The organism is Streptomyces hiroshimensis (genome assembly GCF_014650335.1).
Lineage (GTDB): Bacteria > Actinomycetota > Actinomycetes > Streptomycetales > Streptomycetaceae > Streptomyces > Streptomyces hiroshimensis.
Genome location: NZ_BMUT01000003.1, coordinates 335,234 through 450,576, shown reverse-complemented (window position 1 = coordinate 450,576; position 115,343 = coordinate 335,234). Strand labels below are relative to the sequence as shown.

At 70.9% G+C, this 115,343-nt stretch carries 82 protein-coding genes and 2 pseudogenes (2 of these 84 running past the window's edge); 40 read left to right on the top strand and 44 right to left on the bottom strand.

What is annotated here, in order from left to right:
- The 4 genes in view from IE241_RS10340 to IE241_RS10325 are tightly spaced (at most 21 nt apart) and all read left to right on the top strand, a layout consistent with a single transcriptional unit that may run on beyond the window.
- Window positions 1-1,604, top strand: partial view of a penicillin acylase family protein gene (locus IE241_RS10340; protein ID WP_190021380.1) — the 3' portion only. 616 nt of this gene lie to the left of the window's left edge; the window shows 1,604 of its 2,220 coding nt (coding positions 617-2,220); the start codon falls outside the window, past its left edge; it ends in the stop codon at window positions 1,602-1,604.
- Complete coding sequence (locus tag IE241_RS10335) at window positions 1,601-3,190, top strand: amino acid adenylation domain-containing protein (protein ID WP_190021379.1); 1,590 nt, start codon at window positions 1,601-1,603, stop codon at window positions 3,188-3,190. The genes IE241_RS10340 and IE241_RS10335 overlap by 4 nt, the downstream gene beginning before the upstream one ends.
- 2 nt (window positions 3,191-3,192) lie before the next feature.
- On the top strand, window positions 3,193-4,875 hold the full coding sequence (locus tag IE241_RS10330; protein ID WP_190021378.1) for a condensation domain-containing protein: 1,683 nt from the start codon (window positions 3,193-3,195) through the stop codon (window positions 4,873-4,875).
- A 21-nt stretch (window positions 4,876-4,896) separates the two neighbouring features.
- Window positions 4,897-5,115 (top strand): MbtH family protein, encoded by a 219-nt coding sequence (locus IE241_RS10325; RefSeq protein WP_308433664.1) that lies wholly within the window; start codon window positions 4,897-4,899, stop codon window positions 5,113-5,115.
- A gap of 86 nt (window positions 5,116-5,201) precedes the next feature.
- Here the strand turns inward: IE241_RS10325 and IE241_RS10320 are convergent, their stop codons facing one another.
- The gene (locus IE241_RS10320; protein WP_190021377.1) at window positions 5,202-6,032 is read right to left on the bottom strand and encodes an AfsR/SARP family transcriptional regulator; all 831 of its coding nucleotides are present in this window, start codon (window positions 6,030-6,032) and stop codon (window positions 5,202-5,204) included.
- 425 nt (window positions 6,033-6,457) lie between these two features.
- Here IE241_RS10320 and IE241_RS10315 point away from each other — a divergent pair, with 425 nt between their 5' ends.
- The 15 genes from IE241_RS10315 to IE241_RS10240 all read left to right on the top strand — a co-directional run bounded on the left by IE241_RS10315 (window position 6,458) and on the right by IE241_RS10240 (window position 28,653).
- Entirely contained in the window at window positions 6,458-8,089 is a 1,632-nt protein-coding gene (locus tag IE241_RS10315) for a PhpK family radical SAM P-methyltransferase (protein WP_190021376.1), read from the top strand.
- Window positions 8,090-8,136: 47 nt separating this feature from the next.
- Window positions 8,137-9,957, top strand: coding sequence for a non-ribosomal peptide synthetase (locus IE241_RS10310; RefSeq protein ID WP_190021375.1), 1,821 nt, complete (start codon window positions 8,137-8,139; stop codon window positions 9,955-9,957).
- Between the two features lie 11 nt (window positions 9,958-9,968).
- Entirely contained in the window at window positions 9,969-13,400 is a 3,432-nt protein-coding gene (locus tag IE241_RS10305) for an AMP-binding protein (RefSeq protein WP_190021374.1), read from the top strand.
- Window positions 13,401-13,404: 4 nt separating this feature from the next.
- Entirely contained in the window at window positions 13,405-15,153 is a 1,749-nt protein-coding gene (locus tag IE241_RS10300; protein ID WP_190021373.1) for a non-ribosomal peptide synthetase, read from the top strand.
- Entirely contained in the window at window positions 15,150-18,263 is a 3,114-nt protein-coding gene (locus IE241_RS10295; protein ID WP_229899051.1) for a type I polyketide synthase, read from the top strand. The genes IE241_RS10300 and IE241_RS10295 overlap by 4 nt, the downstream gene beginning before the upstream one ends.
- Window positions 18,260-19,474 carry a MupA/Atu3671 family FMN-dependent luciferase-like monooxygenase gene (locus IE241_RS10290; protein WP_190021372.1) on the top strand — a complete coding sequence of 405 codons (1,215 nt, stop codon included), beginning with the start codon at window positions 18,260-18,262 and terminating at the stop codon, window positions 19,472-19,474. Before IE241_RS10295 ends, IE241_RS10290 begins: the two co-directional genes overlap by 4 nt.
- Window positions 19,471-20,199 carry a thioesterase II family protein gene (locus IE241_RS10285; RefSeq protein WP_190021371.1) on the top strand — a complete coding sequence of 243 codons (729 nt, stop codon included), beginning with the start codon at window positions 19,471-19,473 and terminating at the stop codon, window positions 20,197-20,199. The genes IE241_RS10290 and IE241_RS10285 overlap by 4 nt, the downstream gene beginning before the upstream one ends.
- Window positions 20,193-21,137, top strand: coding sequence for an aminotransferase class IV (locus IE241_RS10280; RefSeq protein ID WP_229899049.1), 945 nt, complete (start codon window positions 20,193-20,195; stop codon window positions 21,135-21,137). Before IE241_RS10285 ends, IE241_RS10280 begins: the two co-directional genes overlap by 7 nt.
- Complete coding sequence (locus IE241_RS10275) at window positions 21,134-21,868, top strand: beta/alpha barrel domain-containing protein (RefSeq protein ID WP_190021370.1); 735 nt, start codon at window positions 21,134-21,136, stop codon at window positions 21,866-21,868. Before IE241_RS10280 ends, IE241_RS10275 begins: the two co-directional genes overlap by 4 nt.
- A gap of 59 nt (window positions 21,869-21,927) precedes the next feature.
- Window positions 21,928-22,731 carry a thioesterase II family protein gene (locus tag IE241_RS10270; protein WP_190021369.1) on the top strand — a complete coding sequence of 268 codons (804 nt, stop codon included), beginning with the start codon at window positions 21,928-21,930 and terminating at the stop codon, window positions 22,729-22,731.
- Window positions 22,728-24,512, top strand: a complete 1,785-nt coding sequence (locus IE241_RS10265) for an amino acid adenylation domain-containing protein (protein WP_229899047.1) — start codon at window positions 22,728-22,730, stop codon at window positions 24,510-24,512. The genes IE241_RS10270 and IE241_RS10265 overlap by 4 nt, the downstream gene beginning before the upstream one ends.
- The gene (locus IE241_RS10260) at window positions 24,509-25,759 is read left to right on the top strand and encodes a cytochrome P450 (RefSeq protein ID WP_229899045.1); all 1,251 of its coding nucleotides are present in this window, start codon (window positions 24,509-24,511) and stop codon (window positions 25,757-25,759) included. Before IE241_RS10265 ends, IE241_RS10260 begins: the two co-directional genes overlap by 4 nt.
- Before the next feature lie 1,086 nt (window positions 25,760-26,845).
- Entirely contained in the window at window positions 26,846-27,403 is a 558-nt protein-coding gene (locus IE241_RS10250) for a DUF3291 domain-containing protein (protein WP_190021368.1), read from the top strand.
- Between the two features lie 219 nt (window positions 27,404-27,622).
- A complete protein-coding gene (locus tag IE241_RS10245; protein ID WP_190021367.1) occupies window positions 27,623-28,018 on the top strand; it encodes a GNAT family N-acetyltransferase in 396 nt (131 codons plus the stop codon).
- Between the two features lie 59 nt (window positions 28,019-28,077).
- Entirely contained in the window at window positions 28,078-28,653 is a 576-nt protein-coding gene (locus IE241_RS10240; RefSeq protein WP_190021366.1) for a transposase, read from the top strand.
- 52 nt (window positions 28,654-28,705) lie between these two features.
- Here IE241_RS10240 and IE241_RS10235 read toward each other — a convergent pair whose 3' ends face one another.
- From IE241_RS10235 to IE241_RS10225, 4 genes are all read right to left on the bottom strand, one after another.
- Complete coding sequence (locus tag IE241_RS10235) at window positions 28,706-29,404, bottom strand: alpha/beta fold hydrolase (RefSeq protein WP_190021365.1); 699 nt, start codon at window positions 29,402-29,404, stop codon at window positions 28,706-28,708.
- 149 nt (window positions 29,405-29,553) lie between these two features.
- A complete protein-coding gene (locus IE241_RS10230; RefSeq protein WP_190021364.1) occupies window positions 29,554-30,348 on the bottom strand; it encodes a VOC family protein in 795 nt (264 codons plus the stop codon).
- A 499-nt stretch (window positions 30,349-30,847) separates the two neighbouring features.
- Window positions 30,848-30,970 (bottom strand): hypothetical protein, encoded by a 123-nt coding sequence (locus IE241_RS34605; protein WP_268254368.1) that lies wholly within the window; start codon window positions 30,968-30,970, stop codon window positions 30,848-30,850.
- Window positions 30,971-31,163: 193 nt separating this feature from the next.
- Entirely contained in the window at window positions 31,164-31,697 is a 534-nt protein-coding gene (locus IE241_RS10225) for a winged helix-turn-helix transcriptional regulator (RefSeq protein ID WP_190021363.1), read from the bottom strand.
- A 95-nt stretch (window positions 31,698-31,792) separates the two neighbouring features.
- Here IE241_RS10225 and IE241_RS10220 point away from each other — a divergent pair, with 95 nt between their 5' ends.
- From IE241_RS10220 to IE241_RS10205, 4 genes are all read left to right on the top strand, one after another.
- Complete coding sequence (locus tag IE241_RS10220; RefSeq protein WP_190021362.1) at window positions 31,793-32,578, top strand: SDR family oxidoreductase; 786 nt, start codon at window positions 31,793-31,795, stop codon at window positions 32,576-32,578.
- 24 nt (window positions 32,579-32,602) lie between these two features.
- Window positions 32,603-32,962, top strand: a complete 360-nt coding sequence (locus IE241_RS10215; protein ID WP_190021361.1) for a nuclear transport factor 2 family protein — start codon at window positions 32,603-32,605, stop codon at window positions 32,960-32,962.
- A 157-nt stretch (window positions 32,963-33,119) separates the two neighbouring features.
- Window positions 33,120-33,644 (top strand): transposase, encoded by a 525-nt coding sequence (locus tag IE241_RS34935; protein ID WP_190021360.1) that lies wholly within the window; start codon window positions 33,120-33,122, stop codon window positions 33,642-33,644.
- Window positions 33,645-33,691: 47 nt separating this feature from the next.
- Window positions 33,692-34,057, top strand: a complete 366-nt coding sequence (locus IE241_RS10205; RefSeq protein ID WP_190021359.1) for a hypothetical protein — start codon at window positions 33,692-33,694, stop codon at window positions 34,055-34,057.
- A 365-nt stretch (window positions 34,058-34,422) separates the two neighbouring features.
- On the opposite strand, the gene IE241_RS10200 is transcribed toward IE241_RS10205, so the two are convergent.
- The 20 genes and pseudogenes from IE241_RS10200 to IE241_RS10105 all read right to left on the bottom strand — a co-directional run bounded on the left by IE241_RS10200 (window position 34,423) and on the right by IE241_RS10105 (window position 68,248).
- Complete coding sequence (locus IE241_RS10200; protein WP_190021358.1) at window positions 34,423-35,718, bottom strand: nucleotidyl transferase AbiEii/AbiGii toxin family protein; 1,296 nt, start codon at window positions 35,716-35,718, stop codon at window positions 34,423-34,425.
- Window positions 35,715-36,443, bottom strand: a complete 729-nt coding sequence (locus tag IE241_RS10195; RefSeq protein WP_229899043.1) for a hypothetical protein — start codon at window positions 36,441-36,443, stop codon at window positions 35,715-35,717. The genes IE241_RS10200 and IE241_RS10195 overlap by 4 nt, the downstream gene beginning before the upstream one ends.
- Window positions 36,376-37,338, bottom strand: a complete 963-nt coding sequence (locus IE241_RS10190) for a hypothetical protein (RefSeq protein WP_190021357.1) — start codon at window positions 37,336-37,338, stop codon at window positions 36,376-36,378. Before IE241_RS10190 ends, IE241_RS10195 begins: the two co-directional genes overlap by 68 nt.
- A 275-nt stretch (window positions 37,339-37,613) precedes the next feature.
- Window positions 37,614-39,356, bottom strand: coding sequence for a mycolysin (locus IE241_RS10185; protein WP_190021356.1), 1,743 nt, complete (start codon window positions 39,354-39,356; stop codon window positions 37,614-37,616).
- 435 nt (window positions 39,357-39,791) lie between these two features.
- Entirely contained in the window at window positions 39,792-41,051 is a 1,260-nt protein-coding gene (locus tag IE241_RS10180; RefSeq protein ID WP_190021355.1) for a PP2C family protein-serine/threonine phosphatase, read from the bottom strand.
- A 71-nt stretch (window positions 41,052-41,122) separates the two neighbouring features.
- Window positions 41,123-41,578: a hypothetical protein gene (locus IE241_RS10175; protein WP_190021354.1), complete on the bottom strand. Its 456-nt coding sequence runs from the start codon at window positions 41,576-41,578 to the stop codon at window positions 41,123-41,125.
- Window positions 41,579-41,786: 208 nt separating this feature from the next.
- Entirely contained in the window at window positions 41,787-44,672 is a 2,886-nt protein-coding gene (locus IE241_RS10170) for a M91 family zinc metallopeptidase (RefSeq protein ID WP_190021353.1), read from the bottom strand.
- Window positions 44,673-44,730: 58 nt separating this feature from the next.
- Entirely contained in the window at window positions 44,731-46,488 is a 1,758-nt protein-coding gene (locus IE241_RS10165; RefSeq protein ID WP_190021352.1) for a hypothetical protein, read from the bottom strand.
- 103 nt (window positions 46,489-46,591) lie between these two features.
- Window positions 46,592-47,719: a hypothetical protein gene (locus tag IE241_RS10160; RefSeq protein ID WP_190021351.1), complete on the bottom strand. Its 1,128-nt coding sequence runs from the start codon at window positions 47,717-47,719 to the stop codon at window positions 46,592-46,594.
- A complete protein-coding gene (locus IE241_RS10155) occupies window positions 47,716-48,777 on the bottom strand; it encodes a hypothetical protein (RefSeq protein WP_190021350.1) in 1,062 nt (353 codons plus the stop codon). Before IE241_RS10155 ends, IE241_RS10160 begins: the two co-directional genes overlap by 4 nt.
- 29 nt (window positions 48,778-48,806) lie before the next feature.
- Complete coding sequence (locus IE241_RS10150; protein WP_190021349.1) at window positions 48,807-52,310, bottom strand: hypothetical protein; 3,504 nt, start codon at window positions 52,308-52,310, stop codon at window positions 48,807-48,809.
- The gene (locus IE241_RS10145; RefSeq protein ID WP_190021348.1) at window positions 52,307-54,532 is read right to left on the bottom strand and encodes a hypothetical protein; all 2,226 of its coding nucleotides are present in this window, start codon (window positions 54,530-54,532) and stop codon (window positions 52,307-52,309) included. Before IE241_RS10145 ends, IE241_RS10150 begins: the two co-directional genes overlap by 4 nt.
- A 7-nt stretch (window positions 54,533-54,539) precedes the next feature.
- On the bottom strand, window positions 54,540-57,158 hold the full coding sequence (locus tag IE241_RS10140) for a DUF6603 domain-containing protein (RefSeq protein ID WP_190021347.1): 2,619 nt from the start codon (window positions 57,156-57,158) through the stop codon (window positions 54,540-54,542).
- A 538-nt stretch (window positions 57,159-57,696) separates the two neighbouring features.
- The gene (locus IE241_RS10135) at window positions 57,697-59,835 is read right to left on the bottom strand and encodes an FG-GAP-like repeat-containing protein (protein ID WP_190021346.1); all 2,139 of its coding nucleotides are present in this window, start codon (window positions 59,833-59,835) and stop codon (window positions 57,697-57,699) included.
- A gap of 33 nt (window positions 59,836-59,868) precedes the next feature.
- On the bottom strand, window positions 59,869-61,449 hold the full coding sequence (locus IE241_RS10130; RefSeq protein ID WP_190021345.1) for an FG-GAP-like repeat-containing protein: 1,581 nt from the start codon (window positions 61,447-61,449) through the stop codon (window positions 59,869-59,871).
- A gap of 82 nt (window positions 61,450-61,531) precedes the next feature.
- Window positions 61,532-64,003 (bottom strand): glycoside hydrolase domain-containing protein, encoded by a 2,472-nt coding sequence (locus tag IE241_RS10125; protein ID WP_190021344.1) that lies wholly within the window; start codon window positions 64,001-64,003, stop codon window positions 61,532-61,534.
- A gap of 90 nt (window positions 64,004-64,093) precedes the next feature.
- Window positions 64,094-65,920, bottom strand: a complete 1,827-nt coding sequence (locus tag IE241_RS10120) for a C40 family peptidase (protein WP_190021343.1) — start codon at window positions 65,918-65,920, stop codon at window positions 64,094-64,096.
- Window positions 65,921-66,412: 492 nt separating this feature from the next.
- On the bottom strand, window positions 66,413-66,658 hold the full coding sequence (locus tag IE241_RS34130) for a hypothetical protein (RefSeq protein WP_229899041.1): 246 nt from the start codon (window positions 66,656-66,658) through the stop codon (window positions 66,413-66,415).
- A gap of 31 nt (window positions 66,659-66,689) precedes the next feature.
- Window positions 66,690-67,118 (bottom strand): annotated as a pseudogene (locus tag IE241_RS34930) (TetR/AcrR family transcriptional regulator); the annotation flags it as partial.
- A gap of 38 nt (window positions 67,119-67,156) precedes the next feature.
- Complete coding sequence (locus IE241_RS10105; RefSeq protein WP_190021341.1) at window positions 67,157-68,248, bottom strand: helix-turn-helix transcriptional regulator; 1,092 nt, start codon at window positions 68,246-68,248, stop codon at window positions 67,157-67,159.
- 118 nt (window positions 68,249-68,366) lie between these two features.
- Between IE241_RS10105 and IE241_RS10100 the strand changes: the two genes are divergently transcribed.
- Entirely contained in the window at window positions 68,367-69,311 is a 945-nt protein-coding gene (locus IE241_RS10100) for a Gfo/Idh/MocA family protein (protein ID WP_190021340.1), read from the top strand.
- 92 nt (window positions 69,312-69,403) lie between these two features.
- On the top strand, window positions 69,404-71,728 hold the full coding sequence (locus IE241_RS10095; protein ID WP_190021339.1) for an ATP-binding cassette domain-containing protein: 2,325 nt from the start codon (window positions 69,404-69,406) through the stop codon (window positions 71,726-71,728).
- A gap of 539 nt (window positions 71,729-72,267) precedes the next feature.
- Here IE241_RS10095 and IE241_RS34125 read toward each other — a convergent pair.
- Together IE241_RS34125 and IE241_RS10090 are read right to left on the bottom strand one after the other, a co-directional pair.
- A pseudogene (locus tag IE241_RS34125) lies at window positions 72,268-73,017 on the bottom strand (efflux MFS transporter permease); the annotation flags it as partial.
- Entirely contained in the window at window positions 72,945-73,292 is a 348-nt protein-coding gene (locus tag IE241_RS10090) for a VOC family protein (protein ID WP_190021524.1), read from the bottom strand. The pseudogene IE241_RS34125 and the gene IE241_RS10090, both read right to left, overlap by 73 nt.
- Window positions 73,293-73,539: 247 nt before the next feature.
- Between IE241_RS10090 and IE241_RS10085 the strand changes: the two genes are divergently transcribed.
- Both IE241_RS10085 and IE241_RS10080 read left to right on the top strand, forming a co-directional pair.
- Window positions 73,540-74,520, top strand: a complete 981-nt coding sequence (locus tag IE241_RS10085; RefSeq protein ID WP_190021338.1) for a helix-turn-helix transcriptional regulator — start codon at window positions 73,540-73,542, stop codon at window positions 74,518-74,520.
- Entirely contained in the window at window positions 74,517-75,506 is a 990-nt protein-coding gene (locus IE241_RS10080; RefSeq protein ID WP_190021337.1) for a radical SAM protein, read from the top strand. Before IE241_RS10085 ends, IE241_RS10080 begins: the two co-directional genes overlap by 4 nt.
- A gap of 29 nt (window positions 75,507-75,535) precedes the next feature.
- Here the strand turns inward: IE241_RS10080 and IE241_RS10075 are convergent, their stop codons facing one another.
- Entirely contained in the window at window positions 75,536-75,994 is a 459-nt protein-coding gene (locus IE241_RS10075) for a VOC family protein (RefSeq protein ID WP_190021336.1), read from the bottom strand.
- Between the two features lie 439 nt (window positions 75,995-76,433).
- On the opposite strand from IE241_RS10075, the gene IE241_RS10070 reads away from it, so the two are divergent.
- Window positions 76,434-76,781 carry a hypothetical protein gene (locus tag IE241_RS10070; RefSeq protein ID WP_190021335.1) on the top strand — a complete coding sequence of 116 codons (348 nt, stop codon included), beginning with the start codon at window positions 76,434-76,436 and terminating at the stop codon, window positions 76,779-76,781.
- Window positions 76,782-76,833: 52 nt separating this feature from the next.
- On the opposite strand, the gene IE241_RS10065 is transcribed toward IE241_RS10070, so the two are convergent.
- Window positions 76,834-77,400: a nucleoside deaminase gene (locus IE241_RS10065; RefSeq protein ID WP_190021334.1), complete on the bottom strand. Its 567-nt coding sequence runs from the start codon at window positions 77,398-77,400 to the stop codon at window positions 76,834-76,836.
- Between the two features lie 108 nt (window positions 77,401-77,508).
- Between IE241_RS10065 and IE241_RS10060 the strand changes: the two genes are divergently transcribed.
- Window positions 77,509-78,486 (top strand): antibiotic biosynthesis monooxygenase, encoded by a 978-nt coding sequence (locus tag IE241_RS10060; protein ID WP_229899038.1) that lies wholly within the window; start codon window positions 77,509-77,511, stop codon window positions 78,484-78,486.
- Between the two features lie 87 nt (window positions 78,487-78,573).
- Window positions 78,574-79,956 (top strand): FAD-binding oxidoreductase, encoded by a 1,383-nt coding sequence (locus IE241_RS10055; RefSeq protein WP_190021333.1) that lies wholly within the window; start codon window positions 78,574-78,576, stop codon window positions 79,954-79,956.
- Here the strand turns inward: IE241_RS10055 and IE241_RS10050 are convergent.
- Window positions 79,941-80,507, bottom strand: coding sequence for a GNAT family N-acetyltransferase (locus IE241_RS10050; protein WP_190021332.1), 567 nt, complete (start codon window positions 80,505-80,507; stop codon window positions 79,941-79,943). The two genes, IE241_RS10055 and IE241_RS10050, sit on opposite strands and share 16 nt — an antisense overlap.
- Window positions 80,508-80,771: 264 nt before the next feature.
- Here IE241_RS10050 and IE241_RS10045 point away from each other — a divergent pair, with 264 nt between their 5' ends.
- Complete coding sequence (locus IE241_RS10045; RefSeq protein WP_190021331.1) at window positions 80,772-81,158, top strand: CU044_2847 family protein; 387 nt, start codon at window positions 80,772-80,774, stop codon at window positions 81,156-81,158.
- A 35-nt stretch (window positions 81,159-81,193) separates the two neighbouring features.
- On the top strand, window positions 81,194-85,513 hold the full coding sequence (locus tag IE241_RS10040; protein ID WP_190021330.1) for an nSTAND1 domain-containing NTPase: 4,320 nt from the start codon (window positions 81,194-81,196) through the stop codon (window positions 85,511-85,513).
- Between the two features lie 100 nt (window positions 85,514-85,613).
- On the opposite strand, the gene IE241_RS10035 is transcribed toward IE241_RS10040, so the two are convergent.
- Together IE241_RS10035 and IE241_RS10030 are read right to left on the bottom strand one after the other, a co-directional pair.
- Window positions 85,614-86,834 carry a protein-glutamine gamma-glutamyltransferase gene (locus IE241_RS10035; protein ID WP_190021329.1) on the bottom strand — a complete coding sequence of 407 codons (1,221 nt, stop codon included), beginning with the start codon at window positions 86,832-86,834 and terminating at the stop codon, window positions 85,614-85,616.
- Between the two features lie 92 nt (window positions 86,835-86,926).
- Window positions 86,927-87,418, bottom strand: coding sequence for a hypothetical protein (locus IE241_RS10030; RefSeq protein ID WP_190021328.1), 492 nt, complete (start codon window positions 87,416-87,418; stop codon window positions 86,927-86,929).
- A gap of 475 nt (window positions 87,419-87,893) precedes the next feature.
- Between IE241_RS10030 and IE241_RS10025 the strand changes: the two genes are divergently transcribed.
- Window positions 87,894-88,973, top strand: a complete 1,080-nt coding sequence (locus IE241_RS10025) for an LLM class flavin-dependent oxidoreductase (protein ID WP_190021327.1) — start codon at window positions 87,894-87,896, stop codon at window positions 88,971-88,973.
- Window positions 88,974-89,057: 84 nt separating this feature from the next.
- Here IE241_RS10025 and IE241_RS10020 read toward each other — a convergent pair whose 3' ends face one another.
- Together IE241_RS10020 and IE241_RS10015 are read right to left on the bottom strand one after the other, a co-directional pair.
- Complete coding sequence (locus IE241_RS10020) at window positions 89,058-89,507, bottom strand: nuclear transport factor 2 family protein (RefSeq protein WP_229899036.1); 450 nt, start codon at window positions 89,505-89,507, stop codon at window positions 89,058-89,060.
- A gap of 50 nt (window positions 89,508-89,557) precedes the next feature.
- Complete coding sequence (locus IE241_RS10015) at window positions 89,558-90,475, bottom strand: zinc-binding dehydrogenase (protein WP_190021326.1); 918 nt, start codon at window positions 90,473-90,475, stop codon at window positions 89,558-89,560.
- A 159-nt stretch (window positions 90,476-90,634) separates the two neighbouring features.
- On the opposite strand from IE241_RS10015, the gene IE241_RS10010 reads away from it, so the two are divergent.
- Window positions 90,635-91,594, top strand: a complete 960-nt coding sequence (locus IE241_RS10010; protein WP_190021325.1) for a LysR family transcriptional regulator — start codon at window positions 90,635-90,637, stop codon at window positions 91,592-91,594.
- Between the two features lie 60 nt (window positions 91,595-91,654).
- On the opposite strand, the gene IE241_RS10005 is transcribed toward IE241_RS10010, so the two are convergent.
- From IE241_RS10005 to IE241_RS09965, 9 genes are all read right to left on the bottom strand, one after another.
- Entirely contained in the window at window positions 91,655-92,569 is a 915-nt protein-coding gene (locus IE241_RS10005) for a phosphotransferase family protein (RefSeq protein WP_190021324.1), read from the bottom strand.
- Window positions 92,570-92,685: 116 nt separating this feature from the next.
- Window positions 92,686-93,930 carry an MFS transporter gene (locus IE241_RS10000; protein WP_190021323.1) on the bottom strand — a complete coding sequence of 415 codons (1,245 nt, stop codon included), beginning with the start codon at window positions 93,928-93,930 and terminating at the stop codon, window positions 92,686-92,688.
- Window positions 93,927-97,628, bottom strand: coding sequence for a lantibiotic dehydratase (locus IE241_RS09995; RefSeq protein WP_190021322.1), 3,702 nt, complete (start codon window positions 97,626-97,628; stop codon window positions 93,927-93,929). The genes IE241_RS10000 and IE241_RS09995 overlap by 4 nt, the downstream gene beginning before the upstream one ends.
- Entirely contained in the window at window positions 97,625-98,677 is a 1,053-nt protein-coding gene (locus tag IE241_RS09990; protein WP_190021321.1) for a hypothetical protein, read from the bottom strand. The genes IE241_RS09995 and IE241_RS09990 overlap by 4 nt, the downstream gene beginning before the upstream one ends.
- Window positions 98,674-99,786 (bottom strand): arginase family protein, encoded by a 1,113-nt coding sequence (locus IE241_RS09985; RefSeq protein ID WP_190021320.1) that lies wholly within the window; start codon window positions 99,784-99,786, stop codon window positions 98,674-98,676. The genes IE241_RS09990 and IE241_RS09985 overlap by 4 nt, the downstream gene beginning before the upstream one ends.
- Window positions 99,783-101,153, bottom strand: a complete 1,371-nt coding sequence (locus IE241_RS09980; RefSeq protein WP_190021319.1) for a B12-binding domain-containing radical SAM protein — start codon at window positions 101,151-101,153, stop codon at window positions 99,783-99,785. Before IE241_RS09980 ends, IE241_RS09985 begins: the two co-directional genes overlap by 4 nt.
- A gap of 57 nt (window positions 101,154-101,210) precedes the next feature.
- Window positions 101,211-103,940: a lantibiotic dehydratase gene (locus IE241_RS09975; RefSeq protein ID WP_190021318.1), complete on the bottom strand. Its 2,730-nt coding sequence runs from the start codon at window positions 103,938-103,940 to the stop codon at window positions 101,211-101,213.
- A gap of 320 nt (window positions 103,941-104,260) precedes the next feature.
- On the bottom strand, window positions 104,261-105,259 hold the full coding sequence (gene gap, locus IE241_RS09970) for a type I glyceraldehyde-3-phosphate dehydrogenase (RefSeq protein WP_190021317.1): 999 nt from the start codon (window positions 105,257-105,259) through the stop codon (window positions 104,261-104,263).
- A gap of 147 nt (window positions 105,260-105,406) precedes the next feature.
- On the bottom strand, window positions 105,407-106,363 hold the full coding sequence (locus tag IE241_RS09965) for a GlxA family transcriptional regulator (RefSeq protein WP_190021316.1): 957 nt from the start codon (window positions 106,361-106,363) through the stop codon (window positions 105,407-105,409).
- Between the two features lie 440 nt (window positions 106,364-106,803).
- Between IE241_RS09965 and IE241_RS09960 the strand changes: the two genes are divergently transcribed.
- The 5 genes from IE241_RS09960 to IE241_RS09940 all read left to right on the top strand — a co-directional run bounded on the left by IE241_RS09960 (window position 106,804) and on the right by IE241_RS09940 (window position 113,391).
- Window positions 106,804-107,211, top strand: coding sequence for a hypothetical protein (locus tag IE241_RS09960; RefSeq protein ID WP_190021315.1), 408 nt, complete (start codon window positions 106,804-106,806; stop codon window positions 107,209-107,211).
- 97 nt (window positions 107,212-107,308) lie between these two features.
- Window positions 107,309-107,953, top strand: coding sequence for a dihydrofolate reductase family protein (locus IE241_RS09955; RefSeq protein ID WP_190021314.1), 645 nt, complete (start codon window positions 107,309-107,311; stop codon window positions 107,951-107,953).
- Between the two features lie 334 nt (window positions 107,954-108,287).
- The gene (locus IE241_RS09950; RefSeq protein WP_190021313.1) at window positions 108,288-109,670 is read left to right on the top strand and encodes a pyridoxal phosphate-dependent decarboxylase family protein; all 1,383 of its coding nucleotides are present in this window, start codon (window positions 108,288-108,290) and stop codon (window positions 109,668-109,670) included.
- 11 nt (window positions 109,671-109,681) lie between these two features.
- Window positions 109,682-110,575: a 3-methyl-L-tyrosine peroxygenase-related protein gene (locus IE241_RS09945; RefSeq protein ID WP_190021312.1), complete on the top strand. Its 894-nt coding sequence runs from the start codon at window positions 109,682-109,684 to the stop codon at window positions 110,573-110,575.
- Complete coding sequence (locus IE241_RS09940; protein ID WP_190021311.1) at window positions 110,563-113,391, top strand: pyridoxal-dependent decarboxylase; 2,829 nt, start codon at window positions 110,563-110,565, stop codon at window positions 113,389-113,391. The genes IE241_RS09945 and IE241_RS09940 overlap by 13 nt, the downstream gene beginning before the upstream one ends.
- Window positions 113,392-113,415: 24 nt before the next feature.
- Here the strand turns inward: IE241_RS09940 and IE241_RS09935 are convergent, their stop codons facing one another.
- Entirely contained in the window at window positions 113,416-113,916 is a 501-nt protein-coding gene (locus tag IE241_RS09935) for a hypothetical protein (RefSeq protein WP_190021310.1), read from the bottom strand.
- Window positions 113,917-114,401: 485 nt separating this feature from the next.
- On the opposite strand from IE241_RS09935, the gene IE241_RS09930 reads away from it, so the two are divergent.
- Window positions 114,402-115,343: the start of a SpoIIE family protein phosphatase gene (locus IE241_RS09930; RefSeq protein WP_229899034.1), read on the top strand. It continues 1,725 nt past the right edge of the window; the window shows 942 of its 2,667 coding nt (coding positions 1-942); the start codon lies at window positions 114,402-114,404; its stop codon lies off the right edge, out of view.

The window sequence follows — 115,343 nt, the reverse complement described above, 5'->3', positions numbered from 1 at the left end:
TCTCGGACGGCCGCCCCGTCGGCAGCAACGCCTGGGCCGTCACCGACGGAAGCACCGCTGTCCTCGCCAATGACATGCATCTGGAGCTGACCAGCCCCTCGCTGATGTACGCCGCCCGGCTCGTCGTCGGGGACACGAGCGTCACCGGGGTGACCGTACCCGGCCTGCCCGCCATCGTCGCCGGTACCAACGGCCGGATCGCCTGGGGGTTCACCCGTCTCCCGGCCGACACCTGCGAACTGAGGGAACTGGCCCCTGGCACCGCCCCCGGCACGTACCGGTTCGAGGGGCGGGACCGGGCCTTCGGCATCCGGCGGGAACGCATCGCCGTCATGGGCGGTGACGACGTCGAGGTGGAAGTGCGCGAGACCCGGTGGGGCCCGGTCGTCGACCAGCTGCGGGGCCGCCCCCTGGCGTTGAGCTCGAACCTCACCGACCCCACGGCACTCGATTTCGCGGTCGTCGGACTCTACGAGAGTGCGGACGTCACCGCGGCGGCGGAGCTGCTGAACGACTGCGGCCTGCCTCCCCTGAACGCCCTGCTCGCGGACACGGCGGCCGACGTGGCCTGGACCGTGACGGGTCGCCATGCGCGGCGCGAGGGTGGACCGCGCGGCTTCTCCGACCCCGCACGCGACCCGTGGCCGACGCCGCGCCTCGCCCCCCACGAGCTGCCACGGCTGGTGACGCCGCCGACCGGACGCGTGATCAGCTGCAACAACGGGGACGCGGCCGGTCGCACCGCGAGCCTGGGCTGGAACTACTTCCCCGGCACCCGGGCCCGCCGCGCCGCCGGACTGCTCGCCGCGGGCGGACCCCACGACGAGGCGGGCTGCGGCGGGCCGCAGCTCGACGTGGACGCCTCGCTATACGCGTACTACCGGGACCTGGCGCTTCGGTACCTGCCCGAACGCGCCCCCGCAGCGCTGCGGGCCCTGCGCGACGAGGTCCTGGCCTGGCGTGGCACCTCGGACCACGACGAGTACGGCCTCGCCCTGCTGGTGCTGTTCCGGGAGCTCCTGCGCGAGGAACTGTTCGCCGCCGTGACCCGTCCCTGCCGGCGGTACGACGAGTCCTTCACCTACTGCTACAACGGCCACGAACGACCCCTGCGCCGGCTCCTCGACGCCCTGTCCGCGGACATGGTGCCCGAGCCCTGGCCCGGGCCGGCCGCGTTCGTGGTGGGCATGCTCGGCAGCGGCAGGGCCTTGCTGACCAAGCGCACCGGCAGCGACGGACCCACCCGCTGGGGGAGTGTGAACGCCCTCGCGCCGACGCCCCTGGGGGGTGCGCCGGTCCACGGCGGCCCGCCGGAGGGGCATGCGGGTGATGGCGGCGTCGGTCTCTCCGGTTGCCCGGAGAGCCTTCGGGTCACTCAGCCCGACTTCGGTGCGGCCATGCGTCTTGTCGTCGCACCCTCCCGCCCCGGAAGCGGCCTGCTGGCCGTCCCCGGGAGCCCCGCCGGCACCGGCCCCGAAGACCTGGACCACATCGTCCGCTGGACCCAGGGGAAGTCCCACTCCCTGCTGATCGGCGAGCCCGCGCCGTACGCAGGCGCATACGGACCCGAGTCGTTCCCCACTCCGCCAGGGAGGACCCCGTGAACACCGCACCCCCCGGACCGCCCCTGGGCACGCTGAGCGACGTCCTGCGCCACTCCGCCCGCCGCTTCGCCGAACGTCCGGCATTGGTCGCGGGCCCCGTACGCCTGAGCTATGCCGAGCTCGACCGGTGTGTGGACGCCCTGGCCGCCCGGGTGCGAGCCGTGGGGATCCGGCCCGGTGACCGGGTCGGCATGAGCGTGGCCCGCGGGCCTTTGGCCCTGGTGGCCTCCGCGGCCCTGATGCGTGCGGGCTGCGCCTACGTCCCTCTCGATGCCTCACACCCCTCCCGGCGGTTGCGCCACATCGTCCGGAACGCGGGACTGCAGGTGGTCCTCTGCGACGAGTCCGGCCGGGCCGCACCCGGCATCGAGGCGCTGACCGCGCTGCACGTCGACGGAGACGACCTGGTCCCCGGGCCCTCCGCGGGTGCCGTGGCCGAGGACACCTTGGCCGGGCCGAGCTCCGTCGCGTACGTGATGTACACCTCCGGCTCCACCGGAGTGCCCAAGGGCGTGGAGGTGACCCATGCCAACGTCCTGGCGATGCTCGCCGACGCCCTGCCGCTGTTCGACTTCGCCGACCGTGAGGTGTGGCCCCTGCAGCACGCCCACGGGTTCGACGTCAGTGTGTGGGAGATGTGGGCGGCGGTGGCCATCGGCGCCACCCTGGTCGCGGTTCCGCGCGCCGCCCAACAGGATCCCGAGTGCCTGGCCGAGCTGCTGCTGCGCCACCGTGTGACACGACTGCACATCGTGCCCAGCGTCTTCCACCACCTCGCCGAAGTCGTGGAGGAGGAGGGGGTGAACCTGCCCTTGCGCAACGTCACCTTCTGCGGCGAGGCACTCAACTACCGGGCGATCCGCTCCTGGACGCGGTCCCAGCCCGGGGCGCGGCCGGCCTGGTGCAACGTCTACGGCATCACCGAGAGCACGGTCTACAACACGTTCAAGCAGTTGACGGACGAGGAGCTGACCCGGGCGGCATCGGCCACCCCGATCGGCACGGCCTACGACCACAGCCCGGCACTGGTCCTGGACGAGGAACTGAGGCCGGTACCGCCCGGCCGCACCGGGGAGATCCTCATCGGCGGCAGGCAGGTGGCACGAGGCTACGTCGGCATGCCCGAACTGACCGCCGAGCGCTTCCTCACGCTGCCCGGCAGGCCGGGCCGCTGGTACCGCACCGGAGACCTCGCCCACACGGACGAGGCCGGGCGACTTCACTACGTCGGGCGCCAGGACGACCAGGTCAAGATCCGGGGCTTCCGGATCGAGCTGGGCGAGATCGACCATGCCCTGCGGGCCCTGCCCTGGATCGCCGATGCGGCCGCGGTCGTGCAGAACACCCCGCGAGGGGAATCGGCCCTGACCGCGTGCGTCGTGTCCCGATACGGTGCGGGCCACCCGGACTCCGCGCAGGACGGGCGGGACGAGGCCCTCCTGGGCCGGCTGCGGAAGGAACTGGCCGCCGTACTGCCGGACCACATGCTCCCCGGACGCGTCGTTCGCCTGGACCGACTCCCGTTGAACACCAACGGCAAGACGGACCGGCGAGCACTGTCGGACGACCTTTCGCGAAGGAACTGACGATGGAAGACAAGGCACCGCTGTCCTTCGGCCAAGAGGCGCTCTGGCTGGCAGAGGAGCTCGTGCCCGGACTGTCGGCGTACGTGCTGCTCGCCGGCTGGGAGCTGACCGGACCGCTCGATCCGCAAGCCCTGCAGGGGGCGCTGACCGCGATCGTCGGCCGGCACGAGCTGCTGCGCTCCGCACTGGTCCCGGTGGACGGACGGCCCGAGCAGGTGGTCCGGGACTGCGGGCCCTTCGAGCTGCGACGCGTCGACCTCCGTGACCGGGACGGACAGGAGCAGGACGATGCCATGGCCGGCCACCTGGCAGGACTGACGGAGAAGCCGTTCGACCTGTCGTCCCCGCCCTTGCTGCGGGGCGTGCTGTTCCGGCTCGCGGCGGAGCGGCACGTGCTGGTGCTGGTGACGCACCACATCGTCTGGGACGGAGCCTCGGACGTTCTGCTGCGGCGAGAGCTGTCGGAGCTGTATGCCGCCGAAGTCCAGGGGCGGCAGCCCGAGCTGCCCGAACTCGGCGCCCAGTACGCGGATTTCGCCTGGTGGCAGCGTGAGGAGGCGGCTGCCGCTCTGGAGGAGTCCGTCGGGTATTGGGCGCGGCGCCTCCGGGACGTCCGCGCGCCGGAGCTGCCCGCCGACCGGCCACGGCCCGCCCTGCGGCGCTTCACCGCAGGCTTCTGCCAGATCGCGATCCCGGCTGGAGCGGTCCACGGGGTGACGGAGCTGGCCCGCACCGCCTCGGTCTCCCCGTTCGTGGTGTACCTGGCCCTCTTCGACGTCCTGGTGGCACGGTGGGCGGACCAGCCCCGTGCCGTGGTCGGCACCCCGCTCGCGGGGCGGGGTGAGCCGGAGCTGGAGAACCTCCTGGGATACTTCGTCAATTCCGTTGTCCTGGTGGCGGAATGCGACCCGGAGCTGACCCTGTCCGCACTGCTCGCCGCGGTCCGAACGGATCTGGCGAGCGCGTTCGAGCACGGAGACGCTCCCTTCCATCACGTCGTCGAACGGATCAACCCGGCGCGCGACAGCAGTCGCCACCCGCTGTACCAGGTCGCCTTCCAGTACGTGGCCGGGAACGAGCCCCTCCGTCTGACCGGGGTGGAGGCGAAGGAGGTGAGCGAGCGGCTGCTGCACCGCAGCGCGGTGACCACCGAGTTCGACCTCCTGGCCGAGGTGCGGGAGGACGCGGACGGGGAGCACGTCCTGAACCTGCGCTACGCCACAGAGTTGTTCGACGTCGGCACCATGGATGGCGTGGCACGGGCCTATGTCGAGATGCTCGACGCCGCCGTCGCGGCCGTCGACCCGACGCTCGCCCGGCTCGCCGAGGCGGCGGTCTCGCTCCCGGCGGCGGGGACGAGGCCCCCGGCGAGCGCCGGGAACGGGCCGCATCGCACGGAGCCCGGCGGCGGTGCGCCCGCGATCGCGCCGCGTACGGAACTGCACGGGCGCATCGCGGCCGTGTGGGCGGAGGTCCTGGGACTTCCGGAGATCGACTGTTCGGCCAGTTTCTTCGCCATGGGCGGGAGCTCACTCATGGGTGCGCTGCTCGTACGCCGGCTCGGCACGGAACTGGGACTGGGACTCGAGCTGATCGACCTCTTCGACAGCGAGTCGGTGGACGGCCTGGTGGAATTCCTCGGCCTTGGTTCGCCCTCGTCCTCGCCCTCACCTGCGGCGGGGTGACCCCTACGGATGGAGACCGTGATGAGCAACCCGTTCGACGACACCGAGGGCACCTACCTCGTCCTGTGCAACGAGGAGGGTCAGTACTCGCTGTGGCCCGCGGACCTCGACGTGCCGGAGGGCTGGAGCACGGTGCACGGGCCGGCGGGACACGCGGCGTGCGTGGACCACGTCGAGGAACACTGGAGGGACATGCGTCCGCGCAGTCTCGCCGCGGCCATGGAGGAGCCGAACCGCTGACCGGGTGACGGCGTGCAGGCCGCCCGGCCGACCTCCGCCGCGGAAAGCGGACGGAGATCATGCCGGGCGGCCGCCGAGGGTGCGCGTCAGCGGGCTGCCGTATGGCTGGGATAGTTGACGGATTCCCAGCTGTGCCCGCCGAGCTGGCCGTGCATCGCACGCGAGTACATGAGCCGGGTCGCCGGTTCCGGGGCGGCCTGCAGGTCCTCGCGCAGACGTGTGGTGCACAAGTCGTACCAGCGGCGGACCTGGTTGAGCTGCCCGAGCTGGGCATGCGTGTACATCAGCATGCGGTAGCTCTCTTCGCGGTACGGCTCGATCTCGAGGATCCGGCGGCAGTAGCGCATCACCGAGAGCGGATCGTCCTCCACCAGACTGGTTTCGGCCAACCGCTGCAGGACGTACAGGAACCGGCTCCGGAGCCACTCCCTGTGGACGTTGGCCCATTCCATGGGGGCTCCTGTCAGGAAGTCCCCCGCGTAGAGTTCGGCCGCTGCCCGGTAGTGCCGGCTCGCCTCGTGATGGGCCCCGGCCGACTCGGCACGGTGCCCTCGGTCGACCAGGTCGTCGAAGACCTCGGAGTCCACCCAGACCCCTCTGGCCTCAAGGATGTAGCCGGTCGGTCGAGTGATCAGGGACAGCGACGGCGAGCCCGTCTCCTCGGTGGACGCCTGGCAGCCGGCCAGGACCCTGCGCAGGGTGTGCACCGCGACTTTGAGTGAGCTCGAATTCGCCGACCAGTGGGATCCCGGCCACAGCGACTCGTGGAGTGTTTCCCGGGGTACCACTCGCCCTTGGCGTAACAGCAGGAACTGAAAGAGATCGCGGGCCTTGCCGGCCTTCCATCGCTGAACCGGCCTTCCGTGAATGGCGAGTTCGAAGATTCCGAGTGTATGGACCGAGATCGCGTGATCCATCAAACGCAAGACTCCTCATGACGGTGCGAGAGTGGGGGGTGATGGTCTCGGACGGAAAACGGACGTAAACATTCCGACAAAAAATTTTGTGCAGTGGCCAAGCGTTGAATTATGAGGTTGTTGTGAGTTAGGGGTGCAGGCGAGGCTACGCACTTGTCCAGATCGGTGCAAGAGATTATCGATCAAGGCGCGATCGCGATCGGTCGGTGTCCCGATGCGTGCATTAGGCATAGGGCTCATCCTGGTCTGTCCGCAATGGTGCGGATGTGCTGCAGGAATTCGGCTAAGTGGCGAAAGCCTATGGAGATTCGGGCGCGTAACTCCAGGACAACCGGCCCGGCGTACGGTCCATCTGTTCCCGGCGAGCCCGGGAAGGCGACGGATTCGTCCGTGAGCCCCGACCGAGCTGCGGGGGTGTGCATCGCATGGCCGGCCTCGACTGTGTGGTCATCGGCTACAACGAGGGAAATTTCGACGACTATCGGGTCATGAGCGAACGGGCGGGTCCCAGTTCGCCGGAGTATCAGATCTTCCGCAAGGAGCATCTGGTGGTCGACGGTCGCCCGATGCCGTGGATGGACGCCTTCAGTACCCTGCGCAACCGCGTCACCGGACGGCAGGACCGCTATCACGTCGGTGAGGTCTTCAACCTCGCGGCGCTGTATCTGACCAGTTTTCTCCGCCGGCGCGGCTTGAGCGCGGAACCGGTGTCGCTGTACAGCGGCGAGCGCGACCGGCTCGCGGACCTCCTCGCGGAGCGGCCCATGGTGGTGGCGGTCACCACCACCTTCTACGTCAACATCCTCCCGGTCGTGCCCATCGTGGAGTTCATCCGGGAGCACTCGCCCGAAAGCCACATCGTGATCGGCGGCCCCCTCGTCGACAACCTGTGCCTGAACGGCATCACGGACACCGTCCAAGACCTCTTCGACGCCATGGGTGCCGACTCGTACGTGCAGGAGTCACAAGGGGAGAGCGCCCTCGCGAAGCTCACCCTGGCCCTCAGGGAAGGGCAGGACATCTCCGCCGTCGACAACGTCATCCACTTCACGGACGGCGCATGGCGACTGACCCGGCGGCGTCCGGAGAACAACGATCTCGACGACGGCTCCATCGACTGGTCGGGCTTCTCCCCGGACCTGATAGGAGCCACCGCCCAGCTGCGCACCGCACGCAGCTGCGCCTTCAAGTGCAGCTTCTGCGACTACCCCTCGCGGGCCGGCGCCCTGGCGGCGGCATCCGTGGAGACCGTGCGCAAGGAGCTGCGCGCCATGGCGGAACTCGGCGTCAAGAACGTCGTGTTCGTCGATGACACCTTCAACGTTCCGCCCAAGCGGTTCAAGGACATCTGCCGCATGATGATCGAGGAGGACCTGGGGCTGCGGTGGTACTCCTACTTCCGGTGCTCCAACGCCCGCGACGAGGAGGCGTTCGACCTGGCCGCCGAGAGCGGCTGCTCCGGAGTGTTCCTGGGAATCGAATCCGGCGACACCGAGATCCTCGCCAACATGCACAAGCTCGCTCAGGACAGCCAGTACCGCGTCGGGCTGGAACGGCTCAACGAACGCGACATCACCACCTTCGCCTCCATCATCGTCGGGTTTCCCGGTGAGAACGCCCGCACGGTGAGCAACACCGTCGACTTCCTCAACGAGACGAAGCCGACCTTCTGGAGGGCGCAGGCCTGGTGGGCGAACCCCCGCTCGCCCGTCTACAAGAACCAGGAGGTGCTCGGCATCAAGGGGGAGGGCTACAGCTGGAGCCACGCCACCATGACCTCCAGCGAGGCGGCCGGACTCACCGACTCCATGTTCGACAGGGTGACCGGCTCCACCTGGCTCCCGCTGTACGACTTCGACTTCTGGTCACTGCCCTACCTCGCGGGCAAAGGCGTCGGCGTCGAAGAGCTGACCCCGATCCTGCGGCTCTCCGAGCAGATCATGCGCGTCCGCGACACCGGCGGCCCGCAGTCCGCATCGCAGCTGCGCGCACTGGAGGGGCGGTTCGCGGCCGCCATCGGCGCCCTCGACGCCAAACCGACCCGCTTTCGCTTCTGAACCATCCACCTCGACCCCGGCCACCTTCGGAAAGGAGTACGAGCACCATGGCTGATTCGGCGTCCGATGCCGCCACGGTCGGCGGGACACAGCCGGCCGGACAGGGCTCTCTGCAGGAGCGGTTCGAGGCGTGCGTGAGCCGGTTCCCGGACCGTACCGCTGTCGTCGCCGAGGACGGACGCCTCTCCTTCGCCGAACTCGACCACCGGTCCGATGCCCTGGCAGCCGCCCTCGTGACCCGCGGCGCGGGCCCCGAGACCGTCATCGGACTGTGCCTGGGCCGCGGCACCGGACTCGTCACCGGGCTGCTCGGCATCCTGAAGTCGGGCGCGGCCTACCTTCCACTCGACCCCGCCCACCCGGGTGAACGGCTCTCGTACATGCTCAAGGACAGCGGGGCGCTCCTCGTCCTGGTGGACTCCACCACGGTCGACCGCCTGCCCCCGGGGACCGATGCCCGGGCGCTGAGCGTGGAGTGGCTCTCCGCGCCCCCTGCGGACCGGCGCCGGCTCCCGCCGCACCCCGCCGGGCTCGCGTACACGCTGTACACCTCGGGCTCGACGGGGCGCCCCAAGAGCGTGGCCGTCCCCCACGGAGCACTGCCCCGACTGCTGGACGCCCTGGAGCAGGGCGTGCTCACGGGAGCGCCCCCGGGCCGCGTGGGCTGGAACGCCGGCATCTCCTTCGACGCGTCCGTCCAGCAGTGGCTGCGACTCTTCCGCGGCGACACCCTCGTCCTGCTGGACGAGAAGACCCGATCGGACCCGGCGGAACTCGCGGCCGCCATCGACACCCACGACCTGACCGATCTGGACATCACCCCCTCCCACCTCGCGCCGCTCCTCGACCACTTCAGCCCGGACCCGGGTCGTACCCCCCTGCGGCTGCTCGTCGGAGGGGAGCCCATCGTCTCCTCCCTGTGGAACAGGCTGCGCGACCTGGCCGCCGCCGGCGGGGTGGTCCCCGTGAACCTGTACGGCCCCACGGAGTGCACGGTCGATGCGACCGTCGCGCCCGTGGCCGACGCGCCGCAGCCGCACATCGGAGCCCCGCTCCCCGGTGTACGGGTGTATGTCCTCGATGCCCGCCTGCAACCGGTGCGGCAGGGGGAGGTCGGCGAGATATACGTGGCCGGTACCGGCGTGGCCCGCGGCTACCACGCCCGGGCCGGCCTGACCGCCGGGCGTTTCGTCGCGGACCCGTTCGCCGCGGACGGCTCGCGCATGTACCGCACGGGCGATACGGCCCGGCCGGGACCGGCGGGCCTGGAGTACCTCGGACGCACCGACGGACAGGTCAAGCTGCGGGGCTACCGCATCGAACTCGGTGAGATCGAGGATCTGCTCTCCCGGGAGACGGACGTCCGGCAGGTGGTCGCCTCGGTGCGGGACGACTGCCCCGGAGGACGCGGCATCGCCGTCCACTACGTCCCCGGTCGCGAGGGGGCCGGCGCGGCAGAACTGCTTCGGGTCGCCCGCGCACATCTGCCGTCCTACATGATCCCGTCCGCGATCGTTCCCGTGGACCGCATCCCCACCACCGCCGCGGGCAAGGCCGACCGGGCCGCCCTGCCGTCACCCGCCGACCACGGGCTCGACCCCGGACGCGAGCGTCCGGAGCACGTCCCGCCGCAGAGCGCCACCGAGATCATGCTCGCCGAAGTGTGGTCGGACGTCCTCGGTGTAGGGCCCGTCGGCGTCATGGACGACTTCTTCCAGCTCGGCGGTCAGTCGCTGCTGGCCATCCGGCTGGCCGGGCGGCTGCGCCGTGCCCGGGGGCGGACGGTCCCCCTGGTCGCCGTGTTCGAGAACCCGCGCCTGCGCGAGCTCGCCGCCTACCTGGACCGCACCCGAGCAGGTGAACGATGAGGGAGACCCGGTTGAACCCCACTACAACGCCGCTCGACCTCGTCGGAGCGATACGGACCCGCGCCGAGAGCGAAGGCGAGGCCGTCGCGCTCTCCTGGCTCACCGACCTCAAGGACCTCACCGACTCCCGCACGTATGCCGAACTCGACGACGCGGCGGCCGCGGTGGCCGCCGCGCTGCTCGCAGAAGCCGCCCCCGGAGACCGCGTCCTGCTGGTCCAGCCACCCGGACTCGACTTCGTCACGTCGTTCGTCGGCTGCCTGTACGCCGGTTGCGTCCCGGTGCCCGTGTACCCGTTGCTGGACACCGAGGAGGAGCGGGCCAAGGTGCGCCGCATCCGGCAGGACAGTGGCTCCCGGGTGGCCTGGACCTCCGACGCGAGCATGGCCGAGTACGTGGCGGACGCGCTCGCGACCCCGACGCTGTGGCGCGCCGGCGCGGACCGGCATGTTCCGGGCGGGTCCCCGGACCCCGACACGCTGGCCTTCCTGCAGTACACCTCGGGTTCCACCGCCGAACCGCGCGGCGTCATGGTGACGCACGGCAATCTCACGGCGAACCTGAGCGCCATCCGCGACGCGTTCCGGCACACCGCGGACAGCGTGGTGCTGAGCTGGCTGCCCGCCTATCACGACATGGGCCTGATCGGAAACATCCTCCACCCCCTGCACACCGGGTGCCACGCCTACCTGGCCTCGCCGATCGACTTCATCCGCAACCCGGCGGCATGGCCCGCCGCGGTGCACAGGTACGGGGTGACCACCAGCGGCGCCCCCAACTTCGCGTACGAACTCGTGGCCCGCACCGTGGACCGCGACGGACTGCCGACCGGTCTCGACCTCAGCGGCTGGCGGACCGCCTACAGCGGCGCCGAACCGGTGTCGGCCACCGCCCTCCGCCGCTTCGCCGAGGTGCTGGCCCCCGCCGGGTTCGGGGAGGACGCCTTCGTTCCCTGCTACGGGCTGGCGGAGTCCACGCTGCTGGTGACCTCGGTGCCCGTGGGCGCGGGCGCACGATCCCGGATCGGTGGCGGGGGAGCGGAAGCGGTCACCTGCGGCGTGCCGCGTGACTGCGAGATCGCCGTCGCCGGGCCGGAGGGCACACCGCTGCCCGCGGGCGAAGTGGGCGAGGTCCTGGTGCACGGGCCGGCCGTGGCCGCCGGGTACTGGAACCGGCCCGACCTCACCGCCGAGGTGTTCGCCGCGAGCCTTCGCGGCAGCGACAAGAAGTGGTTGCGCACCGGTGACCTCGGTTTCCTCCAGGACGGCGAACTCCACGTCACGGGCCGCATCAAGGACGTCATCGTCGTCCGGGGCCGGAACCACCACCCCCAGGACATCGAGCGGCTCGTCGTCGACCTCTGCCCCGCGGTGCGCCCCGGCTGCGTTGCCGCCTTCGCCGCGCCGGACGACCAGGGCGTGGTGGTCCTCGCGGAACTGCGTCCGCGGCGGAGCCTGACCGGCGACGACCACGAGCGGATCGCCGCTGCCGTCGCGACGTCCTTCGGCCTGGCCACGTACGACGTCGTGGCGGTGCCCCGGGGCACCGTGCCCAAGACCACCAGCGGCAAGCTGAGACGAGCCGAGTGCCGCACCCGCTACCTCGCGGGCGACTACGCCGGGCACCGCCTCGACGAGGGCGGGGCCACTGCTCCGAGCGGAACGTCCCCCGAGGCCGCCGTGCGCCGGGCCGTGCAGGAGGTGCTCGGCCCGGGCGTCGGCGACGACCGGCCGCTCACCCTGCACGGCCTGGACTCGCTGGGCGCCGTAAGGCTGGCGGAACTGATCGCACGCCACACCGGCCTGGACGTCCCCGTCCGGGACCTCTTGGAAGGCGCCACCGTCGCGGACCTCCTGCCGCGGGTCGGCACCCCCGCGCCGGAAGCGGCTCCGGCCGGTGACGGGGACCCCGGCGCACTGTCCAAGGCTCAGGAATCCCTGCTGTTCCTGCACATGCTCGACCCCGACAGCGACGCCTACACCATCTCCTTCGCCTGCGAGCCCGGCCCGGGGACCGACCACGACCTGTTCGAGCAGGCCCTGCGCACGACCCTGGAGAACCGACCCGAGCTGCACGTCCGCTTCACGTCGTCCGGCTCCGGTGGACGCCGGGAACCCGTCTCCGGCCGGCAGATGCACGACGCCCTCGCCCTGACGCCGGTACCCGTGGCCGAGGACGGGCTGGCGCAGCAGCTTTCCGAGGCGGCCGCGCTGCCCTTCGACCCCGAACGCGGACCGCTGCTGCGCCTGTACCGGTGGCAGACCCCGAAGCGGCGCGTCTACCAGGTCGTGGTGCACCATCTGGTCACCGACCTGTGGTCGCTGTCCCTGGTGCTCCGCGATCTCGGATCCGCGTACTCCGCCCTGCTCGCCGGGCGCCCGGTCCACCTGCCCGAGCCCGTGTCGTACGACGTGTACGTGCGGGAGCAGCGGGCCTACCTCCACTCCGCGGAAGCCGCCGAGCGCGACGCCTACCTGCGCGGGGTGCTGCCCCGTCGCGCCGCCTCCCTCGGTGTGCGCACCGACTTCCCCCGCACCGCCGTCCGCGGCAGCCGGGGCGCCCGGGTCGAGGCGCGGGTTCCCGCCCCCGCCGTCGCCGGGCCGGCGGGTCAGGACCCGGTCAGCCTCATGGCCGTGCTGTGGGCCGCCACCTTGCAGCGCTACGGCACGCCGACGCCCGTCGTGGTCGGTGTGCCGGTCACCGGTCGCACCGGTGGGCGCCACGGGGCCATCGGCGGCTTGTGCACGAACACGGTTCCCCTGGCCCTCGACGTCGAGCCGGACCGGCCGCTGGAACCGCTGGTGGCCGAAGCCCGCGCCCAGCTCGCCGCCGGAATGGACGCCGGTCTGTATCCGCTGGCCCGTGCCGTCGAGGCCGTCAGGCCCGGTCGCGAACCCGGCCGCACACCCCTGGTCGAGACGCTCATCACCTACCAGGAGAACCCGCTCCCGGACGTGGCGGGACTGCTGGAGGCGCTGTCCGGCAGCGAGACGGAACTCACCCTGGAAGCGCTCGTGCTGAGGTCCGTCCCCATCGCGAGGCGCAGCTGCCGGTACGACCTGGACCTGGTGGTCACGCCCGGTCCCCGAGGCCTCCGTCTCACGCTGGACTACGCCGTCGATCTGTTCAGCGAACGGACCGCCCGCGCGGTGCTCGACACGTTCTGCGCGGCCCTCGCCGCGTCGGAGCGGGCCCACGGGGCGCGGCTCTGCGACCTCACCGTCCTGTCCGAGCAGGACGCTGCACTCCTCGCACGTATCGGACGCTGTGACACCCCGCCGTTGGAACCCTCACTGGTCGAGCGGATCAGGGGCATGGCCGGGCGCACACCCGAGGCGCCCGCGATCCAGGGGCCCCACCGGACCCGGAGCCACGCCGAGTTCAGCCGGCAGGTCGAAGCGGTCGCCCACGCGCTGCGCCTCGCCGCCGACGGAAGGAGCTGACCGCATGACCGTCTTCGCCGGCACATCCGCCCGCGCCGAGCAGGGCTCGACCACCGCGGCCCTGGCGCGGCAGCAGACCGGTCTGCTGATCACGTCTCCGGCCGAGTTCGCCGTCGCCCTCTACGGCGCCTGGGAGGCGGGACTCGGCGTGCTGCCGTTGCCCGTCGACTTCCCCGACGAGCGGCTGCGGCACATGCTGGCGGACTGCCGGCCGGCGGCTCTGGTCGCCTCCGTCGATCAGGCCGACCGTGCCGCCCGCCTCGCGGCAGCCGTGCAACCCGCCATCGAGGTCGTCGTCCTGGACGCCGTGCCGGACCGCGAGGAGCACCTCCCGCGGACTTCGGCCCCGCACCTGCCGGAGAACCCCGACACCGCTGCCTTCACCGTCTACACCAGCGGCTCGACCGGTCGGCCCAAGGGCGTCCTCATCCGGCACGAGCAGATCGGCCGGCTCGTCTCCTGGTGCGCCGACGCCTGGGGGATCGGTCCGTGGGCGCGAGTGGCGCAGACGCTCTCCCTCGGCTTCGACTTCGGGCTCCAGGAACTCTTCACCTTCCTGCCGTTCGGAGGCTGTGTCGTGGTGCCCGGTCAGGAGGACCGGGCCAGTGCCCGGGCCTATGCCGGGTTTCTCCGCCGCGAACGCGTCTCGGTGCTGTTCACGACCCCGTCGTTCGCCGATGAACTCATCGCCGCGGGCGAGCGGCTGCCCGATCTGCGCCTCGTCCTCCTGGGCGGGGAGGTGCTCAAGGGCGTGACCGCGGAAGGCGTGCGCGCCCTGGCGGCCCCCGACTGCCGGCTGTTCAACGGATACGGGCCCACCGAAGCCACGGTGAACTGCCTCATGTACGAGATACCCCGGCCGCCCGAAGGCGCGGAGCCGCCGGCAGTGGTTCCCGTCGGCAGCGCGACCGCGGCCGCCCGGATCGACCTGGTCGATGAACGGGGCCGTCCGGTGCCGGTCGGCGCTCTCGGTGAGATCCGCATCGGTGGCCCCGGGGTCGCCGACGGCTACCTGGGGCGGCCGGAGCTGACCGCCGAACGCTTCGTCAGGTGCGAGGACACCGGCGAGGTCCTCTACCGCACGGGGGACCTCGCGTATGCACGGCACGACGGCGTCTTCGTGGTCGTCGGACGCGCGGACCGCCAGGTGAAGGTCCGCGGGCACCGGGCCGAACTCGGTGAGATCGAGCGAACGCTGCGGGGCGTGCCGGGGGTCTCGTCCGCGGAAGTCCGTGTGATCGGCACCCCGGCCCGGCTGGTCGCCTACCTGGTCGGCGCCGGCATCGACAGCGGGACGGTCCGGGACCACCTCGCCGCGCGCCTGCCCCCGGCCATGCTCCCCGAGCAGGAGGTCCTCCTGACGAGGCTGCCGACCACCGCCAACGGCAAGCTCGACGAGGCCGCCCTCGCCCGGCTGGCCGAGGAGCGCCATGCGCTGCGCCTCCCGGACGCCGCTTCCCCGGCCGAGATCGAGGCCGCCGTGTGCGCCGCCTGGGCGGCCGCCCTGGCCGCCCCCGAAGTGGCACCGGACGTCAACGTCTTCGACCTGGGGGCCCACTCCCTGGTGGTGACCCGGGTGCACGGCCGCATCTCCGCCGCGCTCGGCGTCGACTTCCCCGTCCACGAGGTCTTCGAATACCCGCGCCCCCGCGACCTGGCCCGGCGGTTGGCCGCTCTGCGGCGCGTCGACCGCATCGATCGCGACGGTCCCGCCGACACCCTGGCAGCTGCGACAGTGAAGGATGATCAGTGACTCGGATCCCTGCTCACGAGCACCCCGATTCCATCGCCATTATCGGCATGGCGGCTCGGCTGCCCGGTGCCCGCAACGTCACCGAGTACTGGCGCAATCTGCGCGAGGGCGTGGAGAGCATCGTGCGGCACAGCCGTGAGGAGATGCTCGCCAACGGAGCCCGCCCCGACCTGGTGGACGATCCCTACTACGTCAACGCCTCCGCACCGCTGGAGGATGCCGATCGCTTCGACGCGGCGTTCTTCGGCTATTCCGCGAGAGAAGCGTCGATCATGGAGCCGCAGCACCGGGTGTTCCTCGAATGCGCCTACCACGCGCTGGAGGACGCCGCCTACGACAGCCGGCGCGAGGACCTCCTGGTCGGCGTCTTCGGTGGTTCCACCATGAACACGTACATCCTGCACAACGTGATGCCGCACGCCGAGGACGTGGTCGGCCTGGTCGGTGACCTTCAGACGATGGTCGGCAACGACAAGGACTACCTGACCACCCGCGTCTCCCACAAACTCGATCTGCGCGGGCCCAGCCTCGCGGTGCAGACCGCCTGCTCCACCTCACTCGTGGCCGTGCACGTGGCCTGCCGGTCCCTCGTCGACCAGGAGTGCGACATCGCGCTGGCGGGCGGTGCCTCGGTGCGCATGCCGCACGCCGCGGGGTATCTCGCCAACCCCGGCGGCACCTCCTCGCCGGACGGCCACTGCCGAGCCTTCGATGCGGACGCCGGCGGCAGCGTCGTCGGCACCGGCGTGGGAGTGGTGGTGCTCAAGCGGCTCGCCGACGCGTTGCGGGACGGCAACCAGATCCACGCCGTCATCCGCGGCTCGGCCGTCAACAACGACGGCCAGGCGAAGGCCAGTTTCACCGCACCCAGCGTGGACGGGCAGAGCCGTGCCGTGGAGCGCGCCCTGCGCCGCGCAGGGGTCGAGGCCCGGGACATCCAGCTGGTGGAGGCGCACGGCACGGGAACCCCGCTGGGCGACCCGATCGAGGTCGCGGCACTCACCCGCGCGTTCCGCAACTGGACCGAGGACACCTCGTACTGCTGGCTGGGATCGGCCAAGCCGAACATCGGCCACCTCGACGCCGCAGCGGGCATCGCGGGCCTCATCAAGACCGTCCTCTCCCTGAAGAACCGCAAGGTTCCTCCCGTCGTCAACTTCCGGCGGCCCAACCCCAAACTCGCGCTGGAAACCTCCCCGTTCCGGGTGCCGACCGAACTGACCCGGCTTGAGGGCGACGAGCCGCTGCTGGCGTCGGTGAACTCCCTCGCCATGGGTGGTACCAACGCGCACGTCGTCCTGGAGGAGGCGCCGCCGGCCCGCTCCGGCGGGGCCTCGCGCCGGCGCCGGCACCCCGTCCTGCTGTCCGCCAAGTCCGGCGAGGCGCTGGAGGAACTGAGCCAGTCGCTGGGGCAGTGGGCCCGGGAGAACCCGCACGCCGACGTGGCCGACGTGGCCCACACCCTGGCCACCGGCCGGCGCGGCCTTCCGCTGCGCCGCGCCCTGACCGCCCACGACCTGGACGACGTGGCCTACGGCCTGTCCGCACGCGGCAGCCGCAGCCAGCGCGAGGCGCAGGCCCGCGGATCGGTGCGCACCGCCTTCCTCTTCCCCGGCCAGGGAACCCAGCTTCCGGCCATGGGAGCACGACTGGCGGCCGGGGACCCCGTGTTCGCCGCCCACCTGGACCATGTGACCGGACTCTTCCGTGAGCGCGCGGGTGTCGACCTGGCGCCGGTACTGCGTCCGGACGCGTCCGCCCTGGAGGAGGCGCGGGAAGCCCTCACCGCCACCGCGTGCACCCAACCCGCGCTGTTCGCGGTGGAGTGGGCCCTTGGGCGCACCCTCATGGACTACGGCGTCCGGCCCTACGCCATGCTCGGGCACAGCGTCGGTGAAATCGTGGCCGCTACGCTCGGCGGAGTACTCGACCTCGAACCGGCAGTCGAACTGGTCGCCCTGCGCGGCCGGTTGATGAACGAGACGCCCGAAGGCGCCATGCTGTACGTGAACCTGGCGGAGGAAGCGGCCCTCAAGCTGCTGGACGACCTGCCCGGCGACCTCGCCCTGGCCGCGGTCAACGCGGAGCAGCTCGTGGTGGTCTCCGGTGCGACCCGGGAGGTCGAGGCACTGGCCGACCGCCTGCGCACCGAAGGCGTCTCCTGCGGGCGGCTCGACGTCACCCGGGCGTTCCACTCGCCCCGGATGGACCCGGCCGCGGACGCGTTCCGGCAGGCCGTCGACGCCCACGAGCTGCACGCACCGCAGGGGCTCGTCGTCTCCAATGTGACGGGCGAGTACCTCACCGCCGAGGAGGCCACCGACGGCGACTACTGGGGGCGGCAGCTGCGCGGCACCGTACGGTTCGGCGACGGCCTCAACACCCTGGCCCGCGACGGGGTCTCCGTCTTCATCGAGCTGGGCCCGGGCCGTACGCTGACCCGCCTGGCCGCGGGCTCGGCGACTCAGGCCACCTTCCTGACGGCGCTCGCGGGAGAGGGCGGCGAAGAGCCGCAGGACCTGCTCGACCTGCTCACCGGGTTCTGGCTGGAGGGCGGGGACGTCGACTGGAGCGCGTTCTACGCCGGGGAGGACCGCCTGCGGCTGTCGCTTCCGCTCTATCCCTTCGCCCGGACCCGGCACTGGCTGGACCCCCTGCCTGTGAAGACCGTACGCCCCGAGCGGGCCGAGGAGACCCCGCGGGTCCAGGACGCCCCGGGGAAGCCCGCGCCCCGCAAGGAGATCGGCACCACGCCCGCGCAGCGCTACGTCGCCGGGCTGTGGACGGAACTCCTCGGAACGGACGACTTCGGTCTGAACGACAGCTTCTTCGAGATCGGAGGGCACTCCCTGATGGCCATGCAGATGGTCACGCGCATGCGCAAGGAAGGTGCCGAGGAACTGGAGATGACGACCCTTTTCGAACTGCCCACGGTCGTGGGTCTGGCCGAGCAGCTGGAACGGCTCGGTGTGCGCGTGCCGGACAGCGGCGCGGCGCAGACCTCCGAGGACGACGAGGAGACGGCGGCCCTGCTCTCGGAGGTCGCCGCCCTGTCCGACGAGGAGGTCCGGACCTGGCTGGCCGAGCTGGAAGGAGACACCGGAGCATGACGACCGACACCCCGCGATCCTCCCTCGACGCACTGGGCCCCGAGCGCCGCCGTCTGGCCGAACGGCTCCTGCGCGAGCGGGACCGTGCCAACGGGCCGGCGACTCCCGAACCGGCCGCACCGCCCACGGCGGCGAGTGGCTCGTCCACGCCCAGGGTCAGCCTGTTCTTCTTCTCCGCCGACACCGACGACGACGCCAGGGACAAGCACGCCCTGGTGCTGGAGTGCGCCGAACTCGCCGACCGCCTCGGCCTGGACGCGATCTGGGTGCCGGAGCGGCACTTCGATCCCTTCGGCGCCCCCTACCCCAGCCCGGGCCTCCTGCTGGCCGCCATCGCGGCGCGCACCAGCCGCATCGCCCTGCGCTCCGGCAGCGTCGTGCTGCCCCTGCGCGACCCGCTGCTCGTGGCGGAGGAGTGGGGCGTCCTGGACTCGCTCAGCCGGGGGCGGATGGGCATCTCCCTCGCCTCCGGCTGGCACGCGGACGACTTCGTCCTCAATCCCGGGGCGTACGACCGCCGCAAGGACGTACTGGAGGAAGGGCTCGCGGACCTGCGCACCTTGTGGAACGGAGGGAGCATCACCCGCGAAGGCCCCGGCGGACGCCCCGTCGAGGTACGCACCTACCCGCGCCCGGAGCGCACCCCCGAGGTCTGGCTGACGAGTTCCCGCAACCCTGACACCTGGCGCACGGCCGGCCGGCTCGACCTGCATGTGCTGACCGCGCTGCTGGAGCAGACGGTCGACGAGATCGCCGAGCGGGTGGGTCTCTATCACCAGGCGCTCACCGAGGCGGGGCACCCCGCCCGCGGCCGCCAGGTCACCTGCATGCTCCACACCCACCTGGCATCCGAGCCGGCCGACGTCGAGGAGCGGGTCCGCGGTCCGCTGATCCGGTACCTCTCCGCCCACATGGACCTGTTCAGCAAGTACGCCGCCGGCGGCGGCGCCGGCATCGATCCGGACGAGGTGACCGACGCGGACCGGCGAGCGCTCCTGGACCACGGGCTGCGCCGCTACATGGGGACCTCGGGGCTGTTCGGCAGCGCGGCGACCTGCCTGCCGAAGGTCGAGCGGCTCGCCGCCGCCGGCATCACCGAACTCGGTTGCCTCGTGGACTTCGGGCTCCCGCGGGAACAGGTCCTGGAGAGCGTCGAGGAGCTGGCCCGGCTGCGCGTCGCGCTGCGCGAGAAGGCGGGTGCGCCCAAGTGAGCGAGCACTGGTTCGCCCTGTACCCGCCCGTCGGCGGCGGGCGCGGCGCGTACTCCCGGATGGTGGCGGAACTGCGCAAGCACGGGCACTGCCACCTGCCCGCCCTGGCGGGGCGCGACAGCCGCTTCACGGAGACAGCCGCCGCGCGCTTCACGGATCTGGCCGACGACCTGTGGAACCAGTTGGAGGCGGAGCTCGGCCTCGGCCGCTCCCCGGACCGGCTGGTGCTGTACGGGTTCAGCATGGGCGCCCTGACCGCGACGGAGATGGCGGCGCGGCTCCAGCAGCGCGGCACCGGCGCCCGCGCACTGGTCGTCGCGGCCTGCCCGCCGCCGCACCTGCTGACCGGACGCTCCGTGCACACGCTCGCGGACGAGGAACTGACGGCGGCACTGGCCGCGCAGGGCACGGTGCCCGGCATGGTCCTGGAGGACCCCGAGCTGCTCTCCATGATGGTGCCGGTGTGGCGGGCGGACTGCGCCGCCGTGGCGAGCCACCCACGCCGTCCGGTGGTCCTGGACTGCCCGGTACACGCACTGGGGGGTACCGAGGACCCGCTGGTACGCGAGGCCGATGTGGCGGTGTGGCAGCGCCTGGGCGGGCCCGGCTCCTCGGTGCGCATGCTGCCCGGCGACCACGCGGCCGTCCTCGGCCGCCACGACGTCATGACGGCTGCCGTGCTCGCGGCGGCCGACCGGTTCTCGGAGGAGGTGGCCCGATGGTGACCAGGGGAGCGTCCCACAGCACGGTCGTGGACGGCTCGTTGCAGGCGCGGGAGCTTCCGTTCGGGAGCAACAGCGTCCAGCACGGCACTGCCGTCTTCGAAGGCATCCGCATGTACGCGACGCCGACGGGGCCGGCGCTGTTCCGGCTCGACGAGCATCTGCAGCGGCTGCTGGACTCGGCGGCCCTGCTGGGCATCCCGCATGCCTACGACCTGGCCTCCCTGCGGGGGCACGTGCGGGACGCGGCCGCCGCGAGCGGACTGGACAACGCCTACGTGCGGCCGGTGCTCCACACCCGGGAGCCGCGCCTCGGCGTGAACCTCCGGGACTTCCACTTCACCCTGGGCACGGAGATCTGGGCCCTGCCCCCCGACGACACCGCGCCCCCGGCCGTACGGGTCACGGTGTCGCCCTGGTGCCGCCCGTCCCGGCTCACCTTCCCGGTGCGCGCCAAGGCGACCGGCACCTACGTGGTGTCCGCGCTCGCCCGGACGCGCGCCTCGGCGGACGGGTTCGACGACGCCATCCAGCTGGACCCGAACTCCGGCAGGGTGGCGGAGGCCACGATCGCCAACGTCTTCCTGGTGCGCGAGGGACGCCTGGTGACGCCGTGGCTGGAGGACAGCGTCCTGGCGGGCATCACCCGCGACACCGTCCTGACCCTCGCCCGGGACCTGGGCATCGAGACCGCCGAAGTGCCCGTGGAGCCAGGGGAACTGCCGGCCGCCGACGAGATGTTCCTCACCGGGACCGCGAGCGGCCTGGTGCCCGTCGCGGCCGTCGAATCCCACACCTACGCGGCCGCCCGTCCCGTGACGGACGCGCTGAGCCGCGCCTACCGGGAAGCCGTCCTGGGCGGCGATCCCTCCCGTTCCTCCTGGCTCACCCCCGTCCCTCACCCTGATTCATCCACTTCGTACCTCCGAGGAGTATCGTGATCGACCTGTTCCACTGCTTCGGTGCCAAGCCCGCCCACCGCGTCGACACCCCTCTGGCCGCCGAGATGCTGCGCGCCAGTGGCTGCCGGCACCTCGCCGTGAACACCCACACCATCGACCGGGTCACCGCGGGCGACGACCTGCCCGTGGGCTACGACACCGCGACGCTGGGCTCCGTGATGGCGCTCGTCGGTGAGGAACTGGGCCTGAGCCCCGTCCTGAACATCAACCACCCCACCAGTGCGGCGGAGGCGGTCAAGCGGACCCGCGAGGCCGCCCGGCTGACCGGCATCCGCGTCATCAAGCTGGAGGTCCTCGACCCCGGCTTCAAGCTCAGCGTGAACGCCGAAGTGGTGGAAGCGGCCCGGGAACTGATCGCCGAGGGGTTCGAGGTGTGGCCGCTGATCACTCCCGACGCCCGGACCTTCGCGCAGTGCGTGGAACTGGGGAGCACGATGGTGCGGGTGATGGGATCGCCCATCGGGGCTCGGCGGGGGATCGAGCACCAGCACCTGGAGCCGATGAAGGAGATGCTCGTCGGCAGCCCGGTCCCGGTCATGCTCGACGGCGGTATCGGTTCCACCGCCGATGTCGAGCAGGCCTTCGAGCTCGGCTTCCAGTCGGTCCTGGTGAACTCGTGCCTCTTCGCGGACGGGACGGACCCGGTCACGGCCCTGGCCGGTTTCCGCGCGACGGTCGACCGGGTCGCGTCCGGCACCCCCGCCCACTGACACCGGCGCACGGTCCCGCGAGGCGCCCGTGTCCGCGTACAGCCTGTTGGAGGACAGCAATGCAATCGACCGGACGGTGGCTGCTCAGGCCGCCCTCGCCGGATGCCCGGGCCCGGCTCTTCTGCCTTCCCTACTCGGGCACGGGCGCCTCCTCGTACCGCCGGTGGCCGACACGGATCGGGCCGCTGGAGGTGTGCCCCGTTCAGCTGCCCGGCCGGGAGAACCGGATCCGGCACACCCCGTTCCGCACCGTGCCGGAGTTCGCCGCGGAGGCCGCCGAGGCCTTGGCCCCCCATCTCGACCGGCCCTACGTGCTGTTCGGACACTGCATGGGCGCCCTGCTGGCCCACGCGCTGGCCGCCCGCACCGAGGACCTGGGACTGCCCCGGGCGACCCTGCTCGTGGTGTCATCCGCCGCCGCGCCGCACCTGCCGGCGCAGCGGCGGTACCGCTCTCCGGAGCCGGGGGTGAGCGGCATCTACCACCCGTCCATGACGGACGAGGAGTTCGCCGGTGAACTCAACCACGTGTCACAGGCGCTGGGCGGCGGAGAGGTCATGCCCGAGCTCCTGCCGCTGGCCCTGCGCGTCCTGAGGGCGGACGTGGAGCTGTGCTACGGCTACCGGATCCCGGTGCCGCGTCCGGTGCACAGCCCGCTGACGGCGATCGGCTGGACCGGGGACCCGGAGGTGTCGCCCGAGACCATGCACCAGTGGAACGCGTACGGGAACACGCGTCACCGGGTCCTGGAGGGCGGCAAGCTCAGCTATCTCGCCGCGCCCGCGGCACTGACCCGGCTGCTGGAGGACGAGTTCACCGACGCGCTGTCCGGCGCGGTCACCACCACGGGAGGCGCACCATGACGGCGCACGTGCCCAGCACGCTGAGCGAACTCTTCGAACGAACCGCGCTGCGGTACCCGACGGCCCCGGCCGTCAGCGACGGCGAAGCCCGATTGACGTACCGCGAACTCGAAGAAGCGGTCAGGGCGTCGGCACAGGCGCTCATCGCGCGCGGGGTCTCCCCCGGGGACACCGTCGCCGTCCACATGCCGCGGGGAGTACCCGTGGTCGTCGCCGTGCTCGCCGTCCTGCGGGCCGGCGCCGCCTACCTTCCCGTCGACGAGGTGTATCCCGCACCACGCCGTGAGCAGATGCTCCGCGACGGCGCGGTGACCCACGTGCTCGTCGCCCCCGGCCGGGCGGAGCGCACGGCGCAGCCCGGACCGTCCGTGCTGGAGTGGCCGTTCCCGCCGGGTGGCCCGGCTCCCGTGCCGTCGGTGCCGCTCCCGCCCTCGCATCCGGCCGGCGCGGCCTGCGTGCTCTTCACGTCCGGCTCGACCGGAGCACCCCGCGCGGTGATGCTGGAGCACCGCCAGATGGTCGACTTCGCGCTCGCGGACACCCTGCCGCTCCTGGGCCCGGGGGACCGCACCGCGCAGTCGTCGGGCATCTCCTTCGACACCTTCACCTTCGAGCTGTGGCGTTCCTTCGCCGGAGGAGCGGAGGTCGTCGTGGTGCCCGGCATCCCGGAGCTGATGGAGGCCGATCTCGGCAAGGAGCTTCGCCGGCGCCGCATCACCGCCATGCTGGCCCCCGCCATCGCCCTCAACCACCTCGCCCGGCACGACCGCGAAGCCCTGTCGGGGCTCCGCCTGCTGTGTTCCGGCGGGGACGTCCTGCTCCCCGCGACCTGCCGTGCGCTGCGCGAGGGCGGCTTCTCGGGGGAGCTGTTCAACCTGTACGGCCCCACCGAGGCCACCGTCGCGTGCACCGGCTTCCCCGTGACCGACACCGGGGTGCTGGGGGAGCAGGTGCCGATCGGCCACTCCTTCGGCCGCGCCCGGCTGCACGTACTGGACGAGCGGCTGCGGCCGGTGCCGGCCGGCGTGCCCGGTGACCTGTACGTGAGCGGGCCGGGAGTCGGGCGCGGCTACCTGGGGCGCCCGGGGCTCACCGCACGGAGGTTCGTGGCCGACCCGTTCGCCGGTGACGGCACGCGGATGTACGCCACCGGTGATCGGGTCCGCTCCGGTGAGGACGGCGCGCTGGAGTACCTGGGGCGTACGGACAGCCAGGTGAAGATCCGAGGGCACCGGGTGGAACCGCAGGAGGTCGAACGGGCCCTGTGCCGCTACGAGGCGGTATCGGAGGCGGCCGTCCTCAGCGAAGGGGAGCCGGGGGAGAAGCGGCTGGTGGCCTTCGTGGTCGTCGGCCAGGAGGAGTTCCTGCTGCGGGAGCTGCGCAGCCACCTCAGGGCCGCGGTGCCGGCCCATCTCGTACCCGCGGAGATCATCGTTCTGGACGCGATGCCCACGGACGCCCACGGCAAGAGGGACCGGCGCCGCCTCACGGACATGCTCGGGGACCAGGCCTCCCGGCGCAACGAGTACGTGGCCCCGCGCACCGACACCGAACGCCTCCTCGCGACGATGTGGGAGGACCTGCTCCACGTCGAGTCCGTCGGTGTCCTGGACGATTTCTTCACGCTCGGCGGCCATTCCCTCCTGGCGGTCAGGGCGCGCCTGCTGCTGCGGCGGCAACTGGACGTCGCGATCAGCCCGGAAGTGCTCTTCGAGTACAGCGTGCTGGAGGAGCAGGCCGGTCTGATCGACGGTCTGCGGAAGGAGGTGCTCGCACGATGACCGCCACGGTGATCGACCTCGCCGACCTCGACCTGTTCACCGACGGTGACCCCCACGAGGCATGGCGGGTGCTGCGCCGCGATCGTCCCGTCCACTGGAACGCCACCGGCGGCAGTGCCACCGGTGGCCCGGGGGCGTCCGGTTTCTGGGCGCTGACGCGGTACCAGGACGTCCACGACGCCTATGTCGACGCGGGCCTGTTCTCGTCCCGGTGGGGGACGGTGATGGGCGGCTCGCACAGGAGGGACGCGGACTCCGCGTCCGGCCGCATGCTGATCGCCTCGGACGACCCGCAGCACCGCCTGATGCGCCAGCAGGTGCACAGGGCCTTCCTTCCCGCCCTCATGGACCGGGCCCGTCGGGTGGTCCGCGACTACGCCGGCGCCGCGCTTGAGAGGATGCTGAAGGACGGCGGCGGTGATTTCGCCGCCGACGTTGCGCCGGAACTGCCGGCCGGGCTCCTGGCGGCGCTGTTCGGGCTCGAACGGCGGGACGCCCTGCACCTGCTCTCACTCACCCGCTCCATGATCGGGTTCCAGGATCCCCGGTACCACGGTGACTCGAAGCCGTCGGCGGTCCTCGTCTCCTCCCAAGTCGAGGTCTTCGACGTCATGATGGACCTGATGGAGACTCGCCGGCGCGCGCCCTCGGACGATCTGGTGAGCATTCTGCTGGGAGCCTCGGTCAACGGCCGTCGCTTCACCGAGGACGAGATCCTCTACAACTGCCTGAACGTGGCAGTGGGCGGCAACGAGACGACCCCCTTCACCGCCTCCGCCGCAGTGCAGGCCTTCATGGACTTTCCCGACCAGGCGCAACTGCTGCTCGACGACGGAGGGCTCCTGCCGACCGCCGTGGAGGAGGTCTTCCGCTGGACGTCGACGAACGCCTACGTGCAGCGCGTCGCCACGCGCGACGTCGAGCTGCACGGACAACTGATCCGCGCGGGTGATTCGGTGACGCTGTGGAACGCGTCCGCCAACCGCGACGAGGAGCGGTTCTCGAACCCCGACCGGTTCGACGTACGCCGCACACCCAACCGGCACATGGCCTTCGGGGTCGGCGTGCACCGGTGCATCGGGATGGGTGCCGCGCAGATGGAGATCGCGTTGCTCATGGAGGAGATCGCGCGGCGGGGCATCACGTTCGAACCCGCCGGCCCGCCGGCCCGCCTCCGCTCCAACTTCATGCTCGGTCTCACCCGTCTCCCGGTCCATGCCACCGCGTCGCGGGACGAATCGATGTAGGCTCCGGGGACCGCCCTTGACCTGCGGAAAGCAGGCAGGGAGCAGACATTCCGGGAATGTTTCGCATGCTTCGTACCATGTTCAAGTCCAAGATCCACCGGGCCACCGTCACCCAGCCGAGGCGCGGGGGCTGGTGCCGCGGGTGGTGCACGTGGACGAGGGCAACCGGGTCGCCGAGCTGGGCGCAGATCCCGCCGCCCCGGTGCCGGGCACGGAGCAGCTCCGCAGTCCGCTCGCGGCGAGCCGCTGAGTCGCCGGCCGGCGGGTGCGCCGGTGGTCCCGCTCTGCCCGTACGCGGCAGCCTGGGCCGCCGAGCACCCCGAGCCGGCCCCGGTGCCCTCCGAGGAGGTCGTGGCGGCCGCCCGGGCGCGGCCGGCCTCGGACCCGGCCCGGAACCCGGTCCGGAGCCCGTTCCGGCACCGGGCCCCAGCCCCGATCCCGCGCCGGTCCCGGTGCCCCCGCCCGCGCCCGGGCCGCCGCCCTTCCCGGATCCGGCGCCGCCCGCCCCCGGCCCGGTCCCCGAGTTCGACCGGCGCTTGTTTGCGCCGATTTCGCGGCCCGGCCCGCGCGGGTCGATCCGGCGATAGCGTGATCCAGGTCAGCGTCGCCGACGTCGCCCGTCGAGCGCACCGCCCCGGTGGACGGCCGTCCCATGAGACCTCCCAGGCGAGTTACAGCAACTGTCCTTTGACAGTGAATCCAGTCGCTCCGTCATCCAACCCAGTCGCCGCCGACAACGCCGCCGGCGTCGCCCCGGCACACCGGCTTGAGCGGGGTTGCCGATGCTGCCTCTCGGCATTTGCCGGGCCGATGCGGACTTCCACCGCGGCAGGCAGCGCCACCGCCCCAGTTCCCGCAAGGACCTGTGCAAGAGGGCACTTGGACAGGGAAATCGCAACTTCGACATGGCTCGCAGAAGCAGCTACCTTCACCTGGTCTTCGGCGATCGCCCACGGTCGCACAGGGGTTCCTTCAGGCTGAGCCACCCGCGACGGGATGAGTTGGTCCCGCCCCAGGAATCCTCGCCCCCATGCCCAAGCCACCGAACCGGGTCCACACCAGGCACCCCCAACCAGGGAGAGACGCATGCCCCATCTTGCTCTGTACACATTCGGCGTCCTGAAGTCACCTCTCGCCGATCCCACACCTCTCACACGCGAACTCCAGGACAGCGGCAAGGCCATCTACCGGAAGATCAGCCAGCACCCCGGATACCTCGCTCGTGCTGAAGCGGCAGACCGCGGCCGGGGCACACATTTCGACATGGACTGGGGTGCATGGGGAGAGTTCGCCGTACCGACCTGGTACGACAAGGGCCGTACGGCGGAAACCGCCGCCCTGGACGCGACCCTCTCACTCTGGACCGACCTGCGCCCCGCCTTCGACGCCATCTACACCGGTCTGCACCGTGAGGCGCTGAACAGGCGTTACGACTGGTTCGAGAGGACAGGGAACCCGAATTACGTGTGCTGGTGGGTCTCCGACGGCGTGATACCCACCTGGCAGGACGGGGTTTCCAGGCTGGAACACCTCCACGCCCACGGCTCCGCACCGCACGCCTTCACCTTCCACCACTCGTTCGCCCCGGACGGAACTCCGACCAGGACCAAAGGCATCGGGCCGAAGAGCGACCAGGTTCACTGACAAGGAAGCCTGAACGACTGGATTCGCTGTCAAACGCTTCGATTGAATGACGGCGAACAGCAACGGCCTGGCTTCGACTACGTCGGGCCGGGGCGGGCGGGCCAAGATGCTCAAACGCCGGATGTTCGGCCGCGCAGGATTCCAACTCCTTCGCGAGCGGGTTCCTCTGGCTCCGTAATCGGGTCGATGCCGGGCTCGGCCGGAACTTACCATCGAGGCGTGACGATCAAGTATGAGTGGCGGGGCGACTTCGGCAACGCTTCCCTCAACGCGCTGCACGCCGACGGTTTCGGCCACCCGGTTGCTCAGGTCGACTGGCGAGCCCGGCTTGAACGCCACAGCCTCGGCTGGGTTTGCGCTTGGGAAGACGGCTCTCTGATCGGCTTCGTTAACGTTGTCTGGGATGGCGGGGTCCATGCCTTCGTCCTGGACACGGTGGTCGCCCAGTCTTGCCAGGGAAGAGGAGTCGGTGCCAGGCTCGTTGCGCTCGCAGCCGACGAAGCCCGTGCCGCGAAGTGCTCTTGGCTTCACGTCGACTTCGAGGACCACCTGCGTCCGTTCTATTTCGATGCCTGTGGTTTCAGAGAGACGCCCGCTGGGCTGATCGCCCTATAGGCAATACCCCCTAGGGCGTGTATCGAAAGTGGATCTTCACTGTGCGATGATCTTGGGCCATGGCGCGGGGAGATCTGACGGACGCGCAATGGGCGGTGTTGGAACCGCTGTTGCCAAAGGGCAAGAGGCCTGGACGGCCGCCGATGTGGGCCAAGCGGCAGTTGATCGACGGGATACGGTTTCGGGTTCGCACCGGCGTCCCGTGGCGGGACCTCCCCGCCGAGTACGGGCCGTGGGGTCGAGCGTACGACCTGTTCCGTCGGTGGCAGCGGGACGGCACCTGGTTTCGAATCTTCACCGCGTTGCAGGCCCAGGCCGACGCGAAACAGCTGATCACCTGGGACATCAACGTCGACAAGGCGTACGCCTCCCGGAAGAACCGCGCTTATCTGCGGCGGCGCGGGATCCGCTGCACCATCCCGGACAAGGCCGACCAGGCCCGCAACCGCAAGAAACGCGGCTCGCGCGGCGGTCGGCCGCCGCAGTTCGACCCGCAGGACTACAAGGCTCGGCATGCGGTCGAGTGCGGCATCAATCGCCTCAAAAGGCACCGGGCCGTGGCCACGCGGTACGACAAACTCGCGGTCCGCTACGAGTCGACCGTCCTCGTCGCGGCCATCAACGAGTGGCTGTGATCAAGGCAGTTGATACAACGCTGGCAAGGAGTCCGCAAGCATGGACCTGCGGTCACGCCCCGGCTATGTCGAGGAGGACCTGCGCCAGTTCACGTGGCTGGGAGAACATCGGCCAGTGGCCGGTGTTCATCTCGATCAGCCGCCAGTGCCCACTGGTCAGCAGCTTGGCTACGTCGTCGGTCGGCTCGGGGTCACCGAGCGTGCACTTGATGTAAGTCGCCGGGAGGTCGCCGAGCGGCCTTTCCAGCACGGCGGGTTCGGTCAGCGTGGCACCCGGGTGCGGCGTCGCACCGCCCACGATCCGTGCGATCTGCTCATCGGTGAGACCGTGGCCCTCGAAGTGGGTCGCGGGCGCGACCGGCCAGAATCCTCCGTTCTCGGCGATCGATGCCCTCACCATCGCCCCGCCGTCCGGCCAGGCGGAGACGAACGGTTCACCATCGGCCGGAACACTGGAGTCAAGGAAGACCACATGCGCTAGCCGGTCGCCGATCCGCCCGGCGGCCTGACCGCTTGGGATACCCGAGTAGCTGTGACCTACCAGGACGACTTCACGCAGGTCCTGGCGCTCGACCTCATCAATGATGTCCTGTACGTGGGTCTGCTGACCAGCCGGTACACCTTGCTTCTCAGCGAGGCCGGACAGCGTCAGCGGGTGGACGCCATGGCCGGCCGCACGCAGATGCGGCACCACATCGTCCCACGCCCACGATCCGAGTCGCGCACCTGCAATTAGCACAAAGTTCGCCATGGCCGCACCGTATCGGAGCGGCCCGACGACCGCTCCGGAAATACTTTCGATACACGCCCTAGGTCCGCACTGCGCAGGCAGCATGGCCGCGCATTGAGCGGGCGTGAGGTCGGCGTGACGGAGAGTCCGTCGTCATGGTGATGGATGGGTCAGCCACTCGGGCCTGCGCTCTTGATGATGGCGAAGAGGGCGCCGGCGGGGTCGAGGAACATGGCGATGCGGCCGATCCCCTCCACGTCCATGGCCGGGATGAGGAGGATGGCTCCGTGCTCGGTGGCCCTGGCGAGCGTGGCGTCGCATTCGCTCACTTCGAAGTACGGGTGCCACTCCGGCGTGGATCCGGCGTCGAGGTTTGCCTGGGGCAGCTGCATCAGGCCGCCGTGGGTGGCTTCCTCGCCGGTGCCGGACGGCCGCAGGACCGTGTACGTCAGCTCCGGGCTCATCTGCACGTCGGTGGTCTGCCAGGAGAAGACGGAGTCGTAGAACGCCTTCGCTGCCGCGGCGTCGGTGGTGTAGAGCTCCACCCAGGACAGGGTGCCGGGGACGGCGACGACCTCCATGCCGCCGGTGTCACGAGGCTGCCAGACGGCGAAGTCCGCGCCGGTGGGGTCGGTGAACGCCGCCATCCGCCCGTATGTGAACACGTCCGCCGGGGCCACGCGGACCGTGCCGCCGGCCTGCTCCACGGCCTGGGCTGTGGCGTCGGCGTCCGGGGTGTGGAAGTACACCGTCCAGGACGGGCTCGCGCCCTCTTCGGTCAGCGGGCCGAGGCCCGCGACTGTCTTGCCGTCCTGCTGGAAGAAGCCGTACCCACCCGCCTCCGGTCCGGCGGACTGGTACTCCCAGCCCAGGACGGCGGAGTAGAAGGCGGCGCTCGCATCGATGTCAGGGCTCCCCAGGTCCAGCCAATTGGGAGCGCCAGGGACGTACGTGGTCGTCAGCATGGTGTGGCCCTTCACTGCGGGTTCCGAACGCGGGTATGGGTTGCCGCTTGCGCTTCGTGTCGGCTCAGCCGGACCGTATGGTGCTCCCTCCCTCCCGTACGGGCTGAGAAGGCGTCAGCTGTCACAGCGAGATACTTCCAGCAGCTTCCGGTCCCTCGCGAGCTTGCCACTCCATTGCGGCCGCACCTCAGTACTGCCGGCCCGATGGGCTTCTACGGGGGGCAGGCCGCAGCTGCTGCCCGGGCCGATCCGGCGGGTGGGTGGGTGGGTGGTTAATGGGCAGTTCGGGTCACCACGTGCGCAGGGTCTGTGCGGACGGGACGAAGAGCGGGTCCGGCAAGGCTTCGACAGTGCGCCGGGGCTATCCCATGGAAGTCGATGAAGGCGCGGGCCAAGTCGGTGGGCAGGACCACCGACGGCGGCACCGTGGCATCCGCATGCAGGCCGAGCGCGGCGTCCCGGAGGTGCGTGACCAGGGCCTCGCCGGCGGCGAGACCAGTTACTCGGCCCGCAGCCGCCCGGCCCGCGTCCCGGTCAGCGGGTGGCCGCTGGCGTACGGCTCGCCGTCCAGGCCGCCGACCGTCACCAGCACCCCCGCGCCGCGAAGGGACGACCATCGCACCGGCGCCCTCGGTGACCTTCCCGGCGTACGCCAGCGCATCGGTCGCCTGCCGGACGCGACCCATCTCCACAGGGTCCAGGGGCGGCATGGGGTCCGGGCCGTGCGACGTCCAACTCCCTGCAGGACCCGACGCTCGCCGACGGCACACTGTGCGATGCGGGGTGCGGGCGACCGATCCTTCGCGGTGGCCCGCTTACGTACCCGCCGTTGGAGCCACTGGCACTGGCACTGGTCGCCGGTGGGCGTAGCGGCCCCGCATGGCGTCGCTGGCCGCAGGGCCCGCCGCGAAGACGTAGGCATGGCTGTCGTCGAGTCGGCGGCCGGTCCTGGCGTCGACGACTACGGGCTGGACCTCCTCTCCGCTTTCGGCGTCGACGAGAATCATGCTGCGCTCGTGCGGCTCCAGCCGGGAATTGCCCCACGCGGCCAGGGCGACGATCACCGGGCGCAGGGAGCGTCCTAGATCGGTCAGCACGTACTCGTGGCGGACCGGGTTGGTCTGGTAGGGCCGGCGCTCCAGCAATCCGTCCGTCACGAGGGTCTTCAGGCGGGTCGTGAGCATGCTCGAGGAGATGCCCAGGTTCTCCTGGAACTGATCGAAGCGGGTGTAGCCGTCGAAGGCGTCGTGGAGGATCAGCAGCGTCCACCATTCACCGACGTGTTCCACCGTCGTGGACAGCGGGCACTCCCGGTCCTCCAGCCTGATGCGGCTCGCCACGGTGACCATCCCCTTGGTTACTGCTAAAGTCGAAGTTAGTGGGTTTTATTTTAGCAGTAACCGAGTGTGGCGCCGAACGTGCGCATCAGGGATCGGAAGGCACCATGACCAGCCCCGTCAACGAATCACTCGAAGGCCGCCGTGCCCTGGTCACCGGCGGTACCAAGGGCACCGGAGCCGCCATCGCCCGACGGCTCGCCGGCGTCGGCGCCGACGTGCTCGTCACCGGCCGCAGCCGCCCCGAGGAAGTCGAGGAAAAGGCCTTCATCGCCGCCGACCTCGCGACTGCTGATGGCACCGACCGGGTGATCGCCGAAGTGGAGGCACGCCTGGGAGGTGTCGATGTCATCGTCCACACCCTCGGCGGCTCCGAGGCGCCGGCCGGTGGATTCGCGGCGCTCGGCGAGGAGGACTGGGCCAAGGAGCTCAACGTGAACCTGCTGGCCGCGGTCCGCATGGACCGTGGCCTCCTGCCCGGCATGATCGCGAGCGGCAGGGGCGTGATCCTGCACGTCACCTCGATCCAGCGTCGCATGCCGCTGTGGAACGGCACTCTGGCCTACGCGGCAGCCAAAGCGGCGCTGACCACCTACAGCAAGGGCCTGGCCAACGAGGTCGCCCCGCACGGCGTCCGTGTCAACACCGTCTCACCGGGCTTCATCCAAACCGCAGCCGCAGACAATCTGGTCGCCCGGATCGCCCAGGAGGCCGGCGTCACCCGGGAAGCCGCCCTGGACCGGCTCATGGACTCGCTCGGCGGCATTCCCCTCGGCCGCCCCAACCGACCGGAGGAAGTCGCTGAACTCGTCGCCTTCCTCGTCTCCGACCGCGCCTCGGCCATCGTCGGCGCCGAACACGTCATCGACGGCGGCACCACCCCCACCGTCTGAGCCCCCATAGTCAGGAGGAGCGTCATGCCGAGCCATCAGCCCCACACCATCGCCCCGAGCGACTTGCCCAAGACGATCACCCGCTACCTGCGGGCCCACCACGACCACGACACCGCGACCGCGGTCGCCGCCTTCACCAGCGACGCCACCGTGACTGACGACGGCAGGACGTACCAGGGCTCCACTGCAATCGAACAGTGGCTGAACCGTTCCATCACCGAATTCACCTACACCATCGAACTCACCGAAGCGCAGCAGACCGATCCGACCCACTACGTGGCCACACACCACCTCGAAGGCACCTTCCCCGGAGGCAGCGTCGACCTGCGCTATCAGTTCAGCCTCCGCGACGACCTGATCGAGCGTCTGGTCATCGAGCCCTGATCCGCCTGGGTTGATGCCAGGCTGAATGCCTTCAACCCGGCGCGGGCGTGGCCTCTTACTGTGATCGCAGTCCTGGCCCTTCGGGCATGCCCAAGACCCGGCACCCGCACTACGGCCGCTTCCTGCGGCTGGAGCCTGACCGGCTGGTCGAACTGACGTGGGTCACCGGTCGGGGAGGCGCAGCGGGGGCGCCCGCCAGTGGCTCACCATCCTCGGCGAGCTCAAGGCTTCCGCGGGATCGAGGGCGTCCTTGGTCACCTGCTGCGACGGCCTGCCCGGCCTATCGGACGCCATCAACGCGGCCCGGCCCTGCACCACGGTGCCAACCTGCGTAATTCACCTGGAGTTCGTGCCGGCCCTGCGCAAGATCTACACCGCGGTCTCCGAACGGGCGGCCGAGGGGGCCCTGGACGAGTTCACCACCTCAGACCTGGGACGCCAGTATCCGGCGGTGGTTCGTACGTGGTCCCAGGCATGGCAGAGAGTGTCGGCCCATCTGACGGTGTTGATGGTCAAAGTGAACTCGGGGCACTGGTGGGGTTCGCTGTGCCCACGTACGAGGCCCTGCCCCGCTTCACCCCTGAACAGCGCCGTACCTTCCGCCCCTCGCGGCCTTTCATGGCCGAAAATGCTCTCTACAAGACCTTCACACAGGCCATTGAATGCCCCTGGCCAACACTGATCACTCATCAGCGCATCAGTGCACTCTTCACGTTTGGGAGACACCCCATGAGACGACTCCGCACCGCGGGTCTGGCACTTCTCGGCGCGACGCTCGTCGCCTCCGTCACGGCGAGCCCGGCCCAGGCGTCGCCGGGCGAGACCCGCACGGTGTGCGCCGACTCGATGACCCCGGACGGCTGGGTCGACGTGAACTGGGGCACCAGCGCCTCGTGCCGCGTGATGAGCGGCTCGAACATCAAGATGATCAAGCAACTGGACGGCCTCCCCGTCGGCACCCAGGTCAACGCCTGCGCCAGCGCACAACCGCCGAAGGGCTGGACCAAGGTCCAGACCTACTACAGCGGCGGCTGCGTGGTCTTCGTCAACTCCTCCTTCACTCCGAACGCCTGGCTGTTGCAGAAGACCTCCTGACCGGAGGGCGGCGAGGGGGTGGCACTCAGCCGAGCGGCCACCACCGACGAGCTCGCCCGGTCCGGGGGCGAGCGTCCCCGTGATCACCGGGTCAGCCGGCCGAGGGTCGGGGTCAAGTGCTCGGCCGCGCCGATGTCCCGCAGATGCTCGATTCCGCGCGCGGCTTTCCACGGCGTCATACGGGTGGCGGCGACGAGCTGGCGGGTGCTCAGCCCTGCGGGCGTGCTTCCAGCAGGGCCGCCCGGACCGGCTACGCGGCCGCCGGTGTCACCCGGCTTCCCAGGATCAGGCAGGGTTCGTCGGCCGAGGTCGCCGACGAAGAGGCCCTCGTCGTGGACGAGGTTCGGCTCGGTCGCACGGCATCATCAGGTGCCAGCGGCCCCCAGGCGGGCGGCGGTCCGGAAAGCGTCGCCGCGCCAGCCGTTCCGGTAAAGGTGACGCGGACGGTCGTCGCGCGTCTCACGGAAGGACGCCAGCACCTCCGCGGCCTCGTCGAGGGTGTGCTCCTCGCGGCCGAGGAGTTCACGGACTGCCACGAGCGCCTCGATGCAGTGCAGCGAACGCGCGGCGAGCCACTCCTCGACGGCTGCCGTGCCGCCCGCCTCGCGCTCGCCCCGGAGGATGTCCGTGGTGTGGACGAAGGCCGCGGCCAGTTGCGCGTAGGTGTCGTCCTCCTCCGGGTGGAACCCCGGGGCGAGGGCGACGATCAGGCGCGTCAGCCAGGCCTCCCCGTGCTCGGCGAGGGCCGCGTGGTCCTTGGCGAACTCGTCCCAGTCGGCCTCGGTCGCGTGGTAGAGGATGCAGCTGAGATTCGCGGGCTCGTCCGCCTCTGCCAGCACCCGCTCCAGGAGCGGGTACGGGACACGGACGTGTTCCGCGAGCAGCACGGCGTCGTAGAGGTCCTTGGCCTCGGGGTGCATGTCCGTCACCAGCCACAGGAGCTTCCATACGAGGGAGAGCTCCGGACTCGCCGCCGGCATCGGCACCCCGGGGAGTACCTCGGTCCGTACGGGCGGGGCGGGCAGGGTCTCGTTGAAGACGAAGTCGAGCTGGACGGTGCCGGGCGGCACACCGTCCGCGACGGCCGTCCAGGGCAGGACGAGGCGGCGACCCGGCACTCGGTCGTACGTCCAGATCTCGTCGCTCACCGCGCCCGCCGCGTCGAACCGCACCGGGCTCCCGGCCTTCCGCGAGCGTTCCTCGGCGGCCCGGGCGATCTCCTCCAGCATCGTGTTGGTACGGGCGTCGCCGAGCTGCCAGGTGTCGGGCACGACGACGAAGTCCAGGTCGCCCGGCTCCCTGGCGGCGTCCCCGAACCACGCCTTGAGCAGCACGCTCCCGCGCAGCACCAGGTGCTCCGCCCACGGGGTGTCCGCGACCGCCGCGAGGGTGAGGCCGAGGGCGCGGCGCCGGGCGGTGTACCAGGCGTCGCCGGTTCCCGGGTCGGTGAACTCGGGCTCGCTCAGCCGCATGCCCAGCGCGTGGTGGTTGGCCGCCGGGTCGTACACCGGGTGCTGGACCACGCCTTCGCCCGGCACGGGGAGGAGCGTTCGGGGAAGGTCCCGCTTCGCCCGGGTCTCCTCCTCCGGCGGCAGCTGGGGGACGACCACTTCGGCGTCCCACGGCCCGTACCGGAACCGCTCCCACGGTGTCGTCGTCATGCGCCCGTCCCCTCTCCGTCCCGGCCCGCGCCACCGATGGCGCCGGTCTCGTCGATCCAGCCCGCGTCGAGCGACTCGTCGCTGTCGTGGACGACGAACTCCCGCTCCTCGGAGATGACGGTGTGCCTGCCGGCCCGCACGGCCGCCACCAGGGCGTCGAGCCGGGCCCCGGCCGTCCGGCGCCCGACCGCGCGGCAGCGCTGGGTGACGAACCGCTCGGCGCGGCCGTCGGCGCGCACCCGGCGGGCGTTGCGCGACAAGTGCGCGCGGTGGGCGGCGGCGAGGCCGGCCAGCGCCACGAGGTCCGCACCGGGGGTGAGCAGCAGCTTCAGGTGGTGCTCAAAGTAGTAGCGCGCCCCGAGAACCGCCGCCTCCGCGTCGGTCTCCGGCACCCCGTCGGCCCACGGGGCCGCCTCGATCTTCGTCCGTACGACCGTGAACCCGGCGCCGTTCAGCCCCCGGGCCGCGCCGTTCACCGCCCCTCGCACGTCCGGCAGCGCGCCGGACCGGCGCAGGGTGAGCATCGGCTGGCTTGGAGTGCGGCCGCGGTCCAGCAGAATGTCGGTGAACTTCATCCCGTGGGCCGCCGCGTACCGCTGGAGGGCCTGGTCGGCCCCGGTGGTCGCGGGCGGGAGGACGGTCAGATGGGCCTCGAAGTCACCGGCGAAGGCCGGTATCAGGGAGGGCGCGGGTGCGGGCGCGGGTGCGGTGGTGCTCGGTATCACCGGCACATGATCGCAGGTGGGCAGGGGCGGCCTCCCGGAATTTCGACGCCGCCCGCCCGCCCTCCTGAGCGGCGGACCCGGCGCCCGCCACCTCGGCGTAGCGGAGGAGGCCCCGGCGCGGGAAGTTCGGGTGCGTGCGAGGCCGTCCGGGATGGGAGAGGCTGCCGCTCCACCAGCTCCACACCTCCAGGAGCATGTCGGCCGGGGCGTCGTCGCAGAATTCGGCGAGGAAGAGGCGCACGACGCGGTCCTCGTCCCGGGCGAGCAGCGCAACGGCGTCCGGGGGAAGGCGCTTGGCGCGGGCGGCGCCGCTGCGCACCAGCAGGCGGGAGGAGGCCGCGCAGCGGCGCATGGCCTCGGGGTCGCCGTGGAGCGCCCTGACCCATGCGAGCTCCCGGCGTATGCCGCTCGGGTCGATGTCGACGCGGACGGCGGCGCGCTGCTCCTCGGTCAGGTCGGGCCGTACCGACACCTGGAACCGTACGCCGTCGTCCTCGTCGTCGGCGAGGGCGGTGACGAGGTCCGGGTCCAGGTGGGGGTTCGAGGCGAGGGAGGCGCGCAGGCCGGGCAGCAGGGCGGCCTCGGCGCGGACGCGGGGGTCGGGGTCGCCGACGAGTGCGCCGCGCACCCTCCACGACGGGTGGTCGACGGCTGCGTCGATCACTGCGGCCGGGAGGTCGCGCCAGAAGTGGTGCGACGTCAGGCCCGTCAGCCGCGTCAGCACCTCCTCGTCCGCCGCCTCGTTGAACGCCAGCCCGTTCGCCCACTCCCGGCGCAGCCGCTCGGTGGGCGTGAGCCGGCGGAACAGGGCGTCCCAGGCGGCTTCCCGCTCCTCGGGGGTCTCCCGCGCCTCGGCCTGCGCTGCGGCTTCGCGGTGCTCCTCGACGCGGTCCACGACGACAAGCCGGGCCTTGTCCTCGTGGCGACGTCGATGAGGAAGGTGCCGTCTTCGCCGATCAGCCCGTGCTCGACCGCCAGGCGGTGCCATTGCGCGTTCAGCGCGGCGGGGCGGTCGCCCCGGTCCCGCCGCACGGCAGCGGCGGGAGCATTCGCCTTCGAACTCCTGCGTCCCGCCCAGGACCTGTGGGACGTCCCCGTGCCGGGACCAGGGCGGTCACGGCACGGGGGGTGGGAACGGGCGCACGAGCTTGCCGTGCAGGTGCTGATCGATCAGTACTGGATGGTGTGGTTGTAGAGGATGTTCCTGGCCTTGGCGCCGGTGTCCAGGCCGTAGTCGGGCCGGTCGGTGAGGAAGTACTCGCGGAAGCTGGACTGCCAGGTCCTGGTCATCATGGTGTTGCTCTTCGTCCACCCGCCGTCGATCTGGGACCACAGGTCGACCAGCGCGGTGGCGACGCGGGCCTCGCAGGCGTCGCTTGCGTCGATGCCGGTCGTGGTGCGGTCATTGGCGAGGTTCAGGGAGCTGCCGTTGCCCCAGTAGTAGGTGGTGTCGTTGAAGGTGTGGAACGCCACCGCGTTGGCGAAGCCCTCGGTCCAGCCGCAGCTGGTGGAGGATGTGCGGTTGACGTAGTGGGGCGAGCAGTTGGTGACGTTCGGCCACCAGCCCTTGTAGAGCTTGCCCATGAGGGCGTGGCCCGCCTCGTGGACGGTGGTGTGCTCGGAGTCGGGGTCGTTGTCCGCGAGGTGGATCTTGTCCTCGCCGGCGGTCCAGTACGTCCCGTCGGTGGAGCCGGGGTACCACTGGACGGTGATGGGGGTGCAGCGGTCGCCCTGCTGACTGCCGGCCCAGCAGGTGGTGGTGGACCCTCTGTTCCACCACAGCTTGTTGAGGGTGTCGAGGGCGTGCCAGGCCCGGCTCTGCCCGGCGTTGGCGTACACGTTGCCGAGGCTGGTGCTGCGGGAGATGTTGTCCAGCGAATAGGTGGCGGTGGTGTAGAGGCGGCCGTTGCCGTCGACCACGGACCACATGCCGCCCGCCTGCGTCTGGAACTCCACCCAGACCTTGGAGGTGACGGAGGTGGTGGGGGAGTAGCAGAGGTTGAACGTGCCGTTGCCGTTGCCGGTCATCCCCGTGGCGAGCTTCTGCGTACCGCTGTTGGCGGTGGGCTTGCCCCACAGGGTGATGTTGGCGTTGCTGACCGGCTCGTCCCGGTCGGCCTTGCCGTTCCAGCTGCCGCCCTCAGCGGACTGGAAGCGGTTGCGGTAGGCGCCGCTGACGCAGACCTGTGCGGTGGCGCCGGCCGAGGCGGTGGCGCGGGGCGAGGACGGGCCTGAGCCGGATGAAGGGGCGGGGGCGGGGGCAGGGGCCTTGGGAGCGACCGGGCGTGCCTTGCGGCCGTCGGGCATGGGTCCGTGGGCCGAGGTCGCGTCGGCCTTGGTGATGGAGATGCCCTTGGCGGAAGAGCCCTTGGTCTTGCCGACGGTGATCTCCACCGAGCCGTGTCCGGCGCGGCTCGGGTCGGGGCGGTCGATGTCGCTGATGTCCGCCTGGATCTGGACGGGGCCGGAGGCGACCGCTTTGACCTGAAGCGTGAGAGTCCGGGTGCCGGGGGTGAGGGCGAGTATCCGGCTGGTGCGCTGACCGAAGGTGTCCGTCGTGGGAGCGGCGAACCCGGAGTTCCCGCCCGTCATCTCGAGTGCGGGCGGCAGTTGGACGGACAGGCCGGCGTGCTCGACGCCGGTCTGCGCCTTGACGTTCACGGTGAGGGTGGCCCGTTCGCCGACGGCGGGCAGGCGGTCGAGGGAGGCAGTGACGCCGAGACAGCTGAGCGGTGCCTGGGAGTTCTTCTCCGCGGGGCGGATCGTACAGGCGTCGCCGTGGGTGGGGGCGGCCGCGGAGGTGGACGGAACGGCGACAGCTGCCAGGCAGGCGAGTGCGCCTGCCGTCGCGGTCAGGGCGGCGGATCTCCGGAGCCGTATGCGAGGCCGTATGCGAGGCCGTATTCGGGACATGGGCATGCCTTCCTGCGACGTGCACGGCCGATTCGGTGCACGTCGGCAGAGCTGTGAGGGGGGTTGTGTACTGACCCCGGGCCACTGCAGCGATCAGCTATTGGCCACAGCAACACCGTGGGTAACAGTGGCCGGAACCATATACCTCATGGCTTGTGCATGTCACGGCTGTGGCGGTGTGTCCTCGTGGTGTGGCCCGTCGAAGGTGGTAGACCCGCGTGACCGGTGGCGTCTCAGGAACGGTCGGCGGTAGTGGTTCTGATGCCGCATCCGCTTACGCGCATGGGACCGTCCGAATTCAGGGACGGGGTGTGCGCGGGGAGTTCCTGGGAAGGAGGGGGCGTCTCCCTGCAGGAATCCGGCCGGGGCCGGGCAGTTCAGTGGGGCCCGTTCGGATGCTCAGCTTGATGCCGCGCTGCCAGTCTCGATGCCGCACTACCAGTACTGCGGGCGCCATTCGAAGAGCAGGATGGTCGCGTCGTCCCGCAGCTGGTTGCGCTGGTAGTCGAGGATGGCGTGGATGAGCAGCCGCAGGACTTCGGCCGGGCGCTGGCCGGCAGCGGAGGAGCGGATGATGAAGTCGGTGAACCGGTCAAGGCCGAACTCCGCACCGTCCGCGTCGCGGGCTTCCACGACGCCGTCGGTGTAGAGCAGGACGCAGTCGCCCGGTTCCAGTGTCGTTTCGTGGACCTGCCGGGCTGCCGGTGCGAATTGGCCGGCCAGGCCGATCGGCGGCTGAGGAGGGCTGTCCAGCACCCCGCCGAGCACCCGCTCGGCCCGGATCAGCAGTGGTGGGGGATGACCGCAGTTCACCCAGCGCAGCTCCCCGGTGAGCGCGTCGAGCCGGCACAGCACGCCGGTGCAGAAATGGTCGGGGAGCCACTGGGCGAGCGCCTGGTCCACGGAGCCGACGACGTCGGCAAGGTCGCCACCGCCGCGGCGGGCGTTCCGCGCCGCCGCCATGGCGACCGACGTGGTCAGGCCGGAGTTCAGATCGTGACCCATGGAGTCGAGGATCATGGTGTGCAGTATGTCCTTGACCACCGAGTGGTCGAAGGCGTCGCCGGCGACGTCGTACGCCGGCTCCAGGACCGCGGTCGAGACGCACCTGCTGCTGCCGATGGTGTGGGACGGCAGGAAGGCCCGCAGCATCTCTGTGGGCAACCGCATGGTCGAGGTGCGGGCGCGGGCGGCGAGCCAGTCGCTGTAGGCGCGCTTGGAGGTGATCAGCATGGCGAACAGGAAGGCCAGCATCCGGCTGCGGCGCATCCGCACCCCGTCGAGCGAGGGCGTCCGCACGGCCAGCACGCCCAGCCGCTCCGCACCGTCGACCAAGGGCATCCAGACCATCACGTCGTCGCCGGCATCGGCCACGCGCGGAGTGACCGTGCGGTACGCCCAGCCGGCCAGCGAACGCTCCACCGGAAGCGGCTCCAAGGTCTCGTCGAGCGGGATCAGCAGCTGTTGCTGCAGGTCGACGAGGTAGATCAGTGCGGTGCCCAGGCCGAGGGCCGAGGCGCACCGGTTCGCCAGGTCGGGCAGTTCGAACGGCAGGGCCGTCTGCGCCTCGACGATCAGCTCTTCCAGCCGGTTCTCGTCGACGGCGGCGTCGGGGCCGGCGGACGCATGCGGTGGGTCCGGCACGGGGATCACCCCTTCCGATCCCAGTCTCACACCGATCCCGGCCTCCCTCATGTCGTGCCGGCCGACCGCCCACTCGCGGCCTGCCGGGGGGCTGGGCGACTGCCGCAGGTACGGGCGACGTCTCAGTCCACACCGGGCCAGTCGTCCGCCACCACCGACCTGTCGAACCCAGGGGTGTTTTCGTACTGCTTGGCGATGGCGCCGGCCGGGATCGAGGGAACGCCGTCGTAGCGCGCCACCCAGTAATTCGGCTCGGTGACTCCGTGTTTGTGGAACGCTGCGCGCACCTCGGGCCAGGTGGAGGCGTTGCAGTAAACCGTCAGCTTCTTGTTGGGTGTAGCAGCCATGGTGTGGGTGCACCACTGGACTGCGCCTTCCGGTGAGGAGGCGCCGTCCTCCACGTCCAGCACCTGTGCCTTGGTGTTGTGGCTGATCGCGATCGACACACGGGTCGCGTTCGGGAACCGCGTCGCCATTTCTCCCATGTTCGCGAAATGACCGTCTACATACCCGGCCACCATCTTTGCATGCGCTGGAATCTTGCTGGGCGTCACCGCGTCGTACATCGTCCGCGTCATGATCGCCTCCTCTGCCGAGGTAGTCGAGGCGCTCGTGGTCGAGGCAGGCCGGACAGGACGCTGCGCGCACCAGCTACTGCAGCTCGGCGGCGCCTCCAGTTCTCGGCCCGCACTCATACCACAGTTAATCCCATCAAACCACTCCTGGGGATTCCCGCAATCCGAGGATCGACAAGCTCTACGGGCCGGTGACCCGCTCGTTCCGTGCTCAGTGCGGCAGCCGACGATACGCGTCGACGTAGTTGCGCAGCAGGGCCTGGTGGGTGCCGTTGATGATGGTGCCGAGCGAGGGCTGGGCGCGGAGAGGGGCGTCGAGGTTCTTCTCCTTGATGCTCTTCAAGAGCTCCGCCCCTCTCTCCTTGGTGACGTACTGCTCGAACGATGCCGGGTCCATTCCGGCGAGTTTCGCCAGCTTGGTGTCGTCCGGAACGCCGAAGACGAGATCCGACAGGCCCAGCGCCGCATCAGGCGCCACCTTGTAGAAGTTGAGGACGCGCTTGCGCCACTCCTCACGGCGGGCATGGCTCTGGGTGTAGGACTGGCGGAGCGCGACGACGCGGCCGCTGACGGGACCTGTTGTGGGCGTGCCCAGGATGGCCTTGACGAGCCTGTCGCCGTCGGTGACGACGGAGCAGCCGGGGGCGAACACCCTCTTGTCCTTGTCCTCGCCGCGGAGGTTCCCGAGCGATTCCGCCAGCTTCTCTCCTTCCTGGTCGCCCGTGCCGAAGGTGACGCCGTCCTCCAGGCGGGTGAGGCCGTCCAGGAGCTTGACGAACGTGTTGGGCTCCGGGAAGTAGACGGTCCTGGGGTCGGCCTTCGCCATCGCGACGCGGACATCCCGGTCCATCGCGGTGGCGATGTCCACGCGCGGGTCGCCGCTCTCGGGGAGGCGGTAGCCTCCGCTGAAGAGGTCGGGCCACTTTCCCTCCTGCAGCCGGGCCGCCGCCGCGTCGAACAGGGGGGTGCCGTCGGGAGTCCTGAGCGAGATCACATCGGCGTCGCCGGTGTGGAAGTAGATCTGCTGGCCTTCCCCGCCGTCGGCGTACAACGCCTTCGCGAACTCCTGCGCCCGGCTGCTCCCGGCGATGGTCTGCCGTATGGCGCCGTAGGGGATGGTCTTCTGATCGCTGAGGCTCGCCTTGCCCTTGGGCGCGCACCAGAGGAAGGACAGGACGGCGACCGGAAAACCGGGTTTCTCCTGCCGCCAGGCCTTGGTGAAGTCGTCGATGATCTTCCGCTGCCGTGCGACGCGTTCCGCGCGTTTGGTATCGCTCTCGCCGTAGGGATAGCCCTCGTTGAGCCCGATGACGAGCGCGCACCCGTGCCGGGTCTCGGTGGCCTCGTCGCGGTAGAGGCGCGCCAGGGTGAGCAGCTTCCGGTGGTCGTCGACCTTGGCCGGGACCATGGCGACGAAGCCCACGCCCCCCTTGAGGGGTTCGGGACTGCCGACCGCCTGTCCCTCGTACACGTCGGTGATCAGTTCCCAGGGCGCCTTGCCGGTGGCCGGGGTCTTGGGCCGGACCCGGTTGACGATCACCCCGGCCTGCTTCCGCTGCTCCTCGGGCAGGCTGTCGGGGCTCGTCCACTGGGGCCGGGAGGTTTCGACCGGACTGCCCGGGCTGCGATGGCACGCGCGCTGTTCGACCAGGTAGCCCTGCTCCAGGCCGGCGGCTCCGATCTTGTCCCGGTGGTCCCACACCTGGAACGCGGCGGCCCGGTCGACGGTACTCAGGAACGTTGCCAGCGCGTTCAGGGAGGAGACGTCGCGCTTGTAGACGAAGCTGCTCGCCCCGGCGAAGAGACGGTGGGGGATCCGTTTGCGGGGCACGGCCAGGTGGTGCACGCGCTCCATCCTCGTCAGTGCGACGTAGGCGATGCGGTGCCGGAATCCCAGGTCGCGGGCGATGGCGACCTCGGTGACCCCGCGCACGCGCGTGCGCTGCTGCCAGGTGGCGGCGGCGTCGCGCAAGGCGGCGAGGCCGTCGGCGTCCCGCCTGCCGGCGCGCACGACCGCGCGGGCGTGGTGGTCGAAGGCCACGCGCTCGGCTCGTACTTCGGCCGGGGAGGGCGAGATGCGACGGCCCTTGTGCCGCTCCACCACGCCGTCGATCCACTCCAGGGCCACGTCGCTGCCGTGGGTGCGGATCTCCTCCCAGTTCATGCCGCGCAGCACGACGAGTCCCCGGTCCGTCTCCGCGACCGGGAGGGGGTAGAGGTATCTCAGGGACAGCTCGCCGAGTGTCGCCTTGTAGAACGCCTCGCGCTCCTGGCGCGTCTCGGACTTCCCGCTGCCGCGTACGTTCACCGGGCCCGGGTCCTGCATGCTGACCGCGTGGCCGGTGCCGTACCTCTCGCGGAACAGCCGCTCGGTCTCGGCCAACGCGGCCTGCCGGACCCTGGCGCGTTCGTCGTCGTCGTGACCCGTGTCGTCCATGGTCCCGGCCAGGGCGTGCGCGGCGTGGATCAGCTCGTGCGCGAGGGTCACCTCGGGGGCCGTGGCGACGTCGTCGGAGAGCAGCAACACCCGGGGGTGGAAGGACACGATGGAGTACACGCCCCGGCCGTTGTAGAGCGGTCCCTTGAGCCTGGAGTTCAGCGACCACTGGGCGGGCTTGCCGTCCGTGGCCTGCGTGATGATGACGTTGATCCCCGCGAGGTCCCGCTGCTTCGGCTGCTTCGGCGTTCGACCGTTATTCCGGGAGCCGCCGTGGCGGCACAGGACCCGCGTGCTGATGCCCGCGTCCCAGTCCTCCGGCCCGCCGTAGGTGCCGTCCGGGTCGGGCAGCGGCCGGGCGTTGCCCAGGAACTCGACGAGGCGCTTGCCCGCTTCGGAGGACTCGATCCGCCGGAGCAGGAAGTCGATCTCCCCTGCGTAGTCCTCGTCGTCCAGCTCGAGGCCGGGCTCGGGGTTGGAGGTGTCGTCGCGTACGTCGAGTGCGTCCGGGTCGGGGCACACGGCGATGCCGGGCCGTATCACGGTGAGGGGGAGCGGCTTGCCGCCGAGCCAGGCGATCTCGATGGGCGACTCCGCGGCCGCCCGGACCGGCTGCGGTGGTGTCAGACGGGCAGGGTCGAGCCCTGTGAGGCGACGCATGACGGGATGTTTCCTTTCGGGGAGTCCGCGGGGATTCGGTTCGGGAGTCCGCTGAGATTCAGTCCGTGACGACCAGGACGGCACGCGCCTGCTGGCGGGTGTCGGTGGTCAGGACCAGGGAGGGGGCGGCGCCGGCCGCCGTCGGCGCGGTGTACCGCAGCGAGATCTTCTCGACGGCTGGCAGCAGGTTCGGCAGCCCAGCCGTCGGCGAGCCCGTCGCGGGCAGGAGGGGGGCGAGCGCTTCCCCGAGCGTGATGCCTTCCTGGGCGGCCCAGGTCGCGGTCCAGCTCGTCGCGTCCGGATCCTTGTCCGCCACGAGGTCCAGCTCCATCAGCGACGACTCTGGGCCGCTGAGGAGCAGGGAGCCGGTGGCCTCGACGCCGGACGGGCCGTCCCCGGTGCTGATCCGCGTCGTGAGGTGGGCGCGGGCCCGCAGTCCGGCGGGCAGGGGGAACTCGGCGGATCCGGCCGCGGCGAACAGCCGTCCGGAGGGTGTGGGGACGACCTCGAAGCACAGTTCCTGCAACGTCAGCTCCCCCAGGGAGGCGGGCAGGCCGCTGCCCATGGCCTGCTCGGTCCAGGCGCTGATGTCGCGGAAGGCGATGCGGTCCGCCTCCACGGTGAGCCCCCAGCCCTGGGCGCTCCTGGCGGCCTTCACCCCGATCCGGGTCCCGCCCACGACGAGCGTGCCCGCCAGGGAGACCTCGAGCGCCCGGTCCTCGCGGATCCCGGCCACGCTGCCGGACACCAGGACCGTCTGGTCCTCGATCCGTACGCCCGCGATCTCCAAGGGGCTCAGGAGCTCTCCCGCGACCACGAAGGTGCCTTCCCGGAGGTCACACAGGAAGGAGAGCCGTCCCAAGCCGTTCTCGCCGAGGTCCGGAGCGGCACGCTCGAAGAGGCCGCTGCCGTCGGCGAGTTCGCCGTGCGCGGTCAAGGCCGGCAGGTCGATCGTGACGGCGCTTTCCAGTCCGCCCACGGACAGGTGTGCGCTCAGCTCGACCGACAGCCCTCCCCGGCCGTTCTGCCGGGCGGCGGAGTCCAAGGCGATCCGCGCACGGACCTGGCCGAGCGTCACTCCCGCCAGCAGCGGCCATTCGTCGGCCAGATCAACCTCGAGTTCTCCGGTCACCCGCCCGTCCCCGGGGGTGTACGAGAGGGTGACTTCACGGAGCGCGGGCAGCGCCGAGGCGAGGAGCCCCTGCCACTCCGCGGGGAAGTGGTCGGTGACGGCGTCCGCGCCCGTGCAGCCCGGTAGGTCCGCCACATACCGCAAGGACGGCAGGGAGAGCCCGTCGGGGAAGCGGGCGGACACCGTGAACGCGCCCTCGTGTATCGAGGTGAGGAACAGCACCGGCTCGTCGAGGCCGGGCAGCTCCCACCGGGCTCCCGCGACGACCGGTGTCCGCTCCTGCTCCGTTTCCTTGTCCGTACGGGGGGTGGCGTCGAGTACGACGACGGGCGACTGCGCCCCCAGAGCCTGAAGCGGACTCAGGTCGTATGCGGGGAAGGGCTCGGGCAGCCGCCACTTCGGGGCGTCCACGACCAGGACGAACCCCACGACCGTCCTGCCCGAGGCGCCGGCCAGGAACTCCGCCACTACCGGGCACGGCTCCGGTCCGAGGGCGGGCACGGTGCAGCGCCCCCGGACCGTCATGCTCTCCGCGCTGAATTCTGCGTCCGAGAAGTCCAGTTCGGAGGATCCGAGATACGTGGAGAACGCGTCACGGACCGCGGGGTCGGTGAACTCCTCGGCCTTGAGCCGCAGACTTCCGTTCCGCGCCCTCTCGGTGATGTCCTCAACGGACAATGGCATTGCCGAATCCCGTCTCAATATGTGTAAGCCACTTGGTGTTGCATGGTGTGACTCACAGTGGTGTGCGTTCGGTGGGGGAGAACCCTGGTCACAGCGGTCAGGTTCACGCGGGGAACACGTGGTTTCCCCACGCGATGGTGACCTTCGCCGCGCCGGTGTTGCCCACATCGGAGGAGACCAGCGTGGCCTTGCCGGCGTCGAAGTAGCTGTCGCCGCCGGTTCCGCCGTGCCCGCCCTGGCCGCCGGCACCTCCGCCGCCACCGCCGCCCGCACCGCCTCCGGAGTGCCCGAGAAATTGGGCGCCCCCACCCCAGCTTCCGCCGCCACCACCGCCACCACCGAAACCGGCCTGCCCTGTACCTCCGTCGGCTGCCCGGGCCTGCACGCTCCCGTTGGCACCGGACCGGCCTCCCCGGCCACCGGCGCCACCGGCGCCACCCGAGCCACCAGCGCCGCCGGGGGCGTAGCCCGATGTCCCGGATCCCCCGGCACCACCCTGCTGTCCGCTTCCGTTGCTTCCATTGCCGGCGTCGGCTTCCCCGGCGCTGCCTTTGCCGCCGCTGGAGGCCGTTCCCCCGCCTCCTCCGCTTCCGCCGAGACCAGGGTTGTACGCGCCCCACTTCCAGCCGTTGCCGCCGCGTTCACCACCGTTGCCGTCGCTTCCGGCCGACCCCGGGCTGCCCGGTCGGCCGGAAGCGACGGGAGCGTCGGCGGCGGTGATGTCCCCGGCGTCCCCACCGGCGCCACCCCGGCCCCCCTTCCCTCCGGAGCCACCGGAACCGCCATGTGCGAAGCCGTCGTTCGTGCCCTGGCCGCCGTCGCCGCCTCCGCCTCCGGTGTGACCCCAGCTGCCCGCCGCGCCCGCGTCTCCACCGCTCCCCGCCCCCGCGATCAGCGTGTCGCGGTGGAAGACCTGCGCCGAGGCCGCCGCTGCCCCGTATCGGGCGACGCGGACGCCGATGACGTCTCCGGGAGTGACGTAGAGCAGGGCTTGGATGTCGGCGCCCTTGCCCCCGCTCACCCCGTCGGCATCATTGCCCCCGGCACCCTGGAGGTGCAGCGAGAGGATGGTGACGCGGTCGGGGACGATGAACGTCCGCTTGTCGTCCGAGTCGTTGTAGGAGAAGGCCTGGCTACCGCTGTCCGCTGAGGTGCGGATCCTCAGGCGGCCGTCGGCCGCGATGTCTCCCGTGGCCTTGAGGCGTCCGCCGATGGTGACTTTTCCGGTCATGCGAGCTTCCCCCGCAGCGGCGTGCCCTTGGGGTCGAGGAACTGCGCGTCGGTCGTGATGTCGCCGGTCGCGTCGACGGCGCCGGTGACGTTCATGTCCTTGCCGACGGTGAGGTTGCCCGTCACGGTGACCTCCGCCTCGACGGAGAGGTTCTTCTTCGCGACCACGGCGTCGTGCACGGTGAGCGTGCCCGCTTCCCCGTGCAGGGCTCCGACCGTCAGATGCGGGAGGACGGGCTCCGCGACGGCGACGGCCGTCGACAGGTGGTGCGTGATCGTCTCACCGGATCGCTGCAGCGTCACCCGGACCTGGAACTGGGTGTCGCGGGTGAGGCCGGTGACAGGGAACTCCCACTTGTCCCGGCCGCTGAGCGGCTCGGAGAACTGGCCGTCGCCGTAGTAGACGACGCAGGTCGCGTCGGACGGTGCGGTCCAAGTGAGGACGGCCTTCTGGTCCGACGTGAGCAGAGTGACGGGGGCGGAGCCGGGGTTGTCGTTGAAGTCGTCCTTGCGGAGGACGAGGTCGCCGACCACGTCGGCCGTGAGGGCTTCGGCCGGCGGGTACTTGGCGAGCGGGAGGACGAGCTGGTTGGTCTCCCAGGTCTGGCCGTTGTCGACGCTCACGGTCTCCCGGATGCGCAGCAGGGCCGTGCCCGCGAGGGCGTTGGCCTTGAAGTCCTTGAGGCGCAGGAGGAGTCCGTGCGTGGTGAGGGAGACGGACTCGCCGGTGGCGGGGCGGACCGTGACGGGCGTGCCGCCCGGGGCGAAGGCCGCCATCTCGTCCTGGGGCAGGGTGAGGAGAACCCCGCTCTCGATCTCGTCAGTGGTCCACTGGTCGCTCGGTTCGACGGTGGCGACGACGCGGTGGCCCGCGGGTACGAGGTCCTGGGCGAGGTCGCCGGTGGGGAGCACGAGGAGGATCTGCTTGCACAGGACGGCCTCGGTGCCCGAGTTGGACACGACGATGTCGATGTGGGCCGGCCGGCCGGTGGCCAGCGGGGCCGGGACGGTGGCCAGGCTGTAGGTCAGGCGGCTGGTGCCGCCGAGGTGGGTGCTCATGGTGGCGTTTCCTTGGGTGCTTGCGGGAGTTACTCGGATGTGGCGGCGCCGGATGTGTCGGCGCCGGCCTGCGGGAGCGGGCCGCGGGAGGCGAGCAGGCCGGAGCGGAGCACGGGGGCCCGGCCGTCCCACCGCGGGGTGGTACTCGCGGCCGAGGTGGCGAAGTGGGCCCAGGTGCCGTCGGCGGCGCGCTCCGCCCATGTCCACGCCTGGTCGTCGACGGTGCGCACCGGCAGTGCGACGGTGCCCACCGGAAGGGCGGTCGCCGGGGTGAGCAGCGGCCCGGTGCGCAGGACGGTGCGCATGCGGTTCAGCGGTCCGTCGGTGAAGCGGTGGGGGATCTCCAGCGTCGTGGTGGGCAGCAGGTTGGTGGTGGCGTGCACGGGGGCGTGCGGGTCGATCAGCAGGGTCAGGTGCCGGGGCGCTCCGGCCGTGACGCGCAGGTGGGTTCCGTCGCCGATGGCGGCGATGCGCGGATGCGCGTCGCCCGGCGCGACCACGGTGCGCAGCACGCCGGGGTCGGTGTCGGCGAAGTACCCCACCAGTCCGTCGCCGATGCGCCGTCGCTCGCCCAGGCGCACCGGCCAGGAGTAGCCGGTGAACTCGGGGTGCGGCGGGTCGTGGTCGAAGATGTGCTGCCAGCCCGGGTCCGTGGGCGGCGGTCCGTCCAGGTCCAGGTGGAGGCGGCAGCGGACGAGGGCCAGCGGACGCCCGGCGAGCGCGGCCGAGGCGGCGCCCGCGGTGGGCACGATGTCCACCAGCGAGGTCTCCAGGAGATCCATCGCGGCAGGCAGCGGGCTGCCGTCCGCACCGGTGCTGCCGTCCGCACCGGTGCCCTGGAGCCAGGTGACGAGTGCGTGCAGGTGGGGGAAGGCGGTGCGCAGGGCGTCGAGGCCGGCGGGAGCGTCACCGGGCAGCGGCGTCCACACCGCTTCCCTGGACGGCCGGCCGATCCGGTACGCCCAGCGCAGCAGGCCCAGGGCGGTGCCGTCGGGCGCGTACACCGTGAGCGAGCCGTCGACCAGGTTGGGGACGATCCAGCCGGCGAGCGGACTGCCGTCGTCCAGGTGTGTGGCCGGGTGTGCGCCGCGGTCGGCGTCCATGAGGTCAAGCCCCAGGCGCGCGGCCTGCGGCAGGCGCGGCGGCAGCTGGACGACATGCTCAGGGGTCGTGCCCAGGGCCTCGGCGACGTGCTGCGGGCGCAGTGCGTCGGCGACCACGGGGTGCCGGAGACCGCTCGCCCCGCCGGTGCCCGCCGGGGTGATGACGTCCAGGGCGCGCCCGAAGGAGTCCACCAGGGTCAGCCGCAGGAAGCGGAACTGGCCCGCGCGCAGCTGCTGGAAGCCGGAGTCCGGCCAGCCTTCGAAGGGCACGGGCAGGGGGCCCGGGTCGGGGCTGGTGCGGTAGGCGTCACCGATCAGCTCCGCCAGCTCCGGCGACGCGCCCAGCGGCGGGACGCCCTGGCCGGGGTCCTGGCCGATGAGCATGTCGCGCAGCCCCGCCAGCGAGCTGGACAGCACGTCCCCGCGGGCCACCCGGTCGGCCAATGCGCCGCAGTGAGCGGCGAGTTCGGGGTCTTCGGGCGCGTACTGCCGGAGCTGGTCGGCCAGGCTCCGCGGCAGGTGGTCGCTGAGGAGTGTCCGGCCGGTGTAGGTGCGCGCGGCCTCGGGGCGGGGCTGCGGGCAGGTGTAGCGGTCGCCGTCGAACTCCCACTGGTCGTGGGGGAGGGGGTGGTACTCGACCTCCCAGAGCAGGTGGAGGGGGTGCCACGGCTGTTCCCAGGGTTCGCCGCCGAAGGCCGGGGCGGTGCCGGTGTGCGGAGTCGCCGTTCCCGTGTCCGCCGGGCTGCCCGCCGGACGCAGCTGCGCGGCGGCTCCGTTCGGGTCGAGCAGGAACGCCTCGCGCAGCAGGGCGCGGGCGGAGCCCGGTATGACGGAGTGCTCGCTTGCCCCGAGGTCGAGTGTGTTGCACGCGAGGTCCTGCCGTTCCGCCGTGAACAGCACGTCAATACCGAGGAGTTGAACGGCGGCTACGATCTGGTCGCCGAATCGGCAGCGCAGTGTCGTGTCGTCCGAGACGGGCAGGGAGCCGGCACCCTGCAGGACGACGGCGGGGTCCAGGGCCCGCTGGAAGGGGGCAGGGGCCACGCGCTTGAGGTCCCAGCCGGTGGGCAGGCCGTGCTCCTCGGCGTACCGGCGGACCGATTCCGCCAGTTGTGCGGGCGTGTCTCCGTCGGGGAGGGCGGCCCGGAGGCGGTCGACCGCCTCCCGGTCGGCACGTACGCGCGCCGCGAGGCTGCCCTCGCGCGCGGGGTCGAGCTCCTGCGTCAGCTGCTGGTGGTGATAGCCGCGCGGCAGTACGGGCAGGCCCTGGAGACGCCACATGCCGTACAGCCGCCGGCGCAGCCCGGCCAGCTCGCGGTCCGCCCGGTCGTGGGCGTGCTGCGCGGCGTTCAAGGCGGCCTCGACGGACCGGGCCCGGCGCTCGTCCTCGGGAGAGGCGGCCGTCTCCGTGGTGCTGGGCGGCACCGCGTGCCAGGCGTACGAGGCCGTGCCCTCGCCGAAGCCGGCGCCGAGCAGGATGTCGGCGAGGCGGTGCGCGTTGTCCGGGTCGTCCGCCCGGGTGAGGGTGTTGGACTGGAGCTGGTCGAACAGCGCGGGCGCGAGGGTGAGGCCCGGGGTGGCGGCCGCCTTGCTCGTGGTCAGGGCGGTGAACGCGGAACGGGCGCTGTCGGCGACGGACACCGTCGGGTCGGGCCGCTGCTCGCCGCAGGGGTCGTAATGCGGCAGCACGCTGTGAACGCGGCCGGTGTAGACGGTGCGGGCACCCGGGGGCGGGGTGCGGTCCGTCTGCCAGCCCAGGGAGCCTTCCAGCGCCTCGCGCACCTTCGGGTCGGCGAGCGGGTCGTCGGAGCCCGTCGCGTGCCAGCCGATGACCTGGTAGCCCAGGCGGTCGAACTGGTGGGGCAGTCGCGCCAGGGGGTCGTGGAAGGAGAAGACGTCCTGGCAGTGCGGCTGGAAGGCGGCGAAGGTCAGGGTCCCCGGGCCGGTCGCGGTCAGGAAGGTGGGCCGGTCCGCCGCGGATTCCGCCCACTGCGCGGCCTCGGTGTGGCGTCCGATCCGGGTCGGGGTGACGTGGCCCCGGCCGGGGCGTAGATAGGGCACGGTGCCCGTGCGCTTGTCGAGATAGTCGCTCTCGACGACCCACGCGGCGGTGGCGTACTCGCCCGCGGCCGCGTAGGCGTGCCGGACGACCAGCCAGCGGTTCGGCGCGGGCGGAAGTGTGACCTCGCCACCGGGCGTGGTCGCCCGGCGCAGCGCCGCCGGAAGCTCCCAGTGCAGGTGGACGCCGTCGTGGCCCGCCTCCTGGGAGAACTCCGCGTCCGTGCTCGCGTAGGGCGACGGCTCCGGGGAGCGGTGGACGCCCAGCAGGTGGTAGTTGGGCAGCCAGCGGAGGAAGGTGTCCCTGCCGCGCACCTGGGCGTTGACGACCAGGGCCCGGAGCCTTACGGGGACCAGGAGGTCGGTGTTCATCGGGTGGTTCCTTCGAAGGTGAGGGTCAGCTGCTCGGGGGCGCGCACCAGTTGCACGGCGAACTCGGCGGGGGAGAGCGGGGATCCGGGCTTGACGTCCTCGGCGAGGCGGGCCGCGAGCCGGCCGATGTCCAGCACCCGAGCCCCGGCGGGAGTGGTGACGGTCAGGGCCGGGTCCGTGCCGACGGGCACCGAGCGCCCCAGCGGCCGGCCGACCTCGCCGGGGGCCAGGCTGCGCAGGGCCACGTTCCCCTGGTCGTCCACGCCGAAGTGCAGCCCCTGGTGCGGTTCGCTGATCGTCAGGCGGTCGGGCATCCGGTCGAAGAGCATCAGCAGGACGTCGCCGCCCAGGGCCTCACGGCGGATCACCTCGACCGGAACGGTCCCGGACGCGGCGCGGGCTTCGACGCGCAGCGTCGGCCAGCCCGGGACGAGGGCCGAGCGCAGCAGCAGACCGGCGGCGGGCACGGGGCCCTGGCCGTCGAGCAGGTCGTCCAGTTCGGCATCGGTCGTGGCGTCGGCGCCGGGATGCCGGTCCAGGCTGCGCGCGCCGTCGAGCAGGGCGTCGAGCCAGCCGCGGTCGACGTGGAACAGGCGCAGGCTCTCGGGCGGCAGCATCCGCTGGTCCGGTACGAGGCAGTCGAACGGCACTCCGCTGAGCGTGCGCAGCCTGGCCAGCCATGCCGCCGTCTCCCGCGCGTCCGATGAAGGCTGCGGCGCCGCGGAGCGCCGCGGGGTGTGGAGGCGGTAGGTGGCAGGGGCCGCGGGTACGGTCCGGGGGTGCGGCTCGGCGTCGTCGTCACCGGGGGTGCCGAAGGACGCGGCCAGCGCGCTGAGGGCGTCGCCGCGCAGCAGCTCCTCGAACTGCTCGCGCGGTGTCGGGGCGGCCGGGCGGGCGGCTGCTCGGGGGGCCGGTCCGGACGGTCCGGCGGACGGTCCGGTGGACGGGGCGCTGTGGAAGAGCTGCCGACGGTACGTCGCGTACTGGCGGTCGGTCGCCTGGCGCAGCCGGCCCTGGTGGCGCAGGCGGACCAGGGTCGTGGCGAAGCCGGGGTCGGCCAGGGCCAGGGCGCGGCCCGCGTTCCAGGCGCAGGCGTAGCCGGTGGCGAAGGTGCCGGTGCGGGGTTCGTGGAGCAACAGCCCGTCGGCGTCGGGGAAGTGGCCGTGCTCCGGGCGGGGCAGCTCGGGTGCGACGCGGGGGAGGAACGGGCCGCTGTACCACGCGAGGGCGCGCTCGCCCGACTCGGTGATGTGGGTCATCGGGACCATGCCCTGCTCCAGCAGGGTGCCCAGCTCGTCCGGCAGCCCGCTGCCCGCAGCGGGGGCAGGGCGCAGCGGGGCCGCGCTGTGCTCCCCGTTCCCCGGGGCGAAGCGCCCGGCCAGCCGGCCGAAGCCGTCCCCGGATTCGGGGCAGGAGGTGAACGTCCAGCTGTGCAGGGACACCAGGCGTACGGGCTTGTCGTCGGCCTGCGGTCCGGGCGGTGCGTGGCCCTCCAGCGAGACCAGGTGGGCCGCATACCGCCCCTGGTCCGTGCCGGGGAACCGGGCGGTGGTGATGACCGCGTGTGCGTCCCGGCTCAGCCGGCCGCCTGGGCCTTCAGCGGGCGCGGCGTCCTCGCCGCCCGAGCGGACGTGGGCGAGGAACGCGAGGTCGGACGGCTCCGGGAGCAGCTGTGCCAGCAGGTCCCGCGGTACGTCGACGACCTGGCACGGGGTGTCGAGCAGGGCGGGGTCGACGGCCTCCCGGTCCAGGGCGGGCCCGGACACCGCGGCGTCGCCGTCGAGGAGCGCGCGTACGGTCACCGAGGCGGTGGTGCCCAGTGCGTTGGGATCGCCGGGCAGCTCGCCCTCGCCGAACAGCAGCAGTGTCAGCCAGGGGGCCCGGGCGGGGTTCTGGACACCGCCGGTGAAGGGCTCGCGCTCCCACGGAAGGGCCGCCGGGTTGAGCGTGATGTGCGGAAGCAGGCCGTCGAAAGGGCCCTGGCTGTGCGCGGCCGGGTACACGGCGTGCACCCACGAGGGGTCGAGGCGGAACTGCGCGGCCCGTACGTCGACGATCTGTTCCACCGGGTCGATGCGGGCTCCCGGCAGGTCCTCGGCGGGGAGCTGCTGGTCGACGGTGATCCGGTAGCGGCCGGCCTCGATGCCGGGCAGCAGATGGTCGTGGAAGGCGACGGGGGTGTCATCCGCCGGTGCGGGCTGCTCGGTCGGGTGCGTGGTCATGAGGTCCTCACGAGTGGGCGAGTCGCAGGGGCGGGGAGGAGAAGGCCGCTTCGCGGGCGTAGCGGTCGAGCTCCGGGGCGGCGTCGAGCGGATAGCCGGCGGCGGACAGGGCGCCGAGCGCGGCGCGCCGCAGCGCGGTCTGCTCGGGCGTGCCGACCCGCAGCGCGCCGGTGCCGGCGCTCTCCTCCCGCTCCCCGCGGACCCCGGAAGGGGCCGCGCCCGGGTCGAGCGGCAGGATTCCGCCGGGCAGCGGGGCGTGGTCGAGGCGCCCGCTCCGGCTGGACTCGGCCGCCTCGGGCAGGCGCGGGGCCGGTACGTCGATGCGCGCTCCGCTGACCAGGCCCTGGACGAAGGGGTCCGCGCCGAGAGCGTCGTCGGCCTTCCCGGCCCCCCACAGCGCGGCGGGCTGCGGCGTGCTGTGGACGCTGACGCTCCAGTCCTGCCGGCGGTCGGCGGGCAGCTGTCGCCAGCCGCCGTCGGCCGTCTCCTCCTCGACCGTGACCGAGAGCGTGACGTCGAGGCCGGTCTTGGACATCGGGCGGATGTGGACCTTGGCGGGGCCGTCTCCCGTCTCGTTCCCCGTCTCGTCTCCCGTCTCGTTCCCCGTCTCGGCCACTCCGTTGACCTTCAGTGCCGATGCGGGGAAGGCGGTGCCGACGGTGAAGGCGAAGCCGTCGGCGGTGGCCGTCCACATGCCGGAGCCGCCGCCGGACGTCCCGGCCTGTGGCGCCTGCGCGGCGTGGTCCGGGTGGAGGCCGTCGACGGGGACGAGCGTCAGCGGGTGCTGCGGCAGCAGCGTGCGGAACTGGTCCCAGCCGATGGGCGCGGGACCGGCCTTGGGCTCGCCGAAGTCGATCGGGATGGAGATGCCGAGCACCTTCACATGCGCGCTGCCGCCGAACGGCGGGCCCCATACCGACAGCCGTGCGCCCAGCGCCGCCTCGCCGCTCCAGCCGAACAGCAGCCACACTTGGGCTGTGACCTCCGCCCACACGTCCACCTCGTAGTGGAACGGCGCCCACTGCACCAGGGCGTCGAACCCGACGTCGACCCGGGCCTTGGCCCACGAGCCGTCGTACCGCAGGTCCAGCCGGCCCCCGGCCATCGCGGCCGAGGGGGTGAGGGCGAAGTAGCTGGTGCCCTTCACCGTCAGCTCGGAGCCGGAGGTCCAGTTGACGCCGACCGGATCCGCCTTCGGATAGTGGGCGGGCGCGGCATAGTGCGGGTGATAGCCGCCGAGAGTGAAGACGAAGTCGCCGGGGTGGTCGCTGTTCCCGAACCACAGGCGCAGTGCCGCCCCGCCGGTCAGGTGCACGGAGCGGTCGAGCAGGAAGCTGTCGGGGGCGAGCCGGGCGTCGACGGCCAGCATGTCCGCGGAGCGCCGGTAGACCGCGGAGATGTCCAGTTCGACACTGGCGTACGGCTCTCCCATCTTCTTCTCCGGGTCGGGAAACTGGGCCTTGGCCGAGCCCAGCAGTCCCACCACCAGGTCATCCGGGCCGAATTCGGCGAATGCAAGGGCCTTGCAGTGGACGATTTCGAAGACGTCCGCGTTCAGCCCGAGGGCCAGCCATATCCGGCCCTCGTCGGGGGTCACCCAGGCGGGTGCGTCGTCGGTCCCCTCGGTCAGCTCCTTGAGCACGTCCAGAGGTTCGGGCGGCGCGCCACCGCCTGCCTCGGCGAGCCCGCGCAGCAAGGGGAAGCCGGCGACCTGGTCGATGGCGGGTACGCGCAGGGCGCTGTTGTAACCGAAGCCCGCCTTCACCGCGGTGACCCTGAAGGCCGGAGGTCCCCCGAACGCGGCCCCCAACTCCGCGTACAGGAAAAGCGAATGCGTTCCGCTCTTGAGGTGCTCGTAAGTGCCGATCGCCCCGAAGCTTGCGCTCGGAGTCTTGATCAGGGCGCTGCCCTCGATCAGCCGGTCGTAGGGCGAGTCGGCGGCGACCGGCTTGTTCACGAACGCGCCGGATATCTCCAGCGGAGGCTTGCGGAAGGACAGACTCAGTCCGTCGAGCCGGCCGGAGGGCGTGAAATCCTTGCCGTCCAGGGGAATGCCCAGCCCCAGCCCGTCCACGCCGAGCTCCAAAGGGCCGGCGTGCACAGAGGCGTCGCAGAGGACCCAGATCTTCTCGTCCTGGTAGCTCGCGCCCAGGCGCCGCAGGAGCAGCGGGCCGAAGGAGCGGTCGAGAGTGACCCATGCGACGGCGGGAGCCGCCGGGTCGTCGGGTGCGACCGGGTCGGTGGATGCGGCCGGTGCCGCCCACGGCCCGCCGGTCGGCGCGGCGTTGAGCAGCTTCGGGGAGGGGGCGTCCTCCTCGTGGCCCTCGGTGGACTTCGCGCCGGCGAGACGGAACATCAGAGGGGTGCGCTTTTCGCCTCCCCACTCATAGTCCAGGGCCACCAGAGCGCGCCCACGCGTCTCCTCGGGAAACCTCGGGTGGGTGCCGTCCAGGCGGGAAATCTGTTCGTTGAGCGCTTTCACCTGATCGGCGGTGAGGGCCTCGGAGGCGATGACGGCTTTCACGCCGGTGATGCCGAGGTCGTGGTCAGGGGAGATGCGGTCGCCGACCAGGGGGAGGTCGCTGAGTTTGGCGGCGAGTCGCGCATCGACGAGCAGGGCGAACAAGAGGCACCTTCCGGGCCGGGAACGGGGAAACGGAGGGGAGTCGAAACAGGGATTGCTGCGCGCTCGGGAAACCCGGCAGGCTTCTCGTCCAGGGGCAGGAGCCGTCCGACACCAAGTCGACGGCCGAGTGGCGGACTCTCAACTGTGTTTAAGGATCAACTGAATCATTTTGTTCAATGGTTGACTGAATTACCGGCGACCGATTGCGCGCGCAATGCGAGCGATGGCGCAACGCCTTAAATCTATGCGCACTCCCGATCCGCAAGCCAACTGACGCTGTGTGGTGTGCTTCACATTCACTCGCCGGTCTCGCTCCGGAATCGGTGCGGCGGCTCGTACGGTGGTCGCCGCGATGTCGCCGACATTTTCACGACGGGATTTCTGAGCTATCGTCAATGCGGCCGGGACGGCAGAGGTGAAGCCCCCGGGCATTGGTCGGACCCGGAAAGTTCTGTGGGCAAGGGAGTTCGCCGCCGAGAGGGCGAACGAGCCCCCGCCGGTCGGCTCCGGAGGGGGCTCGTCGTGCGGCGGCTCAGGGTCACTGGGTGGTGCTGCTGTCCCAGTTCGCCTGCGGTGTGGCGAAGTCCGTGCCGCGGCCGGCGAAGGACCACAGCGCGGTGCGGTTGCGGCCGTTGGCCGTGTTCCCGTAGTCGTACAGCACCGCGAGGTCGGCCCTGCCATCGCCGTTGAAGTCCCCGGCCACCGGCTCGCTCACGGTCCAGTTCCAGCTCTTCACCGGGTCGGCGGAGCTGTCCCACGCCAGACGGGGCTTTCCGAATCCGCTGCCGCCACCGGTGAAGGTCCACAACCCGGTCCGGTTGCCGGAGGCGGTCCTGCCGTAGTCGTACAACACCCCGATGTCGGCCTTGCCGTCGCCGTTGAAGTCCCCGGCGACCGGCTTGCTCGCCGTCCAGTTCCAGCTCTCCGACCCGCTGTCCCAGACCTGCTTGGGACTGGCGAATTCGCTGCCTGTACCGGTGAACGTCCACAACCCGGTGCGGTTGCCGGAGGTGGTTTTGCCGTAGTCGTACAGGACCGCGAGGTCGGTCTTGCCGTCGCCGTTGAAGTCCCCGGCGACCGGCTTGCTCGCCGCCCAGTTCCAGCTCTTCACCGGGTCGGTGGAGCTGTCCCACGCCAGACGGGGCTTTCCGAATCCGCTGCCGTTGCTGGTGAAGGTCCACAGTCCGGTGCGGTTGCCGGAGGTGGTTTTGCCGTAGTCGTACAGGACGCCGACGTCTGCCTTGCCGTCACCGTTGAAGTCGCCCGCGACGAGCTTGCTCGTGGACCAGTTCCAACTGGGAACGGTCGTGTCGTCGCGGCTGTCCCACACCTTGCGGGGCGCCTCGAAGCCGTTCGGTATCCCCTTGAAGGCCCACAATGCGGTGCGGTTGCGATCGCCCTCCTTGCCGTAGTTGTAGAGGACGCCGAGGTCGGCCTTGCCGTCGCCGTCGAAGTCCCCGGAGGTCAGCGCGCTCGCGGACCAGTTCCAGCTGTCGGCACCGCTGTCCCAGACCTCGCGCGGCGCGGCGAAGCCGGTCTCCGCTCCGGTACCGGAACCGTTGGAGATCCACAGGCTGGACCGGTTGTGACCGTCGGAGGTCTTCCCCTGCCCGTAGAGCACCGCGAGGTCGGCCTTGCCGTCGCCGTCGAAGTCCCCGGACGTGCTCAGGTGCCGCGGCGGCTTGAGGTAGCCGACGATCGGCGCATGGTCCGAATACCCGTTGGGGAGACCGCTGTTGGGCGCGTTTTCGGTGGTGTCCATCCGGATCCCGTCGACTTCGCAGGAGGTGAACTGGCTCCCCGCCTCCCCCCACGAGGCGAAGATGTGGTCACGCTTGCGCCATACGTGTCCGCCCCTTTCGTCCCAGGAATGATGGGTGACCTCGTTGACCGTGTCGCCGGGGCCGTAGGAGCGGCGGTCGCACTCGTCGAATTCGTCCGAGATCGGCTTGAGCTCGGTGGTGTCCGGGAACATGTTGAAGTCGCCACCGAGCACCAGCTGATAGCGGTCCGGCCAGATCTCGTTCTTCACGTTCTGGATCTGCCCCGGCCTGCGCGGGTCGGTGGGGTCGGACAGGATGTGGGTGGTGCAGATCCTGGTCGACCAGCCCTCGACACGTACACAGAGGATGGGCAGGGTCTGCTGGTCGCCGCCCCCGGGCACGGTGTTCGTCGCGGTGGTCTCGGTGACGCTCCCCTTCACCGCGATCCCCACGCCCAGCGTGCCGCTGAGCCCGCCCCGGCAGTTAGCGGTCCCGCCCGGGCGGGCTCCCGGGGCGTGCGCGATCGACCATCCGCTGCCCAGGGCCGCGCGCAGCCGCTCCATATGGCTGCCGGGCGCCTCGCCGCACACCTCCTGGAGCATGACGGCGTTGGCATTGCGCTCCGCGACCACCTGCGCGATCTGGTCGGCCTTTGCCTGGGGATCGTTGCGGTAGGGGCAGTAGCCGGCCTCACCGCGCACTCCGCCGGCCTCGCCGCAGATGTTCCAGGAGACGACACGAAGTTCCGGCTCGGCGAGCAGCGCAGGCGGACTTTGACCCCGTACGGCGGCCGCGGATACCGCGGATCGCCCCTTCTCCGGCCCGGCCGCCTGCGCCGCCGCCGAATACACAGGAATGAGCAGGGCGCACACACCTGTCAGGGAAGTGAGCAGCGTTCTCAGTCGGTATTTCATCCTTCCTCTTCTCTTCTGTACGACATGAATGGCTCAGCCGACCTTGCTCATGTTCCAGTTCCAGCTCTTGACGGGATCGTTCCGGCTGTCCCACGCGAGTCCGGGGCCGGTGAATCCATTGCCGGTGCTGGTGAAGGTCCACAGCCCGGTGCGGTTGCCGGAGGCGGTCCTGCCGTAGTCGTACAACACCCCGATGTCGGCCTTGCCGTCGCCGTTGAAGTCCCCGGCGACCGGCTTGCTCGCGTTCCAGTTCCAGCTCTTCACCGCATTGTCGTCCTGGCTGTCCCACACCTTTGTCGGTGCGTCGAGGCCGGCGCCGTTGCCTGCGAAAGTGAACAGTTCGGTGCGGTTGCGGTCGCCGTTCCTGCCGAGGTCGTACAGCACCCCGATGTCGGTTTTGCCGTCACCGTTGAAGTCGCCGCCGACCACCTTGGCAGCCGACCATCTCCAGCTCTCCGACCGGCTGTCCCAGGCCTGCTTGGGGCTGTTGAATCCGCTGCCCGTACTGGTGAAGGTCCAGAGCGCGGTGCGGTTGCCGGAGTCGGTTTTGCCGTAGTCGTACAGAACACCGACATCGGCCTTGCCATCACCATTGAAGTCGCCCGCGACCGGCTTGCTCGCCGTCCAGTTCCAGCTCTTCACCGGGTCGGTGGAGCTGTCCCACACCTGTTTCGGGCTGTTGAATCCGCTGCCGTTGCCGGTGAAGGTCCACAGTGCGGTGCGGTTGCCGGAGTCGGTCTTGCCGTAGTCGTACAGCACCCCGATGTCGGCCTTGCCGTCGCCGTTGAAGTCGCCGACCGTCAGTTTGCCGGCGTTCCAGTTCCAGCTCTTGACGGGGTCGTCGTTGCTGTCCCAGACCTTGACCGGGGCGGCGAATCCGCTGCCGTTGCTGGTGAACACGAACAGCTTGGTGCGGTTGCGGCCGTCCTCGGTCGCGCCCATGTTGTACAGCACCCCGATGTCGGCCTTCCCGTCACCGTTGAAGTCGCCGACGGTCAGTTTGGCGGCCGACCAACTCCAGCCGGCCGCCCCGCTGTCCCACACCTTCTTCGGGCTGCCGAAGCCGGTACCGCTCCCGGTGAACGTCCACAGACCGGACCGGCTGACACCGCCCTCCTTGCCGTAGTCGTAGAGCACGGCCACGTCGTCGCGTCCGTCGCCGTCGAAGTCGCCGTCGACCCGGGCGGAGGCGCCGTCCGCCCCCTGGTCATCCGGCGCGTCGGGGAACGGACGTGCGTCGTCGTCGGCCAGCCCCACCTTCTTTCCGCAGCGCGGCCAGGCCGTCGCGCCCACATCATCGAGGACCCGTTGCGCGACCCGGATCTGCTCTTCCTTGGTGGCCTGATAGGGGTATGGCGCATAGTCCGTTCCGTGGTACGCCACCCACGTACTTTCCAGGAATTGCAGGCCGCCGTAGTACGGTCCCTGGCTGTATCCCCAGTCCCCGCTGCTCTCGCATTGGGCCAGCTTCTCCCAGGTGGCGAGCGATGCGGCCTGGGCGGGGGCGGCGGTGACCGACAGGGCCAGCAGCATGCCGGAGGCCGACACCGCCGCTGCGATCGCGCATCTGCCCTTCCTGCGGGGTGTGCGGGTCTTTCCCATCAAGGGGTCCATTTCTTCCTTCCATTGCGTGACGGGCCCGTCCGGCCGGGGCCGGACGGGCGTCGACGGGTGCTCCACGTCTCACAGGTGGGACTCAACTCACCTTGCTGGTCCGCCAGTTCCAGCTCTTCACGGCATCCTTTGCGCTGTCCCAGCCCAAGAGGGGTGTACCGAATCCGTTGCCGGTGCTGGTGAAGGTCCACAGGCCGGTGCGGTTGCCGGAGTCGGTTCGGCCGTAGTCGTAGAGCACGCCGACATCCGTTTTGCCGTCGCCGTTGAAGTCCCCGGCGACCGGCTTGCTCGCGTTCCAGTTCCAGCTCTTCACCGCATCATTGCCGCTGTCCCACACCTTGGCCGGGCCGGCGAATCCGTTGCCGGTGCTGTTGAAGGTCCACAGCCCGGTGCGGTTGCCGGAGTCGGTCGTGCCGTAGTCGTAGAGCACGCCGATGTCGGATTTGCCGTCGCCGTTGAAGTCGCCGCCCACTACCTTGCCGGCGTCCCAGTTCCAGCTTTTGACGGGGTCGTCGTTGCTGTCCCATGCCTTGACCGGGCTGTTGAAGCCGCCGCCGTTGCTGGTGAACTCGTACAGCTTGGTGCGGTTGCGGCCGTCCTCGGTGCGGCCCATGTCGTACAGGACGCCGATGTCGGCCTTGCCGTCGCCGTTGAAGTCCCCTGCGACGGGCTTGCTCGCAGCCCAGCTCCAGCTGCCTGAGGCCACATTGCTGTCCCACACCAGCTTGGGGCTGGTGAAGGCGGCACCGGTGCTGGTGAAGGACCACAGGCCGGTGCGGCTGCGGTCGTCGTCCCGGCCGTAGTCGTACAGCACCCCGATGTCGGTTTTGCCGTCGCCGTTGAAGTCGCCGCCCACTACCTTGCCGGCGCTCCAGTTCCAGCTTTTGACGGGGTCGTCGTTGCTGTCCCATGCCTTGACCGGGCTGTTGAAGCCGCCGCCGTTGCTGGTGAACTCGTACAGCTTGGTGCGGTTGCGGCCGTCCTCGGTGCGGCCCATGTCGTACAGGACGGCCAGGTCGGCCCTGCCGTCGCCGTTGAAGTCGCCGGCCGTCAGTTTGGCGGCCGACCACCGCCAGCTGTCCGATGCCGTGTTGCTGTCCCACACCTTCTTCGGGCTGCCGAAGCCGCCACCGGTTCCGGCGAAGGTCCACAGCGCGGACCGGCTGATGCCGCCCTCCGTGCCGTAGTCGTACAGCACGGCCACGTCGTCCCGGCCGTCGCCGTCGAAGTCGCCCTTGATACGCGACGAACCGTCTTCTCCGCCGGGTGTGGGCAGGTCCGAGGCCGGGGCGATATCGACGTAGTCGCGGTCGATGGCGAGGGTGACACCACCGTAGGTGTCGTTCACCTGGCCGTCGTACTGGTGGATGCGCCGCCCGTTGGGCCAGTAGCCGGGGCCCGGAAGCCCCATCGACGCGTCCGACACATCGGCCGTCTTGTTCCAGTTCGCCGACCACAGCACGTCGGGCGACGCGTAGTCGGCGTTGTCGGCCACTGAGGCGAGGTCCCGGATGCCGCTCTTTTCACCCGCGTACACACCGGAGCGGTAGCCACGTTCGTGGAGGCGGCTGGTCCACCCCGACACGTAGTCGATGACCCGGGCCCGGTAGGAGCGGTTGTCGTAGTGCTCCATGTCGCTGTAGATGACCGTCCCGGGGCCCAGGCCCAGGTCCGCCGCCTTGGCTACGGCGGCGTCCGCGGACTCGCGGCCCTGCGCGTCCGCGGTGGCCGGAGAGATGTCACCGGCCTGGAGGTCCACGAAGAGGGGCAGCAGGTGCCAGCCGTCGGCGGTCTGCCGGCGCACCCAGTCGGCGGTGAGCTGCGGTTGCGAACAGCCCCGCTTGCGACCGCCGATGTAGATGCCGACGGCCCCGTAGGGCGACGAGGCCTTCCACGTCTTCATCGCGGCGGACGAAGGGGCGGTGCAGGACTCGAAGCCCGGCCCTGTGTACCCCTTGTCGGCCGTGACGGCGGCAACCGGTGGAGCCGCGAGGCCGCTGCCCGCCTTGCCGGGCAGGGGGGTCGGCTTGGCCTTCGCGTCCAGACGGGCCGAGCCGAGGACGGCGGCGATCGTCGTACCGGACGTGCCGTAGGAGGCCGTGACCATGACTCCTGCGCCTTCGACGGCGACCTTCGTCTCGTGGTCGTACGTCACCGGCAGTCGGTGCGGCATCGGGGCCCCGGTGGGGAGGCGCAGTGCATGGGAGACGTCCTGGCCGCCCGCTCCGGTGATCGGCTCCAATATCAGGGCGTCCGTCTTGTCCGCGACCAGATGGGAGGGGCAGGACTGCTGGGTGCCGGGGTGGCCCAAGTACACCGTGTGGCGGTCGAGCCGCACGCATGTGTCCGGGCCTTTTTCCAGGTCCACGACCGGCCACCCAGAGGGTACGTCGAGGGTGAGGCCGTGGTAGGTGACCGGAGTGGTGCCGGGCTGTCCGGTGTCCGAGGGCGCGGCCTGGACCGCAGCGGTGCCGGAGGCGGCGAGGGCCATCAGGGCGATAGCGGCAGTGGCAGTGGTAGTGGCAGCGAAGGCCGCGCCGTTCGTTCTTCGCATTCGTATTGTTCTTCGCATTCGTATGGTCCGCATGTGCGGTGGCTCTCCCGAACGGTGAGGTAACGGTGAGGTGAGGAGGGGCGAAGCCGGTCAGCCGAGCTTGCTCGCGCTCCAGTTCCAGCTCTTGACGGGATCCGTGCTGCTGTCCCAGGCGAGCTTGGGGCTGTCGCTGCCGCCGCCGGTGCTGTTGAAGGTCCACAGGCCGGTGCGGTTGCCGGAGTCGGTCGTGCCGTAGTCGTAGAGGACGCCGATGTCGGCCTTGCCGTCGCCGTTGAAGTCCCCTGCGACGGGCTTGCCGGCGGACGCGTTCCAGCTCTTCACGGGGTCGTCGTTGCTGTCCCACGCCTTGACCGGGCTGTTGAACCCGGTCGTGGTGCCGGTGAAGGTGAACAGCTTGGTGCGGTTGCGGCCGTCCTCGGTGCGGCCCATGTCGTAGAGGACGCCGATGTCGCTCTTGCCGTCGCCGTTGAAGTCGCCGGAGACGGGCTTGCTGGCGTCCCAGTTCCAGCTCTTCACCGGATCGTTGTTGCTGTCCCACACCTGCTTGGGGCTGTTGAACCCGCTGCCATTGCCGGTGAAGGTCCAGAGCCCGGTGCGGTTGCCGGAGTCGGTCTTGCCGTAGTCGTAAAGGATGCCGATGTCGGCCTTGCCGTCGCCGTTGAAGTCGCCGGAGACGGGCTTGCTGGCGTCCCAGTTCCAGCTCTTGACGGGGTCGTTGTTGCTGTCCCACACCTGCTTGGGGCTGTTGAACCCGCTGCCGGTGCTGGTGAACGTCCAGATCCCTGTCCGGTTGTGGTCGTCGTCCCGGCCGTAGTCGTACAGCACCCCGATGTCGGCCTTGCCGTCGCCGTTGAAGTCGCCGACCGTCAGTTTGCCGGCGTTCCAGTTCCAGCTCTTGACGGGGTCGTCGTTGCTGTCCCAGACCTTGACCGGGGCGGCGAATCCGCTGCCGTTGCTGGTGAACACGAACAGCTTGGTGCGGTTGCGGTCGTCCTCGGTCGCGCCCATGTTGTAGAGGACACCGATGTCGGCCTTGCCGTCGCCGTTGAAGTCGCCGACCGTCAGCTTGCTGGAGGCCCAGTTCCAGCTCTCCGTCGTCCCGCTGTCCCACACCCGCTTGGGGCTGTTGAAGCCGCTGCCGTTGCCGCTGCCGTTGAACGTCCACAGGGCCGAGTGACTGCGATCGTCCTTCCTGCCGTAGTCGTAGAGCACCGCCACGTCGTCGCGGCCGTCGCCGTCGAAGTCGCCCTTGACCCGGGCGTTGTCCTCGGCGGGCGCTGCGGCCGGGTCGTCGTCCACGATGGTGTTGAGGCGGATCGGGCGGTACTGCTCGGACTTGGAGAAGTAGGCGTACGGGATCACACGGTGATGCAGACCGCTGCTGCTGAACTCATAACCCCAATAGGAAGACCGAGAGGAATCGGCCCACTTTTCGAACAGGACGACGTGACCGTCGTTGCCGGGCGCCTTGTTGTTGAGCGCGTCGCCGGGCTTCAGCTCGTCCTTGGATATTTCGTGGGCGACGCCCACGGGAATGAACGAATCGGTGGTCTCGCCCGGGCCGGGCAGCCCCCAGGCCATGGAGACGAAACCGGAGCAGTCCGTGCGCCAGCCCTGATAGCTGCCGCTGCCGCTGTAGTGGAGGCCCTTGCCGAACCAGCCGGCCGCGCGTCTGAGGGTCTCGCTGCGGGTGATGGGCTTGGCGACGAGACTCGACGAGATCAGGCCCTGGCGCTGGAGCTTCGAGGTGGGGGTGCCTTGGCCCGGGCTCGGGCGGTCGTCCTGCGTCCCGGAGGCGGCGGCCGCGCGGGAGTCGGCGACGGCCGTCGGAGCGAGAGAGCCAATTGCCGTGAAAGTAAGCGCAGTTGTCGCCAGAGCGGCGACGGATGACGCACGGGCTATTCGAGAGATCTTCATGTGTTCCTTCTTCGGTCTTCTGTTTTCGGGCAGCCTTCGGCGTAGCGAGGTGCGTGGGTGGTGTACGCGGCGTGGACGAAGGCGTCGTCAGCCGACCGCTCGAATGCGGGGGCCGCGTGGGGGGTGCGGCAAGAGGTGTTCTTGAACGGTGGGACGGACGGCTAGATCAGCGGCGGAAGGCTGATTCCTGTCGACGTGGCCCTCCGCTCCGCGGTCCGCACATGCGTAGCCATCCCATGGTCTCCTTCGGCATCGTCGGGCAACCGTTTCAACTACCGTCACTGCCCTGACGCTTCATGTGCCGAAGATGTGACAGGTTCGCGGAAAAACTTTCGCCGCGCTGTGCGGGGTCAGTCCCGCTGAGCGCTCCTCGGGCCGTGGGCAGCACGGTCGCCCGAGAGGCCTTCGAATTGGTCAGGCCCTCACCGGGGGGAAAGAGAGGGATGCCACGGGTGGGGCCGGCCCATGGGCGTGGGATCCATGCCCGGCGGATTACTTGGGCGGCAGCCTGGCGGTGGCGTCCCAGGCGGCCTTCAGCCATTCGTCCAGGACGTGGTCGTCGAGGACTTCGCCCGCCACGTGCACCCAGCCGTTGGCGGTCCGGCCGCGGAATTCGTAGGGCCGTGCGCCGGGCTGGGTGAGGGCGGCGTCGATGTCGTCGGTGCCCAGGAATGGCATCGCCTTGCCCGTCTTCCAGAACTTCGCCAGGTCGTCCGACTCCGGGTTGCCCTCCCACATCAGGCCGACACGCCGCCGTCCCCAGCGCCTGCCGCAAAACCGTGAGAACCTGCTCGCGGCCCGGAGGCTCGGGCGCGGTCATCACCTGCAGGCACAGCCCGTTCATCAGCGGCGGAATGCACGCCGCGAGTACGGGCCCCACCACCGGGGTCATCGCCTCGACACTCTCCCGGGTCAGGCGCGCGGCCGCCTCCCGCAGGGCCGGGCGGCGCAGCGCGGCGAGGTACAGCTCGAACTCCACGACCATCCCGGTCCGGCCCTCACCCAGGCAGGCCATGACGGAATCCGCCAGCGCCTCGGCCAGTTGCTCGCGGGTGTCCTGCGCATGTTCGGCGGCCCACTGGCGAACGAAGCCGGCGAAGCGGTCAGCGGCCCGTTCGAGTGCGGCCTGGACGAGCGCCTCGCGGTCGGCGAAGTGGTAGGTCGTGGAGCTGAGCGAGACATCGGCCCGCTCGGCGATCGCCCGGTGGCTGAGCCCCTCCAGGCCGCGTTCCGCGATCAGCTCCTCCGCGACCTCGGCGATGCGCTCCCGGCGATTCGGGTCGTGCCGGCGCGTGCGGCGCGGCCGCCGCTCGGCCTCCTCTGCCGCGCTTTCTCCGCCGCAGGCGAATCCGGCTCGCTCCCGTCCTCCGCGAGTCGTAGCGTGCGCCGCGCCATGGTGCGCAGGTGGGCGAGTACCTCGGGGTCGGCCTCAAGGGCCGTGGTGTCACCCAGCGCGGTGAGGAGTTGGGCGATCCGGGTGAGGTGGTCCCCGGAGAGGTCGACCGTGCAGGTGTCGGCCGTGAGGGGGGTGACGCGTTCGGGGAGGCCCTGGGTACGGGCGAGGACGGCCGCCGCGGGGGCGGCGACGGTGGCGACGGCCCGGTAGCGGGCCGGTGCGGTGGCGATCTTCGCGGCGACGTAGGCGGCGGGGTCGGGGGCGGGCAGCTCGCGCGGCGGGACGCGGCGGCCGGTGGTGGCGACCGAAGTGATGCGGTCGAGGCGGTAGGTGCGCCAGTCGTCCTTGTGGACGTCGTGGGCGACGAGATACCAGCGGCCCGCGGCCGGGACGAGGGCATGGGGCTCGACGCGTCGCGGGCCGGGAGTGCCGTGGCGGGTGGTGTAGCCGAAGGTGACGATCTCGTGGTCGCGGCAGGCCGCGGCCAGCAGGGCCAGCACTGCCGGATCGGCCTGGGCGCGTTCACCGCTTCCGTAGGCGACGGGTGCGGTGGTGGCCTGCTGGACGGCCGCCACCTGGGTGCGCAGGCGGGCCGGGAGGACCTGTTCGAGCTTGGCGAGGGCGCGTAGGGCGGTTTCCCCGATGCCGGTGACGTCGGTGGTGGCGGTGCGCAGGGCGACAGCGATGGCGATGGCCTCGTCGTCGTCCAGGAGCAGAGGCGGCATGGCGGTGCCGGCGGCGAGGCGGTATCCGCCGCAGCGGCCGGTGGTGCCCTCGACGGGATAGCCGAGCTCGCGGAGGCGGTCGATGTCGCGGCGGAGGGTGCGGGTGGTGACGCCGAGCCGGTCGGCGAGCTCGGTGCCGGCCCATTCGCGGCGGGTCTGGAGGAGCGAGAGCAGGCGGAGCATCCGGGCGGGCATGTCGGTCGTCATGCCTCCACTGTGGCTCCATATGCGGACGAGTCGTGTCCTAAAAGGCCCCTAGCGTGGGATGTGCCGGAGGGGATGAACCAGATCATTCCCCCGTATATCGCCGAGGAGATGTGTCGCCATGAAGATCGGACTGCTGGGGACCGGATTCGCCGTCGCCCACGCCGGCGTCTACGCCGCCCGCCCGGACACCGAGGTGGTCGTCTACGGGCGCAGGCCCGAGAAGCTCGCCATGTTCGCCCAGAACTTCGGCTTCACCACGACCACGGACATGGACGCGATCTACGACGACCCGGACGTCGACCTGGTGGACGTCTGCCTGCCGACGGCCCTGCACAAGGAGCACATCCTGCGGGCGCTGGCGGCCGGCAAGCACGTGCTGTGCGAGCTGCCCATCGCCCCCACCGTCGCCGAGGCCGAGGAGATCACCCGCGTTGCCGAAGCGAGCGACAAGCACGTATTCATCGACATGTTCATGCGGGTGCACCCGGCCGTCCGGCACCTGCACCGGGTGATACGGGACGGCTCGCTCGGCGAGCTGCGGACCCTGCGCTCGTACCGCAAGGCGGGCCCCATCTGGGGGCCGGTGGACCTGGGGCTGGACCGGCTCGCGCTGGAGGTGATGCTCTCCGACCTGGACTACACCGTCGCCGCCCTCGGCCTGCCGCGGGAGATCCACGCCACCGGGGTCGCCGCCGGTGACGGGCGGGCCGCGGCCGAGACGGTGCTGCGCTACGACGACGTGATCGTGGAGTACACCGCCTCGTCGATGGTTCCTGCCTCATACGGCGTCACCCACGGCTTCGAGGCCACGTTCACCGACGGCGTCCTCGAACTGCACGAGCGTCCCTTCGAGACCACCGGCCCGGTCATGCGCCTGACCGAATACACCAGTGCGGGCTCCCGCGAGATCGACCTCGCCCCCGCCGACAACTACACCGCAGCGATCAACCACGTCCTCGACCGCCTCACCGACGGCACCGAGGACGCCCTGCTCACTCCGCGCGCGGCCACCGAGACGCTGCGCCTGGCGCTCGACATCGACCAGGCCCTCACCCGGTCCTGACCCTGACCCTGGCCCTGACCGCCTTGCCTCACCCCTTCCCGGGCCGGCGCACCGCCCGGTCCGGGGCCGTACCGCTTGCCAGGAGCACCGCCATGAGCACCGCCAGGACCACCGCTGTGAGCACCAAGCCCCGCCGTGACGACGCGCGCGGCATCGTCATCACCCGTGCCCGCGAGCACAACCTCAAGGACGTCTGCCTGACCATCCCGAAAGGGGTGATCACGGTGTTCACCGGTGTGTCCGGGTCGGGCAAGTCGTCGGTGGTCTTCGACACCATCGCCGTGGAGTCCCAGCGCCAGCTCAACGAGACCTTCCCGGCGTTCGTCCGCAACCGTCTTCCCAAGTACGAGAAGCCCGAGGCAGACGGCATCCACCACCTCACCCCCGCGATCGTGGTGGATCAGAGGCCCCTCGGCGGCGGGGCGCGTTCCACGGTGGGCACGATGACCGACATCGCCTCGCTGATCCGCCTGCTGTTCTCCCGCGCGGGCGAACCCTCGGCGGGCATGTCGACGGCGTACTCCTTCAACGACCCGTCCGGCGCGTGCCCCGCCTGCCAGGGGCTGGGCCGCACCGTCCAGCTCGACCTGGACCGCTTCTTCGACAGGAGCAAATCCCTCAACACCGGGGCCCTGCTCTTCCCGCTCTTCAACGTCGGGGGCGTGCAGTGGACGCTGTTCACCCGCTCCGGGCTGTTCGACAACGACAAGCCGCTGCGCTCGTACACGAAGGGGGAGTGGCAGACCCTGCTGCACGGCGGCCCGGACGGCGAGGTGAGGATCGAGCTCGCCACCCGCAAGGGCATCCAGAATGTCGTCTACGAGGGCATCGTCGACCGGTTCAACCGCCTTTATCTGAACCGGGACCTGTCGACGCTCTCGAAGCGGACCCGGGACGCGGTGGAGGAGTTCACCACCGACGCCGACTGCCCCGGCTGTCACGGTTCCCGGCTGAACGAGGCCGCCCTGCGGACCAGGATCAACGGGCTGAACATCGCCGACCACATGGCCATGGAGATCACCGACCTGATCGGCGTCCTGGACGGGATCGACCACCCGCTGGGCACCCCGATCGCACGGGCGGCCGTCGAGGGCCTGCGGCGGATCGAGGACATCGGGCTGGGCTATCTGCACCTGGGCCGCGAGACCGCCTCCCTGTCCGGCGGCGAGGGGCAGCGGCTGAAGATCGTCCGTAACCTGGGCTCCAGCCTCACCGGCATGACCTACATCTTCGACGAGCCCTCCACCGGTCTGCACCCGCGCGACGTGAGCCGGGTGGGACGGCTGCTGACGCAGCTGCGGGACCAGGGCAACACGCTGCTGATAGTCGAGCACGACCGGGACGTCATCGCGCTGGCCGACCACGTCGTCGACATGGGGCCGGGTGCCGGCGCGCACGGCGGGCAGGTGGTCTTCGAGGGGAGCGTGGCCCGGTTGCGCAGGGCCGGTACGCTCACCGGCCGGCACCTGGGCCGCACGCTGCCGCTGAAGACGGAGGTTCGTACCCCGACGGGGCACCTGTCCGTCGTCCACACCAGCCGGCACAACCTCAAGGACGTCTCCGTGGACATCCCCACCGGTGTGCTGGTCGCGGTCACGGGTGTGGCGGGCTCCGGCAAGTCCACTCTCATATCCGAGGTGTTCACCGAACAGCGCCCCGACGCCGTTGTGATCGACCAGAGCGCCATCGGAGCCAACTCCCGGTCCACGCCCGCCACCTGGCTGGGGATCATGGATACGGTGCGCAAGCTCTTCGCCGACGCGGGCGGCGTGCCCGCCGGACTGTTCAGCTTCAATTCGACCGGCGCGTGCCCCGCGTGCGGCGGTAAGGGCAGCATCACGGCGGACATGGCCTTCGCCGACCCGGTCACCACGGTGTGCGAGACCTGCCGCGGCCTGCGCTACAGCGCCGAGGCCCTCGCCCACACCCTGCGGGGCAGGAAGATCACCGATGTCCTCGCACTGACCGCCGAGGAAGCCTGTGCGTTCTTCGCCGGGCGGGGAGAAAAGGGTGTGCGGGCGGCGCTGGAGACGCTCGTGGAGGTCGGGCTCGGCTACCTCACGCTCGGGCAGCCCCTGTCGACCCTGTCCGGAGGCGAACGCCAGCGCCTGAAGCTCGCCGGGCATCTCGGCAGCCGCAGCGGCATCTACGTCATGGACGAGCCCACCACCGGTCTGCACATGGCGGACATCGAAACCCTCCAGCGGCTGCTGGACCGGCTCGTCGACGACGGCAACACCGTCATCGTCATCGAGCACAACCTCGATGTCGTCAAGCGTGCCGACTGGGTCATCGACATGGGCCCGGAGGGCGGCCGGCACGGCGGGCGGGTCCTGTTCACCGGGACCCCGGCCCAGCTGTTGAAGAACCGCAGGTCCCATACTGCGGCGGCACTTCGGCAGGACCTGGCCGACTGACCGAGGCGCCGCCGGCCGTGGCCTCGGCGGCCGTGGCGGGGACGTCGGTGACCAGGAAGGACGGCATCATGTAGTCGGCGCCGCCCGGGCCGGAGGAGTGGTCGTACATCCGCCCGAGGGGAACGGGTTGCCGGTGAAGACGTTGCAGTACGGCTTGCCGCCCGTACTGTCTCGCCGACCGTGTCGGTGTAGGCCTGGGCGTTGGCCCGCACGCCCGCCTGCCGCAGGGCGTCCGCGGCGCGCGGGTCCGCCTGCGCGGGGGTCAGTGCGGAGGTCAGAGCGGCACAGCTGACCGGGGTGCTGCCGGGGTCGGTCCGGGAGGCACGGTCCCGGTGGCACAGCGAGAAGGCGGTCACCGTGCGGTCGGCCTGGTCGGGGGCGAGGGAGGTGGCGGCCAGGTCGCTGCGGAGCCGGTCGGTGACGTCCTCGTTCGCGGCGTGGCCGGGAAGCAGGCCGAAGAAGACGACCGCGACCAGCGCCGCTCCGAAGGCGCTGCCGAGCTGCCCGGCCGTGGCGGTGACGCCGGAGGCGGAGCCCGCGTCGCGGGCGGGGACGTCGGTGAGGACGGTGTCGGTCAGCGGGGCGACGATCATTCCCATACCGAGTCCGAAGACGGCCATGGGCCAGGCCATCTGCCAGTAGCCGATCGAGGGCCCGGCCTGACCTGTCTGCCAGGCGAAGAGCAGCAGTCCCGCGACCATCAGGACGGCGCCGGCCTGCAGGACCGTACGGCCGAACCTCGGCACGAGCGCGCCCATGGCCAGCCCCGCGCCGAGCATGACGGCGACGGAGAACGGCAATCCGGCGAGTCCCGCGCGCAGCGCGCTGTACCCGAGGCCGATCTGGAGGTAGAGCATCCAGGCCAGGAAGAAGACGCTCAGGCTGAGCGTGATCAGCAGCTGTACGCCGATGCCGGCGCTGAAGCTGCGGGCGGTGAACAGGCCGGTGGGCATCAGCGGGCTGTCGTCGCACGCGGTCTTGGCCCGCTGGTGCGCGACGAAGACGGCGAGTACGGCCGCGCCCGCGGCCATCATCACGAAGCCCCATGTCGGCCAGCCCAGCGCACGGCCTTCGGTGAGCGGGTAGATGACCGTCAGCAGGCCAAGCGCGGCCAGGCCCATGCCGGTGAGGTTCAGGCGCGGCGGCCGCTCGGCCTTCGATTCGCCCATCGCGCGGGCGGCGATGAGCAGGGCGGCCAGGCCGATGGGCAGGTTGATCAGGAAGACCGGCCGCCAGGACAGGCCGAACAGGTCGGCCTGGACGAGAAGGCCGCCGAGGACGGGACCCAGGATGGTGCCGACGGCGGTGATCGCGCCGGGGAGCCGAACGCCGCCTTCTCGAAGCGGTCGGCGACGTTGAGGCCGCTGCCGTCGGGGAAGCGCAGCGCGGAGTAGACGACGGTGCGGTCCATGCCCGGGGCGTCCTCGAGGCCAGGGAGGTGGGAGGCGAGCATGCGGCGGTGGGTGAGTTCCTCGGCGCCGAGGGCGTCCGTGTAGAACGTGAGGGCGTCGAGGGCGTTGTCGCAGTAGATCATCGGGGTGGTGAACAGAGTCTGCTCGGCCATGGCAGGCTCCAGGTGGTGTGGGGGAATCCGGATAGGTTCGGATGGATTCAGGGGGATCCCTGGGAGTCGGTACGGGCCCGGGGGCTTCTCCAGGGGGTATGCAGCGACCAGGGGTACGCAACGACCGTAGGAAGCCAATGGGTCAATTCGCCTCTATTGGGCAAAACGGCTGCTCGGCGGCCCGCATCTTGCTTTCCTCGTGGTTTTAGGCCGGGAAATGTCCTATTGCGGTGGGAGGCTCCCGGGCATGAGTGACACTCCCGGCCGCCTGCTGCGGCTGCTCTCCCTGCTGCAGTCCCCGCGCGAGTGGCCCGGCCACGAGCTCGCCGAGCGTCTGGGCGTCAGCCCGCGCACCATCCGCCGCGACATCGACCGCCTGCGCGAGCTCGGCTATCCCGTGCACGCCACGCAAGGCAACACCGGCGGCTACCGGCTCACCGCCGGCACCGCCATACCGCCCCTCCTCCTGGACGACGACGAGGCCGTCGCCATCGCGATCGGTCTGCGCACCGCCGCCGCGGGCTCGGTCACCGGCATCGAGGAGACCTCCGTACGCGCCCTGGCCAAGCTGGAACAGGTCCTCCCCTCCCGGCTGCGCCGCCGCGTCACCGTCCTCCAGGAGGCTGCGGTCGCCGTCCCGCAAGGCGGGCCGAGCGCCGACGCCGAACATCTCGCCCTCCTCGCAGCCGCCTGTGTCACCCACGAGAAGGTCCGCTTCACCTACCGCGCCGCCAACGGGCAGGAGACCCGCCGCCTGGCCGAGCCCCACAGCCTCGTCGCCGCCGGACGCCGCTGGTACCTCGTCGCCCACGACTGCGACCGCGCCGACTGGCGCACCTTCCGCCTCGACCGCCTCACCGACCCGCTGCGCACCGGCGCCCGTGTCCCGGCCCGCGAACTGCCCGGCGGCGTGGACGCTGCCACCTGGGTCTCGACCACCCTCAGCGGCACCGCCGGCCACCGCGCCCTGCTCCTCGTCCACGCCCCCGCCGAGCAGGTTGCCGACCGCGTCCCCGCCACCCTCGGTGTCGTCGAACCCGTCGACGACCACACCTGCCGGCTCCTCACCGGTGCCGACTCCCTGGAATACCTCGCCTACCGCATCGCCGTCCTCGGCTTCGACTTCGAGGTCCTCGACCCGCCCGAACTCGGCCCCCACTTGAGGACCTTGGGGGAACGCGTCCTGCGCGCCGCGCACACCGCCGAACAGGCAGGGGGCGCCAGGTGAACAGCCGGCCGGGGCTCTTCGACGCCGCGCTGGTGGCACCGCCGCCCGCACCCGCGCCCGGCTTCCGGGACATCACCTTTCACGAACAACGCGCCCGCACCCTGCTCAACAAGATCCCCGGAGCCCGCCCCGGCGGCATGGCCTGGACCCTCAACCCCTACCGGGGCTGCACCCACGCCTGCACCTACTGCTTCGCCCGCGACGGCCACGAACCTCTCGGCTTCGACACCGGGGAAGGTTTCAACACCCAGGTCGTCGTCAAGACCAACGCCGCCGACGTCCTGCGCCGCGAACTTCGCCGAGGGAAGACCGGAGACGATTGGGTGATGGTCGGCACCTCCACCGACTGCTACCAACGGGCCGAAGGCCATTACCGCCTCATGCCCGGCATCCTCCGTGCCCTGGCCGACCACCGCGTCAAGTTCACCACCACGACCAAGAGCGCCCTGCTCCGCCGGGACCTCGGCCTCTTCGCCGAAGCCGCCCGGGTAGCGAACGTCCTGGTCATGACCTCGCTCGGCTCGCTCGACGAGCGCGTGTGGCGCGCCTTCGAACCCGGCGCCGCACCCCCGCGTGCCCGCCTCGCCACCATCGCCGCCCTCCGAGCGGCCGGTGTCCCAGCCGGGGTGCTCATCGCCCCCGTCATCCCCCACGCCGGCGACCACCCCGCCGCCCTCGACGCGCTCATCGACGCCTGCGCCGAGGTCGGCGCCGTCACCGTCTACCCCGACGTGATGCGTATCAGCCCCGGCGCCCGCGACTGGTTCCTCCGGCAGTCCGCCGTCCACCTGCCGCCCCACCTCCATCAGCGCCTGGCCGCCTCCTACGCCAACAGCCGCTCCATGCCCGCCTCGTACGTCCGCGAGGTCACCGCCCACCTCCACGCCCGGGCCGCCCTCCACGGACTGCCGCGCTGGGAGGACTACATACGCGACGCCGGCCGCCGCACCTCGGACAGCACAAACCCCCGCCTCCGGGACCGCTAGACGGTTCCGGAGGCGGGGGCATCAGCTGATCAGCCCTGCTTCAGGTAGCAGTTGGACTCCCAGATCACGCCGTAGCGGTCCTGGACGATGCCGAAGACGGTGCCCCAGAACTTCTCCTCCAGCGGCTCCATGACCGTCCCGCCCTCGGCGAGCCTGTCGAACTCGGCCTTCTGGACGGCCGTGTCGGTGTGCTGGAGCCCGACGTGGATGTTGTTGCCGACGACGGCGCCGCCGTCCTTCGCGTAGACGCCCTCGTCGGACAGCTCGGCCACGTTCAGGCCACTGCCGTCGGCGAACTGGAGCTTGGAGTAGACCACCACGTGCTCCGCACCCGGCACCTGCTCCATGCCCGGGACCTGCGACAGCAGCATGGTGCGCTCGGCGATCTCCTCAACGCCGAAGACCTCACGGTAGAACGCGACGGCCTCGTAGCTGTTGTTGACGTACAGCATCGGGGTGAACCGCTGCATCGTTTCCTTCTGGGCCATGACTGGCTCCTTTTCTTTGCCGGCAAAGCCGTTGATCACGGGATGAGCAGAGAGGCTTCCCTGCGACGTGACCCACGTTAAATTTCCAATAGGTCGGTAAATGTCCTATTGGTTGGGTGGATCCATCGGAGCCGGCCGTTGGCGCGGGCGATACGGATGGCGTCGGCCCGGCTACGGGCCTTCGGCGTGCACCGCGCAGCAGAGTCTCCTTGAAGAGGGACCATCGATGCCGCCTACAGCCCTGCACGTGCCACGACTGGGCGGTCTGGCCGGACGCCGCCGAAGGTTCCTGCACCAGCTGTCAGTCACGTCTGCTGCTTTCGAGGCGGGAGCGCCATGGCGGCGGACGGTGCACCCAGCCCCTTACCGTCGGCCCGCCAGACCGCTGACGGCATCCGCCGGCACGCCGCCCCTCACGCTCACCGAGGGAGAGCTCCGTATGAAGCACCTGCGCCGCAGCCTGACCACGCTCGCGTCCACCGTCGCCCTGCTCGGTGGAGCGGCCAGCGCGTCCCCCGCCGTCGCCGCCGACGGCGTGGACGTCCACTGCACAGGAACGTCCGTCGGCGGTACCGCTGTCATCGGCTGCGCACCGCCCACTCCGGAGGCCCCGGCGAACTACCACTGCCAGACGGTAGGCACAGCGAGCGACTCCTCCGTAGCGTCGCTGCTGGGCGTGCTGGGCGTCGAACGCAGCTTGTTCCAGGTGGGATTCGCGACCGCGGACCAGAACGACCGCCGGTCAGAACGACCGCGGACCAGAAGGAGGGCGTGGCGGCCTTCGTGAAAAAGCGCCTGCCGGAGTTCAGTGGAATCCGGCACCAAGCGCCGGCGCGCACTCAGTACGGGTGCCGGTTCGGCTTGTTCGTCCATGCGTCGTAGGCGTGGGCGCCGATTTCGGGATGCATCTGCTCGATCTTGATCCTGCGCTCGTCGAGCGGCTTCCCGAAGTCCTCGTACTGGAACGAATCGTCGAAACCGATGCGCCGGGTGTCGTCCAGGGCGCAGCTGAAGTAGACGGCATCGATGCGGGACCAGTAGATGGCGCTCATACACATCGGGCACGGAGCGCCGCTGATGTAGATCGAGCAGCCCTGGAGCATGCGTGCTCGCGCGGGCACGGGGTCCGGTGAGCCTTCGGGGCGGGGGACGTATTCCAGGGTGCTCTCGTTCTGGTGTTCCTCGGCGATGGACGGCGCCTCGGGGTTGAGGCACTGCACGGCCTTGCGGATGGTTTCGACTTCTGCGTGGGCCGTGGGGTCGCCGGTGAGGAGGACCCGGTTCTGCCCGCGCGCGATGATCTTCCCGTCGCGGGCTATCACTGCACCGAAGGGGCCGCCCCAGCCGTTCTCCACGGACTCGGTGGCAAGGCGTACAGCCTCGGTGATGAGTTCTTTGTGTTCCATCACGGAGTCTCCCATCGGCGTCGATTTCCCGCTGCGGAGGGACTCACGGAGCAGGCAATCAAATGCCCGGTTTGCCGTATAAATGTTATATGAACTACGCTACTCCACGTGAGTCCACGTGCAAGCCGTGACTCCGCGGCCGACAGCGCCACCGTTGTGACCTCGCAGAAAGTGCGACCGGGCCATGCCGACGAGTATCAGCGCTGGCAGAACCGGACGAACGAGGCGGCCCGCGAATTCGACGGGTTCGAGGGCTCCGAGGTGTACCCGCCCGGTGCCGGTTCCGAGAACGAATGGGTGACGGTCTTCCGGTTTTCCGGGATCGACTACCTGACCGCCTGGCTGGAGTCGGACCGCCGGCGGGAACTGCTCGCCGAAGGCCGGAGATTCTTCGAAGAGGCTCCGACACAAGAGGTGCTCCGAGGCGGCTCCCCGGCCGAACAGGCCCCCGAGACCGTCACCGCCGTCATCTCCCACGACGTGAAGCCCGGACGCGAAGAGGGCTTTCTGCGCTGGCAGGAGAAGGTCCTCAAAGCGCAGGAGAAGTCTCCCGGATTCATGGGGTCCGAGTTGTTCAGACCGGTCGAGGGGGTGGAGGACCGCTGGGTCGCCGTCTTCCGGTTCGACTCCCGCGAGCACCTTGAGGAGTGGCTCGGGTCCGATGCCCGCAGCGAGCTGCTCGAGGAGGGGCGTACCTACTTCGCCTCCTACGACGTACGCAAGGTCGGCTCCGCGTTCAGCGGCTGGTTCCGTTTCGGCAAGGGCGCACAGGACGCCGCTCCGCCGAACTGGAAGCAGGCCATGTCCGTGATCCTGGCGCTCTATCCCACCGTCATGGTGCTGAACCTGACCGTGGGTGCCGAGCTGGACCGGCTCGGCGTTCCGGGATACGTGGGCCTGTTTCTCGGCAACGTGCTGAGCGTCAGCGCACTGACGTGGCTGCTGATGCCTCTGGTGAACAAGGCTCTGGCGTTCTGGCTCGTGCCCGGCCGCGCGCGCAGCTTGCGCGTCCAGGTGGCGGGTGCCGCGGCCGTGGTGATCTGTTATCTCCTGTTCATCGCGATCTTCGGCCTGATAACCCGCTGACCCCGACCTCGACCCCGATCCCGCCCCGCCCCCGACTGCGACCCTGACCCCGCCCCCTGCCGCAACCGTCCCATCGAGGAGGAGGCCATGATGCCCGGGCGTTCGCCCGCAGCACGCTTCGAAGGAGCCCTGCTCCGGCGGGGCGACCCCGCGTACGACACCGCCAGGGCCGCCGCGGTGTGGAACGGGCTCAAGCCGGAGCGCTTCCCCGAGGCCATCGTGCAGGCGGCCTCCGAGCAGGACGTTCCGGAGGCCCTCTCCTATGCACGCTCCGAGGGTTTCCGCGTCTCGACGCGTTCCGGTGGACACAACTGGTCAGGTTCCCAGCTCCGCGACGGGAGCCTGCTCATCGACCTTTCCGGGCTCCGGCAGTGCAGCATCGACCCGGGGTCGATGACGGCCACTGCGGGGCCCGCCGCCACCGGAGGGGACCTGGTCCGGGCGCTGGCCCCGCACGACCTCGCCTTTCCCGTGGGCCACTGTCCCTCCGTCGCGGTCGGCGGATTCCTGCTCAGCGGCGGACTCGGGTGGAACTCCCGCGCGTGGGGACCGTCATGCGCCGACGTCCTGGAGATCCGGGTCGTCACCGCCGACGGCCGGACGGTCACGTGCAGCGAGACCGAGAACGCCGACCTCTTCTGGGCCGCCCGCGGCGCGGGGCCCGGCTTCTTCGCCGTCGTCACCCGTTTCCGGCTCCGCCTGCACCCCCACCCGGGGGCCGTCGTGACCACCACCCTCACCTTCCCATCGGCCGCCACCGGCCCCGTGGCGGCCTGGGCGGAAGGGGTCGCACGCGAACTCCCGGCGAACGTCGAGACGGCCCTGGTCCTCACGGCGTCCGGCGAACCGACCGCCACCTCCCCGCCCGGTCCGCGGATCCTGGTCGGCATGACCGCGTTCGCCAGGACGCACGAAGAAGCACTCGTCGCTCTCTCGCCGGCGGAGTCCTGTCCCCTCGCCGACAGCGCCGTCGCCCTCCAGGCACCCGAACCGACGTCGTTCGCCCGCCTGCACCAGGGCGCCGACGCGGTATGGCCCTCGGTGCACCGGTACGCGGCGGACACGCTGTGGTCGGAGGAGACCTACGAGACACAGCTGAACCGTATGGCCGCCGCGATATCCCGCGCCCCCTCCGGCAGGTCTCTCGTCCTCGCGCCGGTACTGCCCGTCTCCGAAGACCCGGCTCTGCTCCGGAACATGGCCTTCTCCCCGCTCGGCGCGTCCTACCTCGTGTGCTACGCGATCTGGGACGACCCCGCCGCGGACGGGACCAACGCGCAGTGGCTGCGGGATGCCATGACCGCGGCCGATCCGTCGGGCCACGGCGGCCACTACATCGCCGAAACGGACCTGGAAGCCGATGCCTCCCGGGTCCGCCGCTCGTACGCACCCGCCGACTGGGACCGCCTGCAGGAACTCAAGGCCGCATGGGACCCGGAGAACGTCTTCCACTCCTACCTGGCGCCGTGACCTTCAGGGTTCCGAGTGGTTGCGACGTACTGGTCCGACGACAACTCGAACACCCTTACTCGCCGACCGCAGGTGGGATTGACGGTCTCACGGACCGGATGCATCCCCAGTTTGGTCATGATCCGTTCGGAGGCGTCGTTGCCCACTTGAGCGATGCTGACGATCCGCTCCAGCCCTCGCTCTTCGAACGCGAACCGTACGGCGGCCGCAGCGGCCTCGGTGGCCAGGCCCTGCCCCCAGTGGGAACGTCCCAGCCGCCAGCCGACCTCAACCGCCGGCAGTATCTCAGGCAAGAACTCGGGCACCGAAAGGCCGGTGAATCCGGCCAGCTCGCCAGTGGACCGGATCTCCACGGCGAACAGGCCGAAGCCCTGTGACTCCCACTCGATCTCCCATGCCTGGATCCCGTCGCGAGTCTGCTGTTCGTCACGGACGCTGCCGTCACGGATCCACCGCATGACCTCGGGGTCGGCATTGACGGCAGTCATGGGCGCAACGTCTTCCTCGCGCCAGCGACGCAGGATCAAACGGGGAGTCTCAAGTGTGACCATCCGATCATTCTGGATCGCAAATGGGCTCTCCGCCATCCTCGCCAGGCACTTACCGGAATGCGCCATAACCGCCCCCACGCCTGTTCGACTCGTTACGATCCGCCTGAGAACTCCGCCCTACCCCGGCTGATGCCGCCGAAATGCATCGTCTCAGTCATAAAGGAGCGCTATGTCCCTCGTTCCGACCCGCCCGATCGTCACCTGTGTGGGCCAGGGCCCGGCCGCGTTCGCGGCGTCCGTGCGAGCTCTCGGCGGTGTGTTGCGATGAGTGAGCGCCGCCCCTTCCATACCGTGGAAGTTCCCCTCGGCGACGGTGATGACGTCGTCCGGGTCCAGGTGGACGAGGTCGACGAGAACCTGGTGCGGGTCGGTCGAGGTGGCCGTACCGTGGCGCGGGCCGAGCAGTCGCTCGGGAAGATGCTGGACGTCATACGTCCCGTGGCGAACGCCTTCGTCGGGCGGTGCCAGGCGATGACTCATCCGCCGGACGAGGCGACCTTGCAGTTCGGTGTGACCGTATCGGCCGACGCGAAGGTGGTCATCGCCAGCGTCGTGACAGCTGCGAACTTCTCCGTCAACCTGACCTGGAACAGGATCGACGTAAGTGACCCAAGTAGTGACCCAAGTGGGGATCCTCCCCAGGGGAGTTGACCTGACAAGGGGTCGCGTTTCACGCGGAGGTCGAGGTGGGCGGAGACAGAGTACGCGGCGCGCAGGAGCCGGAGTCGGCACTCGTGTCGGCGGTCGTGCGTGTCACAGGTCAGGACGGCGCGGTCGGCGGCGCGGGCTTTCTCATCGCCCCGGACCTGATCCTGACCTGCGCCCATGTGGTCTCTGACGCCCTTGACCTACCCCGCGATGCCGCGGTGGACGCCGGGGCCGAGGTCACCATTGATCTTCCCTTGGCCGACGGCACGACCGGCGGCACGGCTGATGGCACGTCCGACGGCATGGCCGACGCCACGGGGCAGGCACACGCGAGGACGGCTGCCGTATGGCGGTGGGTGCCTGTCAGAGACGACCAGACCGGCGACGTGGCCGTACTGCGTCTGCAGGATCCGATCCCCGGGGCGCGCCCGCTGCCGATGGCGGACGCCGAGAGCGTGTGGGACCACGAGGCCCGTGCCGTGGGGTTCACGGACGATCACCCGGACGGCATCTGGCACCAGGGACGGTTCCGCGGGCCCACCGGGCGCGGCTGGGTGCAGCTGTCGCGGGCGGACGGGCAGGCCGTGCATGTCAAGCCGGGTTTCAGCGGCAGCCCCGTCTGGGACGACGACCTGGGCGCAGCGGTGGGCCTGTTGGTGGCAGCCCAGCCGGTGCGTGAGGCGCAGCAGGCGTTCGTGCTCCGTACGAGAACACTGGTGCGGGAGATACCGGAACTGGCCGCCGTGCTGCGCCCGGCGGCCCCCTTTCGCGGACTTGCGGCCTTTCAAGAGACCGACGCGGAGGTGTTTTTCGGCCGCGACGAGGACGTGGCAAAGGTGGCCACTGCCCTGCGGGGCAATCAGCCGAGCGTCACGGTCTACGGGCCTTCAGGCTGCGGCAAGTCGTCCCTTGCGCTGGCCGGTGTGGTGCCCAGGATGCGTCAGGACGGCTACGAGGTCCTGGTGATCGATGCCGGGCGCATCACGTCCACGAGGGCGGCTCTCGCGACGGAGCTGTTCGAGTCGGTGAGGTCGGGGCAGCACGGCCCCGCGCGGGCGGACAGTGTCGATCACGTAGACCACTGGCTGCGCGAGTTGGGGCTCACGGACACCTTCCACCGGATCACGGGCCGGTCGGCCGCACGGTTGCTGGTCGTACTCGACCAGGCGGAGGCGCTGCTGAACCGCTCGGAAGCGGAGCTCGCCGAGACCGTCGAACTGCTCTTCCCGCAGCAGCAGCCGGCCGGCCTGTGGGTCCTGGCCACCCTGCGCGCCGACTTCATGGACGCCGCACTGAGCCACGCGCGCCTGGGCCCCGCGCTGAAGCGCGGGGCGACGCTCCCGCTCACGCCCATGGCCCGGGACCAGCTGCAGGCGGTGATCACAGAACCGCTCCGGCGCATTCCAGCGGTCGAGTACGACCCCGGACTCGACCGGCGCATCCTGGACGAGTCCGGCGACGAACCCGGCATCCTGCCGCTGCTCGGCTTCGTCCTGGCACAGCTGTGGGAGCGACGTGCGGCCGGACGGCTGCAGGCCGCTACGTACGAGGACCTCGGCGGGGTGTCCGGCGCGCTGCGGCGCCATGCCGATCAGGCGTGGCGGGAGTGCGTCACCCCGGAGGACGATGCGAAGGCGCGGGGTCTGCTGACAGGGCTCGTGCGGGTGCTGCCGGGCGGCGAGGCCCCGCTGCGGCGTGCCCTGACGCGTGAGGAGGCAGGAGACGAACGCTGGGGCCTGGTGCAGGCGCTGGCCCAGCGGCGGCTGCTGGTCCTGTACGGAGGCGTCGGCCGACCGGAGAGCGCGGAGCTGGCCCACGAGGCGCTGATCACGGCATGGCCTGCGCTGGCAGAGCAGGTCCGGGCCGACGCCGACTTCCTCGCGGGGCGGGCGGAGGTGCAGCACGACCTGGAACGCTGGCGCAACGCCGACCGGTCGGCCGATCTGCTGCCCGGCGCCCTCCAGCTCGCTGCGGTGGAAGCGAGGCTGCAAGGGCGTGAGGCGGACCTGACCGAGGAGGAGCAGGAATTCCTGACGCAGGCCCGCCGGCGTCGGCGGGCGCGCCGCATCCGGGTCCGCGCGGGGTGGGTCGCGGTGACCCTGGCTCTTGCCCTGATCGCCGGCCTGGGAACCTTCCTCGTACAGGAATCAAGCGTGAGCGCACAGCGGAAGGCCGAGGGGCGCTCGCGGGCGCTCGCGATCCAGTCGGACGAGCTGATGGACCGAAACGCGGGGCAGGCCGCTCTGGCCGCGCTCGCCGCATACGAGACCGCGCCGACGCAGGAGGCCCGCAGCGCGCTTCTGCGCCGTTACGAGAAGCTACGGGACGCGGCGTGGGTGCTGTCGGGAGCCGAAGGGGATATGGAGGCCGCGGCCATGAGCAGGGACGGCGCGGTGACGCTGGTGACGACCGGGACCGGCCGGGCAACCCTGTTCGTGCGTACGGCCAAGGGCAAGGTCCGTCAGGAGCAGCTCCGCCTCGCCCACAATGCTCTGTCGCCCGTGGTCAGCCGGGACGGACGGCGCATCGCCTACCTGAGGGACGGGGACGGCGTCGTGATGTGGCACGACGTGACGCCCTCGGGGAAGCGGCTGGTGGGGCCGGCACATCCGCTCCCGGGTGCGCTCAAGGACCTCTCCATGTCCGCTTCGTCCGGCCGTGTCAAGATCATGGACTTCTCCCCGGACGCCCGCCGGCTGGTCGGGGTGTCGGCTGCTCTGTCGAATCGGCCGGTACAGGTATGGGATCTGGAGACGGGACGGCTGCGGGCACTGCCGAAACAGGTCGCGCGCCTCACGGACGTGTGGTTCGGGCCGGACGAGAACACTCTGGTGGCCACCACCAGGAGCCCCGAGCCGTTGGGGGCGCTGTACGCGATGGTAGCGGTCGACATCGCTACCGGATCGGTGCGCGAACTGGCGGGCGGCATCCAGGGATCGGGCAAGGGAGTCTCGGGAAACGGCAGTGTGGTGGTCGTCTGCCGGGAAGAGAAGGCCGACCCCAACTCGGTCGGAACGGCCCACTACCAGGCCATGCGCGTCGCGGACGGGCAGGTGCTGAGTCGTTACCGTCGTGGGGACAGCACTTCATGCGCCGACGTGGCCGTCGACGGGAAGGGCGAGCACTTCGCGGTGGACGTCGACACGGACAAGTGGGATCTCGTCGACACCACTGCACGGCCGAAGAGCACGGCACGGTTCTACGGCCCCTCCTACATCCCGGGAGAGATCGCCAATCTGCCCCTCCTGGGGACTGCGCGCGAGCCTGTCCTCATCACCCGGAGCAAGAACAGGGTGATCGGATGGGCACTGGTGAAGTATGACGACAGCACCGCCTACAGCCCTCCGAAGCTGCTCGGTGACGGAAGCAGGATGGTGGTCCGAGTAGGCCGCAAGGGCGACAGCCTGCGCATCGTGGAATTGGAAGCCGAGGAGCGAACTCTCGCCGAAGTCAAAAGTGACGCCTCCACGCCCCCGGACGCCAAGCAGGAACTGCAGGTCAACAGCGCCGAGACGCTGATGGCGGACGTGTCGGACCAGAACCGGATCACTGTCCGCGCCCTGCCCTCGCTGCGTCGGCTGGCCGAATTCACCACGGCGAAACCACCCGTCGGCAAGGACGGGAAACCGGAACTGCTGCAGTTCCGCTTTCTCGATGACGACCGACTCGTGACGGTCTCCGGCACGGGCGTCGAGCACTGGGACGCCCGCGAGGGCCGCCGCCTGTCGCAGCCGATCGACCTGCGTGACCTGCGACTCACCACGAAAGACGGACCAACCTACTTCGTGGGCCGCCATCGCGAACCCGGGCATGTGGGCGTCACCGTGGCCGGCGAGCCGTACGTACACGCCGTGGATCTGAGAACAGGCAAGGAAGACGAGGAGCGTCGTATACGCCTCGGCGACGACCTCAACGTAGCCGTGTTCCTGAAAGATTCGCGCTACGCGGCCGTGATGACCACGGGCAGCATGGTGGAACTGTGGCTGGTACGCCCCGGGCAGACACCCAGGAGAGTGGCGGGCCCGCTCGGGCCGCTGAACCCGAACCGCTGGGCAGCCGGCGGCACCGGGGGCTCCGGGTTCTTCCTGGCCAACAAGAGTTCCGTAAGCTTCCTGAAAGCGGACGATCCCGGGTACCGCGAAACTCACGAATTCGGCGAGAACCAGGGCTTCCTGGCAGCCACCAAAGACGGCAAGACACTCCTGCGCTCACCCGAGGCAGGGGGCCGCCTCGGGTTGGTCCGCCTCGACCCCGCCCTCTGGAAGCGGCACCTGTGCGCCGTCCTCGGCCGCGACCTCACCGACGACGAACGCGGCAACCTCCCCGGCGGCCTCCCCACCGAGATCTGCACGGTCTGATGTGAAGCCCCACTGCTTGGAGCGGATGATCGTCGGGGGTGGGGCTCTCCGCCGGTGTGGATGCAGGAGGGCCGCGATCCGGCCCTCCTGCCCGATTCTGTTACGGCCAGCCTTGCTTCACCTTGGCGGGGGCGGTGTTCCAGCTCTTGGGTATGAACGTGATCATGTAGGTTCCGCGGTCGAAGTCCGCGTACCCGCCGGACCAGTTCCGGAACTTGCTTTCGTATACGTGCATGGGGCCCAGGCCGCTATTGGGCGAGTGATAGTGGTCGCCGTGGGTCCATATCGTCTTGTCGGCGTCCGCTTCCGCTTGAGCCCCGAACCAGCCGTAGTCGAAATTGACCCAACTCTCGCCGGACTTGACGGGACTGCGCGGGATGCTTCTGTCCTTCGACATGTCGACCAGGCCGGTGCCCTGGTCGGGGCGGAAGGCCTCCGGATCGCCGTACTTCCTCCGGTCGGAGGGGCCCCGCTGGTCCTGCCCGCTCCAGAAGTGCTTCGAGTAGATCACCGCCTTCATCTTGGACGGGTCGTAGTTGCCTCCGTCCCTCTCTTTGAAAGACGGTGTGTTCCTCAGCGCCGAGTAGAAGTTCGAGCGGCTGTCCTCGTTGCGCAGAGCGTCATTGTTGTTCGTGAGCTCTGTGTTGAGGTTGTCGATGTACGTCCCCTCGTCATGGGCGTTTTCCAGGGCCTTGTTCATGATGGACGCCACATCGCGCGCCCGCTTGAAGCCCTTCCCTTCGTCGAAACTGTCCTTGGCGATGCGGCCCTCGAACTCTGCCCGCGATTCATCGGGTCGGGGGCTGGTGTTTTTGAGGTCGTTCTTGTACTTGTTCTCGTCGAAGAACGCGAACGCCAATCTGTTCGTCGGGTAGGGGCCCGAATTGACCCAGGTGACGCCAACGCAACCGTAGGACAGTTTTTCTCGCTGCTCTTCGGTCATCTGCTGGATCTTGCCGTCGCGGTGGCTGTAGACCTGCTGCCACTTGCGTATGTAGTTGTTGATGACCGTAGTGGCCCTACCTCCGTAGGCCCGGTACGCATCAGGCATCCTTTCGAGCGGCTCGGCCGGAGGGGTTTCCCTGTCGTCGACGAAGTCGGGGGCCCGGAAGGGCGAGCCGGCGCTCGGAGGCAGAGCGCTTTCGTTGAGTGCGTTGATGTTCTTGACGTCATCCGCCGTCAGGCCGTGCGTTTCGGCGTAGGACCCCGTCTTTTCCCTGTCGCCGCTGCCGGCGGCCTGGCTGACCGACGGGATGAATCCGGTGGTGCATATGGCTGCACCCACAGTGGCGAAGGTGAGAAGTCTCCGACGTGCGTACATGAAAATCAACACTCCCTTGTGGTGAAGTCTCGTGAAACGAGGGCATGCGAGGGCATGCGAGAGCACGACGCAATGGAGGGGTTAGCGGCCGGCTACATCAGCGTCGTCGCCGAGGCGACGACCCGGGCCCGGTCCGGGTGGTCGAGGTCGCCGTAGCGGACCTCGACGCGCGGGTGGGAGCGCATGAACTCGGTGTCGGCCAGGCGGACCCGACCGGGGTGGTTGACCGTGCGCACGGCGATGTCCGTGTCGAGGAAGAAGCTGAACTCACGCGTGGCCGGGGCGTAGACGAAGAACTTGCCGCCCTGGAACTTCTGCTGCGCGACGTCGTCCGTCAGGACCAGGGACCAGAAGCCCACACAGTGGCCCGCGGGACACATGAACTGGAAGTCGGCCCGCAGGCCGTCCAGTTCCATCCAGCGGAAGGGGTTGTCGTCGCCCGCGTTGATCGTGGCAGGGGTGGCGGCGGTTGCCGGAGAGGCCGTGGCCGGGGTGGCCGCCTGGGCTCCCTGGGTGAGGGGCAGGGCGAGGGCCGCGGTCATGGCGACTGTGGTGAGGGTGCGGAGAGCGGTTCTGCGTATCACTTCTCGGCTCCTGGATGAGTGATGAGGTTGATACGAACAGTGATCCTGTCCCTGTGTTAACTCCCCAGCAACATCACGGCTTTAAAACCGGCCAATCTGTCACTAAGGGCTCGTGACGCGATCTTGTCGTTACGGATGCCGGCCCCTTTGCGCTCGGCTGTCCGGCGGCCCGCGATACTTGGGAGATGGATACTTGCGGGTGCGTCGACCGGTTCTGGCGTTCGCGCGAAAGCGCATGATCCGGGCAGCCTGGACCGCGCCGGGAAAGTCCGGCTCCAGCCCGTCAACGGTCAGGGCCTTGACGACCCGCAGTTCCCGCCGACCGTGCCCGCGGCTGCGGGCCGCATGGCGGGCGGTGACCCGGGTACCCAGCCGGGCCAGGGTGGTCTGCGGGGCCGCAGCGGCCCAACGGCCCTGCGCCGGGACCTGCCATGCTGAGCGGGTTCGAATCGATCCTCACACCCTGGAGGTTTTGATGCGTGCAGGCGTCGTTGTCGCCGCGCAGCCCGGTGTGGAGGACCTCGCCGTGCGAGCCGAGGAGCTGGGCTTGCACAGCTTCTGGGTCAACGACACCCCGATGGTCCACGGCGACCCCTTCGTCGCCTTGAGCCTGTGTGCGAAGGCCACCAGCCGCATCAGGCTCGGCATCGGTGTGACCTCACCGGCGCTGCGCTCGGCCCCGGCCGCCGCGAGCGGGCTCGCCAGCCTCAACGCCCTGGCGCCGGGCCGGATCATCTGCGGAGTCGGCACCGGGAACACCGCCCGGCGCACCCTGGGCATGCGGCCGACCACGGCGGCCAGGCTGGAGAACTTCACCGTCGCACTGCAGGACCTGTGCGCCGGGCGTTCGACCGAGTACCGCGAAGGCGACCGGGTCCGCGACATCCGGTTCCTGCACGCCGGGGCGCAGGTGAACACCGCCGACCCGATCGAGTTCGTCGTGGCCGCGCTGCTCGGACCGAAGGCCGCCGCCGTCGCCGGCCGCCGCGGCACCGGCCTCATCTCCTTCGGCCTGCTGGACCCCACCGCCTGGCACGCGCTGCACGACACCCGCCGCCACGCCGCCCAGGGCACACCCCGCGACCCCGACTCCCACATGGACTCCCGGGCGGACTCCTACGTGGTCACCTCGCTCCACCTACTCGACGAGGACGAGGACCCCCACGGCGACGCGGCCCGGGACGCGACGGGCCACCTCGTCCTGTCGCTGCTGGCCTTCGCCGCCGACACAGCCGCCGACACACCCGCCTTCGCCGGGCAACTCGGCCCCGAGGAACGCGAGGCGGTGCGGCGGCTCCTCGACCGGCGCGGCACCACCGCCACTGCGCCGGACCGGCACACCAAGCTCTATCCCAACTACCTCGGACGCATCACACCGCAGGACCGGGACCTGGTCCTGCCCTCGCTGATGAACACCCTTGCCCTGGTCGGCACCCGCGACGACCTCCTCGCCCGCATCACCACCCTGGAACAGGCCGGCGTCGACGAACTCCTCATCCAGCCGGTGATCGACCCGCCCACCGAGATGGCCCTGCTCGCGAAACTCCTCACCTGAGCTGACCGAAGGCGTCGCAGGCCCCGAGTCCGGGGCTCTGAGCGACGGCGAACGTTATCGCCCCGGCCCTGTGTTCGTCGCGGCTCACACCTCGCCGGCGGGCCGGGGGGCGTGGTGGTCCGGGAAGAGGGCGGCGGCGACGTGGTGGGTGTCGGCGTATTCGATGACGGAAGTGATCTTGCCGTCGCGGACGGTGAAGATGCCGACGCAGCGGTTGTCGTAGGTGCTGCCGTGCACGGTTGTGGCCCTGGAGGTCCATTCGGCGACTACGCGGTCGCGCTCGGCGATGGTGCTGACCAGGACGATTTCCAGGCTGCCGGGGACGAGGGCGGGTCCCATGCCGCCGAGGAAGTCGTTGATGATCGCGTCGCGGCCGTGCCACACCTTGGAGATCGGGAGGCTGCCCGGGTAGTGCCAGGTCGCGTCCTCGGCGAAGCTGTCGTGGATGACGCCGGCGTCGCCGTCGCGCACGGCCTCGATGTAGCGGGTGACAACGGTCCGGGGGTCGGTGGTGGTGCTCATGGTCGTGCTCATGTTCGTGCTCCTTCGGCTGGTCTGCGGGGCGTTTTCGTTGGGGGCGGGCTTCAGGACAGGGTGAGGACGGCCTTGCCGCGGATGCGGCGGTCGCGCAGGTCGGTAAGGGCGGTCGCGGTGTGGCCCCAGTCCGTGACGCGGCCGATCTCCGGGTGCAGACGGCCCTCGTCGGTCAGCCGGACCAGCGCCGCCAGGTCGTCGTCGAGGCGGGAGTCCGCGTCCAGGTAGTGGAAGTGGCGGATGACGGCCGACTCGGGGCCGCTGAAGAAGTCGAAGAAGTCGAGCGTGGCAGGCGTACGGCTGGCCTGGCCGAACCAGACGAGCGTGCCGCGCCTGGCGAGCCGCGCCAGAGCGAGCGGAAGGGCCCGGCCGCCGGTCGACTCCAGCACGATGTCGTAGGGGCCACGGGCATCGGCGACGTCGTGGACGACTTCGGCGCCGAGCCCGGCCAGCCGGGCGCCGCGTTCGGCGTCCCGGGTCACGGCGGTGACCTGCGCCCCCGCCGCGGCCGCGAGTTCGGTGACGTAGTGGCCCACACCGCCGGACGCACCGGTCAGCAGGACACGTCGGCCCACCACGGGCCCGGCGACCCGCAGCAGCCGCAATGCGGTGAGCCCGGCCAGCGGCAGTGCCGCGCCTTCGAGCACCGAGACGCTGTCCGGCAGCACCGCGAGGGCGTCCGTCGGCACCGCCACGTACTCCGCCCAGCCGCCCGCCATGGGGTGGCCCACGACCCGAGTGATCCCGGACGGTCCGCTTCCGTCGGCGGCCGGCTGCACCACCAGTCCCGCGATGTCCTTGCCGGGCCGCTCGCCGGGCACGGGCTTTTCCAGTTTGAACGTCTCGCCCCGGTTGACCGAGAACGCCTCGACCTTCACCAGCACCTCATGGGGGCGGGGGACCGGCTCGGGGACGTCGGCGAGTACGACCGGTTCGGCGGGATCCCCGGTCGGTATCAGGGCTTTCATCGTGGTCCTCCTCAGTGCTCTCCGGGGCCGTCCCCGGTGTGGCGCCTGGTGTGGCGCCCGGTGTGGCGTCGAAGACCATCTGACCGGGCGGCGGGGTGGCCCGGCCAACAACGAAGCCGCCCGGCCGACAACGTGCGGTTGTCACATAAGGTCAGCGGCATGGATCTCGACCTGGCCCTGGTTCGCGCGTTCACCACGACCGCCGGAACTCTGCATTTCGGGCGGGCGGCCGGAGAGCTGAACACCAGTCAGCAGGCGCTGTCCAAGCGCATCGCACGGCTGGAGGAACTGCTGGCCGTCCGGCTGTTCGAGCGTGAGGGCGGCACCCGGCTGACCGAGGCGGGCCAACGGTTCCTGCCGGCCGCCCACGAGGCGCTCACGGCGGGCGAGCGCGCGATCGCGGCCGTGTGCGGTGCCGGTTCGGCTGTACGGATCGACACCTGGGGACACCTCTACGCTCCGATGCGCACCGTCGCCCAGGCCGTGCACGCGCTCGGGCCGGTGCGGCTGGAGCCCGGCCCGGGACGCGACTGGCCCTCGGTCGCGCAGGCGCTGCTGCGCGGCGACACCGACCTGGGCCTCGGCCGGGTGCACCCGCTGCCCGGCGGCGGCGACGCGGGCATCACCCAGCGGCTGGTGCGGCTCGAACCGGTCGACGCGCTGGTCGGCCCGTCCCACCCGCTGGCCGGAGCGGACGCGCTGCGCCCGGCCGACCTGCGCGACAGCACCCTGTGGTGCCCCGCTGAACTGACCCGCCTGGACTTCCTCCGCCGGTTCGCCGACCACTTCGCCCTCACCCGGCGGCAGGACGGTCCCAACCTGGGCCTGGACCACCTCGCTCAGCACCTCCGCGGCAGCGCCGGGTGCTTCACGCTCTTTCCCGCCGACGCACCCCTCCCCGACCACGCGGGCCTGCGCGCCATCCCGCTCGTCGAGCCGACGCCGCTGTACGCCTGGTCGCTGGCCTGGCGCGAGTCCGCCCGCCACCCGCAGCTCGACACCCTGCTGCGCGGCTTCAGCGAGACCGGCCGCGCCCGGCGCTGGCTGGACTACGCTCCCCAGCGCGACTGGCTCCCGGACACCGACCACGCGAAGCTCGCAGGCCGCACGCTCCAGTAGGCAACGGACCACGGCTTGGGACCGGCTGAAACCGCGTCCCTGGACGGGACGGCGGGCTTCTCACCGCTCCTTCGTGAGGGCGTCCGCCAGTTCGCGGGCGTGGTCCGCCGCCGTCGGGCCTCGGGTGGGGTCCGGGGCTTCCGAGAGGAAGACCAGGGCCAGCATCAGGGCGGTGTCCAGGCGGCAGGCCAGCATGGCCGGGGCGGTGCCGGGCGGGAGGCCTTCGCGCTGCAGGGTCGTGTAGCCCGCTCGCAGGGCTTCCGGGTCGAGTTGGTTCTCCGGGTAGCGGGCGTATTCGGTGAGCCGGCCGAATTCGAGGATGGCGTCGCCGAGCAAGGCGTTCGACCAGTCCAGGAGGGCGTTGACCCGTCCCCCGCTGCGCCGGATGTTGGCGCTGCGGACGTCCAAGTGCACGAGCGCGGTCTCGGTGACGCCGGAGAGGTGGCGGGCGAGGAGCGCGGGGTCCGGTGGGGCCGGCCAGTCGGCCACGTGCCGGCCGGTCTCCGCCCACCGGCGCCGGATGCGGGCGACGAGCGCCTGACGGGTGCTCACGCCCTCCGCCGCCACGGGGACGAGCCGGCGCGGCGGCGGCAGGCGGTGGAGGCGGGCGAGGAGCTCGCCGAGGGCGAAGCTGTCGATGTCCGATCCGTCGTCGGGGACGTACGCGGAGAGGAGGACGTCGGGGGACGACGCGTCCTCGGCGAGGTGGAGTTCCAGCGGTTCGGCCACCGGGAAGCCGTGGGCGGTCAGGTGGCGGGTGATCTCGTACTCCTGCACCAGCAGCGCCCTCGTGTCGACCTGCGGGTCGTTGGCGTTGGAGTCGAAGCGGCGGTGCGCGAGCCGCAGGGCGACGGCCCGGCCGTCCTTGTTCCGGGCGGAGTAGACGGAGAATTCGAGGCCGCTGCCGACCGGCGTCAGGTCGTCGAGCTTCCAGCGTTCGGCCAGGCTGCCGAGGATGGTCATGGGATGGGTCATCGGGGCGCGGTGCTCCGTTCGGGCGTCAGGCCGGAGGGCTCGGAGGTCTGGAGGGTCGGAGGGTTGGCGGGCTGGAGGGGTCGGAGGGCTGGACGGTCGGAGGCCGGCTCAGCGTTTCAGTCCTCGTCCGCCGTCGCCAGTGCCCGCCCGTCGTACCGTGCCCGGCCGTCCCGGAAGAGAACGGGCGCGACGGCCAGGGCCAGCGCCAGTATCGCCGCCCCGCCCGCCGCGAAGGCCGTGCGCGGTCCGGCGGCTTCGGTGAGCATGCCGAAGAGCAGAGCGCCGAGGGGCATCGTGCCCCAGGCGAACAGGCGGTAGACGCCCGTCGCCCGGCCCAGCAGCCGGTCGGGGATGAGGCCTTGCCGCAGGGACACCGCCACGACGTTCCAGAGCATGAGGGCGAACCCGCTTGCGCCGTACGCCACCGCGACCACGGCGACGTTGCCGGTCGCGGCCACGGCGGGCCCCGCGGCGCCGATGAGGACGAGGCCGCCCAGGAGTGTGGGGACCCGGCCCGCCGCGCGGCTGATGCGGCTCGCGGTGGCGCCGCCGACCACCCCGCCGACCGCGCCGGCCGCCACGAGCGCCCCGTACGCGGCGGACGGGAGCTCCAGTACATCGCGCACGAGGATGACGAAGACGGCCACTTGGCCGAGGTAGACGGCGTTGATCAGGCCGGCGGAGACGGTCAGGGCGCGCAGCAGGGGGTCACGCGCCACGTATTCCAGGCCTTCCCTGATCTCCCCCAGCAGCCGCCGGCCTGCCGGGGGTTCGGGTCTCGGCCCGCGGACGCCCCGGAGCAGGGCCGCGGACGCCAGGAAGGACAGCGCGTCCAGGACGAGGGGGACGGCGCGGCCTGCCGCGAAGAGGACGCCGCCGAGGACGTGGCCCAGCAGGTCGCGGCCCACGGTCTGGACGGCGAACAGCCGTCCGTTGGCCGCTTCGAGCCGGTCTTTGGGCACGACGCCGGGCAGGAGCGCGAAGGAGGCGCAGTCGAAGAGCACTTCGCCCATGCCGAGCAGGAACGCCGCCGCCACCAGCGGCCAGAAGGTCAGCCGGCCGGCGGCCAGGGCGACGGCGGTGACGATCAGAGTGCCGGCGCGCAGCAGGTCGGCGAGGACCATGAGCCGCTGCCGTTCGAACCGGTCGGCGTACGCGCCGGCCGGGAGTCCGAACAGCAGCCAGGGCACGGTCGTGGCCGCGGTGACCACGGAGACCTGGAACGCTTCGTGCAGCAGGGCGGCGGAGAGCAGGGGCAAGGCGGCGAACCGCATGCCGTCGCCGACCGCGGAGACCGCCGCGGCGCCGGTCAGCCGGTGGTACGCGGTGCCGAAGCCGGCGACCCGGGTGGTGGTCGTCATCGCGGCCGCCCGGGCGAGAACACGGCACAGCGCAGCTCGCTCGTGTAGCGGCGGCCGTCCACCTCCAGCCAGCGCCGGTCCGGGTCGGGCAGCATCTCCGAGATCTCCACCGTGCCGCCCGTCCTGCGGGCCAGCCGGCTCAGCTGGCGTACGAGCAGGGGGGCGTCCCAGTCGACGTAGAGCGGCTTGGGCTCACCGGGGACCTTGGCGAAGACGTGGCGGGGCAGGCCGTGCTCGGTGCGCAGCCGCCGGGCGGCGAGGAACTCCGCGGCGTCGTCGGCGGCCGTGCGGCCGCCGGACAGGGCCGTCCCGCGCAGGGCGGCCGCGGGGATCCGCCAGGTCTCCCGCTGCAGGACCACGCGTCCGCAGCGGATGCGGGGGACGTGCTCCAGGGCTTCGGCGCGCAGGCCGACGCCGCCGAAGTGGCGGGGGAAGGCGAAGGGCGAGAGCGGGTCCTGGAGGATGCTGGGGCCGCCGGCGGGAGGGGCCATGAGACGCAGTCTGCCGCCGACGCCGCGGGCGCGCAGTTCGAGGCGGCCGCCGGTCACGGCATCCGCCCGCACGACCACGTACAGCTGGGAGGGCTGCAGGACCTTGTCGCGGGTCTGCGGGGAGCGGCCGTACACCTCCAGGTCGTGGCAGGGGTAGCAGAGCTGGGTGGAGGACTTGTCGGGGTGGCCCCGGGACAGGTTCACGAGGACCTCGTCGTCGTCCAGCAGGGAGAGGTAGCCGCGGTACACCTCGGGGAGGAGCTCCGGGGCCCGCTCCTGGACCAGGGGGCCGAAGCTGGTGTGGGTGACGACCTCGCGCACGGCGTGGCAGTCGCCGATGACGGCGGTGAAGTCGCCGCGGGCCAGCGCCTCCCGGCTCTCGGCGGCGAAGAGGACGTCGGGGTTGCAGACGGCGGGCGGTGCGGCCGGGTGGGCGCCGAGGACGGCCTCCAACCGCTCGCGCGGCACGACGGTCTCGGGCCGGCCGGTGTCGTCGCCGAGCAGGGCGTGGGTGATCTCGGCGTCCAGGACGGCCAGTTCGGTGTCGACGGCGGCGCATTCGGCGGCCAGCCGCTCCCGGTCGCGGAAGAACTCGGCGTACAGCCGGTCGAGGGGGACGGCGGTACCGGTGCCGAACCGCGTGGCCGCCCAGCGGGTGAGGATCGCGAATTCGCGGCGCATGCGCAGCCGGGGGCCCGCCAGGACGGTCTCGTAGACGACGGACAGCTCGTCCGTGATGAACCGTGCGAGGTCCGGGCCGACGGTGAGGCCGGCCAGCCCGCTGTGGGCCTCCTCGAAGAGGATGCTGCGGTCGGCGTAATGCAGGCCTTGGTGGCGGTTGGCCGGGACGCGGGTCAGCTTTTCGAACCGGTCCTTGGCGTCGGCCAGCAGGGCCGGTCGCTCTGCCGGGGGCAGTGCCGAGAAGCGGGTCAGGTCCTGCTCGAAGCGTTCGGTCGCGGCGAGGAGCGGGCGGGCGAGCTCTCCGGGCGCGCCGGAGAGAAGGTCGCGCAGGGCGGCCAGGGGCCGGGAATCACCGACGGGGATCTCGAACTCGGCGATCACCCATTCGTGCTCCGTCAGGCGCCGTAGCGTCCGGTCGAAGGAGGGGGTTCCGGTTCCGGGGCCGGCCCCGGAACCGGCTCCAGCCTCGACCTCGACCTCGGTATCTGTATCCGCATCAGGCCCGTACCGGGCATCCCACGCCGTCCGCAGTTCCCCCACCGTACGCTCGCCGTCGCACTGCCTCCACAGCCAGGCCTCGCCGGTGGAGACGGCGGCACCGCCGAGGTGCCGGAAGTCCCAGTCGGTGTCGAGCCCGTCCCGGGTGGTGAAGGCGTACAGGTCGATGCGCCCGTCGCGGAGGAACGCCAGGGGCCGCCTGCGGGGGCGCAGGCAATCGCCGAGGCCCGGGGTCTCCCCAGCCGCCGCTGCGAGGCGTTCCGCCGCCCAGTGGGTGAAGCAGGAGCGGCGTTCCAGGGGCTGTTGTGAGGTCCAGGTGATGCCCGGTGCGCAGCCGGGCGCGGTGCGGCCGACGGTGAAAGGCCCGAAGTGGGCGTGGGTCTCGTTCTTCGTAGTGACGCGCTGGAGGTACATGGCCAGCAGATCGGTCATCTTGCGGGTGTGCCGCCCGGTGTCACCGGTGAAGGAGTCGAGCCACGCGGCGAATCCCGGGTAGGCGGCGTCGTTGGACAGCAGGAGCACGTCCTGCAGCGCCGGATCGTCCGTGAAGGCGCGGGCGACGGCGAAGCCGGCCGCGTCGAGCCGCTCGCGGTGGCGGGCGGCGAACGACGACCGGTCCGCGGCGAGCCGTGCGGCGGTCTCCTGGTACCCACGGAGGGCGCCGGTCGCCCGGCCGTCGCCGGGCAGCTCCGCGAGCGCCCCGGCGAGCTCGGCCTCGGGGACCGGGCGCAGTTGGCCCACCCAGGACGACATCCGCTGCCGACCGGGCACCTGGTGGTCCCGGAGCAGGTCCTTCACGTCGTCCGCGAGGGCGGCGAGGCGGGCCCGGAGGTCCATCAGGGCATCGGCCTCGGCCGCCGCGGCGGTGTCCACCAGCGGGGCGAGCAGTTCCATCGGGAAGCCGGCCTGCCGCAGGACGACGACGGGGACGAGGTGCCAGGCGCGCTCCGCGAACGGCGCCGGGCCGGCGGGGTCGGGAGCGGCGCGGCCGGGGTCATCGGCGGTCGCAGAGGTCATGGTCCCCTCTTGGGCGTGGGAGACGTGGGAGACGCGGGGGGCGGCTGTGGACGGCGGCTCGGCAGTGACGTACGAACCGCCGGGCGCCGCCGCGGCGGCCCGGTCGTGCAGCGCGTCCAGGATCGCCATGGGGTCGGCGGGCGGTTCCGGCAGCCGGCCGGGGCCGGGCACCCAGGACTTGACCCGTGTGCCGTGGTAGTCCGAGCCGGCCGTGGCCACGAGGCCGAGGGCGGCGCAGATCCGGGCGAGGCGGCTGCTCTCGGCCGGGGTGTGCCAGCTGGTCCACGCTTCGAGCCCGGACAGCCCCGCCTCGCACAGGGGTTTGAGGAGGGTGGTGCACTCCTCGTCGTCCGAGGCGTCCAGGGCGCCGGCGGGGTGGGCGAGGACGGCGGCGCCGCCCGCTTCGGTGATCCAGGTCAGGACGTCGAGGAGGCCGGGGCGCCAGGGCTGTGGGACGTGCAGCGGCTGTCCGGGGCGGCACCAGTCGGCCGCGATGCGGTCGTACGAGGCGGGGGCGTACGCCGTGAACCGGGGATCGTCTCCCGCCGTGCCGGCCAGCAGGGAGAGGTAGTCGCCGACGTAGGCGACGCGGTCGCCGCCGAGCCGTTCGGTCACGAGGTCCCAGGTGAGGGGCACGCCGATGGCCCGGGCGCGCTCGGTCCAGGTGCGCCACCAGTCCAGCTCGGCGTCGTGAACGCGGCGGATCCTGCGCCGGAAGGGCCGGATGAGCCGGTCGGCGGGGTCGGTGAAGTAGGCGAGGCAGTGCACTTCCTCGCCGCGCCACTGCGCCGTGACCTCGCACCCGGGGACGACGGTGAGCGCGCCGCCGGCGGCCCGGGTGAAGTCGGCGACGCCCGCCATGGTGTTGTGGTCGGTGACCGCGGCGACGCGCAGGCCGGCGGCCCGGCAGCGGCGGGCGACCTCGGCGGGGGGCTCGTCGCCGTCGGAGCACCGGGTGTGCAGGTGCAGGTCGAGCGGGGTGGCGCGGTGCGCGGGGACGCCGGGCATCATCCGGCCTCCGGGAGGGAGCGGCGCCAGGACGCGGCCAGCCAGCGCTCGTAGGCGGGGCCGGCCGGGGTGTCCATGACCAGGCAGTACGGTTCGATGAGGCGGCCGGGGCCGCCGGCGAGGCCGCCGTGGAGCGTCGTCAGGTTGTGCCCGAAGATCAGGTCGCACTGGTCGCCCGGCATGAGCACTTCCCAGCGGGTGCGGAATCCGCTCCAGGTCAGGCCGGTGGCCATGACCACCTGGTGGCAGAACAGGCGTGCTGCCTCGCCCCGGCACTCCCCGCAGGTGCACCGCCCGGCGAGCGGCACGGCGGCGGGGTGGCGGGTGCGGTCCTCCTTGGTGAGGCAGGCCTCGGAGTGGTGGAAGGACAGCCCGTGCCACAGCGGTTCCTCCAGGCCGAGCATGGCGCCGAAGGACGGGTAGGGGCAGCCGTGTTCCGGCTGGCGCGCGAGCGCGGCGCGCAGGTTCCCGCCGAGCCAGCGGGCGGCCGAGCGCACCGGATCGTCGCCGGCGGGAACGGCACGCCGGTCGATGACGTCGTGGACGATGCCGAGCCAGTCGTAGTACGTGGTGGCGCTCAGGCCCTCGCCGGCGGCGGCCAGGAAGATGCCCTGGTACATCTTGTGGGCGGGGGTGGTGGTGTAGCCGGAAGTGCCGAACTCACGCCAGGCGGGGTCCCATTCGGGCGCGTCCAGGAGGCTGGGGGTGAGGTACGAGCAGTGCTGGCCGTCGTGGTGCGGGAGCAGGGTGCGGGTGGAGAAGCCTTCGGGCACATGAGTCTGCTGGGGTTTGTCGGCCTCCAGGCGCATCCCGGGCGGGGCCCCACGGGCGAGGAGGGCGTCGCGGAGGCGTTCGGCGAGGGCGCGGGCGAGCCGGCGGCTGTCTTCGACGCCCTGCCGCAGCCGGCCGATGCGGAAGGCGGCGAAGCCGGTGCGGTGCAGGTGGCCGGCGGCTTCGGCGGCGAGCCGGCCGAGGGCGGCCTCGCGCCGGGCGGGCGGGCCGGAGACCAGGTCGGCGCAGTCGAGCTGGGCCTCGGCAGGGGCGAACCTCACCGCTCCTCCCGGGGGCCGTCGGGAGCGGTGTCCGCCCAGGGCGCGAACTCCGGGGGCTCGCAGTCGGTACGGAAGAGGAATTCGAAGAGCAGCCGGGCGGCGATCTGTGCCGTGCTGCCGGACGGGTCGTAGCGGGGGGCCACTTCCGCGACGTCGACGGCCTCCACGGGCAGGGCGCGCAGTGCCTCGTAGACGTCGAGGAGGTGGCCGGTGCCGATGCCGCCCATGGTGACGTGGCCGGTGCCGGTCGCCACGGCGCTGTCGAGGACGTCGATGTCGAGGGACACGTAGACGGTGTCGCAGCGTTCGCCGAGCCCTTCCACGACCGGGCGCAGGGCCTCGGCGGCTCCGTCCTTCATGATGCGGGCGCCGGGCACCACGTGGAACCCGCGGTCGAGGAGGTCCCGGAACTGGTCGTATTTGGTGACGTCTCCGACGCCGACGAAGGCGATGTCCTCGGGGTGCATGCCGGTCAGTTCGCTGATCCGGCGGGAGTTCGAGCCGTGGTAGAGCGGCCCGTGGAGGGTGCTCCAGTTCCCGAAGTCGAAGTGGTGGTCGATGTTGACGAAGCCCACCCGCCGGGCGCCGTTGTCGAGCCGGCCGGCGCGGAAGCCGGCGAAGGCGGGGAAAGTGACCGAGTGGTCGCCGTTGAGGAGGACGAGGCGGCGGGCGGCGCGGCTGAGCCGCCGGGTCTCGGCGGCGACCGCCTGGAAGGTGCGGACGGTGTCGGTGGGATAGACGTGCAGGTCGCCGGCGTCGGCCACGCGCGGGGCGCGGTAGCGGAAGGTTCCCCCGCTGCGGGTGTCCAGCATCCGCCACTCGCCCAGGCTCGTCAGGTAGCTGGAGAAGACCAGGCTCGCCTGGCGGATCGCCCGGGGGCCCTCGGCCGCGCCGGGGCGGGAGCTGGCCGTGGCGTCGTAGGGGATGCCGGCGGCCACCCAGCCGTCGGTGCCGGCATCGATGCCGGTCGCGGCGACGGCGGGGGAGCCGAAGAGGGTGGCGACTCCGGCCCAGCCGGGCAGCGGGTCCGCCGCGAAATCCTCCGGTTTGACGCTGTGCTGCAGGGCCTCGAAGTCGGGCAGGTCGGGCAGGTCGGGCGGCCGGGTCATGCGCTCTCCTGTGCGGGCCGGGCGTGGGCGGCTGATTCCGGTGCTGCGGCTGATTCCGGTGCTGAGGTGCGGACGATGCGGTGGGCGGCGGCGATCTTCTCCTGGAAGAGGTCCCAGCTGCGTTCCGGCGTGAGGTGGCGGGGCCGGTAGACCACCGGGAGGTCCTCGCGCCAGTGCGCGTAGTCCCAGTCGAAGATGCGCTCGCGCAGGCGCGGGAAATCGGGGGTGAGGGGGTAGGGGACGAAGTTGTAGAGGTTGAAGAGCCACAGGGCGCGGCTGTTGTCCTGGAGCCAGCTGACGGTCTGGGCGTGCGAGGCCTCCGTCTCCTCGTCCAGGCCGCCCATCATGTTGAGGACGACCTTGAGGCCGGAGTCGCTCAGGGCGTGGATCTTCGTCGTGTAATCGTCGAGGCCGCGGGAGAGCTTCCCGAGCCGCTTCAGCATCTGGGAATCGGCGGATTCGAAGCCGAGTTCGACGGCGACGACGCCGAGTTCGTGCATGGCATCGATGATCCAGTCCTTGACCTGCATGACGTGGGTCTGCACGATGAACCGGTATCCGGGACGCTCCCGGAAGACCCGCAGGAGGTTGGCGACGGCTTCGCGCGACTGGCCGAAGGTCTTGTCGCCTATGTAGACGAGACGGGTCTCGGGGAAACGGGCGGCGAGCTCGTCCACTTCGGCGGCCAGGGCGTTCCGCTCCACGAGGACGAGCTGTTTGCTCCAGGCGTCGCCGCAGAAGGCGCACTGGTAGAGGCAGCCGTGGCTGGCGTTGAGCCGCAGCATCGGCACCTTGCCGCCGTATCCGGCCAGGTGCCGGTAGTCCGGCGCCCAGGTGATCCGCTCGGCGGACAGCCCGCGCTGCGGGGGCTTCTCGGTGCGGCCGCCCTGTGCCTCGGCGATCGCCACCAGCCGGGACACCAGGCCGGCGTCGAGCTGCCCGCGGTGCACGGTGTGGACCGACCCCTCGGGCGCCAGCGGGGCCATGTTGCCGCCGAGGACGACGTGCCGTCCCGCGGCGCCCAGGCGCCCGGCGATGTCGAGGGCGAGCCGGAAGTTCTGGGCCAGCGGCGATAACAGCACCAGGTCACCGGGCGCCGTCGCACGCAGCAGGGGGTCGCAGCAGGCTTCGGCATCGGCGGGCGTCCGCGACAGGTCCTGGAAGGACGACCCCAGGCCCGCCGTGTCCAGGAGAGCGGTCAGGTGGGCCACCCACAGCGGCATTTCCCACAGGCCGTCGGAGGGGATGAAGTACTCCGGGAGGAAGGCCCGGAACCGCCGGTCGTAGTCCTCGTAATAGGCGGACAGCCGGGCGTCGGGGTCATGGGTGGACGGGAAGGGTAACTGGACGATGCAACTCGTGATCACGGTTCCCCCTGCAACACGGGAGTCGGTGGCGGAGCGGGAGTCGGTGGGGGAGCGGCGTCATGCCCGGCCGCGGGAGAAGACCGCGCAGCGCAGCTCGCTGGTATGGCGCTGCCCGCCGACGTCCAGCCACAACTGGTCCGGTGAGGGCAGCATCTCGGTGAATTCGACCGCGGGTCCGGTGGCGGACCCGGTGGCGGATCCGCTGGTGGCCCCGGTGGCGGGCCCGGTCTTCCGGGCGAGCCGGAAGAGCTGCCGTACGAGCAGGGGCGACCTCCAGTCCACGTACACGGGCTTCGGCTCGCCCGGGATCTTCGCGAAGCCCGCCTCCGGCAGGCCGAGGTCGCGGCGGAGCCGGCGGCCCGCGGTGAACTCGGCGGCGTCCCCGTTCGCCCGGTGCACACCGGGGCTCCAGCCGCGGAAGGCCTGCGCGGGGATCCGCCAGCGCTCCCGGTGCAGGACGACGCGGCCGCAGCGGATCCTGGGCAGGTGGTCGTGGTCGGCGCCGCGCAGCCCGATGCCGCCGAAGTGGCGGGGGAAGGCGAACGGCGACAGCGGGTCCTGGCGGATGCTGGGCCCGCCGGCGAGCGGAGCGAGCAGCTTCAGCCGCTTCCCGGTGCCGTGGGCGCGCAGTTCGACCCGGCCGGCCCGCGCCGTGACGTACAGCTGCCGGGGCTGGAGCACCTGGTCCCGGCTCTTCGGGGACAGGCCGTAGACCTCCAGGTCGGGGCACGGGTGGAGGAGCTGGGCCCCGGTCTTGTCCGGGTGGGAACGGGCGAGGTCGACGAGTTCCTCGTCCTCGTCCAGGAGGCTCAGGTAGCGGGAGTGGACCTCGGCGAGCACCTCCGGCGCCTCGGCCTCGATCAGCGGGGCGAAGCTGGAGTGGGTCAGGACCTCCCGGACGGCGTGGCAGTCGCCGACGACGGCGAGGAAGTCCCCGCGGGCGATCGCCCCGGTGTCCGCGGCGGCGAGCATCACGTCGGGGTTGCACAGGGCGGGTGGCGCCGCCGGGTACCTGTCGATCAGCTCTTCGATGCGCTCGCGCTCCACCACCACCTCGTGCACCCCGTACGCGCTGTCGATGTCGCCCTGGTCGCCCTGGTCGTCCCGGAGCAGGAGGGCGGTGAACTCGCGGTCCAGGGCCGCGAGTTCCCGGTCGACGTCCTCGCACTCCCGCGCGAGGGCCGGCTTGTCGGCGTAGAAGGCGGCGTAGAAGTGCTGGAGGGGGACGGGCACGCCGGTCCCGAAGCGCGCTTCGACCCAGCGGCGGAGGATCTCCTGCTCGCGGCGGATCCGCAGGCGCGGCGCCAGAAGGGCCGTCTCGTAGACGAGGGACAGTTCGCGGCTGATGACGTCGGCGACGTCCCGGCCGAACCGCAGGCCCCCGACCGGGCTGTACGCCTCTTCGTAGAGGATGCTGCGGTCCGCGTAGTGCATGCCGTCGGCGCGGTTGGCCGCCGTCCCGGTGACCTTCTGGAAATCCTCCTTCATTGCGGTGAGCAGCGGTGCGCGCGCTTCGGCGGGAGCGTCCGCGAACTCCCTCAGCTGTGCCCGGAGCCGGTGGACCGTGGCCAGGTCGGACGACGCCCCTGCCGGACGCCCGGCTCCGGGTGAGGGCACACGCCGCAGGTGGCCTTCGAGTACGTGCAGCGGATCCGCCGAGCCGATGGGGATCTCCCAGCGGCCGACGAGCCAGTCCTTGCCGGTCAGGTCGTCGAGGGCGGCGTCGAATGCGTCGATTGCGCAGTCCGGTCCGGACGCACCGAAGTGCGCCGTCCACGCGGCGCGCAGCTGGGCGACCGTGTGCTCGCCGTCGCACCGCTCCCACAGCCACAACCGGCCCGGGTCGAGGGTGCCGGTGGTGACGGCGACGAAGCGCCAGTCGCCGGGCATGCCGGTGGTGGTCTCGAACGCGTACAGGGAGATGTCCGCGCCGTCGGCGAAGGCGAGGGGACGGCGCCGGGGCCGTACCTCCTCGGACACCTCCGGCCGTCGGCTGAACGTTTCGGCCAGTTTCTCCCCCGCCCAGTGGCTCAGGAACGCGGTCCGCCGCAGGGGGCCTTCGGTCCAGGAGACGCCGTCGGCGTCCGGGGCGAGGCGGGCCACGGACAGGGGGCCGAAGTGGGAGTGGGTCTCGTTCTTCGTGGCGACCCGCTGGAGATACATCGTCAGCAGGTCCGTCATGCGCCGGACGTGGCCGTCCGAACCGCCCGCGCCCCCGTCGATCCAGGCCTCGAACTCCGCGAAGCGCGCGTCGTTCGACAGCAGGAGGACCTGTTTCAGGGCCGGGTCGCGGAACAGTCCGGCGACGTGGCGCCGAGTGTCGGCGAGCCGGGTGATGACACCGTCCTCGAAGGCCCTCCACATGCGGTCCAGGAGCAGCGCCGCGGACTGGTAGCCCTCGACGGCCTCCATGGCCGGCGCGGGGAGGCACGCGCCGAGCTGCGCGAGGGCCTCCTCGCGAAAGGGACGCATCATCCCCACACCGGAGGCCAGATCGCCCTCGCGCCCGGCGCGCGCAGCCCTGAGCTCTGCCTTGACCTGCTGCGCGAGGCGGCACACCGCATCGTGGTGGGTGATGAGCGCGTCGGCCCCCTCCGCGGCGACGGGGTCGGTGAGCGGCTGCAGGAGAGAGACCGGAAATCCGGCGTGGCGCAGCAGCGCGACCGGGACGAGCGACCACGCCCGGACGTCCCGGTCGTCCTGGCCGTCCCGGTCGTCCTGGCCGGGCGGAGCACAGCCGCCTTCCCCGTACGGGGTAATGATCCTTTCGGTCCCGTTGCTGCCCAACTGGCGCCCCCTGGGTAACCATGCCGTAATTGAGCGGAAACGCCACCATAGTCAAAGCAATGGTGAGGCTTCAACGACATACGTGGATACGGCATCGGCTTCCGGCCATCCGAGCGTTCCATGGTGAACGTTGCCTGATGCACCGGCATGCCCTGGGGCTTGCAGCGCAACGCGTACGCCAGGTTCTCGCTGAGCGGAGCCTCAGCGACCGGAGAAGGCCGGAACTTCTCGGATGAAATCCAGCCTCGAAGCCATCCGCCGGGTCGGCGGAGCCGAGGCCGGCGACTGCACCCTCGTGGACGCCCTCGATCGCCCCACGGTCAGCGGGTGGCGAGGAGTTCGAGCGTGTCGATCGCGCGGTTCGAGAAGCCCCACTCGTTGTCGTACCAGGCGACCACCTTGACGTGGCGGCCGTCGATGCGGGTGAGGGCCGAGTCGAAGATCGCCGAGGCGGGGTTGCCGGTGATGTCGGACGATACGAGCGGGTCGTCCGAGTACTCGAGGATGCCTGCGAGCGGCCCCTGCGCTGCGGCGTGGTAGGCCGCCAGCACGTCGTCGCGTGTCACGTCGCGGGCGACGGTCGTGTTGAGTTCGACGATCGAGCCCACCGGCACCGGTACGCGGATCGAGTCGCCCGACAGCTTGCCGTCGAGGTTCGGCAGGACCAGGCCGATCGCCTTGGCGGCGCCGGTCGTGGTCGGCACGATGTTGACGCCGGCGGCCCGGGCGCGGCGGGCGTCGCGGTGCGGACCGTCCTGCAGGTTCTGCTCCTGCGTGTAGGCGTGCACCGTCGTCATGAACCCGTGTTCGATACCGGCGAGTTCGTCGAGGACGGCGGCCAGCGGCGCGAGCGCGTTGGTGGTGCAGGAGGCGTTCGAGACGATCGTGTGCGCGGCCGGGTCGTAGGCGTCGGTGTTGACCCCGAACGCGAGCGTGACGTCGGCGCCGTCCGACGGCGCGCTGACGAGTACCTTCTTCGCGCCCGCGTCGAGGTGGGCGCGGGCGGCCTTGGCGGAGGTGAAGCGGCCGGTGGCTTCCAGGACGATGTCGACGCCGAGTTCGGCCCACGGCAGCTGCGCCGGTTCGCGCTCGGCCAGCACCGTGATCCGGCGGCCGTCGACGACGAGGGCGTCCCCGTCGACGGTCACCGGGCGCCCGAGCCGGCCGGCCGTGCTGTCGTAGGCGAGCAGCCGGGCGAGAGTGGCGGGCTCGGTGAGGTCGTTGACGGCGACGATCTCGAGGGCGCTGTCGCGCTCCAGCAGTGCGCGCAGCACATTGCGTCCGATGCGGCCGAATCCGTTGATGGCGATGCGAGTCATGAGTGATGTCCTTTCCTTTTCCTTCGCCACCAGGGTCGCCCGCGGCCGGCGCCGCTGACAGTGGCGGGATCGCCACGGTTCAAAAGGATCCCGCCACGCGGTGCCGGGCGGGTTACTCGCCCCGGGTGAAGGGCAGTGCCGGGCGGGTTATTCGCCGCTGGTGAAGGTGCGCCGGTATTCGCTCGGTGTGGTGCCGAGGATGCGCTGGAAGTGCAGGCGCAGGTTCGCGCCGGTGCCGAGCCCGACGTCGGTGGCGATCTGTTCGACGCTGCGCTGCGAGCGCTCGAGCAGTTCGCGGGCCAGGTCGATGCGGGCGCGCATCACCCACTGCAGCGGCGTGTAGCCGGTCTCCTCGACGAAACGCCGGGAGAACGTGCGCGGCGAGACCCCCGCCTGCCGCGCCAGTATGTCGAGGGTGAGGGGCTCGCCGAGCCGGTGCAGCGCCCACTCGCGGGTGGCGGCGAACCGCTCCCCGAGCGGCTCGGGGACGCTGCGTGGCACGTACTGGGCCTGGCCGCCGCTGCGGTAGGGGGCGGCGACCAGGCGGCGGGCCGCGTGGTTGGACGCGGCCACTCCCAGGTCGCCGCGCAGGATGTGCAGGCACAGGTCGATGCCGGAGGCGGCGCCGGCCGAGGTGAGCACGCTGCCCTCGTCGACGAACAGCACGTTCTCATCGACCCGGACAAGCGGATGCCTGGCCATGAGTGCCCGCGTGTAGTGCCAGTGCGTCGTGGCGCGCCTGCCGTCGAGCAAGCCCGTGGCGGCGAGCGCGAAGGCGCCCGTCGAGATGGCGGCGAGCCGCGCGCCCCGGTCGTAGGCGGCGATCAGTGCGTCGACGACGTCCTGCGGTGGGTCGTCGCGGTCCGGGAACCGGTAGCCGGGGACGAAGACGATGTCGGCCCACGCAAGCGCCTCCAGGCCGTGGGCGACGCAGTACGCGAGGCCATCGCCGCCGGTCACGAGACCGGGCGCCGCCCCGCACACCCGCACCTCGTACGGCATGCTCGCGCGCGTCGTGAAAACCTGCGCGGGAATTCCGACATCGAGCGGCTTCGCACCCTCGAGCACAAGGACGGCAACGCGATGCGAGGGGGAGGCCGGCACGGGAATGAGCCTACGTGGTGTGCGAGTGGCTGGTGCCGTGAGGGTGGCCTGTGAGTTCGGCCTGGCACGTGCGTGGTCCGTACCGCGCGGCGCCTCCCGCGTACCGAGTCGCGACTCCTGCCGACAGATGTCCCACGGCTGCGCCCGGCCGGGATCGTCCGAAGAGCGACAGCGAACATGTCACGGCGGTCCCACCGCACAGTGCGCGCTCATCGCAACGCGCGGGGATCCGTCTCCCGTTCGGCGATCAGGCGATCAGCTGAGACATGTATCGGTCGCTTCCCTGAACGTGGCACCCGGTGAGCGTGGTTCGGCGTGACGAGCCGGTTTCAGGCGAACCACGGCCGGCCGAGCAGCCGTCAGCCCCGCGACAGCCGAACGGGGAGAAGGTGCCCGGGCGGACGATCCACCGATACGGACGGCTCAGCATCGTCTCCGATGTGGACCACGAATCGCCAACGGCCGTACCGAAGGCGTCGGATTTCGAGGACGGCAAGAAAGGGCTCAAGGACATCGAGCGTCTCGGGCTCGAAGCTCTCCGTCTGCGGCAGTCGGAGAGATTCGTCGCCGCCAAGACCGACCGGCCGAGGGCCGGCGAGCGCTGGGGCATGCCCGGCTGCACCACCGTGGTCCCCACTCCTACCGAGCGGGCGAGGGCCGTCGCGGAGGTCCAGCACGGGCTCGGGTGGCCGGCGAGCGTCTACCCGGACGCCGGAGTCAGCTTCAGCTACGACAGCCAGACCGTCACGCTGTCGACCCCGGCCGACCCCTCGGCGTCCGACCTGGAAGCGCTCTGGCGGGACCCCGCCATGGGAGCGCTCGGTTGGCCGCGTTCCGAGCGGCCTTGAGGAACGGCCGCGAACACACGGGCAGTCGGAGATGAGCCTGCGGGCACCACCGGTCTAATCTCTTGACGGGAGATAACCGACGTATCGGGAGTAAGCCATGGGCCTCATCCACATCGAGTTGTTCGCGACCCTCGACCTCGTCGGGCAGGCGCCCGGCGGCCCCGACGAGGACCCGGTGGGGTTCCCGTTCGGCGGCTGGCAGGCGCCCCTGCTGGACGAGGTCGCCGGGGCGCAGATCGGTGCCGCGTACGAAGGCACGGACGCCCTCCTGCTCGGCCGGCGGACGTACGACATCTTCGCCGCCTACTGGCCTCACCAGGAGGGCGGCCAGGACAACGAGATCGCCACGCTCTTCAACCGCGTCCCGAAGTACGTGGCCTCTCGCGGCCGGCCCGACCTCTCGTGGGCCGGGTCCACGCAGCTCGGCCCGGACCTCGCCGGCGCGGTGCGCGAAATCCGTGACCGGCACGAGCACGTGAAGGTCGTCGGGAGCCTGAACTTCGTGCAGACCCTCCTGCGCGAGAAGCTCTTCGACCGTCTCGACCTCTGGCTGCACCCCATCGTGCTCGGCGTCGGGAAGAGGGTGTTCGACAACGGCGCAGTGCCCACCAACGTCACGCTCCTCGCACCCCCGGCAGCCGGCCCGAAGGGCACCGTGTACCTGCGCTACGGGCTCGCCGACGGCACGCCCGCGACGGGGGACATGAGCGCACCTGATCGCGGTGCCGGAAGCGACGGCTGAGGCCAAGCTGCGCTCGGCGTGGCCCGGCTCTGCAACCTCGCTCTCGTCGGACGCCGTCAAACGCGGACGCTGTGTCCCGAGCCGGCTGCGAAGGTTCCGCCGGCCGGGATGGAGGCACCCGGACGGATCGGTGAAGGCGCGCCCACGGCCTTGCTGTAGACGGCGCCATGCGCGGACCGCCCGCATGGATGGCCGAGCGGCTCCAGAGCAACCCCACGACGCCAACTTTCAACCTATTCAGGTACTTGCCCCAATGATCGCCAGCTTGGGCGTTTTGCTTGGGCTAGGGTCGCTTGGCCTGGCCTGGGGACGGCCGGGGGGCTTGGGGGTGGGGATGGAGCTGCAGCGTTGGCTCGGGCAGGCCGTGGGGGCATTTCATGCATGGACTCGGGAGTATGAGGAGTTCGCGGCCCATCCCGCCATGGCGGTGGACGAGGGTGCCTGCGCCTCGGCGGTCGCAGAGTTGAGCGTTCGTCTGCGCGGCAGCTATCCGTTCTTCCACCCTTGCTACGCCGGGCAGATGCTCAAGCCGCCGCACCCTGTCGCTGTCGTGGGCTATCTGGCCGCCATGCTCGTCAACTCCAACAACCATGCGCTGGACGGCGGTCCGGCCACCTCGGTCATGGAGGAGGAGGTGGTCGAGCAGCTCGCGGCCATGTTCGGCATGCGGACGCACTTGGGGCATCTCACCAGCGGTGGCACCCTGGCGAACCTGGAGGCCCTGTTCGTCGCCCGTGAGAGTCATCCCGGCCGGGGCATCGCCGTCAGCGCCGAAGCTCACTACACCCATGCCCGGATGAGCCACCTGCTCGGCATGCGGGTGCACACGGTGCCGGTTGACGTCTACGGGCGCATGGATTCAGGCGCGTTGGGGCATCTGCTGGCCACCGGGGACATCGGAACGGTCGTCGCCACCACGGGAACCACGGCGCTGGGAGCCGTCGATCCCCTGCACCTGATCGTGCCGTTGGCCCGACGGCATGGTGTGCGCGTCCATGTAGACGCCGCTTACGGTGGTTTCTTCACGCTCCTCGCCGACGAGGGACACCGGGGTGCCTTGGTGGCAGGGGATCCCTGGCGGGCCATCGCCCACTGCGATTCGGTGGTGATCGACCCGCACAAGCACGGCTTGCAGCCGTACGGCTGTGGGGCGGTGCTTTTCAGCGACCCGGCTGTCGCCCGTTTCTACCAGCACGACTCCCCGTACACCTACTTCACGTCCCAGCGGCCGCACCTCGGGGAAATCAGTCTGGAGTGTTCCCGTTCCGGTGCCTCCGCGGCCGCCCTGTGGCTGACTCTCAAGCTGCTGCCACTGACACGCCAGGGGCTCGGCGCCGTCCTCGCGGCCGGGCGCCGGGCCGCACTGCGCTGGGCGGAGCTGATCGACGAATCGCCCGTGCTGGAGCTGTACCAGCCGCCCGAGCTCGACATCGTCACCTACCACCCGCGTACCGCACCCGCCGTGCTGTCCCGGATCGGCGTGGCCAGCAACGATGTGATGCAGCGGGGCATGACCGCCAAGGAAGACCCCGTCTTCCTCAGCGTCGCCCGCATCGGAGCCGCCGACTTCACCGCCCGTCACACGGAAGTCACCGCGGACCGCGATCACACCCACATCCTGCGCAGTGTGCTGATGAAACCGGAGAGCGAGCTCTACCTGGAGCGGTTGCACTCCCGCGTGGAGAACCTGGCACGAGCATCGATCCGACACGCATGAAGGAATGGGCGATGAGTACCGAACCCCATGTACGCCCGTCCACGACAGCTGCGGTTCTCCCCGAGGACTCGCGGATTCCCCGGTCACGGTCACAGCCTGACAGCGGCGCGACAGCCGAGTACGACCGGTATTTCCACATCCTCAGGACTCCACCGGACCTGGGCGCGTGGACCAGGAGCTGCCTGGACCTCCAGGAGGAAGTCCTCGCCGACCTTACGCACTCGTCGAGCCTTGACGACGGTCAACGGGCCGACATCCTCACCGGGCTGCTGCACACGTCCTCCGCAACGCTCACATCCTGGCTGCGTGCCGCTCCAGGGCCGGTCCCGGACCGGCACGAGCCGTTCACGGGGACCCGTCCGTGGCCCGGGCAGCCGGGGGAGGAGCAGGGCGGCGCACTGCGCCGCTGGAAACTCGGCCATCAGCTCCTTCATGTGCTGCTGGCCACCATGAACACCGTCCTGGACGAGACGCTGGACGCCGCGCAAGGCACCCGGTGGCCTTCTTTGGTCCGAGGCATGGAGCAATTACGGGTGTTGTACGACGCGGCCACCGCCGCCATGGCCTATGCCTCGGACTTCCCGCCCGCCGCCTACCAGGACGAGATCCGTCCGAGCATGCAGCCTCCCTTCGTCGGGCCCGGGTTCTCGGGCGTCTTCAACCGGGAACACCGCGCGATGACGATCGGCATGCACCGTCTCAGGCGGGCAGTGAAAGACCTGCCGCAGGGGACCGGCCCCGTCGACGAGATCCGCCACGCGGCTCTCTCCCTCGACGCAGCCCAAAGCCGAAATCACAGCAGCCACGTCAAGATCTGCGAGCGCTGCGTGCCCTCCGGCACCTCACTGCTGAGGCACCATCTCGCGCAGAGCTCTCCCCGGGAGGAACCGCTGTGCGACAGCTGACCGAGTTCCGGAGCGACGTTTCCCGGGCCGCCGGGGACATCGAGGGTATCGACGGGCAGGCGGGACTGCGTCTGCTGGCCGAGTCGGTCGGCGAGGTCGTGTGGCTGGACCACTGTCCTTTCCTGAGCGCGTCGTTCCAGCCGGCACCGGCCTGGCTGAGACATGAGCCGGTCTCCGCGTTCCAGCCGCTGCCCGTTCCCCCGCCCGGTCATCGGCCGCCCCCCTCCGACCGGCGCCGGCTGTGTGTGTCCTTCGCCCCCGAACACGGCGCCAACGCCCGCACCTGGGCGCGCACGTACGGATACCGACTGCTCGCCCCGGACCCCGGTGTCACGGCCTGGGCCGCGGACAAGATCCATGCCGTCAAGCTGTTCGCGCTGGCGGGCGTACCCACGCCGCCGTCACGGGTCGTCCCCGCAACGGATCGGGCACCCGCCGAAACGTACTGGAACGACCGCTGGCCGCAGGCGGTGGCCCAACGGAGAGAGAACAACCTCATCGGCCACGGGACCGTCCTCGTCGACTCCCCATCGAGCCTCCGGTCCTGCCTGGACACCTGGCCGGACGAGCCGGTCAAGCTCAGTCGTTACGCTCCCGGAATCTCCTTGACCGTCACCGCCTGCGCAGGGCCGGACCGCACCGTTGTCTCGGCGGTCTCCCACCAGCTGGTAGGCCTTCCGGAACTGGCCGCTGGCTGGGGCACCCACTGCGGCAACCAGCTCGTACACCCCGACGATCTGCCCGCGGGCCTGTACGGACAGGCCCGCGAGGCCGCCCACCGCGTGGGCGAGGTGCTCCGCGGACGCGGCTTCCGCGGCGTCTTCGGCCTGGACCTCGTCGAAGACGCCGGCCGGCTGATGGCCGTCGAGGTCAATCCCCGCTTCCAGACCGTCGTCTCCCTCGTCCAGGCCGTCGAGCGCAGCGCTGGACTCCTGCCGACCCTGGGGCTGCACATCCTGTCCTTCCTGCTCCCGGCCCTTCCCGATCCGGTGGCACGGGGCCTCCCTCCGGGCCCGCACCCCAGCCAGCTCGTGGTGCACAGCGCCAGGGAGAGCACCGTGCTCGACCTCGCCTCCCCGGGGCGCTACCGGAGAGCCGGCCACGGGGTGACCGGCCCTCTCCCCGCCGGTGCCGGCATCGGCGACGACGAAGCCCTGTGGTGGCGCATCGCCCACCCCGGACCCGTCAGTGCCGGTCAAGAGCTGGCGCTCGTTCAGTTCGGCCGGCCCGTTGCGGCCCTCGAACCACGCCCGCACCCGTTCCCGGACGCGATGGCGTGGATCGCCGCGTTCCTCCAGCGGTCCCGGATCGGCACCGAAAGTCTTCCCGGCCTCCCTGCCCAGGGCCAGCCGCAGGCGCCATCAGCAGCCGCGCCACCGGCAGCCGGACTGCCGCCCCTGCGGTTGGACGACCAACGGATGCGCGAAGCCGGCCACCACACCATCGAACTGATCATCAACCGGCTCACCACGGCCGGTGACCGGCCGCCCCTCCACGTGCCCTCACCCGACACCCTCCGGGCCACCCTGGACGAGGCCCTTCCCGAGCACGGCACCTCGGACCTGCCCGCTCTTCTCGACCATGTCACCCACCAGGCACTCGGCGAGGCGACCCGCCTGGATCACCCGCGCTGCTTCGCCTTCGTCCCCTCGACCGGCAACTTCCCGGCCGTACTGGCCGACGCCCTCGCCGCCGCCCACCTCTCGGTCCCCGGGGCCTGGCTCGTCGGCGCCGGGCCCACCCAGCTCGAACTCACCACTCTCGGCTGGCTCAAGGCACTGCTCGGCCTGCCCGACGGCCACGGCGGCCTGCTTGTCAGCGGCGGATCCCTGGCCAATCTCACCGCTCTGGCCGTCGCCCGCGACCACCACCTGGGCGACGACTGCGACCGGGCCCGTCTGTACTGCTCCACCCAGGCCCACCCGTCCGTCCCGCGCGCGGCGCACCTGCTGGGTCTCACCCGCGGCCGGCTCTCCGCCGTCCCCGCCGATGAGGGCCTGCGTCTGGACGCCCCGGCCGTCGCGGGGCGGATCACCCGGGACCGGGACGAGGGCCTGCGCCCCTTCGCCGTGGTCGCCACCCTCGGCACCACGGGGACCGGCGCCATCGACCCCCTCGACGACCTCGCCGACCTGTGCGAGCAGGAGGGGCTGTGGCTCCACGTAGACGGCGCCCACGGCGCTGCGGCCGCCGCCACCCCCCGCGGCCGGCATCTGCGCAGCGCCCTGCGGCGGGCCGACTCCCTCACCATCGACCCGCACAAGTGGCTCTTCCAGCCCTACGAGACCGGCTGCGTCCTGCTCCGCCGCCCCGAGCTGCTGCCCGCCACCTTCGCACTGGGACGCCACGCCCTGGACACCGGTTACCTCGAGCCGACCGAATCCCGAGGCGATCAGGTCAACCTCTCCGACTACGGGCCCCAGCAGAGCCGCGGCCTGCGGGCCCTGAAGCTGTGGCTCTCGCTCAAGACCTTCGGCGCCCAGGCGTTCCGGCAGGCCATCGAGCACGGCATGGACCTGGCCGAACACGCTGCCGCGCTCATCGCCGCCCACCCCGATCTGAGGCTGGTCACCGCGCCCAGCCTCGCCATCCTCACCTTTCGCTACCACCCGGCCGACGCGCCGGCCGACTGGGACGCCGACTCCGCCCAGGAACGCGTCAGCCGCGACATCTGCGCGGACGGTCAGGCCCTGATCCTGACGACCCGAGTGCACGGTGCCACCGTCCTGCGGATGTGCACCATCAACCCCACCAGCACCCGTGCGGACGTGGCGGCCGTCCTGGAACTGGTCGCTCAGCAGGGCCGTAAGTCCTGACGAGGAACCGCCGCCCTGCCGTGGTCAGGAGAACACCAGCGCTGACGGCCCCTCGATCAGCCTCACCCCGCCGCTTCCGCACTTCAACGGATCGACCGTGAGCTGAACGCCGGGAGAGGCCACCCTCCTGCCCGTGAACCTGCCGGACGTCACCTTGCCCGCGACTAGCACCACGGCCTCACCGGCGGGCTGCGGCACGACCCCCACGTCGTACACCACCGTGCTCTGCTCCCCGGTGTTCCACGTGATCCGCTCCTCCGTGACCGAATGGGACAACAGGCAGCTGTTCTCCCCTCCACCCTTGATCACGGACTTCGCCGCCGTCACCGAAGGATCCGTCGATACGCAGCGGTAGTCACCGTGGCCCGTGATCCGTGTGGGCTTCGCCGAGAAAGTCAATCCCGGTGAGAACGCGATGGAGTTGCTTCCCGCACAGTTGAGGACGGCGTCCGCTCTCTCCCCGGAATGCGCGGATGCGGGAAGCGCCACCGGACCCGCCGCCACCAGAACCACGGCCACGGCCATGCCCGCGCACCCCCACGCCCTGCCCCACCGATACCCCATGCCCATCCACTCCCCGTCCCGCTCCCGATCGCGACCGGCCACTGACGACGGCAGAATTCTGCAGCTCCCGGCCTGCTCCCGAGGGGCGATCGGCGACGAGGGGCGAAGCTGACGCAGCGTCCGCGCACAAGCGGCGCGAGAGATCACCCGCACGCCGTGTCCTTCGTTCGTCCCCATCACCGAGGACGTGCACTACAGGGAGTGATCTCCTCCAGCAGGACGCGCTGCTCGGCAGCAGCCAGGAGCTGCGCGTGGTGGTAGGCGGTGGTCTCCACAGGCAAACCCTCTCCCGCGGTCCTCACCCGGACGGCCGCGAAAAGTCTCCCCCGGTGCGGCGACTCGCACCTGCCCCGGCGCGTCATCGTCTGGCGGACCTGATCGACCACGGGGAAAATGGTGATCATGAGTCCTCTCGGGGGCGCGAGCTCTCCAGGCGCGATGCGGAGATGAATGCAGGGGTGAAGCTCTTCGGTGGTCCGGTCGAGTCCGCTGCGCCGCTCGCGCCTGGCCCCGGCGCGGGCGAGAAGGGGCTCAAGGCCGGCGCCCTGGGACTGTTCTCCTCGGTTGCCATGGGCCTGTCCTCCACCGCTCCGGCGTACAGCCTGGCGGCGACGCTCGGCCTGATCGTCGCGGGGGTCGGTCTTCAGGCGCCGATCGTGACGATGCTGGCCTTCGTCCCGATGCTGCTGATCGCGTACGCCTACCGGGAGCTCAACGCGGGCGACGCCGACTGCGGGACCACCTTCACCTGGGCCTCCCGCGCCTTCGGCCCGCGCGTCGGCTGGATGGGCGGCTGGGGCATCATCGTCGCCGACGTCATCGCCATGGCGAACCTCGCGGAGATCGCCGGCATCTACGGCTTCCGGCTGCTGGGGTTCGACTCGCTCGCCGAGGACCGGCTGTGGACCACCGTCGCGGGGGTCACCTGGATCGCCGTGACGACCGCGGTCTGCTACGTGGGCATCGAGGTGTCGGCGGCCCTCCAGCGCTGGCTGGTGTGCGCCGAGGTGGCGGTGCTGGCCCTGTTCGCGGTGACCGCCCTGGTCAGGGTGTACACCGACGGGCCGCCGACCGCGATCCACGTCTCCGCCTCCTGGTTCAACCCCCTCCATGTGCCGTCGGCCAAGGAGCTGACCGCGGGCCTCCTCGCCGCGGTCTTCATCTACTGGGGCTGGGACACCGCCGTCGCGGTCAACGAGGAGACCGCCGACAGCAGGCACACCCCCGGACGCGCGGCGGTCGTCTCCACCGTGCTCCTGCTGGGCATCTACGCCCTGGTGGCGACGTCGGCGCAGGCGTTCGCCGGGATCGGCACCGAGGGCACCGGTCTGGGCAACACGGCCAACTCCGGGGACGTGCTCTCCGGCCTGGGCGGTGCTGTCTTCGGC

What these genes read in the sequence shown, in the direction of transcription:
- IE241_RS10330 (WP_190021378.1), top strand. Translation starts at nt 3,193, where the DNA reads ATGGAAGACAAGGCACCGCTGTCCTTCGGCCAAGAGGCGCTCTGGCTG.
- IE241_RS10325 (WP_308433664.1), top strand. Translation starts at nt 4,897, where the DNA reads ATGAGCAACCCGTTCGACGACACCGAGGGCACCTACCTCGTCCTGTGC.
- IE241_RS10320 (WP_190021377.1), bottom strand. Translation starts at nt 6,032, where the DNA reads ATGGATCACGCGATCTCGGTCCATACACTCGGAATCTTCGAACTCGCC.
- IE241_RS10315 (WP_190021376.1), top strand. Translation starts at nt 6,458, where the DNA reads ATGGCCGGCCTCGACTGTGTGGTCATCGGCTACAACGAGGGAAATTTC.
- IE241_RS10310 (WP_190021375.1), top strand. Translation starts at nt 8,137, where the DNA reads ATGGCTGATTCGGCGTCCGATGCCGCCACGGTCGGCGGGACACAGCCG.
- IE241_RS10300 (WP_190021373.1), top strand. Translation starts at nt 13,405, where the DNA reads ATGACCGTCTTCGCCGGCACATCCGCCCGCGCCGAGCAGGGCTCGACC.
- IE241_RS10290 (WP_190021372.1), top strand. Translation starts at nt 18,260, where the DNA reads ATGACGACCGACACCCCGCGATCCTCCCTCGACGCACTGGGCCCCGAG.
- IE241_RS10280 (WP_229899049.1), top strand. Translation starts at nt 20,193, where the DNA reads ATGGTGACCAGGGGAGCGTCCCACAGCACGGTCGTGGACGGCTCGTTG.
- IE241_RS10270 (WP_190021369.1), top strand. Translation starts at nt 21,928, where the DNA reads ATGCAATCGACCGGACGGTGGCTGCTCAGGCCGCCCTCGCCGGATGCC.
- IE241_RS10265 (WP_229899047.1), top strand. Translation starts at nt 22,728, where the DNA reads ATGACGGCGCACGTGCCCAGCACGCTGAGCGAACTCTTCGAACGAACC.
- IE241_RS10260 (WP_229899045.1), top strand. Translation starts at nt 24,509, where the DNA reads ATGACCGCCACGGTGATCGACCTCGCCGACCTCGACCTGTTCACCGAC.
- IE241_RS10250 (WP_190021368.1), top strand. Translation starts at nt 26,846, where the DNA reads ATGCCCCATCTTGCTCTGTACACATTCGGCGTCCTGAAGTCACCTCTC.
- IE241_RS10240 (WP_190021366.1), top strand. Translation starts at nt 28,078, where the DNA reads ATGGCGCGGGGAGATCTGACGGACGCGCAATGGGCGGTGTTGGAACCG.
- IE241_RS10235 (WP_190021365.1), bottom strand. Translation starts at nt 29,404, where the DNA reads ATGGCGAACTTTGTGCTAATTGCAGGTGCGCGACTCGGATCGTGGGCG.
- IE241_RS10230 (WP_190021364.1), bottom strand. Translation starts at nt 30,348, where the DNA reads ATGCTGACGACCACGTACGTCCCTGGCGCTCCCAATTGGCTGGACCTG.
- IE241_RS10225 (WP_190021363.1), bottom strand. Translation starts at nt 31,697, where the DNA reads ATGGTCACCGTGGCGAGCCGCATCAGGCTGGAGGACCGGGAGTGCCCG.
- IE241_RS10220 (WP_190021362.1), top strand. Translation starts at nt 31,793, where the DNA reads ATGACCAGCCCCGTCAACGAATCACTCGAAGGCCGCCGTGCCCTGGTC.
- IE241_RS10215 (WP_190021361.1), top strand. Translation starts at nt 32,603, where the DNA reads ATGCCGAGCCATCAGCCCCACACCATCGCCCCGAGCGACTTGCCCAAG.
- IE241_RS10205 (WP_190021359.1), top strand. Translation starts at nt 33,692, where the DNA reads ATGAGACGACTCCGCACCGCGGGTCTGGCACTTCTCGGCGCGACGCTC.
- IE241_RS10200 (WP_190021358.1), bottom strand. Translation starts at nt 35,718, where the DNA reads ATGACGACGACACCGTGGGAGCGGTTCCGGTACGGGCCGTGGGACGCC.
- IE241_RS10185 (WP_190021356.1), bottom strand. Translation starts at nt 39,356, where the DNA reads ATGTCCCGAATACGGCCTCGCATACGGCCTCGCATACGGCTCCGGAGA.
- IE241_RS10180 (WP_190021355.1), bottom strand. Translation starts at nt 41,051, where the DNA reads ATGAGGGAGGCCGGGATCGGTGTGAGACTGGGATCGGAAGGGGTGATC.
- IE241_RS10175 (WP_190021354.1), bottom strand. Translation starts at nt 41,578, where the DNA reads ATGACGCGGACGATGTACGACGCGGTGACGCCCAGCAAGATTCCAGCG.
- IE241_RS10170 (WP_190021353.1), bottom strand. Translation starts at nt 44,672, where the DNA reads ATGCGTCGCCTCACAGGGCTCGACCCTGCCCGTCTGACACCACCGCAG.
- IE241_RS10165 (WP_190021352.1), bottom strand. Translation starts at nt 46,488, where the DNA reads ATGCCATTGTCCGTTGAGGACATCACCGAGAGGGCGCGGAACGGAAGT.
- IE241_RS10160 (WP_190021351.1), bottom strand. Translation starts at nt 47,719, where the DNA reads ATGACCGGAAAAGTCACCATCGGCGGACGCCTCAAGGCCACGGGAGAC.
- IE241_RS10155 (WP_190021350.1), bottom strand. Translation starts at nt 48,777, where the DNA reads ATGAGCACCCACCTCGGCGGCACCAGCCGCCTGACCTACAGCCTGGCC.
- IE241_RS10150 (WP_190021349.1), bottom strand. Translation starts at nt 52,310, where the DNA reads ATGAACACCGACCTCCTGGTCCCCGTAAGGCTCCGGGCCCTGGTCGTC.
- IE241_RS10145 (WP_190021348.1), bottom strand. Translation starts at nt 54,532, where the DNA reads ATGACCACGCACCCGACCGAGCAGCCCGCACCGGCGGATGACACCCCC.
- IE241_RS10135 (WP_190021346.1), bottom strand. Translation starts at nt 59,835, where the DNA reads ATGAAATACCGACTGAGAACGCTGCTCACTTCCCTGACAGGTGTGTGC.
- IE241_RS10130 (WP_190021345.1), bottom strand. Translation starts at nt 61,449, where the DNA reads ATGGACCCCTTGATGGGAAAGACCCGCACACCCCGCAGGAAGGGCAGA.
- IE241_RS10125 (WP_190021344.1), bottom strand. Translation starts at nt 64,003, where the DNA reads ATGCGAAGAACGAACGGCGCGGCCTTCGCTGCCACTACCACTGCCACT.
- IE241_RS10120 (WP_190021343.1), bottom strand. Translation starts at nt 65,920, where the DNA reads ATGAAGATCTCTCGAATAGCCCGTGCGTCATCCGTCGCCGCTCTGGCG.
- IE241_RS34130 (WP_229899041.1), bottom strand. Translation starts at nt 66,658, where the DNA reads ATGTGGGAGGGCAACCCGGAGTCGGACGACCTGGCGAAGTTCTGGAAG.
- IE241_RS10105 (WP_190021341.1), bottom strand. Translation starts at nt 68,248, where the DNA reads ATGACGACCGACATGCCCGCCCGGATGCTCCGCCTGCTCTCGCTCCTC.
- IE241_RS10100 (WP_190021340.1), top strand. Translation starts at nt 68,367, where the DNA reads ATGAAGATCGGACTGCTGGGGACCGGATTCGCCGTCGCCCACGCCGGC.
- IE241_RS10095 (WP_190021339.1), top strand. Translation starts at nt 69,404, where the DNA reads ATGAGCACCGCCAGGACCACCGCTGTGAGCACCAAGCCCCGCCGTGAC.
- IE241_RS10090 (WP_190021524.1), bottom strand. Translation starts at nt 73,292, where the DNA reads ATGGCCGAGCAGACTCTGTTCACCACCCCGATGATCTACTGCGACAAC.
- IE241_RS10085 (WP_190021338.1), top strand. Translation starts at nt 73,540, where the DNA reads ATGAGTGACACTCCCGGCCGCCTGCTGCGGCTGCTCTCCCTGCTGCAG.
- IE241_RS10075 (WP_190021336.1), bottom strand. Translation starts at nt 75,994, where the DNA reads ATGGCCCAGAAGGAAACGATGCAGCGGTTCACCCCGATGCTGTACGTC.
- IE241_RS10070 (WP_190021335.1), top strand. Translation starts at nt 76,434, where the DNA reads ATGAAGCACCTGCGCCGCAGCCTGACCACGCTCGCGTCCACCGTCGCC.
- IE241_RS10065 (WP_190021334.1), bottom strand. Translation starts at nt 77,400, where the DNA reads ATGGAACACAAAGAACTCATCACCGAGGCTGTACGCCTTGCCACCGAG.
- IE241_RS10055 (WP_190021333.1), top strand. Translation starts at nt 78,574, where the DNA reads ATGATGCCCGGGCGTTCGCCCGCAGCACGCTTCGAAGGAGCCCTGCTC.
- IE241_RS10050 (WP_190021332.1), bottom strand. Translation starts at nt 80,507, where the DNA reads ATGGTCACACTTGAGACTCCCCGTTTGATCCTGCGTCGCTGGCGCGAG.
- IE241_RS10045 (WP_190021331.1), top strand. Translation starts at nt 80,772, where the DNA reads ATGAGTGAGCGCCGCCCCTTCCATACCGTGGAAGTTCCCCTCGGCGAC.
- IE241_RS10035 (WP_190021329.1), bottom strand. Translation starts at nt 86,834, where the DNA reads ATGTACGCACGTCGGAGACTTCTCACCTTCGCCACTGTGGGTGCAGCC.
- IE241_RS10025 (WP_190021327.1), top strand. Translation starts at nt 87,894, where the DNA reads ATGCGTGCAGGCGTCGTTGTCGCCGCGCAGCCCGGTGTGGAGGACCTC.
- IE241_RS10020 (WP_229899036.1), bottom strand. Translation starts at nt 89,507, where the DNA reads ATGAGCACGACCATGAGCACCACCACCGACCCCCGGACCGTTGTCACC.
- IE241_RS10015 (WP_190021326.1), bottom strand. Translation starts at nt 90,475, where the DNA reads ATGAAAGCCCTGATACCGACCGGGGATCCCGCCGAACCGGTCGTACTC.
- IE241_RS10010 (WP_190021325.1), top strand. Translation starts at nt 90,635, where the DNA reads ATGGATCTCGACCTGGCCCTGGTTCGCGCGTTCACCACGACCGCCGGA.
- IE241_RS10005 (WP_190021324.1), bottom strand. Translation starts at nt 92,569, where the DNA reads ATGACCCATCCCATGACCATCCTCGGCAGCCTGGCCGAACGCTGGAAG.
- IE241_RS10000 (WP_190021323.1), bottom strand. Translation starts at nt 93,930, where the DNA reads ATGACGACCACCACCCGGGTCGCCGGCTTCGGCACCGCGTACCACCGG.
- IE241_RS09995 (WP_190021322.1), bottom strand. Translation starts at nt 97,628, where the DNA reads ATGATGCCCGGCGTCCCCGCGCACCGCGCCACCCCGCTCGACCTGCAC.
- IE241_RS09985 (WP_190021320.1), bottom strand. Translation starts at nt 99,786, where the DNA reads ATGACCCGGCCGCCCGACCTGCCCGACCTGCCCGACTTCGAGGCCCTG.
- gap (WP_190021317.1), bottom strand. Translation starts at nt 105,259, where the DNA reads ATGACTCGCATCGCCATCAACGGATTCGGCCGCATCGGACGCAATGTG.
- IE241_RS09955 (WP_190021314.1), top strand. Translation starts at nt 107,309, where the DNA reads ATGGGCCTCATCCACATCGAGTTGTTCGCGACCCTCGACCTCGTCGGG.
- IE241_RS09950 (WP_190021313.1), top strand. Translation starts at nt 108,288, where the DNA reads ATGGAGCTGCAGCGTTGGCTCGGGCAGGCCGTGGGGGCATTTCATGCA.
- IE241_RS09945 (WP_190021312.1), top strand. Translation starts at nt 109,682, where the DNA reads ATGAGTACCGAACCCCATGTACGCCCGTCCACGACAGCTGCGGTTCTC.
- IE241_RS09935 (WP_190021310.1), bottom strand. Translation starts at nt 113,916, where the DNA reads ATGGCCGTGGCCGTGGTTCTGGTGGCGGCGGGTCCGGTGGCGCTTCCC.